The 103478-nt window shown below is 43.5% G+C and carries 93 protein-coding genes, 1 tRNA gene, 1 other RNA gene and 3 pseudogenes; 49 read left to right on the top strand and 49 right to left on the bottom strand.

Features of this window, described 5'->3' with window-relative positions; all coding sequences use genetic code 11:
- The first annotated feature begins 447 nt into the window (after positions 1 to 447).
- The 3 genes from AB4405_RS18275 to AB4405_RS18265 all read left to right on the top strand — a co-directional run bounded on the left by AB4405_RS18275 (position 448) and on the right by AB4405_RS18265 (position 2643).
- Positions 448 to 1239, top strand: coding sequence for a hypothetical protein (locus AB4405_RS18275; RefSeq protein WP_372062232.1), 792 nt, complete (start codon positions 448 to 450; stop codon positions 1237 to 1239).
- 214 nt (positions 1240 to 1453) lie between these two features.
- Positions 1454 to 2047, top strand: coding sequence for a HupE/UreJ family protein (locus AB4405_RS18270; protein WP_372062231.1), 594 nt, complete (start codon positions 1454 to 1456; stop codon positions 2045 to 2047).
- The gene (locus AB4405_RS18265; RefSeq protein WP_372062229.1) at positions 2044 to 2643 is read left to right on the top strand and encodes a HupE/UreJ family protein; all 600 of its coding nucleotides are present in this window, start codon (positions 2044 to 2046) and stop codon (positions 2641 to 2643) included. The genes AB4405_RS18270 and AB4405_RS18265 overlap by 4 nt, the downstream gene beginning before the upstream one ends.
- 43 nt (positions 2644 to 2686) lie before the next feature.
- Here AB4405_RS18265 and AB4405_RS18260 read toward each other — a convergent pair whose 3' ends face one another.
- Complete coding sequence (locus AB4405_RS18260) at positions 2687 to 3562, bottom strand: LysR family transcriptional regulator (protein WP_372062228.1); 876 nt, start codon at positions 3560 to 3562, stop codon at positions 2687 to 2689.
- 149 nt (positions 3563 to 3711) lie between these two features.
- Between AB4405_RS18260 and AB4405_RS18255 the strand changes: the two genes are divergently transcribed.
- The 7 genes from AB4405_RS18255 (at position 3712) to AB4405_RS18225 (ending at position 11432) form a co-directional block, all read left to right on the top strand.
- A complete protein-coding gene (locus AB4405_RS18255; protein ID WP_372062227.1) occupies positions 3712 to 5004 on the top strand; it encodes an arginase family protein in 1293 nt (430 codons plus the stop codon).
- 83 nt (positions 5005 to 5087) lie between these two features.
- A complete protein-coding gene (locus AB4405_RS18250; protein ID WP_372062226.1) occupies positions 5088 to 5954 on the top strand; it encodes a peptidyl-prolyl cis-trans isomerase in 867 nt (288 codons plus the stop codon).
- Positions 5947 to 6963: a HupE/UreJ family protein gene (locus AB4405_RS18245; protein WP_372062225.1), complete on the top strand. Its 1017-nt coding sequence runs from the start codon at positions 5947 to 5949 to the stop codon at positions 6961 to 6963. Before AB4405_RS18250 ends, AB4405_RS18245 begins: the two co-directional genes overlap by 8 nt.
- 22 nt (positions 6964 to 6985) lie before the next feature.
- Positions 6986 to 7492, top strand: a complete 507-nt coding sequence (locus AB4405_RS18240; protein ID WP_372062224.1) for a DUF3299 domain-containing protein — start codon at positions 6986 to 6988, stop codon at positions 7490 to 7492.
- 694 nt (positions 7493 to 8186) lie between these two features.
- The gene (locus AB4405_RS18235; protein ID WP_372062223.1) at positions 8187 to 8714 is read left to right on the top strand and encodes an outer membrane beta-barrel protein; all 528 of its coding nucleotides are present in this window, start codon (positions 8187 to 8189) and stop codon (positions 8712 to 8714) included.
- 339 nt (positions 8715 to 9053) lie between these two features.
- Positions 9054 to 9830 carry an AAC(3) family N-acetyltransferase gene (locus AB4405_RS18230; protein WP_372062222.1) on the top strand — a complete coding sequence of 259 codons (777 nt, stop codon included), beginning with the start codon at positions 9054 to 9056 and terminating at the stop codon, positions 9828 to 9830.
- A gap of 270 nt (positions 9831 to 10100) precedes the next feature.
- A complete protein-coding gene (locus tag AB4405_RS18225; RefSeq protein WP_372062220.1) occupies positions 10101 to 11432 on the top strand; it encodes an MFS transporter in 1332 nt (443 codons plus the stop codon).
- Positions 11433 to 11462: 30 nt separating this feature from the next.
- Here the strand turns inward: AB4405_RS18225 and AB4405_RS18220 are convergent, their stop codons facing one another.
- Positions 11463 to 12464 carry a metal-dependent hydrolase gene (locus tag AB4405_RS18220; protein ID WP_372062218.1) on the bottom strand — a complete coding sequence of 334 codons (1002 nt, stop codon included), beginning with the start codon at positions 12462 to 12464 and terminating at the stop codon, positions 11463 to 11465.
- A 213-nt stretch (positions 12465 to 12677) separates the two neighbouring features.
- The gene (locus AB4405_RS18215; protein WP_372062217.1) at positions 12678 to 13760 is read right to left on the bottom strand and encodes a phosphotransferase; all 1083 of its coding nucleotides are present in this window, start codon (positions 13758 to 13760) and stop codon (positions 12678 to 12680) included.
- 367 nt (positions 13761 to 14127) lie between these two features.
- On the opposite strand from AB4405_RS18215, the gene AB4405_RS18210 reads away from it, so the two are divergent.
- Positions 14128 to 14928, top strand: a complete 801-nt coding sequence (locus AB4405_RS18210) for a phytanoyl-CoA dioxygenase family protein (RefSeq protein ID WP_372062215.1) — start codon at positions 14128 to 14130, stop codon at positions 14926 to 14928.
- Positions 14929 to 15144: 216 nt separating this feature from the next.
- Positions 15145 to 16083 (top strand): bile acid:sodium symporter family protein, encoded by a 939-nt coding sequence (locus AB4405_RS18205; protein WP_372062214.1) that lies wholly within the window; start codon positions 15145 to 15147, stop codon positions 16081 to 16083.
- Between the two features lie 120 nt (positions 16084 to 16203).
- Here the strand turns inward: AB4405_RS18205 and AB4405_RS18200 are convergent, their stop codons facing one another.
- Positions 16204 to 16881 (bottom strand): HAD-IA family hydrolase, encoded by a 678-nt coding sequence (locus tag AB4405_RS18200; RefSeq protein ID WP_372062212.1) that lies wholly within the window; start codon positions 16879 to 16881, stop codon positions 16204 to 16206.
- A gap of 56 nt (positions 16882 to 16937) precedes the next feature.
- The gene (locus AB4405_RS18195; RefSeq protein WP_372062211.1) at positions 16938 to 17873 is read right to left on the bottom strand and encodes a sugar-binding transcriptional regulator; all 936 of its coding nucleotides are present in this window, start codon (positions 17871 to 17873) and stop codon (positions 16938 to 16940) included.
- 308 nt (positions 17874 to 18181) lie between these two features.
- On the opposite strand from AB4405_RS18195, the gene AB4405_RS18190 reads away from it, so the two are divergent.
- The 13 genes from AB4405_RS18190 (at position 18182) to AB4405_RS18130 (ending at position 28774) form a co-directional block, all read left to right on the top strand.
- Complete coding sequence (locus tag AB4405_RS18190; protein WP_372062209.1) at positions 18182 to 18661, top strand: PTS sugar transporter subunit IIA; 480 nt, start codon at positions 18182 to 18184, stop codon at positions 18659 to 18661.
- Positions 18662 to 18670: 9 nt separating this feature from the next.
- The gene (locus tag AB4405_RS18185; RefSeq protein ID WP_372062208.1) at positions 18671 to 20020 is read left to right on the top strand and encodes a PTS galactitol transporter subunit IIC; all 1350 of its coding nucleotides are present in this window, start codon (positions 18671 to 18673) and stop codon (positions 20018 to 20020) included.
- Positions 20017 to 20301: a PTS sugar transporter subunit IIB gene (locus AB4405_RS18180; RefSeq protein ID WP_102471834.1), complete on the top strand. Its 285-nt coding sequence runs from the start codon at positions 20017 to 20019 to the stop codon at positions 20299 to 20301. Before AB4405_RS18185 ends, AB4405_RS18180 begins: the two co-directional genes overlap by 4 nt.
- 4 nt (positions 20302 to 20305) lie before the next feature.
- On the top strand, positions 20306 to 20824 hold the full coding sequence (locus AB4405_RS18175; RefSeq protein WP_372062207.1) for a YjbQ family protein: 519 nt from the start codon (positions 20306 to 20308) through the stop codon (positions 20822 to 20824).
- Positions 20821 to 21480: a ribulose-phosphate 3-epimerase gene (locus AB4405_RS18170; protein ID WP_372062206.1), complete on the top strand. Its 660-nt coding sequence runs from the start codon at positions 20821 to 20823 to the stop codon at positions 21478 to 21480. The genes AB4405_RS18175 and AB4405_RS18170 overlap by 4 nt, the downstream gene beginning before the upstream one ends.
- Positions 21470 to 22042 carry an SIS domain-containing protein gene (locus AB4405_RS18165; RefSeq protein WP_102471837.1) on the top strand — a complete coding sequence of 191 codons (573 nt, stop codon included), beginning with the start codon at positions 21470 to 21472 and terminating at the stop codon, positions 22040 to 22042. The genes AB4405_RS18170 and AB4405_RS18165 overlap by 11 nt, the downstream gene beginning before the upstream one ends.
- Before the next feature lie 372 nt (positions 22043 to 22414).
- Positions 22415 to 22900 (top strand): VOC family protein, encoded by a 486-nt coding sequence (locus AB4405_RS18160; protein WP_372062204.1) that lies wholly within the window; start codon positions 22415 to 22417, stop codon positions 22898 to 22900.
- A 661-nt stretch (positions 22901 to 23561) separates the two neighbouring features.
- Complete coding sequence (locus tag AB4405_RS18155) at positions 23562 to 24140, top strand: hypothetical protein (protein WP_372062203.1); 579 nt, start codon at positions 23562 to 23564, stop codon at positions 24138 to 24140.
- Between the two features lie 21 nt (positions 24141 to 24161).
- Positions 24162 to 25058, top strand: coding sequence for a sterol desaturase family protein (locus AB4405_RS18150; protein WP_372062202.1), 897 nt, complete (start codon positions 24162 to 24164; stop codon positions 25056 to 25058).
- Positions 25055 to 25729: a response regulator transcription factor gene (locus AB4405_RS18145; RefSeq protein WP_372062200.1), complete on the top strand. Its 675-nt coding sequence runs from the start codon at positions 25055 to 25057 to the stop codon at positions 25727 to 25729. Before AB4405_RS18150 ends, AB4405_RS18145 begins: the two co-directional genes overlap by 4 nt.
- Positions 25729 to 27036, top strand: coding sequence for a histidine kinase dimerization/phospho-acceptor domain-containing protein (locus tag AB4405_RS18140; RefSeq protein WP_372062199.1), 1308 nt, complete (start codon positions 25729 to 25731; stop codon positions 27034 to 27036). Before AB4405_RS18145 ends, AB4405_RS18140 begins: the two co-directional genes overlap by 1 nt.
- Positions 27037 to 27116: 80 nt before the next feature.
- On the top strand, positions 27117 to 27269 hold the full coding sequence (locus tag AB4405_RS18135) for a hypothetical protein (RefSeq protein ID WP_172443102.1): 153 nt from the start codon (positions 27117 to 27119) through the stop codon (positions 27267 to 27269).
- A 293-nt stretch (positions 27270 to 27562) separates the two neighbouring features.
- Positions 27563 to 28774, top strand: coding sequence for a radical SAM protein (locus AB4405_RS18130; protein ID WP_372062197.1), 1212 nt, complete (start codon positions 27563 to 27565; stop codon positions 28772 to 28774).
- A 15-nt stretch (positions 28775 to 28789) separates the two neighbouring features.
- On the opposite strand, the gene AB4405_RS18125 is transcribed toward AB4405_RS18130, so the two are convergent.
- Positions 28790 to 29128: a DUF1971 domain-containing protein gene (locus AB4405_RS18125; RefSeq protein ID WP_102471840.1), complete on the bottom strand. Its 339-nt coding sequence runs from the start codon at positions 29126 to 29128 to the stop codon at positions 28790 to 28792.
- Between the two features lie 14 nt (positions 29129 to 29142).
- The gene (locus tag AB4405_RS18120) at positions 29143 to 29328 is read right to left on the bottom strand and encodes a hypothetical protein (protein ID WP_372062196.1); all 186 of its coding nucleotides are present in this window, start codon (positions 29326 to 29328) and stop codon (positions 29143 to 29145) included.
- A 244-nt stretch (positions 29329 to 29572) separates the two neighbouring features.
- Here AB4405_RS18120 and AB4405_RS18115 point away from each other — a divergent pair, with 244 nt between their 5' ends.
- From AB4405_RS18115 to AB4405_RS18105, 3 genes are read left to right on the top strand one after another with little or no spacing between them, the layout of a single operon-like run.
- A complete protein-coding gene (locus AB4405_RS18115; protein WP_372062195.1) occupies positions 29573 to 30346 on the top strand; it encodes an ABC transporter ATP-binding protein in 774 nt (257 codons plus the stop codon).
- The gene (locus AB4405_RS18110) at positions 30333 to 32828 is read left to right on the top strand and encodes an FtsX-like permease family protein (RefSeq protein WP_372062194.1); all 2496 of its coding nucleotides are present in this window, start codon (positions 30333 to 30335) and stop codon (positions 32826 to 32828) included. Before AB4405_RS18115 ends, AB4405_RS18110 begins: the two co-directional genes overlap by 14 nt.
- Positions 32828 to 33931, top strand: coding sequence for a lipocalin-like domain-containing protein (locus AB4405_RS18105; RefSeq protein WP_372062193.1), 1104 nt, complete (start codon positions 32828 to 32830; stop codon positions 33929 to 33931). Before AB4405_RS18110 ends, AB4405_RS18105 begins: the two co-directional genes overlap by 1 nt.
- Before the next feature lie 205 nt (positions 33932 to 34136).
- On the opposite strand, the gene AB4405_RS18100 is transcribed toward AB4405_RS18105, so the two are convergent.
- A complete protein-coding gene (locus AB4405_RS18100; RefSeq protein ID WP_372062192.1) occupies positions 34137 to 35327 on the bottom strand; it encodes an MFS transporter in 1191 nt (396 codons plus the stop codon).
- A gap of 188 nt (positions 35328 to 35515) precedes the next feature.
- On the opposite strand from AB4405_RS18100, the gene AB4405_RS18095 reads away from it, so the two are divergent.
- The 3 genes from AB4405_RS18095 to AB4405_RS18085 all read left to right on the top strand — a co-directional run bounded on the left by AB4405_RS18095 (position 35516) and on the right by AB4405_RS18085 (position 39225).
- Positions 35516 to 36397: a LysR family transcriptional regulator gene (locus tag AB4405_RS18095; protein WP_372062190.1), complete on the top strand. Its 882-nt coding sequence runs from the start codon at positions 35516 to 35518 to the stop codon at positions 36395 to 36397.
- Between the two features lie 339 nt (positions 36398 to 36736).
- Positions 36737 to 38911, top strand: coding sequence for a catalase/peroxidase HPI (katG, locus tag AB4405_RS18090; RefSeq protein ID WP_372062189.1), 2175 nt, complete (start codon positions 36737 to 36739; stop codon positions 38909 to 38911).
- A 125-nt stretch (positions 38912 to 39036) separates the two neighbouring features.
- The gene (locus AB4405_RS18085; protein ID WP_372062188.1) at positions 39037 to 39225 is read left to right on the top strand and encodes a hypothetical protein; all 189 of its coding nucleotides are present in this window, start codon (positions 39037 to 39039) and stop codon (positions 39223 to 39225) included.
- A 7-nt stretch (positions 39226 to 39232) separates the two neighbouring features.
- Here AB4405_RS18085 and AB4405_RS18080 read toward each other — a convergent pair whose 3' ends face one another.
- The 12 genes and pseudogenes from AB4405_RS18080 to AB4405_RS18025 all read right to left on the bottom strand — a co-directional run bounded on the left by AB4405_RS18080 (position 39233) and on the right by AB4405_RS18025 (position 53388).
- Positions 39233 to 40801 (bottom strand): polysaccharide lyase family 7 protein, encoded by a 1569-nt coding sequence (locus AB4405_RS18080; protein ID WP_372062187.1) that lies wholly within the window; start codon positions 40799 to 40801, stop codon positions 39233 to 39235.
- 519 nt (positions 40802 to 41320) lie between these two features.
- Positions 41321 to 42454 (bottom strand): hypothetical protein, encoded by a 1134-nt coding sequence (locus AB4405_RS18075; RefSeq protein WP_372062186.1) that lies wholly within the window; start codon positions 42452 to 42454, stop codon positions 41321 to 41323.
- 21 nt (positions 42455 to 42475) lie between these two features.
- The gene (locus tag AB4405_RS18070) at positions 42476 to 43195 is read right to left on the bottom strand and encodes a sulfite exporter TauE/SafE family protein (protein ID WP_372062185.1); all 720 of its coding nucleotides are present in this window, start codon (positions 43193 to 43195) and stop codon (positions 42476 to 42478) included.
- A gap of 374 nt (positions 43196 to 43569) precedes the next feature.
- Entirely contained in the window at positions 43570 to 45570 is a 2001-nt protein-coding gene (locus AB4405_RS18065) for a heparinase II/III family protein (RefSeq protein WP_372062184.1), read from the bottom strand.
- A gap of 9 nt (positions 45571 to 45579) precedes the next feature.
- A complete protein-coding gene (uxaC, locus tag AB4405_RS18060; protein WP_372062183.1) occupies positions 45580 to 47004 on the bottom strand; it encodes a glucuronate isomerase in 1425 nt (474 codons plus the stop codon).
- Positions 47005 to 47151: 147 nt separating this feature from the next.
- Positions 47152 to 48918: a sodium:solute symporter family protein gene (locus AB4405_RS18055; RefSeq protein WP_102471858.1), complete on the bottom strand. Its 1767-nt coding sequence runs from the start codon at positions 48916 to 48918 to the stop codon at positions 47152 to 47154.
- A gap of 328 nt (positions 48919 to 49246) precedes the next feature.
- Positions 49247 to 49885 carry an RpiB/LacA/LacB family sugar-phosphate isomerase gene (locus tag AB4405_RS18050; RefSeq protein WP_102471859.1) on the bottom strand — a complete coding sequence of 213 codons (639 nt, stop codon included), beginning with the start codon at positions 49883 to 49885 and terminating at the stop codon, positions 49247 to 49249.
- A 72-nt stretch (positions 49886 to 49957) separates the two neighbouring features.
- Positions 49958 to 50278 (bottom strand): cupin domain-containing protein, encoded by a 321-nt coding sequence (locus AB4405_RS18045; RefSeq protein WP_372062181.1) that lies wholly within the window; start codon positions 50276 to 50278, stop codon positions 49958 to 49960.
- 19 nt (positions 50279 to 50297) lie between these two features.
- Positions 50298 to 50810 (bottom strand): YgjV family protein, encoded by a 513-nt coding sequence (locus AB4405_RS18040; protein ID WP_372062180.1) that lies wholly within the window; start codon positions 50808 to 50810, stop codon positions 50298 to 50300.
- 18 nt (positions 50811 to 50828) lie between these two features.
- Positions 50829 to 51590: a 2-dehydro-3-deoxy-D-gluconate 5-dehydrogenase KduD gene (gene kduD, locus AB4405_RS18035; RefSeq protein ID WP_102471928.1), complete on the bottom strand. Its 762-nt coding sequence runs from the start codon at positions 51588 to 51590 to the stop codon at positions 50829 to 50831.
- A 500-nt stretch (positions 51591 to 52090) separates the two neighbouring features.
- Positions 52091 to 52339 (bottom strand): annotated as a pseudogene (locus AB4405_RS18030) (helix-turn-helix domain-containing protein); the annotation flags it as partial.
- A gap of 80 nt (positions 52340 to 52419) precedes the next feature.
- A complete protein-coding gene (locus AB4405_RS18025) occupies positions 52420 to 53388 on the bottom strand; it encodes a helix-turn-helix domain-containing protein (protein WP_372062178.1) in 969 nt (322 codons plus the stop codon).
- Positions 53389 to 53574: 186 nt separating this feature from the next.
- Between AB4405_RS18025 and AB4405_RS18020 the strand changes: the two genes are divergently transcribed.
- Genes AB4405_RS18020 through eat form a run of 3 tightly spaced genes read left to right on the top strand, consistent with a single transcriptional unit; the run spans position 53575 to position 57274 of the window.
- Complete coding sequence (locus AB4405_RS18020; RefSeq protein ID WP_372062176.1) at positions 53575 to 54987, top strand: ethanolamine ammonia-lyase subunit EutB; 1413 nt, start codon at positions 53575 to 53577, stop codon at positions 54985 to 54987.
- Positions 54980 to 55852 (top strand): ethanolamine ammonia-lyase subunit EutC, encoded by an 873-nt coding sequence (eutC, locus tag AB4405_RS18015; protein ID WP_372062175.1) that lies wholly within the window; start codon positions 54980 to 54982, stop codon positions 55850 to 55852. The genes AB4405_RS18020 and eutC overlap by 8 nt, the downstream gene beginning before the upstream one ends.
- An 18-nt stretch (positions 55853 to 55870) precedes the next feature.
- Positions 55871 to 57274, top strand: coding sequence for an ethanolamine permease (eat, locus tag AB4405_RS18010; protein ID WP_372062173.1), 1404 nt, complete (start codon positions 55871 to 55873; stop codon positions 57272 to 57274).
- 396 nt (positions 57275 to 57670) lie between these two features.
- Here eat and AB4405_RS18005 read toward each other — a convergent pair whose 3' ends face one another.
- Together AB4405_RS18005 and AB4405_RS18000 are read right to left on the bottom strand one after the other, a co-directional pair.
- Entirely contained in the window at positions 57671 to 58447 is a 777-nt protein-coding gene (locus AB4405_RS18005) for a hypothetical protein (protein WP_372062171.1), read from the bottom strand.
- Positions 58448 to 58644: 197 nt separating this feature from the next.
- Positions 58645 to 59553, bottom strand: coding sequence for a dienelactone hydrolase family protein (locus AB4405_RS18000; protein ID WP_372062170.1), 909 nt, complete (start codon positions 59551 to 59553; stop codon positions 58645 to 58647).
- A 389-nt stretch (positions 59554 to 59942) separates the two neighbouring features.
- On the opposite strand from AB4405_RS18000, the gene AB4405_RS17995 reads away from it, so the two are divergent.
- Positions 59943 to 60281, top strand: a complete 339-nt coding sequence (locus tag AB4405_RS17995; RefSeq protein WP_372062169.1) for a cytosolic protein — start codon at positions 59943 to 59945, stop codon at positions 60279 to 60281.
- 298 nt (positions 60282 to 60579) lie between these two features.
- Here AB4405_RS17995 and AB4405_RS17990 read toward each other — a convergent pair whose 3' ends face one another.
- Together AB4405_RS17990 and AB4405_RS17985 are read right to left on the bottom strand one after the other, a co-directional pair.
- Positions 60580 to 61467, bottom strand: coding sequence for a PhzF family isomerase (locus tag AB4405_RS17990; RefSeq protein WP_372062168.1), 888 nt, complete (start codon positions 61465 to 61467; stop codon positions 60580 to 60582).
- On the bottom strand, positions 61445 to 61900 hold the full coding sequence (locus AB4405_RS17985) for a RidA family protein (RefSeq protein WP_372062167.1): 456 nt from the start codon (positions 61898 to 61900) through the stop codon (positions 61445 to 61447). The genes AB4405_RS17990 and AB4405_RS17985 overlap by 23 nt, the downstream gene beginning before the upstream one ends.
- Before the next feature lie 102 nt (positions 61901 to 62002).
- On the opposite strand from AB4405_RS17985, the gene AB4405_RS17980 reads away from it, so the two are divergent.
- A complete protein-coding gene (locus AB4405_RS17980) occupies positions 62003 to 62863 on the top strand; it encodes a LysR family transcriptional regulator (protein ID WP_372062166.1) in 861 nt (286 codons plus the stop codon).
- A gap of 354 nt (positions 62864 to 63217) precedes the next feature.
- Positions 63218 to 64234 carry a linear amide C-N hydrolase gene (locus AB4405_RS17975; RefSeq protein WP_372062165.1) on the top strand — a complete coding sequence of 339 codons (1017 nt, stop codon included), beginning with the start codon at positions 63218 to 63220 and terminating at the stop codon, positions 64232 to 64234.
- A 361-nt stretch (positions 64235 to 64595) separates the two neighbouring features.
- Here AB4405_RS17975 and AB4405_RS17970 read toward each other — a convergent pair.
- Positions 64596 to 65286 (bottom strand): annotated as a pseudogene (locus tag AB4405_RS17970) (transposase).
- A 157-nt stretch (positions 65287 to 65443) separates the two neighbouring features.
- On the opposite strand from AB4405_RS17970, the gene AB4405_RS17965 reads away from it, so the two are divergent.
- Together AB4405_RS17965 and AB4405_RS17960 are read left to right on the top strand one after the other, a co-directional pair.
- A complete protein-coding gene (locus tag AB4405_RS17965) occupies positions 65444 to 65578 on the top strand; it encodes a hypothetical protein (protein ID WP_372062164.1) in 135 nt (44 codons plus the stop codon).
- A 91-nt stretch (positions 65579 to 65669) separates the two neighbouring features.
- Positions 65670 to 65993: a hypothetical protein gene (locus AB4405_RS17960; RefSeq protein WP_372062163.1), complete on the top strand. Its 324-nt coding sequence runs from the start codon at positions 65670 to 65672 to the stop codon at positions 65991 to 65993.
- A 751-nt stretch (positions 65994 to 66744) separates the two neighbouring features.
- Here AB4405_RS17960 and AB4405_RS17955 read toward each other — a convergent pair.
- The 3 genes from AB4405_RS17955 to AB4405_RS17945 form a co-directional block, all read right to left on the bottom strand.
- Entirely contained in the window at positions 66745 to 67359 is a 615-nt protein-coding gene (locus tag AB4405_RS17955; protein WP_372062161.1) for a LysE family translocator, read from the bottom strand.
- A gap of 117 nt (positions 67360 to 67476) precedes the next feature.
- Positions 67477 to 68829: a hypothetical protein gene (locus AB4405_RS17950; protein ID WP_372062160.1), complete on the bottom strand. Its 1353-nt coding sequence runs from the start codon at positions 68827 to 68829 to the stop codon at positions 67477 to 67479.
- A 161-nt stretch (positions 68830 to 68990) separates the two neighbouring features.
- The gene (locus tag AB4405_RS17945) at positions 68991 to 69809 is read right to left on the bottom strand and encodes a hypothetical protein (protein ID WP_372062159.1); all 819 of its coding nucleotides are present in this window, start codon (positions 69807 to 69809) and stop codon (positions 68991 to 68993) included.
- A gap of 167 nt (positions 69810 to 69976) precedes the next feature.
- Here AB4405_RS17945 and AB4405_RS17940 point away from each other — a divergent pair.
- Positions 69977 to 71004, top strand: a pseudogene (locus AB4405_RS17940) (IS110 family transposase).
- A gap of 711 nt (positions 71005 to 71715) precedes the next feature.
- Here the strand turns inward: AB4405_RS17940 and AB4405_RS17935 are convergent.
- Positions 71716 to 71967 carry a hypothetical protein gene (locus AB4405_RS17935; protein ID WP_372062158.1) on the bottom strand — a complete coding sequence of 84 codons (252 nt, stop codon included), beginning with the start codon at positions 71965 to 71967 and terminating at the stop codon, positions 71716 to 71718.
- Positions 71968 to 72435: 468 nt separating this feature from the next.
- On the opposite strand from AB4405_RS17935, the gene AB4405_RS17930 reads away from it, so the two are divergent.
- The gene (locus AB4405_RS17930; protein ID WP_372062157.1) at positions 72436 to 73764 is read left to right on the top strand and encodes a hypothetical protein; all 1329 of its coding nucleotides are present in this window, start codon (positions 72436 to 72438) and stop codon (positions 73762 to 73764) included.
- A gap of 120 nt (positions 73765 to 73884) precedes the next feature.
- A complete protein-coding gene (locus tag AB4405_RS17925; RefSeq protein WP_372062156.1) occupies positions 73885 to 74193 on the top strand; it encodes a hypothetical protein in 309 nt (102 codons plus the stop codon).
- A gap of 740 nt (positions 74194 to 74933) precedes the next feature.
- On the opposite strand, the gene AB4405_RS17920 is transcribed toward AB4405_RS17925, so the two are convergent.
- Both AB4405_RS17920 and AB4405_RS17915 read right to left on the bottom strand, forming a co-directional pair.
- Positions 74934 to 75641 carry a hypothetical protein gene (locus AB4405_RS17920; protein WP_372062154.1) on the bottom strand — a complete coding sequence of 236 codons (708 nt, stop codon included), beginning with the start codon at positions 75639 to 75641 and terminating at the stop codon, positions 74934 to 74936.
- A 43-nt stretch (positions 75642 to 75684) separates the two neighbouring features.
- Complete coding sequence (locus tag AB4405_RS17915) at positions 75685 to 76392, bottom strand: hypothetical protein (RefSeq protein ID WP_372062153.1); 708 nt, start codon at positions 76390 to 76392, stop codon at positions 75685 to 75687.
- Between the two features lie 174 nt (positions 76393 to 76566).
- Here AB4405_RS17915 and AB4405_RS17910 point away from each other — a divergent pair, with 174 nt between their 5' ends.
- Positions 76567 to 77127 carry a recombinase family protein gene (locus AB4405_RS17910; protein ID WP_372062151.1) on the top strand — a complete coding sequence of 187 codons (561 nt, stop codon included), beginning with the start codon at positions 76567 to 76569 and terminating at the stop codon, positions 77125 to 77127.
- Between the two features lie 22 nt (positions 77128 to 77149).
- Here the strand turns inward: AB4405_RS17910 and AB4405_RS17905 are convergent, their stop codons facing one another.
- Positions 77150 to 77362, bottom strand: a complete 213-nt coding sequence (locus AB4405_RS17905; RefSeq protein WP_372062149.1) for a helix-turn-helix domain-containing protein — start codon at positions 77360 to 77362, stop codon at positions 77150 to 77152.
- 101 nt (positions 77363 to 77463) lie between these two features.
- Between AB4405_RS17905 and AB4405_RS17900 the strand changes: the two genes are divergently transcribed.
- Complete coding sequence (locus AB4405_RS17900) at positions 77464 to 78006, top strand: hypothetical protein (protein WP_372062147.1); 543 nt, start codon at positions 77464 to 77466, stop codon at positions 78004 to 78006.
- Positions 78003 to 79418, top strand: coding sequence for a DEAD/DEAH box helicase (locus AB4405_RS17895; RefSeq protein WP_372062146.1), 1416 nt, complete (start codon positions 78003 to 78005; stop codon positions 79416 to 79418). The genes AB4405_RS17900 and AB4405_RS17895 overlap by 4 nt, the downstream gene beginning before the upstream one ends.
- Before the next feature lie 169 nt (positions 79419 to 79587).
- On the opposite strand, the gene AB4405_RS17890 is transcribed toward AB4405_RS17895, so the two are convergent.
- The 9 genes from AB4405_RS17890 to AB4405_RS17850 all read right to left on the bottom strand — a co-directional run bounded on the left by AB4405_RS17890 (position 79588) and on the right by AB4405_RS17850 (position 89982).
- The gene (locus tag AB4405_RS17890; protein WP_372062145.1) at positions 79588 to 80916 is read right to left on the bottom strand and encodes a peroxidase family protein; all 1329 of its coding nucleotides are present in this window, start codon (positions 80914 to 80916) and stop codon (positions 79588 to 79590) included.
- Positions 80917 to 81600: 684 nt separating this feature from the next.
- Positions 81601 to 81990, bottom strand: a complete 390-nt coding sequence (locus AB4405_RS17885) for a hypothetical protein (RefSeq protein ID WP_102471894.1) — start codon at positions 81988 to 81990, stop codon at positions 81601 to 81603.
- A 212-nt stretch (positions 81991 to 82202) separates the two neighbouring features.
- Complete coding sequence (locus tag AB4405_RS17880) at positions 82203 to 82637, bottom strand: hypothetical protein (RefSeq protein WP_372062144.1); 435 nt, start codon at positions 82635 to 82637, stop codon at positions 82203 to 82205.
- Between the two features lie 591 nt (positions 82638 to 83228).
- Positions 83229 to 83816, bottom strand: coding sequence for an SPOR domain-containing protein (locus AB4405_RS17875; RefSeq protein WP_372062143.1), 588 nt, complete (start codon positions 83814 to 83816; stop codon positions 83229 to 83231).
- 277 nt (positions 83817 to 84093) lie between these two features.
- A complete protein-coding gene (gmtX, locus tag AB4405_RS17870; protein ID WP_372062142.1) occupies positions 84094 to 84732 on the bottom strand; it encodes a gamma-mobile-trio protein GmtX in 639 nt (212 codons plus the stop codon).
- On the bottom strand, positions 84725 to 87313 hold the full coding sequence (locus AB4405_RS17865; RefSeq protein WP_372062141.1) for a VPA1269 family protein: 2589 nt from the start codon (positions 87311 to 87313) through the stop codon (positions 84725 to 84727). Before AB4405_RS17865 ends, gmtX begins: the two co-directional genes overlap by 8 nt.
- Entirely contained in the window at positions 87310 to 88785 is a 1476-nt protein-coding gene (gene gmtY, locus AB4405_RS17860; RefSeq protein WP_372062140.1) for a gamma-mobile-trio recombinase GmtY, read from the bottom strand. The genes AB4405_RS17865 and gmtY overlap by 4 nt, the downstream gene beginning before the upstream one ends.
- A gap of 169 nt (positions 88786 to 88954) precedes the next feature.
- Positions 88955 to 89051: signal recognition particle sRNA small type (ffs, locus tag AB4405_RS17855), an RNA gene on the bottom strand.
- Between the two features lie 190 nt (positions 89052 to 89241).
- Entirely contained in the window at positions 89242 to 89982 is a 741-nt protein-coding gene (locus tag AB4405_RS17850) for a hypothetical protein (protein WP_372062139.1), read from the bottom strand.
- Between the two features lie 51 nt (positions 89983 to 90033).
- On the opposite strand from AB4405_RS17850, the gene AB4405_RS17845 reads away from it, so the two are divergent.
- Positions 90034 to 90336, top strand: a complete 303-nt coding sequence (locus AB4405_RS17845) for an MGMT family protein (protein ID WP_372062138.1) — start codon at positions 90034 to 90036, stop codon at positions 90334 to 90336.
- A gap of 101 nt (positions 90337 to 90437) precedes the next feature.
- On the opposite strand, the gene AB4405_RS17840 is transcribed toward AB4405_RS17845, so the two are convergent.
- Positions 90438 to 90893, bottom strand: a complete 456-nt coding sequence (locus AB4405_RS17840; RefSeq protein WP_372062136.1) for a YbaY family lipoprotein — start codon at positions 90891 to 90893, stop codon at positions 90438 to 90440.
- A gap of 220 nt (positions 90894 to 91113) precedes the next feature.
- On the opposite strand from AB4405_RS17840, the gene tesB reads away from it, so the two are divergent.
- Positions 91114 to 91974: an acyl-CoA thioesterase II gene (gene tesB / locus AB4405_RS17835; protein WP_372062135.1), complete on the top strand. Its 861-nt coding sequence runs from the start codon at positions 91114 to 91116 to the stop codon at positions 91972 to 91974.
- 119 nt (positions 91975 to 92093) lie between these two features.
- Here the strand turns inward: tesB and AB4405_RS17830 are convergent, their stop codons facing one another.
- The 3 genes from AB4405_RS17830 to AB4405_RS17820 form a co-directional block, all read right to left on the bottom strand.
- The gene (locus tag AB4405_RS17830) at positions 92094 to 93533 is read right to left on the bottom strand and encodes a coniferyl aldehyde dehydrogenase (protein ID WP_372062133.1); all 1440 of its coding nucleotides are present in this window, start codon (positions 93531 to 93533) and stop codon (positions 92094 to 92096) included.
- Positions 93533 to 94726 carry an iron-containing alcohol dehydrogenase gene (locus tag AB4405_RS17825; RefSeq protein ID WP_102471902.1) on the bottom strand — a complete coding sequence of 398 codons (1194 nt, stop codon included), beginning with the start codon at positions 94724 to 94726 and terminating at the stop codon, positions 93533 to 93535. Before AB4405_RS17825 ends, AB4405_RS17830 begins: the two co-directional genes overlap by 1 nt.
- Positions 94727 to 94967: 241 nt before the next feature.
- On the bottom strand, positions 94968 to 95429 hold the full coding sequence (locus tag AB4405_RS17820; protein WP_372062132.1) for an Lrp/AsnC family transcriptional regulator: 462 nt from the start codon (positions 95427 to 95429) through the stop codon (positions 94968 to 94970).
- Positions 95430 to 95552: 123 nt separating this feature from the next.
- On the opposite strand from AB4405_RS17820, the gene AB4405_RS17815 reads away from it, so the two are divergent.
- A complete protein-coding gene (locus AB4405_RS17815; RefSeq protein ID WP_372062130.1) occupies positions 95553 to 96623 on the top strand; it encodes a PLP-dependent cysteine synthase family protein in 1071 nt (356 codons plus the stop codon).
- 182 nt (positions 96624 to 96805) lie between these two features.
- Here the strand turns inward: AB4405_RS17815 and AB4405_RS17810 are convergent, their stop codons facing one another.
- The 4 genes from AB4405_RS17810 to AB4405_RS17795 all read right to left on the bottom strand — a co-directional run bounded on the left by AB4405_RS17810 (position 96806) and on the right by AB4405_RS17795 (position 102829).
- Positions 96806 to 97582, bottom strand: a complete 777-nt coding sequence (locus AB4405_RS17810) for a methyl-accepting chemotaxis protein (protein WP_372062233.1) — start codon at positions 97580 to 97582, stop codon at positions 96806 to 96808.
- A 609-nt stretch (positions 97583 to 98191) separates the two neighbouring features.
- Positions 98192 to 98506 carry a DUF1244 domain-containing protein gene (locus tag AB4405_RS17805; RefSeq protein ID WP_102471906.1) on the bottom strand — a complete coding sequence of 105 codons (315 nt, stop codon included), beginning with the start codon at positions 98504 to 98506 and terminating at the stop codon, positions 98192 to 98194.
- Positions 98507 to 98624: 118 nt separating this feature from the next.
- On the bottom strand, positions 98625 to 101738 hold the full coding sequence (gene vexH / locus AB4405_RS17800; RefSeq protein WP_372062129.1) for a vibriobactin export RND transporter permease subunit VexH: 3114 nt from the start codon (positions 101736 to 101738) through the stop codon (positions 98625 to 98627).
- Entirely contained in the window at positions 101738 to 102829 is a 1092-nt protein-coding gene (locus AB4405_RS17795) for an efflux RND transporter periplasmic adaptor subunit (RefSeq protein WP_372062128.1), read from the bottom strand. Before AB4405_RS17795 ends, vexH begins: the two co-directional genes overlap by 1 nt.
- Positions 102830 to 103301: 472 nt before the next feature.
- Between AB4405_RS17795 and AB4405_RS17790 the strand changes: the two genes are divergently transcribed.
- Positions 103302 to 103386, top strand: a tRNA-Tyr gene (locus tag AB4405_RS17790).
- Positions 103387 to 103478: the final 92 nt, after the last annotated feature.

The following is a 103478-nucleotide window of genomic DNA, read 5'->3' as shown; positions in this document are numbered from 1 at the left end:
TGATTTAGGAAACAAAGCCCCCACTATAGTGAAGATGTACTGATTGGTACTCTAAATATAAAAACGGGGAACACGTACAGTGCTCTGGAACTTGAAACTCGAGTCAATAAACTTTACGCGTTAGATAACTTTGAGTTAATCCGCTACCATTTTGACACTCAGACAAATCAGACCCTGCTTTATATTGATGTTAATGAAAAAAGATGGGGCCCCAACTATGTTGACTTTCGATTTCATGTTGAAGAAGATTTTAATGCCAATAGCGTTTACTCTATAGGGGTAAGCACTAACTTTACTGGCTTAGATAAAAAAGGCAGTGAACTTCGTTTAAACCTTGAACTTGGGACCAGTAATCGTCTGGAAGACGAGTATTACTCACCGCTCACCACCAATCAAACCTTATTTTATTCAGTCGCCGCGAAACTCCTCTCTGAACGAGGAAACGTTTTGCGGGGTAACGTCGGAGCTTCACCTGCTTTAGAAGCAGAAAATGACTATTTTCCTTATACACAAAATTCATTATCGGCCGAAGTTTCAGCTGGATTTCAGCCCACATTTTGGCAAGAAATTAAATTAGGGGGTAGCGTTCAGTCAGGAGAAACCTCGTTGACTCCAATCCATTCCATTGACGGCTTTGATTACAATAGAGCCGGTTTATTCGCACGATACGAATTAGATACCCAAGACAACAAAACTTTGCCGACTAAAGGTTTTAAGGTAAAACTAAGTTACTTGCTTTCAGACGATCATTACATTGCTCCACAAGCAGTGACGAGTGTTGACACATCCAAAACACAAGAATGGAATGCAGAAATCTTTTCAACACAAACTTATGGTCGACACACGTTTAGTGGCACAATGCAGTACTCATTAATTGATACCCACCCCAACAATATTGCTATTAACCCTGCACGATTAGGGGGATTTTTAAATTTATCTGGCATTCCTAAAAACAGTCTTATGGGTAAAGAAAAAGCATATAGTGGGCTAACTTACCGCTACCGTTGGTTCGACAACGACTTTGGTCTGTTTCATTCTCCTGTCTACCTCGGCTTATCAGCAGAGTATGGCGGAGCTTGGCAAGACACAGAACTCAGTATCAACAAAGCACCAATGTATAAAAGCAGTGCCTTATACGCAGGAATAGACTCCCCTATTGGTCCTGTCATATTATCCTACGCTCGTGTCGAGACTGGGTTAAGTGCTGTCTATTTAATAATAGGATCATCATTTCCTTAACCACGTAGCGAGGCGTTGCCCTCCCGAAATCCGCGATGTATCGTAAGTTCCTTTACGTACATCGACAATTCTAACACTCTCGTATAGGTAACTGGGCATTATCCGCAATGACGGACCACCATCGATCGTTCTATAAACACGAACAATAGGTTTTATGAATATTCTTGCAATGCTCTTATATTGAATACTCAATTCATTGCACGAGAATATAACAATGTATAAGTTCATCATTCCATTGATGTTATTGCCTTTAAGTGGCGCAGTTAGCGCTCATGAAGTGGTTCACACCCACAGTGCTTTTGGTACTGGGTTTATGCATCCTATATTTGGACTGGACCACGTACTTGCAATGGTCGCGGTTGGGTTGTGGGGTGTCTTCCTTAGCAAGCCTGCGACATGGATGCTACCCGTACTCTTTCCACTCATGATGGCTGTTGGTGCCACCATTGGAATCATGGGCATTGCGCTACCACAGGTTGAAACTGGCATTGCATTATCTTCAGTCATACTGGGATTAATGATTGCTTTCAAGCAACGTCCCCCACTACCTATTGCTTACTTAGTTGTAGGGTTCTTTGCACTTTGTCATGGCAATGCGCACGGAACACACTTACCGAGCACAATGGCGCCACTCAACTTTAGCCTGGGCTTTGTCACCTCAACCGGTTTGCTTCACCTTCTCGGTGTCGGCATCGCTCTCGTCGCACAGAAGTATTCTAGGTTAATTGCAATCCAAGCGCTTGGTGCAGCCATTTCCCTTGCTGGTGTTGGCTTTGTCATCACCCTAATCCAGCGGAGTATGATATGAACCGTTCAATGAAGTCGTTATTGGTGACGTTACTTTTATCGCCTTCAGTGGCAATGGCGCACAGCCCAATAGAAGGGTTTGGTGAGTTTTACAATGGATTGCTTCATCCACTGTTCATTCCTGCTCATATTGTTGGATTGTTAGCGTTCGGTGTGTGGTTCGGCAGGCAACCTAAGGATGACCTTGCTTTTGGTATCTTGGCCTTACTCTTGGGTTTGGTCCTTGGTCTTGCTTGTTCCGAGTTAGTGAATCAACAGATAATGGCGGTTCCCACAATGTTAATTTCTGTTGGTTTTGGTGCGCTATTGCTGTTAAGGACAACGCTGAATAAGTGGGTTGTGTGCTCAACTGCCGCATTAGTCGGGTTAGTCTTGGGAATGGATTCAGAACAGAGTCTGCTTGTTGGCTCAGAAAAATTAGTGAGCCATTTGGGAACCACTATCAGCGTGTTTGCTGTTGTGCTTAATACTGCTTTGTTCAGTAGTAAACTCCACTGTGCGTGGCAGCACACGGCTATACGAATACTAGGCTCATGGATATTTACCTGCAGCGCATTGGCAACATTGGTTCTATTGACCGAAAAAGTGGGTGGCTAACCATGTTTTAGACAGTTATAACCGGCCAGCCACACTCTATTTGTTATGGACGCTTTTTCAACTCGTTGAGTAAAAACATTTGGGCTGGTCCTATTTGATCGCCACTATTATTGAGTGCTTCGAGCATAAAAATACCTTTTCCACTGTTCGAAAATTCAGGGAAGAATTGAACCAATGTTCCTTGATTGATTTGGTCTTCCGCCAGACTTCGTGTAACAAACCCCCAACCAAACCCTTGCTCAATCAGTTGTACTTGATCCAGTAGACGTTGTACGTCAATACGTTCGCCTGCTCCCTTTAAGATATCAACTGCCGCGTCGTTATCCGAGCACAAGTAAATCTGGGGGAAAAGAAGTAAATCTTCAAAAACGATATTGTTGCCTGAGTTCAGTTCATGGTCCGGTGCGCACACCAGCAATGACTCGCATGTGCCAATATTATAAAAATTAAAGTGCTGCGGCACGCCTTCCACGGTTTTTCTGATTAGCATATCTAGCTCTCGATCCGTCAATCGAGACTCAAGTCGCTGGTCGGTGTCACGAATAAAGAGTAGGCGTATATGAGGAAATTCGGCTTTAAGCGCTTGAGTTTCTTTTGCTAAATCCTGCAGGGTTATTTCGCTTTGTACCCCGATGCGAAGCTCTTGCTCTGAACCACCAGCCACCGCTTGAGCAAACTGATTTATCTGCTCGGCCTGGCGTAATAATACTTTGGCTTTCTCATACAACTGTTTGCCCGCATCGGTAAGTTGCAGGTTACGACGACTACGGTCAAACACTTCTACCCCTAGATCAATCTCAAGGTTGCTCAGCATGACACTGAGACTGCTCTTACTCTTTTTTAATCGGCGCGCGGCTTCAACCATAGTGCCAGCATCGTAAGTGGCAACAAGTGCTTCCATCTGATCCAAATTAAACATAATCCCTCTTATTCTTGATGCTAAGTGTTCGTATAAACCGAACCTATCGTTTTTTATTGTTGGTCATTGATTAACTAAAATCAACACCAAATCAGCAATCCACATCGGTTTTTGCGATTTCTACACAATAGATAAACCGGAGTTCTCTTATGAAATTTTGTACGAAAAAGGTTTTGCTCAGTACATTGGCGGTCAGTATCAGCATGAACCTGTTTGCTGCTGGCTTTGAGGCTGGCGATGTTGAACCTACACCCAAAGGGCCATCAACCTATCCTGAAGGGGTCCCAGCAGAATGGATGCCATGGAAAGACCCTGACAACAACAGTGTGCTCAATGTCAACATGGATGGCACAGAGGATGTGTTTGTCCTTCGTCGTGACACATCTGAAGACCCAAAACGTGAACCGGGGTTAATCAACCCACAACGTTACGTCGCTGCAATGAACGGGAAAAATGCATTCCCAACATTTTTTGGTGCACCGATGGCATTTAATACCGAAGACTTGAAAGCAGGTAAACCAGACGTTGCTGTCTTTGGTCTGACCATCGACGATAACTTTATCGGCGGTGGCTCATACGCCGCCAATAAAATGCGGACGCTTCTTGATTATACAACGGTCGGGTCTGCGACTGACCAAACGAACGGTATGGCCTATTTTCCAATGATTAGCGTCGCCGATTACGGCAACGTCAACGCACATTATGGCCACAGTGAAAAAAGCTTGGAAGAGATCCACGTCGTCGCGACTGAAGTGCTGGATGCCGATGTCATGCCGGTTGCGATCGGCGGCACTCATATACAGATGTATGGAATGCTAACCGCATTAGCCAAAAAATACGGCAAAGGCAATGTCGCCCTCATACATTTTGACTCTCATTATGATGCACTGACCGCAGGCATGGGCCGTTATGTTCACAATGGTTCTATGATTGCTCGCGCCGTTGACTACGGGTTGTTGAACGGTGAAGACATCATTCAAGTGGGTTTACGCAGCTTTGGTCCTAGTCAAGGTGATCTTCAGTACATGAAGGACAATAACTTTAAGTTCCACTTCCAAGCTGAAGTCGACAAAAAAGGGTGGGAGCACGTAATCAAACGTGTGCTTGAAGAAACCAAAGGGAAAAAGGTCTTCCTCTCATTCGATTTAGATGTAGTTGATGCCTCAGCAGCCCCTGCCGTCGGTACTCAAGAACCAGGAGGTCTGACTGCCCAAGAAGCCATGCACATGATTCGCGTAATAGGTGCCGGGACTGACTTAGTTGCAGCTGAGTTTAATGAATACAACCCGCTTCTTGATGATGCGCATGACACCACAGGCATCTTGATGGACCGTATTATCCGCAGCATGTTTGCTGGTATGGCGGCGAAGAAAGACGGTATCGAAGACCCTATGTACTTGGATCCTCAACGACAAGACCACGCTTATAACCCAGAAAAGTAATAGATGACCGCGCCACAAAGCAAACGTGGCGCCCTTTCTCGACCCAGCAATCAAACGCAAGTCACTTAATTAGGAATAACGATATGACTGACAAAAACCGCCAACAACCTGACAAAAACACCGTCACCTTCTTAAGTCAGTTGTACCGCGAACCTTTAGCTCATTTCCTATTGGTCGCCGCTGGTCTTTTTGCCGCTCATCGTTATGTTGATAGTGATGATAGACAAGTCGTCTTCATTGATGCATCTCGTCAAACTCAAATTATAGAAGCTGCTCAAAGCCGACAGTTAGAGCCATTAACCGTATTGCAACGCGACGCGGCATTAGCTTCCTATATTGATGAAGAGATTCTATTTCAAGAGGCGATTAAACGTGGTTATGTGACCAACAGTAAAGTGCGCGACCTCTTGCTACAAAATATGCGCTACTTCATTTCAGGCGGCGTAGAAACGCCGACGGAAGAAGAACTTAAACAGTTTTTCAAACGAAACCCTGACCTATTTGCCAATCAAGCCACCGTTGACATTGACCATATTCAATTTAAAGAGCCCGATGACGTCCCTACAGATCTCAAAACACAGCTAGATGCAGGGCTAGAGCACCGTAATATTGGTGATTTTGACAGCCATAATGCACCAGTCATGAGATATCTCGATAAATCAAATCTGCTTAACCACTTCGATGCTGAAATGACCAAGGCCATTCTAGAGGCTGACGGTACGGCTTGGCATGGCCCAATATTATCGAGCCATGGAACGACCCATTTTTTCCGCGTCACACAAAAACGCCCTACTTCAATGCCAACTTATGAACAATCCAAACAATGGGTTGAAACCTTTTGGGTCAACGCTCAAAACCAACAGCTAGTGCAACAAGAGCTTGATGAAATAAAACCAGATTACCGTGTTGAGCTTCAACCAATTAAGAAAAAAGGTGAAACTAATGACTAGTCTTGTTCGCTATCTTGCTTTTTTAATATTGGTGCTCCTAAACAGCAGTGTGGCCGCCCACACATTAGGCATCGACAATTCAGATCTTATTGAACTATCGACCTCAGGAGAATATCAATTCGTTGTTAAGGTTCCTGGGGAGTATCAGCCTTATATCCATACGCCGGTCTTACCTAAACATTGTCAGTACATCGGTGATGCTGCTGGTGAGTACGGTGCTAGCGAGATCCGCTACCACTTTAACTGCGACAGCCGACTCACTATCAATGACCAATTGCAGCTACCTTGGGAACGAGAAGGCGCAATGTTAACGGTAGACTGGAAAGATAGTGAGCCAGTGACCGTTTTGAGTAAGCGAGAAAATGGCGTGATAACGGTAGATTTAATTGATTATTCCGCAAGCTCAGGATCTTGGATTGAAGGCGCAAAAAGATACACCAGCATTGGCATTGAGCACATTATGTTGGGCTTCGATCATCTCTTATTTGTTTTGGCTTTATTGTTTGTTGTCAGTAAAGGCCGCGACTTAATAAAAACCATTACTGCATTCACGGTTGCCCACAGTATGACACTCGGGTTGGCCACCTTTGGTTATTTATCGTTACCCACTGAGCCAGTCGAAGCGACTATCGCCCTATCCATTGTGTTTTTGTGCTGCGAGGTCATTTATGCTCGCCGTGGCAACAAGGGATTAACCTTTCGTATGCCATGGGTTGTTGCATTTTCCTTTGGGTTATTGCATGGCCTTGGTTTTGCTGGTGCTCTGCTCGATATTGGCCTCCCACATTCAGAAATTCCACTTGCACTGCTCTTCTTCAACGTCGGTGTTGAGATAGGACAGCTCCTGTTTGTCATGGTGATATTGGTTACCGTTCGCTCTGTACAACAGCTTTTTGACACGCTCCTAACCGCACGAATAAGCCGCAATATCACAACCTGCGTTATTTATACGATGGGAATTTTGTCCAGTTACTGGCTTATTGAACGAACGCTCTTGGTCTTCGTTTAATCATCAATTTAGGAACATTACTATGAAGATTCTACTTAAGCTCTTGGTCGCTATTGCATTGATGCCATTGACCGCAAATGCTAATGAAACGCTCAGCTGGGATCAACTCATTCCACAAGCGGATTTATCCTTTACCCGTTCTGTCATGAACAAACGAGTGCAACACGACGGACAGGAGCTAGCCCCTCAAATGCTTGATGAGGCTTTACTTCGTACGGTTGATGAATTAGACGGGAAACAAGTTAAACTACCAGGCTATCTCGTCCCTATTGAAGGAGATGATGAAAGCATCACAGCATTTTTGTTAGTCCCATATTCCGGCGCGTGTGTGCATGTTCCCCCGCCGCCGCCAAATCAAATCGTGTACGTTGAGCCAGATAAGCCATTACCGATGCAGTGGTATAATGACCCGATTTGGATTGTCGGCACAATGGAAACACATGTCGTGGAATCTGAAATGGCACAAACGGGATACAAAATGAATAACGCTAAGATTTTGTCGTTTGACAACGGTCAACGCCTAAAATGATGTTCGGATATAGTCGCTTGAATCGTTTACATGTGAGCTATGTCAGTCAAATAAGAAAACACTCGTAACGGCTATATTCGACCTAACGCTTGTCGCATCCAAAACAAACATGCCGATAATCCCAACGGCATTGTGAATATCAATAAACGTCCAACACACCTCCCCTAATAGCTTTCAATAGGCAAATGCCTATCGACGTGATCCTCGGTCAATGTCGATAGGTACACGGCTGCTCGTTTGACGTCTCGCACATTCAGTATCCGGCTAGTAACTATTAACTATTAACTATCCTAAACTAACACGCCCTCCCTTTGATCTATCGTCTTACGCAACGACTCAATAAGTCGCACTACAAAATGTTCATATCCGCGGCAACAGTGAGCCCATCCTGATTCGTCGCTATAAGTATGATTTAAATACGCTATAAGTGCCTTCTCACATCGTTCGCTTTCAATCACCGCTATTCACCTCGGACATTAAATGGCTATTATGACTTTTTACTCTAAGTATAGATCGGTATCCATACTTTAAAACCGAAGTCAAGTTCCTACTGTTTTCTGCTATTTCAAATTCTACTGTTATATTTCTCACACCCAAACAAGGTATTACGATTTTATGCTGCCGTCGCTTATACGCACTGAGCATACTATTTTCATTCAATGTAATTACATCGAAATAAACAAGAGTAAATAATATGAAAAAGACACTATTAACCATCGCACTTCTTTCCGCTTCTTCATTTAGTTTTGCCGACGATAATTCTGGATTCAGAATTGGCGCTGGTGTTGCTGGCGGCTTTGAGCAGCATGATAGTAATAAAGCCATTGCCGCACCTAAAATTGAGTTAGGTTATGACATGAACTCAATGCTGTCATTCAACGCTGGCTATACACACCTAAGCGGCGATTCAAGTATTGCTGGTGAAAAAAGTGATATTTCTGGTGGTGCATTAAACTTAGGCGTTGAAGTAGGCCATACGTTTGATTTATCAAATCATAAACTTAAGCCGTATGTTGGTCTTGATTATAAGTTTCAATCGGTTGAAAACAAGATAGCTGACATCAGTGATAGAGAACGCTCCCACTCGGCGGTACCTTCAGTGGGTGTGCGTTGGACAGCTCCTGTTGGCTTTTATACGGATGCAAAAGTCAGCTACCACAAATCGACTGACTACGTGAAATCTGACGCCGTAGCTGGACTCACCGTTGGCTGGAAATTTTAATTAGCCTAAGAATTTCAGGTTCACGGATGAGCCCATTTATATAAAATCACTACACCGGTAGCTAGTGACGTTATATAAATTCATATTCAATCAATTATTATCATGAGTAAAAGATAATTAACCGCTCGTGTTTATCATGATTCATCCCTCCACAACATAAAGTATACAATAGAATATACTTTATGCCTTAAAATCGATGGCTCTGTTATCAACATCGAAGTGGTCAAGGCACATCACATTATTTCGTTAAGGTCATTCGCAGCAAAGCTCAATGTAGATCGTAGTTTTTCATTGCTCGTTTTGTCACAATGACGGCCTATCCACACAGAAGTAATTGTCATGATGTTCACGAAACAAGACCTTATTAATGATCTCAATACCCTTGGCATTGATAACAATGGTGTCCTACTTGTCCACTCATCAATGAAGGCTATTGGGCCTGTTGAAGGTGGCGCAGACACTGTATTAGACGCCTTGTCAGAGATAATGGCAGGCGGTTTACTGGTGTTACCGACGCACAGCTGGGATAAACACAATCTTGCAAGTGGCATTTTTGACCCAGACAAAGAACCGTCTTGCGTGGGCATATTGAGTGAAATGTTCCGACATCGAGCTGGGGTCATTCGGTCGCTTCACCCTACCCACTCCGTTGCCACGTTAGGTAACGGCGCCGCGCAATTTATTGCAGGAGAAGAAAACGCCACGTCACCCTGCCCAAGATATGGGGCATGGGGAAAGCTGTATGATACTGACGCTCAAATTCTATTTCTTGGCTGCCCGCTAACACGTAATACCTATATCCATGGTGTTGAAGAGTGGTGTGGTATCCCTCATAGAATCGATGCTAACCCAGAGGCCATCAAAATAAGAAAAGGTGAGCACATCATCAATACCGTCCTACATCGCCACAAAAGCCCCGTGAAGAGTATCCATGAGAATTATGGCAAGCTAGAAAAGCCGTTTATCGATCTTGGAATCGGTCATTGGGGACAAGTAGGAGAAGCGAAAGTCTTTCTCGCCCAAGCAAAAGCAATGGCTGATATCACCACTGCGTTTCTCAAGAAAAACCAAGACCTATTTATTGATGATACGCCAGTCCCTGAATCGTGGTATTAAGTACTTCAGGTATAAGATGATGCTCTCATACACGCTGTATATAAGCATCTGTACTCTTTCATTGCGTTGACTTCATTCAACTCAATCTCCGCTCATGGAAGGAAATACCACACTCTTAGATGCAGTGAACCACTCGAAGTAAGGTTGAAATGTCACCCCGTTAATATGACCATTAAATAAGAAGTTCATCTTTTTTCTCAATAAAGCCATGATTTAATGAGCCAAACGGTATATACATAATGAGGTATTACTCAAAGTGCAGATAAATTCATGACGCTCAAAGAAATCCTTCAAATTCGTAATGTTCGCTACTTCATCATGTTTCGAAGCAGTTACTTTGCGCGTTTTTATTACCCTATTTTCACCCTACTCTATTTAGATTATGGCCTAACCCTTTCTCAATTCGCCATGCTTAACGTGGTTTGGGCAGCCACCATTGTGCTGGCTGAGGTTCCGTCCGGGGCATTTGCCGATACCTTAGGTCGAAAAAAACTCGTCGTATTATCTTCGATTGTCATGTTTGTTGAAATCGCCATGATCGCGGTGGTACCAACAGGGAACCCCAATTTGGTGTTCATCGTATTTTTGATCAATCGAATATTAAGCGGCCTTGCGATGGCGTTAGCTAGCGGTGCCGATGAAGCGCTGGCTTACGACACGCTAAAAGAGCAAGGCAAAGAAGCGCTGTGGCCGCGAGTCCTACAAATCCAGCTTCGCATCGCCTCAAGCATCGGTATCTTTGTCACGCTGGTCGGCGCTGCGATGTACGATGTTGACTTTATGACTAACATTTATCATTTTCTCGGGTTAGCCAAGCCAGACAGTACGCAAGATCTAATGCGCATACCCGTTTATGCCACCCTCCTTGTCGCGATCGTTGCCATTTATTCCGCGATAAGCATGCAAGAAGAGAAAAAAACACTACCAAGCGGCAGCAACAAACTGGCCACGACAATGGCAAGCCTTAAGCTAACGGCAAATACGGCTAAATGGGTATTTTCGACACCTTATGTGCTATTCATATTGCTCTACTACAGCCTATTTGAACATACCTCGCGAATGTTTTTAACCATGAACAGCCAATACTATCTCGCTATTGATATCCCTATTCTCTATTTCGGCTTTATTGGGGCGGGGATCAGTTTACTTAAAATAGTACTGGCCGGACAAAGCCGTCGGCTTGCGGAAAGTATGGCGCCTAAAACGTTCATTGCGGTGATGGGTTTTGCAACCATGGCAACCTATTATTGGATCAGTTTAGGCTGGTCAGTCTATGGGGTGATACCTGCGCTGGTATTAATATTTATCATTATGACAATGAATATTTTTATTAGTTATCATCTAAATAAAAAAACCGAGTCGCACAACAGAGCCACTGTCTTAAGCTTTAAAGGTCTAATATTTAACCTAGGATACGGCTTGATTGGTATTTTATATGCCTACTATTATAAATTGGTGTCTCAGGGTTACACCGCGCAAGAAATAGAACAAAATATCGATTTCTTAGCCTCCCTTTCTTCATTTTTCTACTACTTTACATTTTTGTTCCTTTCAATCACGGCGGTATTCTATTTTAAGGATAAAAAGAAGGCGATTTTTTAGAGATATCAAGTACGGTCAGCAATGAATGGGCTAGAAATCGAAAAGCATACTAAGAAAAACATCTCTGTCCGCTGGAGAAACGTCTCGATGAGTGGTGTACTCCACGTGTGAGTCCGCCGTGGCGGAAGGCGATAACTTAATGCTCCACAGCGCTTTAAGCTGGTTAGGAACCATTGAATATCGCACATCCATAATACTCAGTTCATCGGTGGGGTCTTGCGCTAAAAATCCGTTTGAGAACCATCGGAAGCGCTCAATATCTTGGGCTTGTTGCGAATTCGGGTCAAGCCATGGGAAGTCTCGATTCACGTCCAACTTTGCGATAGATTCACCAGGGTATGTTTTCACCGAGGTGCCCACCCTCACCGCGTCAACATAATACTGCTGGTCTGTTTCATAAATCACTTTCCATACCAAAATATTAGCGAAGCTTGGTTTGGCTTCCAGCAAGATAGGCTCGTGCTGCCGTTCTTTTGCTAATTGCCAACCAGCAGCTTCAGCCCTTTCTTTTTGTATTAGCCCCAGCGTTGGATAAGTCAACGCCCAAAGAAACGCAATACGAGCAAACCAAGGGGTTCGCTTCCACGTTGCCAATACGAGCAATATGAGTATTGGAAGTGTGTATATAGGATCGATAATAGATATATTGTTCCAGGCATAACGCTCATTAGTGAACGGCCAAAACAACTGGGTACCATAAGATGTGCAGGCATCAAGCAGCGCATGAGTGCTGTAGCCTAACGCGCAATAGAGCCAGCTTTGTTTGAACGAGAGTCCGCGTTTTTTTGCGAACAGTAAATGTAAAACTAACGCGCAAATTAAACTGCCAATGGGGATAAAAAACAAAGAGTGCGTGAACTGTCGATGGAACTCCAAAAACAACAGCGGGTCACTTGATGATTGAATGAGAACATCCAAGTCTGGCGCCATTCCAGCAAGCAGCCCTAGCAGTCCAGCCACTGCCATATGTTGCTTTTTACTCACCGATTGGGACAACGATGCCCCCAGCACTCCCTGCGTTAATGGGTCCATAATTAACTCATTGATAGTTTTCGATTAAGTCGCTCATCATCTTAGAGTAGACCCATTTCAGTGAATTGGAATAGATTGATGGCATAGACATTGGATACGTTGAGCAAAGTGCTTATGCGTTTAGTGCCCTCATCTTATGTGTAAAGGGACAAATACATAAAGAAAGAAATATATAAAGAAACAAACGCATCAATGCGTAACCCTAGAGCGCCGCTACAACTGATATAACATCACCAATCTTAACTTTTCCTGATAAGACTCGATAAGCTCTAGCTTGGTTTTCCCTTCATTGTGGTAAAACAGCGCCCCCTGATCGTTCAGGACCGGGTAAAATTCATCGATCATATCGAGGACGACATTAACACGTTGGATTGTAATCGGTGTGCAGCTCTTACCATCAAGGTCGTCTTCAATATCTAAGACATGTGAGCGAAACATCTCTAATGTAAATATTTTGTCTAGCGCCTCATCGCTCTCAAGCGCTGCTCGGTATTGGTCTCTTAGTCGCTCAGTAAAGCCGATGACTTCAAGACTGGCATTGTTACCTTGTAGCCAAGCCTGCTTTTCCTCTAACGCATTCATTGCAGCTTGTTTGACACGGCGAAATGCCTCTAACGATTGTCGATGTGAATGGCCCTGCTCTAGTATCCATCCTGAGAAAAATCGGGTTTCAAAGCGCTCACAGAATTGGAAACGAGGATCATCCACCCCGTTACTGTTCAGCTCAGTCAGTGGATCAAAGGGATACATATAGCCAAAATCAAACAACCACAGCTGCTGGTTATCATCATTCAATAAATTCCCAGAGCACAAATCCCACTCGAACAGTCCAATCCTTTCACACGCGCTTAATGTAGAAAATAGCTGCGACAGAAGTGAAGGCGTAAGCTGTTTTATTGGTTCACCCTCAATCCAATCAGATAAAATAATACCAAGGCGATAATCTGCATATACCGTTTCAACAATGCACTTGAACGACTCTGAAGTCTCGGGATCATCCTTAACCTTTTGAAAATCAGAACGACGTTGCACCTCATTAAGGAACGAGAACTGACCATCTAAATTTTTTACACGGGCGACTGGACGTTTTTTCTTTAACGTGAAGTCTTTGCCATCAAGGCGGATACGATAAACCTCGGCCGTCAGCCCACTATCGAATGTTTGAATGACATAAGGAGACTGACTAGTGGTTAAGGCCAATTCCTCGGGCGATATCGGGCAATGGTTGAGGTGGCCAACAACCAGATTGTCACCGCTTTTTTCAAACTGCCACTGTGTTTTATGACGCTTATTCATACCTTCAATCCCTGATTACCGTTCCGTTACAAGGACTGTACAAAAAATTCATGCATTGCATATCCCCCTTACTGACATAATTTAAGGCTTAGCGTTTAGGCATATGCAGGTAAGACGGTTTGGGGCATTAACAAGTTAATGCGTGACATCGACATTGATTAAAGCGAAATATTTGAATCTTTACTCTTAACGTTAAAAACGTAAGCCCATGACCATAATAACTATGCCCCCTAAAGCTTCTGTCTTTAATCGTCCTAATATATTGTCTGCTCCGTCATTAGTGACTTGGTTGAATGGCGTCTATCTGGCATCATGCGCCAACAAGCGCCGTGGTCAATGAACGATACAGAGAATGCGAAGGTAGCCAGTGGTAGAAAATAGCCAACAATTAAAGAACCGTTACGACGAACAGGGCTACTTTGTTCTCAGAAATTATTTTGATGACGCTCAGCTTTCATCGCTTAGAAAAGTGGTGCTGAAATTTCATGACCGGTGGAAAGCAGACAATGAAGAATTCTATCAAGAAGAAGCATTTAACTCGTCTTTAATTACGGGAAGCGAATACTTACCCACCGACGATAGAACGATACTTTTTGACTTCATCAGTTCAAAAAAAATGATGGACGTCGTCGATGCGGTGATCCCGGAAAACCCAGCGTTCATGAACACACAACTGTTCTTCAACCCTGTCAATCCGCAACAAAAGGACTTCTGGCATCGTGACTGTCAATATGACTATGACGTTGAAGACCAAATGAGAGTCATACTAGAGACGCAAGTATTACACCTTCGCGTCCCCTTATTTGATGAACCCGGAATGGAAATCATACCCGGGACGCATAAGCGATGGGACAACGAAGAAGAGTACAACGTTCGCCAAGAAGTGAATGGCAAAGTGAGCAGTGATAGCCTCTCTGGTGGCAAGCAGATTGCGTTAGCGGCGGGCGACTTGTTAGTGTTTTCAGCGGATATGATTCACCGAGGACGGTACGGATTAGATCGTTTGGCTTTGGATATTTTGATTTTTGATTCAGCGTCTGACTATGTCGACTACGTCGATGACGATTGCTTACCCACGTCGTCAATACTCAGCAATATTGCCAATCCAAGACTATTTATGAATACACTGCATCTCAAGTCGATGTGTCATGAACATGAACAACGTTAGACAGTATTAAGCGACACGTGTGACGACATAAATCAATTCAAACACAATCATAAAATTGGCCGTATTACATTTCTATGTAGGGTGGCCATTCACATCTAAATTGAAATATGTATTGATGATTATCGATAAACCCTGCTAATTTAATAGACCATTAACATTACTGCGGCCTATCGGTTGTAATTGTTTTAAAACTGTTATCACACGGATGTTCTACCCATGCTCGCAAAAATTATTACCCTTTTCCCACTTTGGGCAATCCTTTGCTCAATCATTGCCTTTTTTATCCCTGCACCTTTTGCATCTCAGAGTTCGTTAATCGTGCCTTTGTTGACCGTCATTATGTTGGCTATGGGGCTAACCTTACAGCCCGCCGACTTCTTAAAGGCGATTAAAAATAAAAAAGCGGTCGGCTTGGGTCTAGTGTTGCAATTTACTGTCATGCCGACAGCGGCATTACTGATTAGCATGATGCTAAACTTTTCTCCGGAATTAACACTCGGCATGGTCTTGGTGGGCACGGTTGCGGGCGGAACCTCTTCAAATGTGATGTGCTATTTAGCAAAAGGCGACGTCGCTCTTTCTATTACCATGACCGCATTATCCACATTCTTAGGGGTAATCTTAACGCCGTTCATTATTGAATTGATTATGGGTCAGAGTGTGGATATTCCAGTCCTCGGAATGATTCAAAGCCTCTTTAAGATTGTGTTCTTACCTGTGTCGATTGGTGTTTTGTGTAATGTCTTTTTCCATAAAGCGATAAGTAAGATTGAACCGTTGCTACCGCTTATTTCTATGATTGCGATTGTTCTAATTGTTGCCATTGTGGTTGCCCTGACGGGAAGTAAGTTGGCGGCGGTAGGACCTATCGTAATGCTCGCAGTCATTCTACATAATGGTTTTGGTCTGACGGCCGGCTACTTTATCTCTAAGGCTATGGGGTTTGAAGAGAAAGTATGTCGCACCATCGCATTCGAAGTGGGTTTACAGAATTCAGGCTTAGCAACCGCGTTAGCATTAAAGTTCTTTACTCCGGCATCGGCGGTGGCAGGTTCATTGTTTTCGGTTTGGCACAATATATCGGGTTCTATCGTCGCGGGATACTTTTCAAAGAGATCGCCTAAAGAGCCTAATCCATTGAAAGTCAGTGATTAAATCACGTTGATTTAGTTATCAGCGCGTATTATCAAGCTCCTTTTTCAAGGGGCTGATAGCGCCTTGTAGTAATGTGAAATATGCCAAAACTGGTTATTCGTGACTAGAAGTCGAACATAATCAGTCATTGGCATTAGAATCATAAGTAAGTTTCCAGCTTTGTTTACTCACTCTATCCACTGAGAGATGGCGGTAATTGTCAGCCCCAAAGTCTACACTCAGTGCAGATAAAGTAGCATGGCTTAAGATACCAAAAACGCTCGCACCTGCACTCTTTGCCGATGCCACACCAGCGATAGCATCTTCAAATACAATGCACTTATCAGGCTTAACACCCAATTTTTTTGCACCTAACAGGTAAGGCTCTGGAGCAGGCTTGCCGCACGTGACGTCTTCAAATGTGACGAAAACGTTAGGAATCGGAATACCACCAGCCTTCATTCTCGCTTGAGCAACATCGATATTGCATGATGTCACTATACCCCACGGGATTTGATTTTGGTCTAGAGTCGCCAAGAACTCGAGAGCACCCTCAATGGCTACTACCCCGTTGGTATCATTAGATTCTTGGTCTTTTAACCATTCAATCTCTTTTTCAATCGTGGATAATGACTGATTACGAAGCAGATCTCTTACACATCCGTCAGCGGTCCTTCCGTGAATAACACTCAACACATACTCTACGTCCAATTGATATTTCGATGCCACTTGGCCCCACGCTCGATTAACGGACTCTATCGAGCTTACCAATGTCCCATCAAGATCGAATAAACAACCCGCAAAATTTAGTTCTGTCATAAAAGGCTCCTCTAAGCCAACGTCGGTACGTATGTTGACAATGATTATTTCCGGATCTAATTATCTAATAGATACTTAGCCGTACCCTCATCTGTAATGAGAGTTGAAACCCACTCTCCTAGCAAACACGCTCGAATTGCTTTGTGTTTATCATTTCCTCCAGCAATAGCGATGACTTCAGGTATATTGCGGATGTCTTGAGGTTTTAGCGCCAAGCTCAATGAATCAGCACCGGTGACTAACTCATTACCATTAATATCAAGGATCACAGAGCACAGATCAGCCGTTGCACCTTTCAAGATCAGGTCTTCTCGATAGTGTGTAGAGATTGTTCCATACATCCCCGAGCTTCCTTCTCCGCACCATGAACCAATGCCGGTGATCAAAATATCTAACTTACTATAAAGCATGTGCAATTCTTGTATCGATGCTTCTAACTTCATGCTTTCAGCCGTTTCGACTTTCTCAAGCCACATTGGTGCGAGCAAAGGGAAAGGGCGTCCATCCCCTAGTCCTGCGAGTCGATGTACTATTTCTAAAGAACTATGTCGAAAATTCATCCCTTCTTGTACGCCTGCAGCTTGCACAACATTGCACTTGGGAAAGACAGTGAGCTTGTCTGCAATCGCAGAAAGTACTCGTCCAGAAGCAACACCTATATTGGCCACATTAGGCCCCAATTCTTGAAGTAACTCAGCACCAGTACTCGATAACGAATCAATAAGACTATCTGAGGCTAAGCTAGGGCTTGCGATAACAGTACAGTGCTTCAATCTATATTTTTTTTCTAGCTCATCCGAAAGGTCAGTTCGATACCCTTCTAAGTCTGGTATGACAAACTTCACAATACCGTTGTCCGTTGCTTCATCTAATAACCTGGCAACCTTGAAACGAGAAAGACCAAATTCATCCGCAATCTGGTTTTTGGGCTTACCCTCTAGGTAGTGAGCCTTCGCGAGTTTGATAAGTTGTATTTTTTTTAGTAGATCCATTCAGTACTTCTCCAAACACCACAGAAAGTCTGCTCATATGAGCAAGTTAACATAATAATCAATATCTCCTAGTACTTTCAAACTTTTCAATTAAGTAAATTCAACCAATACCGAAAGAACCAATCATAAGTATTTGTATTAAATGACAAATTATAAATAATTTGAATTTTAAAAATCCAATAACAACATAGAACCAATTGAGTAATCGCACAATTAAAATGTGATGACCAATACAAAAACTCATAATCCGCATTGAAAACACCGCTCATTTGATTAATAGTGCTCATAAGTTAAATGAATCCGCTCTTATGAGCGACAAAGCTGAGGTAACTATGTATTTTGATAAAAAACTATCGTTTTTCAATGTGGAAATTACGGATCGAACAGAACTGCTTAAGTTCATGTCCGACAAACTACTAGAAGCTGGGTTCGTTAAGGATTCATTTCAAGAAGCGCTGCTCCAGCGTGAGGTTGAATATCCAACAGGATTAGAAGCCGCACACTGTGGCGTGGCGTTACCGCATACGGACTCAATACACGTCAATGACTCACAGGTTTGTTTTGTAAAACTTAAAACTCCGATCAAATTCAGAGATATGGTTGACGCCAGTGAAGAGGTCGAAGTGAAATTTGTGTTCATGCTTGCGATGAAAGAAGCCCATGAGCAAATTGAAAACCTTCAAAACCTTACTCTAATGCTGGAAAGCGCTAGTACGGTTGAGAAATTACACACACTTCAAAACAGAGCTGAGTTTGAAGAGATATTAAGAGTTTCTAACTTAAAATAGGATGAAATCATGGAATTTTTGAGTTCTTTTTTTGAATGGGTTATCGGTTTGGGTGGCGTCGTTTTCCTACCTGTCATTATTGTGCTAATTGCACTCTTTTTCCGAGTTCCACTACAAAAAGCAGTCATGTCGGGAATAACGGTTGGTATAGGTAGTGTTGGCCTAGGTTTAGTGATTACCTTACTTGCAAGTACACTCGGTGAGGCGATTAAGATCATGGGTGCAAAATATGGTACCGATCTCACCATATTAGACATCGGTGTTGGCGTAGGAGGCCCTCTCGCTTTCTCAACATCGTTAGGTCTATTGCTTATTCCAGTCTCTTTACTGCTTAACACCATGTTTGTCTCTTTTGGTTGGACAAAGACACTGAATGTTGATATCTGGAATTTTTGGTTCCCAATATTTTTAGGACTAATGACTTACGCAGTGACTGGACAATACTATATCGGTGTATTGGGTTGTATTGCCGGCATTATGCTCCAGTGGCTTCTGTCAGACATTTTCCAAAAACAAATTAGTGACTTTTATGGTTATCCGGGCATCGCAATTTCTCATTTGATGGCGTTAGCTGGCATGGTCGTCGCCGTTCCTCTCAATTGGATTTTAGATAGAACTCCAGTCATCAACAAAATGGATGCAGATCCTGAATCACTCACTAAGAAGTTTGGTATTTTCGGTGATTCTATTTTTATGGGTCTACTCGTAGGTCTGGCCGTTGGTCTACTTGCAGGATACGACGCATCTCAGGTAGGTAACCTTGCAATTTCTACCGCAGCAGTAATGAAAATAATGCCAAAAATGGTGGCGATGTTTATGGAAGGATTACTTCCAGTAGCGGAAGCCGCGAAAGAATATACAAACAAAAAGTTAGGTGGCAAAGAAGTCAACATCGGTATGGATGCGGCTTTAACAGTGGGCCACCCTGCAGTAATGGCAACGGCATTATTAATGGTTCCTATTTCACTGTTATTAGCCGTAACCCTTCCAGGTAATAAAGTTTTACCGTTTGGCGACCTCGCGTTTTATGTTTTTGGCATTTGCTTAATGGTTCCTGTTTTTAAAGGAAATCTCGTAAGAAGTGTCATTGGCGGAACTATTTACTTAGCGATGTGTTTATACCTATCAACATGGCTTGCTCCAGAAATTACCAATGTATTTGCAATTGCTAATTACGATGTTGGCACCACAGGAGTGATTAGTGCAGTACTACTAGGCTTGTGGCCCGTCGGCTTGTTCGTTCTATTCGCAGTGAAGTTTGGCGTTATCGGTATCTTGGCACTAATTACCATGATCTTCTGTGGATTGCTTTACGTGAACAAATTTAGAAAAACTACCCCAATTGAGGCAACAATATGAAAACTTTATTAGTCGTGTGTGGTGCAGGCCACGCAACATCAACATTAGCCGTCAGCAAAATCAATAAATGGATTGAAGAAACAAAGCAGACAGGAACCATCAAAATCATTCAAAGCAAAATCGCTGATGAACTAAACCGAATTGATGATTACGATGCAGTAGTAAGTACAACCATCGTTCCAGATTCTATCAAGTCTAAGGTTATTGTGGGCTTGCCACTATTGACGGGAATTGGTATCAATTCTGTATTTGATCAAATTGCTGAACGTTTAAAGGGGTAGTCACTTGGAACTGATATTTAATTCATTAAATATCACCACAGCAAAAGGACGCCCGTCTTACCACGACCTCACATCAGATCTTTCGGAGTTAATCCGAAAGTCTGGTGTGGTGAATGGTGTCTTAACTGCAACGACTCCTCATACAACATGCTCTTTTTTCTTTGAAGAAGAAATGCATGATTTGGATAGTAATGGTGATGATTTTCTTCAACTGGACTTTAATGCCACGCTAGATCGTATAGCACCTATACAGGCAACCCATAACCAGTTTAAAAGTCCGGGGCCGAAACATATAAAGTTTGGTTTGTCTCTTGCAGATCCTAACTACCCTGCAGAAAAATGGGTCATGTACAACACAGATGCTCACATTAGAGCATCCATGTTTGGGCAGCACTCATTGCAAGTTATTGTAAAAGAGGGCAAAGCGTTGATGGGGGCATTAGGGCGTGTCTATTTCGCTGACTGGGATACATTGAGGGAACGACAGCGTGATGTAAACGTGGTCGTTATGGGGGTGGTATGATGAAAATATACCCATCCTTATACAGCAGTAATCACCTTAGTTTCGGTGAAACTTTAGAGCGACTTTCGAATATCAATATGAAAGACATTCACATTGATATTATGGATTGCAATTACGTGCCTTCATTTGGCATTACGTATGACGCAATCAAGGCTATCCAGGAAAAATTTGATCTCCGATTAGATTGCCATTTAATGGTAGATAATCCTGAGTGGCATATTGATAAGCTGATTGCATTGAATGTAGATACTATTTGCTTAACTTACGGTACCACCAACAATGATTTTTATTATCTAGAGAAAATCGTCCAATCTGGTTTGCGCTGTGGTGTGGCAGTGAACCCCGGAACCACGATTGAATCTCTCGTTGATTTACTTGATATCGTAGATGTCGTATTGGTGATGAGCGTTAACCCAGGGCAACCTAATCAACGTTTTTTACCTAGCATAAACAATAAAATACGACGACTTTTTGAATTGAGAGAACAAAAAGGTCTCACATTTAAAATTCAAATAGACGGTGGTATTAACGTCGATAATATTTCATCAGTGCAAGCCTCTGGCGCAGATATCGTAGTGTGCGGAGGGTCGTTGTTCTCAAATGGTCACATTGAAGAAAACGCGTATAGATTAGAAGGCCTAGCGCATGGAATATAAGGTTATAAATAATCAGATATTTGAACAGGTCCATAATGCGGTTAATGAGATTGAAGACAAGACATTAGATTTACTCATCGAAAGCCTCGAGCCTAAGAAGAGAGTCTTTTATTATGGCTGCGGTCGGTCTGGTATTTTCTTATCGTCATTTGCTAATAGACTTCTACATTTAGGTTTTGAGATTTACTCACTTAACGATATCACGAAACCAAAAGCAGAAGCTGGCGATATTTTCCTTGTCACCAGTGGCTCAGGAGAAACGTCGAGTGTCGTGAGTTTTGTCTCTAAGTCCAAAAATATAGGGATGAAAATAATAGCGTTCAGTGCTCAACAACAGTCATCAATGGCATCTTTATTGACTGCAGATGACGCTCTGGTTGTTATCCCTTGTGACTCATACATCGATGATGCGATCCCCGATATCCGTGACCTTAAGATGCCTTTAGGGACATTGTTCGAGTTATCGTGTTTAATGGCTTACGAAACTGTCACTAATTCATTAATGTATCACTTAGGTGAGTCTGCGTATGCACTGTCATGCAGACATACAAATTTAGAGTAATCATAAGCCCTGTTCTTATATTCTTATTCGATACTCTCCCGCTATTATTTGCGTATCCATATAAGTCATATTGATATTGCCCTTATCATTAAAAATGAGGGCTTTTCTCACTAACCTAAAGTGTTCCAATTGATAAAAATGGTTCGCTTGAGTGCTCCTACCCCTCATAAATACCATTAACGCACAATGTAGATTCAGCTACTTCATCCAACCCTCTACTGGCCAGTATCTTGTCGTCCTCATCTACACCCAAAAGATAACAAAAAATTATTATTAATATAATTTATGATAATTTCTATTAATTAACGCATACCCATATACTCTCTCCATCGAAACAAAACATCGAAACAAACATTGAATTTGGAGCAAGTTATGAAAATGAATCACGTAGGTATTATGGTTGGCGATATGGACAAAGCTGTCGAGTTTTACACTCAGGCTCTAGATCTTAAAATCGTAATGAACAACACAAAAGTTATTGAAGAACGTGAATCGGCAATTGGCCGTATGTGTATTGCCGTATTTGGTGAAGGCTTTAAAGGTTTTAACATTGCACACCTTGTCACATCTGACGGCATCGGCGTTGAAATGTTCGAAATGAAAGAGCGCCAAGAACGTCACGAGGTTGATTTCTCTCGCTTAGGTATCTTCCACTTCTGTCTGCAAACCGACGACTTTGAAGGCGTGATGGCGAAAGTAGAGAAGTTCGGTGGCAAAGTACGCATGGACGTTATGCGTTACCACCCAGAAGACGACAGCAAACCAGCGAAAATGGTTTACCTAGAAGACCCGTTTGGCAACTTGTTCGAACTATACTCACACACATACGAAGAAACGTACGCGACTGATTACGAGTAACAACACGTAATCGCGCAACCCCACTAAAAAGGATTGGTAGAAATACCAATCCTTTTTAGTATTTTTGGAGAAATGCAGAGATAGCGCTTAAAAGGACAGAAACCTCTAAGCATGTCCTGCCTTAACCCATTCCAATTAGGTCGTCCCCCTTGGAAAGCGAGGCTATTCCGACGCCTCTGAATCACTTAAAAGAAAAAACTAAGTGCCAGTCATCGACTCACAACACGCGAATGAAGATCCCCTTTTCCAAGGGGATGACGGGTTGTGTTTGTCATATGGAGTAACGCGCCAAAATCTGTTGTGCGCATTCAGACCCAATCACGGATATCGAGCTCTTAAGTTATCACTTTAACCCCAGCCCAATTAGGCCGTCATCCTGGTGGTAGCGAGGATCTCACCAAGCGCGTGACTCACTTAAAATAAAAACCAAGGGTTAGGAATCGGCTCACAACGCGCGGATGAAGATCCCCTTTTCCAAGGGGATGACGAGTTATGTTGTGTTTGTCATATAGAGCAACGCGTCAATACCTGTTGGATGACGATGATTTTGACTTATGGGGGCGGTCACATGCCAAACACGAATATTGATAACCTTTTGGTTACCCTTCCACCTTTACACTTCTTCGATAACGACAATCATTAAGCTCAATCAGGAGAAGAGATGAAACTATTCGCATCGCTACTAACCACCATGCTCATCGCAGGTACTATTTGGGGGGCGGTACTTATGCAACCCGTAATGGCCGAAAGCTCATCAAAGACACAAACGTCAAAAACTGCAGATAAAACAACCATTAACCAACAAGTTAAGCAGAAGTCATCGACTAACAACAACACTTATATCCATAGTGTCGTCACCAAGAATATCTCATTAGATGCCAATGCCGTCGCTGCACTTTGGGTTGAGTTTGAAGATAAGATCACAAAGCAAGAGAACCTACCTGAAACACTTGATCGCCTTGTGGTGATCTATCAGAACATGAGTGAAAATTTTAGTCATGCCACCGTCAGCATTGGTTTTCCCGTCGAGGCGAGCACTCAGAAAGACGGCTATATTGAACTTATCTCCAGCGCACAAGAGCAGCAGTTATTGATTCGCGGCGAGCATAGTAAGACAGAAATAGCCAATGCCTGGGAAGCCATTAATTTTCGCAAGCCAGTGAAAGCGGTAATAGAAACGCATTATCTAAACGCACTAGGGCAAGAAGAATCCAGCCAACTTGTTGTTCACTACAACTAACGATTGTATAGGAGTTAAATTATGGACTTCATGTCTCAAACGCTATCTGAAGTGTCCATCATCCTTACCGAAACGTGGGTAGATGATCATTTTATGTTGATTGCCGCAGTGATATTTCTTATCGAGCTAATACGCTATGGGTTTAAGAAACAGCTGAATTGGAACCTTATTGGCGACAGTGCAACCAATTTGGTCACGCTAGGCTTTTTACTGGTTACGCTTTTTTTAGTCGGCCTGATGTATGTGGGCGTATTTACGTACTCCTATGAACACTTTAGCCTGACCCAGCTGCCAATAACGGGCTGGACGGTGCTCGGTTGTTTGATCTTGGCTGATCTTGCTTACTATTGGGAGCACAGGTTCCTTCATAGCAATGGTTTGGCTTGGGGAACCCACTCCGTTCATCACAGTTCGCCTTACTTTAATATCTCAGTGGCCTATCGGTTTGGTCCGCTAGATTGGTTTTTCCCGTTCTTTTTCCACTTACCTTTGGTCTTAATGGGTTTTAATCCATTTGTTGTGTTGATGTGCGAGACGCTGGTTCAGCTATACCAAACCTTGTTGCATACCGAGATGGTAAAAAAGCTTCCGCGGCCAATCGAGGCGATATTTAATACGCCATCACACCACAGAGTGCATCATGCCACCAATAAGCGATACTTAGATAAAAACTACGCTGGCATACTGATTATTTGGGATCGGATGTTTGGCACCTTTGTATGTGAAGATGAAAAGGTAAAATATGGTGTTTACCCACGGATTAATTCGGTTAACCCATTTAAAGTGTACTTCGATGGCTACGTAAAATTAGGGCAACAAATTTGGCACGCGCCAAACTGGGCTTATCGACTGCAATTGCTCGTTAAACCACCTATTTGGGCATGGCAACAAAAACAAAAAGGAAACAGCAACGAATGACCATTAGTGTCCTACTTATCGAAGACGATAAAGATCTCGCTGAGGCCATCAGCGATTATATGGAGTTGGATGGTTTTGAATTTGACTTCGCTTACAATGGGCTTGCGGGTCGTGATCTGGCGCTGACCAATCACTATGACATCATTTTAACGGATCTTAATATGCCGAAGATGGACGGCATCGATGTTTGCCAGTCGCTACGAGACAAAGGGATAACAACCCCTATCTTAATGCTCACCGCGAGGGATACATTAAATGACAAGCTCACCGGCTTTGCCGCAGGTTCGGATGATTACTTGGTTAAACCGTTTGCGATGGATGAGCTCAAAGTTCGCTTATTAGCGCTAGCACGACGCTCAAAAGGCGTCGTCACGCGTTTGAGCATTGGCGACCTAACGGTCGATTTGGATAAGCATCAAGCCATTCGATCTGGGCAGCCACTCAAAATGCCGCCTGTATGTTGGAAGATGCTGGTATGCCTAATGCAAAACAGCCCCAATGTTGTGAGTAAAACAAAGTTAGAAGATGAAGTGTGGGGAGATACGCCTCCTAGTGCCGACAGCTTAAAGGTTCACTTATTCAAACTAAGGCAAGCCGTCGATGCTTCTTTTGACAATAAGCTTATTCACACGGTGCACGGAGTCGGTATTGTGATCAGGGAAGAGCAATAATGAAGCAAGTCAGCATTAAGCGAGATATTTATATTTACCTATTTGGCTTATTGCTTAGCCTGACGGCGGTTTATGCCTTAATGATAAATCAAAGTTATGAAATAGGGCTTAATGAATCGGCAAAATACAGCTTTTTGTATGAGATAAAGTTGGCAGAGAAGCATTACCTTGCCGATGGGGGATTGAAGCCCTCGCATAGTCAGTCATTCCAAGTATTTGATGATTTCAATGACATCCCAGCCGTTTATCTTACACAATTTAATTGGGATAACTTTGAACAAGGGGTGATCTACGAGCAATATGTTGCTGGCAAAGACGGCGCGTTTGGACAATATTATTACGCTGCCTATCACTACGTAGCGAGCAAGCAAACCTACTTGTATGTTGTATCGCAATACGATGAAGCTGTGTATTACGAGCTCTTTGAACAAAGCCCACCAGAGTCTATCAGCCAAGCAAACTCAGCATTTTTGATGGTCGGTCTCCTACTTCTACTCATCTTTGCTCTTATTCGTTTGCTAATCTACCGATTAACGACGCCAATTCTGCGCCTTTCAAAGTGGTCGCAAACTCTGGAGCTCAATAAGGCTGACACGTTGCAAAACTTTCGCTATATCGAAGTGCAACAACTTGCGAATCAATTAGTGAAAAGCGTTCAGTCTCAGCAACAAGCCATAGAGCGAGAAGAGTTTTTCTTGCGAGCCGCAAGCCATGAATTAAGGACTCCGATTTCAATCATTTCTGCAAGTAGTGAGATGCTAACTAGACTCGCAAGCTCTATTCCTAATAGCGGGCAACGCGCCGTGAAAAGGATTGAACGGTCTGTTGTGACCATGCAAAACTTAGTGACATCCTTACTTTGGATGAGCAGAAATCAGCAGCTTAATGTAGAGATGAGTCAAGTCGATATTAAGGCGGTGACGGCAGACGCGTTAGATCAACATCGTTATCTATCTGATGAGAAAGATCTCAAGGTAAACCTGATAGCCGATGATGCCTCTTTTTCCCACCCAATGCCTGCCGTATTAGTCGACATTATTATTTCCAACTTAGTTCGAAATGCGCTTCAACACGCCTCTAAAGGCGAGATTGAAATACGTGTGTCGCCGAGTAGCATCAGTATCTCCAATGCGTTAGATGAATCGGCCCAAGATGGCCTAGGTCAAGGGGAATCAGAGGTTTCATTTGGTATTGGAGTCATTCTTATTGAGCGATTGTGCCAACACCAGAACTGGCAATTCACACATCTATCTGAGCAAGACCGGTATCTTACCAAGGTAGATTTTCTCGCTAATCCTTCCATTTAACTCTCTTGTAAACAAGGGTAACCAAAAGTTAACCACGACCAATTTACAATGACTCCAAGCTAATAAAGAGGAGTCATTACATGGGTACTTGGATTCTAGAAACCTTACTTTGGAGTGTTGTCACCGTTGCAGTATGCATTGCAATCTGGGGCTTTTCGCTCGCCAATATTCTGATCGCATTAGGCGCGTCCGTCGCTATTTCCCTACTACTTGGCAACAGTTGGAGAAGCTAGAGCGATGGAAAAGCGCTGCAACCCTCCCAAGTGGAAAACACTGCTTGCTCTGTTTTTGGCCTTTGTGGCCCTTAAATTCAATTGTTTTTTTATTTGGGGTGTCTTTTGCTGGTTCTGGGGCTGGGAGAATCTAAGAAGCAAAGAAGCCTTCTTTGTGGAGCGAGTAGAGCGAAGCAAAAATCCCATGTTGTTCACGGCCATTATTATTAGCTGGTTTTTGATGGGGGCTCTGTATTTCTACATGGACCACAGAATCTACCATTTTTTCGATTCTTTATAAGCAGGTGAAAGCAATGAAGATCTATTTAATTAAGGCATCCGCAGGTAGCGATTACTCTAAATACAAAGCTTCTACCGGTGGACCGCCACAAAATATATTTGCTGCCGCTGCGGCAACCCCGAAATGGTACACCGTTGATATGGTGGATGAAACCATAGGCAATCAAGCCGATGTTAATATCAATGCTGACGTCGTCGTGATTTTTATGTCGACCCCCGATGCTTACCGAGCTTATGAGCTGGCTTCGGTGTATAAGCAAAAGGGAAAAACCGTGATATTAGGAGGCTTGCATACTCATTTCAATCCACAAGAAGCGGCGTTGCACGCTGATAGTATTATCATGGGTGAAGTTGAAAACTATTGGGTTCAGCTGCTTGGGGACGCAGAGCTCGGCTCATTAAAACCACGATATGAAAGTTCGGAGCCGGTGGACCTAAGCGTACTTAATCCATACCCAACGGACATCATTAAACCTTCACGCTACGATTATGTCTGGTCGGTAGTGGTAACAAGAGGCTGCCCATTTAAATGTAACTTTTGTTTGGTACCAAGGTTCTTTGATAAATTTCAGCAACGACCGATTGCTAATATTGTCCGTGAGTTAGAACATTTAAAATCGTTGGGCGTAGAATGGGTGGAACTGCATTCTGACAATCTCACTCACGATCGAGATTATGCGATAGCACTGTTTAAAGCGATTGAACCACTTAAGATGAGCTTCTATGGCGAAACGACCGTGTTAATCGCGCGTGACAAAGCGTTGCTGAATGCAGCAGCGAAAGCAGGATTTAAAGCGGTGCTGTTAGGGATAGATACCCCATCAGAGGAGGCTCTGAAAGCGCAGAAAAAAGGGTTTGTGAAGCCATCAAAAATGAAAGAGCACATTGCTGAAATAAAGCGTCATGGCATCGAAGTGTGGGGAGATTTTTTGTTCGGTTTTGATGAACACGATGCGTCAATATTTGAGCAAACCCAATCGTTTGTTAAAGAGATTAAGGTTGATAAGGTGATCCCGCACTATATGATCCCGTTCCCGGGTTCAGAGACGTTTAATCAACTTGAGCAAGAAGGGCGTATTTTGACCACAGACTGGTCAAAATACGATGGCAGCCATCCTGTGTATCAACCTAAACATATGACGGTGAATGAGCTTGAAGACGGCATCGCTTGGATTTGGAGTAAAAATGCCAGCTTGAAAGAAAAGATGGCTGCATGGTTTGGGTAAACATACCAACAAGTTTTAATCGTTACGTTCAGATCGATTTTCAGCCACGATGTCTGAATCTTTCTGAGCGTAAAAATCGACTCTAAAACTCGTGTCATCAGACATAAATTCCACTTTATGCCAATACTCAGGTGGCGAGATAGCGAATCCAGCTTGCTCAATGATTATTTCTTGTTCCACTTCACCACGCCTTTCAGTAAAGCCGTAAAACTTTAAGGAACCGCTAATCACGTTAATTTTTCCATAAACGCCCGCTCGAGTATTATGCAAATGCAGGAACATTTTAGGGATGTTATCAGGCGTAAACACTGGCGTTGATTTATAGTTCACAAAGTCTGTTGGAATGACGGGCATAAATAGCTCACTTCTTAAATATACGTAACTGACCATTGATTACTATTAATATAGACCTGTAATAAGTAAGCACAAGCGAGGTCTTCGGCTGCCGCCGCTAGCATGGTATTACAATTACGCTCAACGGGTACATTCGTTGTCTGTACCAAACCGCGAACCGTGAAGACAAAGCGCATGCTGCTGTTATTGCACACACTCACTTTGCTCTTTTGATTCTGCTAGACGTTGGCTGTATACCGCATAATCGTTATGACCCCGATGTCACTTTATTGTTTTCCGACCATTTATCCCTTTCCATTAATCTATTTCTTCGCTTTCTAAGTACAAGTTATTAATAATTCGATGTAAATCGCTCTCTTTGTCGGATTGTTGTCTACAGTTTTATGGGGCTTACTATTGCGGTAGTGACGAATAAAAGACACTTTTTAATTGCAGGGAAAAGAAATGAAAAGTCCAATTGTCACACTCGAGCATGCCAGCAAAAGCTTTGTTGATGGCAAGGAAACCCATCGGGTATTGGAAGGTGTCGACTTCACTCTTACCACAGGCGCTAGTGTCGCTTTGACCGGCGCCAGTGGCAGCGGTAAAAGCACGCTACTCAATATCATCGCGGGGTTTGAACCACTTTCAGATGGTGAGTTGTGGTTAGATGGCGATCACTCTGCAGGCTGGAAAGATCCTCAATGGAGCCGCTTCCGCTATCAAAAGCTGGGCGTTATCTTCCAACAATTCAATTTATTGACGCCACTAAACGTTAAACAAAATATCGCCTTCCCCTTGCACTTAAACCAACAGGCATGGAGCGATTGGTGTGATTACTTGGTGGAAGCGTTAGGCATCAGTCAATTGCTTAATCGACATGTTTCTGCCCTTTCCGGTGGCCAGCAGCAACGGGTTGCGATCGCTCGAGCGTTAGCCCACAGGCCTAAATTACTGCTTGCCGATGAGCCCACAGGAAACCTAGACCAAAAAGCAGGATTAGAGGTGATGAAACTACTTAGCGAAATCACAACGCAAGGTAATACGGCCGTACTTTTGGTCACGCACAGTGCCGAGTGCGCCAAATTTATGCAGACACAACTCGTATTAGATAATGGCCGCTTGACTAACACTTGCTTAAATACCGCTTACTTAGATAACGCTCGCTCGAACGCCGCTCAACAACAAAATCATGACACCAAGCAGCAAAACCTCGAGCAACGCCATGAAGCCAAATAAACGCTCCCACACCAAAATCGCGCTAAATTTATTTGCTGCGCACTACCGTCAATCGCCATTGCAAGCCGCCGCGATTCTGGTTGGGATCGTGCTTGCCGTGACCTTGTTTGTCGCCGTACAAGCCATCAATCTCAATGCCAAGCGCAGCTATGCCGAATCCACCGAGCAACTCAGCGCACAAGCACAGTACATGATCATTCCACCAGCCGGACAGAACGACTTACCAGAGTCACTCTATTTCAGCCTAAGACAAAATGGACTGAGCGCTGCGCTTCCGGTGATTGAAGGGCGAGTAAGAGATGAGCAAGGTCGCCGCTGGTCCGTGCAAGGCAGTGATCTAATCGCCGCGATCTCTTCACGACCTCGCGATTCGGCGACCGACAAGAAACACAGCGATCAAAGTATATCCTTGTTCAATAACGCCTTACCTCTGCCCCAACTTTTAGCCGGCGAGCCTATTGTGATGATGAGCCAATCACAACACCAAAGCTTGAATGAAGTCGGCACGCTAACTCTGGATGACATCAGCACCAAGGTCGTGGTATTGCCCGATGAATGGCAATTGGGTAGTCGAATGTTAATGGACATTGGTTTTGCCCAGCAGCTTCTGGGCAAGCAAGGGCAGCTTAGCTATATCGCGGTTTTTGATACAAATAACGACCCACAACATCAATGGCAAAACCTAGTAGGCAAACAAGGGCAATGGATAACCAATAACCAAGGCACTGATCTCGGCTCTATTACCGATAGTTTTCACCTTAACTTAACCGCGATGAGTTTATTGGCCTTTTTAGTGGGCTTGTTCATCGCTTACAACGGGGTGAAATACAGCTTGCTCAAACGCAACCGGCTGTTAGTGCAAATTCAGCAAGCCGGTATTGCGCCGAGGATCGTATTTTCAGCTCTGTTGATCGAGCTTACTATTCTGGTCATATTTGGCGCTTCGCTTGGTTTCATTCTGGGCATTCAGTTAAGCCATTGGCTGCACCCCACCGTGGCGATAACCCTTGAACAGCTTTATGGCGCAACGCTGCTTCCCGGCACTTGGCAATGGTCATGGTTGATACAAGCCTTATTGCTCACGCTGGCTGCAACGCTTGTCGCTTGCTGGCAGCACTTTAAGCAGCGGGTACGCCAACCACTCGCGTCTCATGGTGGTTTCTACCAAGCACCAGACACATCAAACGAAAACCAGTTATTCGTTATCGGTATCGTCCTAACCTCGCTTGCATTCGCAGGGTTATGGTTGAGCGAACATCATCGCTTCACTATGGCATGGCTCGGTGTGCTAGTCATATCGATTCCTTTGTATCTGCCCAAAACACTCAGTGTATTAGCCCATTGGAGCGAAAAGCGCACCAAGTCGGGTTTGATGCAATATCTGTTTGCCGAGCTGCGGGAGCTCATTGCTCCCCTCTCTCTTGCCATGATGGCATTGCTTCTTGCCGTGACGGCTAACATAGGGATGAATACCTTGGTTGGCAGCTTTGAATTCACTCTAAAGCAGTGGCTTGAACAGCGCTTACATGCTGACATTTACGTCAGCCCCGCCCAAGGCGAAATCACGAACGTGGAACATGCGCTAGAACAGTTCGATAACGTTGAAACCATCTACAAGCAATATTACGTCGACGACAACCTGCAAGGTTTGCCTATTTTACTCGGTACGAAAGACCAAGACACGCTAGAGCAAACCATGGTGTTCAAGTCGCAGCTGGATAACTTTTGGCCGCGCTTTTACCAAGGTGAGCTGGTCGCGATCAGCGAACCCACTGCGGTAAAGCTCGGCTTATTACTCGATAGCACACTCACACTAGACGCGATCCAAGACAAAACACTAAAGGTTGGTGCTATTTTTCATGATTACGGCTCCCCAAATGGTGAAGTCTTACTTGCGCCTAACCTATGGCTTGAGAGCGGTTTTACTGACTTACCGACAAGCCTTGGTATTAAAGTCGCTGGCGACTCACAAGTGGTATACGAGCAACTGCGCCAGCAACTGAGTTTGCACCCCTGCCAGCTTTACGATCAAACGCAAATCAAGTCCATTGCGTTAGATATCTTCTCGCAAACTTTTGCCATTACGCGGGCGCTCAATGGCGTCACCTTAATGGTGGCCGTTGTGGGGTTGTTTTGTGCTTGTTTTATGTTGCTCGAAGCACGCAAAGCTGCCATAGCAAGGCTGTACGCGCTTGGTGTCAGTCGTCAAAGATTGATGGCTATGGTCGTGGGGCAAATCGTTGCACTCGTTTGTTTCACATTGGTTATCGCCTTGCCGCTCGGCGCCATCGTCGGCTATGTCCTGACAGACATGGTTACCCTGCGCGCCTTTGGTTGGAGCTTAAATTACGTATGGAACTGGGGGGATGCATTGGTTATCGCAGCCATCACCATTCTAGTCGCAGTGATAGCAACCTTAGTTCCACTATGGCGCTTGGTGAACAAGCCCGTGGTCTCCAGTTTGCAAAGTGAGGTGTTGTGATGAATCGACTCACTAGAATTTTCGCATTTACTCTTAGCGCCTTATCCCTCATAGGCTGTGAAGAGTCGCAACCACAAAATATGGGTGCTATTCTCGGCGAAAATGCAACACAAGCCGACAACTCGCTATTTACTGAAGTGGTAAAAGGCATCGATATCACCTTCCCTTCCGACCATCAAGCGCACCCTAATTTTCGGCACGAGTGGTGGTACTTAACCGCAAACTTAACCGACGAAAACGGCCGCGCTTTAGGAGTGCAATGGACACAATTTCGTTTCGCGGCGGCACCACATAAAAGTGACACCAATAAAACCGCCTGGTACAGCCAACAAATCTACATGGCACATAGCGCCGTCACAACGAAGGACACACACTATGCCGATGAAAAGTGGTCTCGTGGGCAAGCGGAGTTTGCTGGTGTGGAAGCGTCACCATTTCGTGTTTATCTCGATGATTGGCAGTGGGCATCTTCTACCGATGACCTCTTCCCAGCCACATTGAATGCAAAATCAGATCAATTTGGTTACTCGCTCAAGCTAACCTCTGCTGCACCCTACCAAAAACAAGGCGATCAAGGCTACAGCACCAAGAGTCTCGATGGTCGGGTTGCCTCGTATTACTACAGTCAGCCGTTCATTAATGTCTCAGGCGAGGTCACGATTGATGGAAAAACCCATCATGTATCAGGCAAAGGTTGGATAGACAGAGAGTGGAGTTCGCAGTTCTTGCTCGACTCACAACAAGGCTGGGATTGGTTTGCGCTAAGGTTGAGTGATGCCACCAGCTTGGTCGTGTTTCAGCTTCGACATTCAACCACTGGGGAAACAAGTTATTCCCACGCGAAGTTAATGCAGCAAGATGGCTCTGGTATCACTATCGACCAACAAGACATCCGTTTAATCGCCCTCAAGCAAACAGAAATCGACGGGCGTGATTATCCAACCAAGTGGCAAGTTTCTATTCCATCGCAACAGATCGAGCTGACCGTTTCAGCGCTTAATCCAAACGCCAAAATGCCACTGTCTGTGCCGTATTGGGAGGGCCCTATCACAATTGAAGGATCCCATTCCGGCTCCGGCTATATGGAGCTGACGGGTTACTAATCAGATGGTGGTCTATGGTAACGAAAACATACCGAGACACGTCGTTTTTTGAAAGCCCTGAACCACGACTTGCAGCCGCAATAAAAGCGGTGTTCATCACGCTGCCTCCAAGTTACCGATATAGATTAATATAATGAACGCGATTATGTTGGCCAATGAAACAACATTGGCCAACATTGCGGGGGCTGATTTACGGAGGCGTTATTTATGCTGCCTCAAGCACTTCATTTTTGGTTTCATTACGAGTATCCAATTTGCCACTATAACGGGTTAGTGCCAACGCAATGAGAACAATGACGGCCCCTACCCATGGGGTGTGCATCAATCCCGCTTTCGTCACGATCAAGCCACCACCCCAAGAGCCTAGCGCTATGCCTACATTAAAAGCGGCGATGTTAAGTCCAGACGCTACATCGACCGCATCTGGCGTGTATTTCTCTGCCAAATTAACAACATAAACTTGCAACCCAGGGACATTACCAAAGGCAAAGGCCCCCCAAACCAAGATGGTTGCCACTGCCGCTATAGGGTGCACGGCCGTAAAATTAAACAAGACTAAGATAGCCGCTAAACCTGAAAATATAACGGTCAGCGCTTTGATGGGCCCCATCTTATCGGCCATTTTTCCGCCCCAGATGTTACCAACCGCGACAGAAACGCCGTACACCAACATGATTAAACTGATAGCACTCGAGTTGAATCCTGACACCTGTTCTAAAATCGGAGCAAGGAAGGTAAATGCGGTAAACGTACCGCCGTAACCTAACGCTGTGATGGCATAGACTAAAAGTAATCGTGGCTGAGTGAGTACTTTCAGTTGTGAAGATAGCTTTGCCGCAGGTGGTTGCTTAAGGTTGCTTGGCACTAAGAAAGCACTACCAATTAATGCGATTAACCCCAAAACGGCAACGGTAAGAAACGTGGACTGCCAACCAAAAGCTTGGCCGATATAAGTACCCAGTGGAACACCAGTAACGAGTGCTACCGTTAAACCCGTAAACATAATGGCAATGGCACTGGCTGCCTTTTCTTTAGAAACTAACCCTGTGGCAATGGTCGAACCAATGGAGAAGAACACGCCATGCGCGAGACCGGTCAATATACGGGCAAGCACCAATGTGTTGTACCCTGGGGCTTGCCAAGCTAGTACGTTACCGGCAACAAAGAGAGTCATAACGGTAAGTAGTACTTGTTTGCGATTCCAATTACCGGTCAGCGCCGTTAAAACAGGAGCGCCAATAGCAACACCAAGGGCGTAAAGGCTAACTAAAAGTCCGGCTGATGGTAAAGAGACACTTAAATCATTTGCCATTGTTGGCAGTAACCCAACAATAACAAACTCTGTGGTTCCGATCGCAAAGGCGCTGAGCGTCAGTGCAAGAAGTGCTAAGGGCATAATGTACTCGCTTATGTTTGTTTCGTGATATATGGCGGGCATAAGGTGTGATGACAGCGCCTTAATGCCCCGCTCTGTTTCGATGGCAGCATTATGCTTGGATGATTAATTGAGAAAAATAGAGGTTTTAGCAAATAATATTTGTTATAAATGCAATAAATGACTCTATTGAAATATGAGGAAGTGACATGCGGACGCGTTCTGACGATCTGGAGATATTATTGACGGTAGTCGATAGCGGCGGTTTTACAGCAGCAGCAGAGGCATTAGATATTCAAGTCGCTCGTGTATCAAGAGCGGTGAGCAAGGTAGAAAAACAACTGGGTGTATCGATACTTAACCGCACTACGCGACGAGTTGAGTTGACGGATGAAGGGCGTCAATTTATCGAGTCGGTTCGTGTTGGGTTAGCCCAGATCCAACTCGCAGAAGAAGACATCATCACGAGGGGCGAGTTACCCTCAGGACGTTTACGTGTGGATGCGGCGAGCCCATTTGTGTTCCATCAACTTATCCCTCTTGTTCAAGCATTTAGTCAAGAATACCCAAATATCGAATTAGAACTGACTTCAAACGAAGGCTTTGTTGATTTACTGGAAAAGAAAACGGATTTGGCCATTCGAATTGGCCAGTTAACGGATTCAACACTTCACGCAAGGCCGTTAGGTCGAAGCTTGTTGTACATCGTGGCCGCTCCAGAATATTTATCAAAACGTGGATTTCCGCAAAGGCCACGTGATCTTGTTTCACATGATACGATAGGATTTACAGGCCCTAAGATCCTCAATCACTGGCCCTTGAAAGGTTTTGAGTCTTTAAGTCCGACTCTTATATCGAGTAATGGTGAAACGGTTAGACAACTCGCGTTGACAGGAAATGGTATCGCTTGTTTATCTGGTTTTATGGTCAAAAAAGATATTGACGAAGGCCGTTTAGTTCCGCTGTTAGAGAGTGATAAATTGCCAAGCACTGGCAGAGAGCAGATCAATGCCGTGTTCTACAAATCATCGTCTGTTGCCAAACGTATTTCAGCGTTTATCGACTTTATCCAACCAAAATTAGATCTTTAGATGAGTGGCATAGGGCATGTAGACCCCGCTCATCCATGCTGAGCCTTTTTCTACTTCTACTTTCTACTTTCTACTTTCTACTTTCTACTTTCTACTTTCTACTAATTTTAAACCCCTTAATTTCAGATAGTTAAATCAATGGGTTTTCTCTATTTTATTAATAGATCATATCGTCGAGTAATCTCGCTTAATATCACCTATTGTTTCATTTCATCACTTATGAATTTGCTCGTGTTGTCTCAAGTAAGCAGAATTGGAGCAGATCGAAGTTGGTTAATTATTCATCGTAAATGTGATTTCAATTGTGAAACACATTGCTGACACGGAATGGAGCAAGTCATGAAAGACCAATCTACTCATGGTGCTGGAAAGTGCCCAATTATGCATGGCGGAGTGACCGACTCTTCCAACTCTAATGTCGCTTGGTGGCCTAAAGCGTTAAATCTCGATATTTTGCATCAACACGATAGTAAGACAAATCCAATGGGGCCTGACTTCAATTATCGCGATGAGCTGAAAACCCTCGATGTCGACGCTTTAAAACAAGACCTCAAAGCGTTAATGACCGACAGCCAAGAATGGTGGCCGGCTGACTGGGGTCACTATGGCGGATTAATGATTCGAATGGCATGGCATTCGGCGGGGACTTATCGTATCGCGGATGGTCGCGGTGGGGCTTCGACGGGTAGTCAACGCTTTGCTCCTCTTAATTCTTGGCCTGACAATGTCAACTTAGACAAAGCGCGTCGTATCCTTTGGCCAATAAAGCGTAAATATGGCAACAAAATTAGCTGGGCTGATCTCATGATATTAGCTGGAAACATGGCTTATGAATCGATGGGGCTGAAAACGTTCGGCTTTGCATTTGGTCGAGAAGATATTTGGCACCCAGAAAAAGATATTTACTGGGGTTCAGAAACAGAATGGTTAGCACCAAGTGGTGGAGAAAATAGCCGTTATTCTGGTGAACGAGACCTAGAAAACCCACTGGCAGCGGTCATGATGGGGCTAATCTATGTTAACCCTGAAGGTGTCGATGGTCATCCTGATCCGTTGAAAACAGCCCAAGATATGCGCGTGACATTTGCTCGTATGGCGATGGATGACGAAGAAACGGTTGCCTTAACCGCAGGTGGGCATACGGTTGGTAAAGCACACGGTAATGGTGACGCAAGCCAATTAGGTGCCGATCCAGAAGGTGCCAACCTTGAAGAGCAAGGCATGGGTTGGATGAACAACAACTCGAGAGGCATTGGCCGCGATACCGTATCGAGTGGTATTGAGGGTGCTTGGACGACCAATCCAACGCAATGGGATAACGGATTCTTTGAATTACTATTTAAATACGATTGGGTATTAACGAAAAGCCCTGCGGGTGCTTGGCAATGGGAACCTGTCGACATTGCTGAAGAAGATAAACCTGTCGATGTAGAAGACCCATCGATTCACTATAACCCAATGATGACAGATGCCGATATGGCTCTGAAAATCGACCCTACCTATCGTAAAATCTCAGAGAAATTCCATAACGATCCTGCCTATTTCTCGGATGTATTTGCTCGTGCTTGGTTTAAATTGACCCACAGAGATCTCGGACCAAAATCTCGCTATGTTGGCCCAGATGCACCGACTGAAGCGTTAATTTGGCAAGACCCAGTCCCAGCTGGGAAGTTAAACCAGGACGTAAGCGCGGCTAAAGCGGCTATCGAAGCGACGGATCTAACAGTAAGTGAACTAGTCAATACCGCTTGGGACAGCGCACGTACGTTTCGTGGCTCCGACAATCGCGGCGGTGCAAACGGCGCTCGCATTCGACTTGCCCCTCAAAATCAATGGGAAGGTAACGAGCCTGAGCGTCTAGCGAAAGTGTTATCTGTTTTAGAAACCATTAGTCAGCAGTTCGATATCAGTATCGCTGATGTCATCGTTTTAGCGGGCAATGTTGGCGTTGAAAAGGCAATCAAAACCGCTGGCTTTGACGTGGCCGTTCCATTCGCGTCAGGACGCGGTGATGCCACAGCCGATGCCACAGATGCGGCATCATTTGATGTTCTTGAATCGTTGGCGGATGGCTTCCGTAACTGGCAGAAGAAAAACTATGTGGTAAGTCCTGAAGAACTGCTCTTAGATAGAGCGCAATTGATGGGGCTCACCGCCGCTGAGATGACGGTACTTGTTGGGGGTATGCGTGTGATAGGCACAAACCACGCTAGTACAGGTCACGGTGTGTTCACTGACAGAGTGGGTGCATTGACGAATGATTTCTTCGTTAATCTGACAGATATGAGATACACCTGGGTGCCGAAAGGCCGCAATCTGTATCACATTGATGACCGTGCTAGTGGAGAAACAAAATGGACGGCTACTCGCGTTGACCTCGTGTTTGGTTCGAACTCCATTTTACGTTCTTACGCAGAGGTGTACGCTCAAGATGATAACCAAGAAAAGTTCATCAAAGACTTTGTTGCAGCATGGGTGAAAGTCATGAACGCTGACAGGTTTGATTTAGTTTAAAAGCGAAGCGCTAAAGATAATCAAAAAGTCATTATTAGGACGGTAGTTCCGATAGTTTAAGACCGCTTGCACGATCTAGTCGTTAGCAAATAATCCCCGTCAACAACGTTGATGGGAATTTTTATTTGTATACTAACGTTAACAATGGCGTACCCATTGCGAAGCATCCATGTCACACGTCTAAACGGATGGCTGCTGACAGCTCAGACTCGCTATCGGTGCGTAAGCCATCAGCCAAGCAATCAGCAACAAGCAACAAGCAACAAGCAAAACACAGCCTCCTGCTCAATGAGCGGGAGGCTGTGTTTTTATAAGATAAGATTAATCTTTGTATTGATCGTGAGACACGTCTAGCTGGTAGAAAGTTGCTTGTGAGTAGTCGTCTAGATCACCGCTGATGTTTTGGTTATAAACACCGGCTTTGAAGTACATGTACTTGCCGCCTGCATCGTAGCCGCTTTCGCTCATATCAACCACTTGTACAACGTCGTCTTTGCCTTCACGCATTAGAGTAACCGTCATCGTGTTGCCTTTAACGTCAATGCGGTAGCTGAACACTTCACCAAGCGCGATACCATCGTCACCCACTTCAGCAGTCATGTCGCCCACTAAAGGATAGAAATCCTCTTTTGTTGCGTCTTGGCTTTCATGTGCAAAGTAAACCGCACCTGTTGCTTGGTTTGGCAGCTTACGGTAGTACAAACGAATTGGCTCATCGTTTTGGTCGTGAATCTGACCGATGATAAAGCGACCTACTTCATTCGCGTTACCTGTTGTTGTTGCGTGGTCGATTTTCAATGTTGCTTCTAAAACGCCATCAATGCCAGCCGCCGCTTCTAAATCAGCTTTAGGTGCACTTGAGAATACCCAGTTGTTCTTATTCACACCTTTAGTGCTAATAGACTGGTCGCCACGACGCATCATTTCACGAAGCTCGGTACGCGCGTACTTAGTGTTTTTAGATGTACGCACACCTTTCACATAAGCCTTGAAGACTAAACCACCATCGTCAGCAGTGTAGAAGATTTCTGGATGTTGGTAACCGTTTGCAAGGTTCCACTCAGACACATCATCAGGCTTGCCATTTTTGTCATGGTCAAATGGTTGAGATAGGTACCAGTGAGTCATATCAAAGTTTTCGCTAGGTGCATTACCTGCTACCGGTGTTGCTGGTAAACCTGTTGGTACTGGTAGCGCACTGCGTGTGTCACATTTAACTGTCGTATCACAAGGGTAAACGGCGGCTACGCCGAAGTTACCAGAACGAAGATCTTTACGTGCAGCCTTGTGTGCTTTTTCTGCCGCTTTCATATCTGCGATCATTACTGCTTCAGCAGCGACGACTGCCGGAGTAATGATATGGCTAGCAGGACAAGCGTTAACGTTACAGTTAACAGCCGCTAATTCAGTCAAACTATTCCAACCACTTTTGCTGTTGCCGTGACCAACGTATCGCACGTAACGTGCTTTAACCGCCGGCTCAAACTGGAAACGCTCTAGACCGATCGCTTTACCTGAGCTCATTTGATTCTCAAGTACTGTTGTCCAGTTTTCGCCATCAACACTGACTTGAATATCGAATATAGACTGACGCTCATTACCTTTACTGAATGCTGCCTGAACCGCGTCAAACTCTTGCACTGAACCATAGTCCAACATTGCCCACTCGCCGTCACCCGCTGATGACCAACGTGTTGTTAGATCTTGGTCAAACAGACGATCTGGACCGTTGCCGTCATGACTGCTTGCCGTAAGAGCAACAGGCGTCAGGAGGGCTACACCCGTTTCTTTGTTATTCGGAAATTCAGAGGTAGGTGTGCTAGTACTCGCACAACCAACGGCAAGTAATACAGAAGAGGCAATCAAGGTTTTTACAATAGTTCGTTTCATATTAAATCCATTATTATATTACAAAGACAGCGTTTGTAAGTGAAAGCAAAGTCCGCAAACAGGCGTTGTTTGGTACTTCATCTTCGAGTGTCTGCGATAATGGAAAATATTACATAATGTAATAATACAAATAAAACATTTAATTGAATAAATGAGACTGGCGACACTTTCTGCTTTGCCCATACTTTAACTCGATCACATTTCTTATTGATAAAACAAAAGATAGGAAAATTAAAAACCAATGCATTGAATCTCTATAAGTGATTGATAATAAACAAAATGCCATTCAATCACAGTGCTAGTTAACCAATCGAGCATTTCTACTGCCCTAAATGAAGCCAATCGTTTATTGAACAAGTCGTGTTAGTCGAGTTCTTAGGAGGTGAATAGCCACACCTCTAATGCTCTCTCGCCAACATTTTGAGCTCACTTTTCCTTCATATCGCTGACTAAGATATATTTTAATTCAATATACCCTCTAACTCAGTGCTTGAGTTTTTGTTCCGCGAAAGATCTGCGTTATAGTGACGCTAACTTGTTTTTGAGTCTGTATAACCCTTCCACAAAGTAGTAATCTCCGTAGATCAGTGAACAATCGATACCGAGCCCTTTAGGATAGTTAAAGGTACCTCCGACCAAAACACCTTGCTTGCTATCATCGTTATAGGTTCCATAGTTTTGATAAAGACTATTTAGCATATCATTTGCTGCGACAAGATAACGCTCACGCAGATCTGCTGTTGGTGCTAAATCTGAAAGTAGTAAAAGCCCACTAGCGGCACAAGCCCCAGCTGAAGTATCTCGGGGGGTGTCTGTCTTAATAGGAGCTCTGAAATCCCAATATGGCACTGAATCTTCGGCCAAATTTTCGATAAAGAAGTCCGCGGTTTTCATTGCGGCTTCCAAATAGCGTTCTTCCTTTGTGTATTGATAACTCAATGCAAAACCGTGCACTGCCCAAGAAGCTCCGCGACTCCATGCGGAATCCTGATTGTAGCCTTGCCCGCCATGATACTGTTTGACCTCGCCCAAAAAGCAATCGAACTCGACCATATGTCTGACCGAGCCATCTTCACGAATAAATTCTTTTAATACCGTGTCGGCATGTGCCATAGCAATGAGCTTGAATCTGGGTGCATCCAACTGTTCAGCGGCCCAATATAAAATGGGTAAGTTCATCATGCTATCGATGATACTTAATCCTTTGGGGTCAGCATCATTCACATCGTTTTTATTCCATGCTGTTAGAAATCGACCATTGATATTAAAACGACTCGCTAGGTGACTCGCCGCTCTTAACGCACGTGTTTTGGATTTTTCATTTCCAAGCAGTTCGTAGTGCTTGATTGAGGTTAATTGCCACATAAACCCGACATCATGATGAATATCAACGAACTCATCTAATGGGCCATCCATGGTCAATTCACGTTCTATTGCGATGTCCTTAAATGGAGAGTAGTTTTCTTTTTCATATAATAGCCACAACAACCCAGGCCAAAATCCAACGACCCAGGCCCACGGTCTGTCCGTATCACTGTAAATACCATTAGATGTCATGGATGGAAAACAAGCTGACATCTCTTCGCTCGTTGACTTCACTTTCTCAAACGTATCAGTCCAAGCTTGCTCAACCCACAAAATATTCTTTTTCATTTGATACCTTTAATATAAAAATTATATGACCTTTAAACCCGAGTAAACCGCCCCTATCCCCGCGACAAGGCACAAGCTTAGAGAGAGGTTACGCACGAGTTTTTTAGAAAGTCGATGTAAGACACTTATTGCTAATTTATGACCCGCATAACCAGCAGGTACCAAAGGAAGTGCTAACAATAGATGTTTGATACTCATATAGCCAATTGGGATCTGAATGAGCAGAGATAAGGTAGAGCTCATTAAAAAGAATGCCGCTAGATTGGCACGGATTTGCTCTACTTTTTGATGTTGCAACAACAAAGCCATTGGTGGACCACCAATGCCTGAACTCGTACCTAAAAAACCAGAAAAGAAGCCAGCAAGCATCAAACGCCTAGGAGTCACCTCCATTTTTATCGGAAGTAAGCTTGTACCGACAGCAATAAGGACAGTAGTCCCAAGCAACACCGATAGCTGGCCAACATCGATGAAGTAAAGAATCGCCGCACCCACGCAAGTACCAGGAATTAGACCTAAAATGCCTTTCATGAGGCCATGTAAAGATATTTGTGTCCGATATTTATACGTATTAAGAAGCGCTATAAAAAAGCCAACGATAATGATAGGGCCTGGGATGTATTCTGGTGACAAATACAACAACAGAGGTGATGCCACAATGGCCATGCCAAACCCGGTGGCAGTTTGGATAAATGCACCGATAAATATCAGGGACATAGCGAGTAGTACTGTAATATCCATCAAACTTTATAACCCCGTATTCCGAATAGCATATCTCAAATCGCCAATAATTATCCTTTTATTGAAAGGCGCAGTCAAATAAAACGAAACATCGTTTTACAATCGAAATCAACTACAAAAAAAACAACAAACCTTAAGACATTAACACGTTGAATAATCAAAGTTTAATATGATAAAGACGATAACTCACATCAGTTGCACTCAGCGCTTACATAGGAAATATGGTAAACCTTACCTCTAACAGGCAAACCACATAAGCGTGCCTAGCTCGGAAAAAGAACGGGTTGTGGGCCGTGTGCGGTTCGTTCTCTGCGTTGATACAGACGAACCAGTCAGCAACACTGGCTCGTCCTTGAACCATGCAATGTTACCGACTAGTCAATGAAAACTGAGCCTTTCTCTTGATTGATTGAAACACGTTGCCTCACTCCATTTCTTACCAGTTTTAAGTTGATAACATCCGGTTGCCACTCGATATCAGCAACTCGAATCTCATCGTTTTGCGTCAAGTTATGTACCGCGACAACGTTCAAAACTGCTTCTTGGCTGCGCAAAATCGTATAGGCTAAGTCACTGGTTGCCGGATTATCTGGCGCATACCCCAGTAACAGAGTTGCCGAACAATCCGTAATCACTTGTTGGTGAAACTCTGCCTGGCCCTCAATTGAATAACGCAGAACCATGGACTCCTGAAGCGGCATCTCATGGCAATTTGTCATTCTTGCTAAAGGTCCATCTAACGGGTTCTCGCAGCCTTGTGCTTGTGCCAAAGCGCTATGTTGACCTCTGATATGCCAAACTAAGTCCAGTTGTTGTTGATGTGGGTTTTGGGCGGTATTAAATTCAATCGCCACATCCCCTAGCCATAGAATTTGACGGCGAAACACCACGTCTTTATATGCCGCTTCATCCCACTGAACAATGGTATGGCTGTCAACTTTCGGTAACTCGCCGCACCAATCTGTTTGTGTGTCTAACCATGTGTAAGCCTGATCTTTTACAAACTTATTAACTTGAGGGTTTGATGGCGGCTGGTTCTTCTGATTCACTGCCAAGGTATTATGTGTCACTGTATTTTTATAGTAACCATAATGCAGTTCGGCTCCATAACCAGTGGTTCCCAAATCAGGCAAAATTTCTTTACCATTGCGAGTAATAAGAATCCCCAATCGATCATAATGATCGTGTTCACCACCATAAGGAGCATGCTTCACCAAAAGCATATTGTCGTGCTCACGAGTATGCATAATAGTGATACCGGATTGTTCGGCATGAATAGACTGACACGTCAGCGGCTCAGCCACCGGTAATTCATCGACACCGTACAGCAACGCATCGATATTATTCCGAGGCTTATCTTGATATATGTTTTGCAACGCCGATGCAAATAAAGGGTCTCGGAACTCGCGATAACCGAACTCGAACAAATGGCTATGAGTCAACTTCTCTTGACCAGCAATACAATCGTTCAGACGGGGGAAGTCTCCCGTATTAATGAGCAGCTTGAGCGGGAACGCCAACATGGTATGGAAATTTGGTACCGATTGCAGTGAATGCTCAGACTTACATGCCATTTTTTCAAAGTTAAGAAGGGCTTGCAAAGCGTAATAATGGTAATGGATTGAACCTTCAAACCATAAACCCTCCCCCCTCACACCGTTCTCTAGCTGATACCTCAAGCCATAAGGCGTGTTCACCGCAAAGTCGATGAGCTTTCGGTCATCAAGTATCAAACCTATCACACCAATTGTCGCAGAAATTTTCATTTCATGGTTATGCAATTGATCCGCTCGATGTTGCATCAGGAACTCCGCACCTTCGCGCAACAAACGCTGTTCAATAAATAGCTGCTCTTCCGCACTCAACTGATCTTTAATGAAATCATAGCCTCGAGCAAAGTCGATATTACAGTTCGCTTCACAGAGAGTTTGAGCGTTTGCTTTGCCCGGACCGTTGTATGGAATACCACCGTGTTCTTCGTAGTTGGGATAGTATTCTGCATAACCTAATAAGATCTCTCGAACTTTCTCGACATATTTATGCTCTTGAGTAATCTGCCAAAGTAACCCTAGGTCATTGCACGCTTTTGAATTAAGTCCGTTAAGCCAACGCCACCACGCACCATCATAAGGTTCGCCGGTAAGCACCTCGCCATCGACAGGACATCTATGTTCGGTGGGTCGGTTTCTGTCCCAACTTAAGCGAACCCCGTGCGATGGGCAAAAGTAATATAGATTCCATGTCGCGCGGGCATCCGGTGGAACTAACGTATCTGAAGTAAGCACGATTTGATTATCTTGAATAATCTGTTCGATGATGTCTTGATTGGCATTTTGACGAATTACCGACATTTTTTGAGAGGTAAACTGCAACATAATGGATACCTACGCTAAATCTTGAGATGAATGAAAATTAAAGTATTGTTTGGCATTTTGGTAACAGATGTTCTCGACGCTTTGCTTAAGCAAAGACTCATCATTAGGTAACTCTCCCTCATCGACCCACCGACCCAGTAAATTACATAGAATGCGACGAAAATAGTCATGACGAGAGAGCGACAATACACTGCGAGAATCGGTGAGCATTCCGACAAAGCGCCCTAAAGCACCTAAATTAGCCAAGTCTTGAAGCTGTTTTTCCATGCCAGCCTTGTGGTCGTTAAACCACCATGCTGAACCAAGCTGTACTTTACCTGGATTCGCATCACTGTCTTGAAAAGCCCCTATAATGGAACCTAGCACAGGACTATCTTTAGGGTTGAGGCTATAGATGATGGTTTGCGGTAGTTGGCAGTCTTGATCCAACATACTCAACAAATGACCTAGGTTTTCTGCAATTGGGTTGTCACTGATAACACTAAAACCCATACCACCACCGAGCTCATCAAAGCGGCGCTTGTTCACATTAGTTAAAACACCAATATGAATTTGCATCGACCAACCATGCTTGTGATAAGCCTTACCAAGCACCTCAAATACGGCTGTTTTGAACTGCGAAATTTCCTCACGGCTAAGCGCTTCGCCGTCTTTTACCTTTGCTATCACTTGGTCAAGCACGTCAGGCTGATAATGCGAAAACTCCACAATTTTTAACCCCAAATCAGATAATCGACAGTTGCGCTGTGCGAAATAATCCACTCGAGAAGTAATGGCTTTAGCATAGCTAGCAAAATCGACCACATTGACATCCGTGAGGGCATTCAGTGAACTTAGCGTCTTTTGAAAGCGAGTTTGATTCTCGATTTCAATGAGGCCGTCGGCGCGGAATGTAGGCAAAACCTGTACCGTAAACTCCGAGCGGCTGAGTTTATCGTGATAGACCAAATCACTAAGTGGGTCATCAGTGGTGCACAAGGTGTCTACTCGACTCTTTTTGATAAGCGCTTGGAATCGATGAGACTCTTGCTTAAGCTTTTGATTACAATGCTGCCAGATCACCTCACAATTCTCTGGGTTGAGTAGTAAATCGAGAGCAAAGTATTTTTTGAGTTCCAAGTGACACCAATGATACAGCGGATTACCGATCAGATAAGGCATGGTGTCACACCACTTTTGGAACTTGTCGTAATCACTCGCATCACCCGTAATGTAATGCTCATCAACCCCGTTACTGCGTAATGCGCGCCACAAGTAGTGATCGCAACTCAACCAAGCTTGAGCGATATTGTCATATTGATGGTTGTCGTAGATCGCTTTGGCATCAAGGTGATTGTGATAGTCAATAATGGGAAGTCCAGCCGCATAGTCGTGATATAAACGCTTGGCAGTGTCTCCCTGCAATAGAAAATCTTGATGTATATATGCAGACATAATTCAAACTCTTGTATAAAACGGCGTTGATAACCTTTTGGGAAAACTTAGTAATAAACTGGTTTTCTACCCCCCCTCATCGAGGTAAACCAATCTAAGCCAGAGAGACCGTGCTCTCTGGCTATACACTGACTACTTGTTGCCGGGTTACTTAGAAATAGACACTTCTAATTGAGGCGTTTTCCGAGCACTCATCAATAACAGTGAGCCAACAGTAACAATCACCGCGCCACAGAAGACAAAGGCCATACGCCCCCAGAATGGGTTCGGGATAAGTATCATAGCGGTGACCAGTGCACCAAAAACCAGAATTAACTTGCCCAACATGTCACGCTGTTGGCGATCCATTTCGTCTTGGCCTTCTTCTTCGATAACAGGAGTAGCGACATCACTCCAGAACTCTTTAAGCTCTGTGTTTCTTTTGCCAACAGGCTCTTTGTAGAACTTTGTTGTTAGGCAGAAGAAGCCGCCAGTTATCACTAAGTGCCCCATCACCCCAAGAAGAACTTTTAAGTCACTGGCTTCACGCCCAGTGAACGGAACTTCAAGGTTTAATAAATTAGCTACTACGTCTGCTGTGAGCACAAAGCTCACAATATAAGACACCATCATACCGACAGCTAATGTCGCCCAAGCCGCCCAGTCTGGTGTTTTCTTAATAAACATGCCAAAGAACAACGGCACTAGAATTGGCATTTGCAGCAGTGTACTTACGTACATCATCGCGTCGAAAAGGCTCAAACCTCGTAGAGAATTAATAAATAGAGCCACCATGATGATCAATATTCCGAAAACCATGGTCATAAATTGACTCACGCGCATCAGCTTTCTGTCATCCGCATTTTTGTCAATGATCGGTGCGTAGAAGTTACGCACAAACACACCAGAGTTTCGGTTTAAGCCTGAATCCATTGAAGACATTGTTGCCGCAAATACCGCTGACATAAGCAGCCCCACCATACCAACAGGCATTACGTTTTCGACAAACACAAGGTAGACCGCATCAGCGGCTTTACTACCAAGTTCTGCTGCGTGTACGGTTGCAGCTTCAGGATAGATAATTGCTGTTACCCAAGGTGGTAAGAACCAAATCGCCGGTCCAATCAGCATCAATACGAACGCCAGCAGTGCGGCTTTACGTGCGTTAACAGAATCTTTTGCCGTTAAGAATCGATAAGAGTCTTGCATGTTGTTGATGTTTTGCAGTTGCTTCACGAACATGAAGATAAACCAAGATACGAACAGCAATGGGTAATTCATATCAGAACCCATAATACTGTCGGTTGGGAATTGTTCGATAAGATTCGATGGCCCACCAATTTTGGCCAATGCAGCGACAGCACAAACCACCGTCACAGCCATTATTACCACCATTTGTACAAAGTCTGAGGCAACCACCCCCCATGCACCGCCTAGAACCGAAATAAAGAGAACAATCAAACCAGTGACAATAATTGTTGTTTCTATATCAACTTTAAACACGGCGCTGACGAATAGTGCAAGACCATTTAGCCATATACCGGTGTAAACCACGCTTGTCGGCATGGTTGCCCATGTAAACACTTGCTCATTAGTTGCACCGAATCGACGACGAACACCTTCAATAGGTGTGACTACACGCATTTGTCGAAAGCGGTACGAAAAAAACAACCAAGAAAGTAAAAAGCCAAATGCGTTCGCCATGAAAATAACCATGATTGGGAACCCATCGGTAAAAGCTTTACCCGCAGCGCCAGTAAATGTCCAAGCACTAAACTGAGTCATGAACGCGGTAGAGCCAACCATCCACCATAGCATCTTGCCTCCACCACGAAAGTAGTCACTGGTAGAGTTGCCTGCAAAACGTTTAAAGATAACGCCAATCGCTATCATAAAGATAAAGTAGACACCAACAACGAGCATGTCGATATTCATTACGAACCCCTTTTCATTATTGCTTCGTTTAAATTTGTTTATTTTTAAAATGCCATTTCATTATTGCATTAACAACGTTTTATAAAAGAGATCACTGTAAGTTTTGTGATCCAGGCGATACAAAAGTCATACAAATAAGAACGTATATAAATTATTGAGGAATAAGCTTTTGGGTGAAGAGATCAAGCGGCATAGAGTTGGCTTTCAAAAGGCATGGTTCTAAACGGTGATACTGCGAACTTTTCTGCTTATCAAAGAAAGCCCCCCAAGTACCAAGCATAAAAAAGCCAACCTCATTAGGCTGGCTCTATCACATCGAACGCGAGAATTAGTCCAGAAGTGAACGAACGTAATCAGCAATTTCTTGATTCTGGCAATTATCAAAGAAACACTGCTGGAAACGAGGGCTACCAACAGCAGTCTTCACTAACTCTTGATCGATCGCACTTAGTGAATCAATAAAATTATCCTTCACAACTGCAGCTTTCACTTCATTGAGAAGCACGGCGTTACGTTGTTGTGGCTCTGCTCGCTCCAGTGGATAACCTTGACCACGCTCTCCTGAGAACGCTTTTTCAAAAATGTAACGCACGTTTAGCTCACCAGCCCAGCCAAAACCTTTCGCAAAAGCGAGCGAGATAGCATTGCCGTTGTTGATTTGGTTGAACAAGAACGCATCCGACGGCTCTAAACAATAACCACACGCCACACCTGGGTGCAAATTCAGTGACATCATAGCGCCTTGGCCTGTTCCACATCCTGTCACAACGAAGTCAACGGCTTTCGAGTTAATCAAAATACTCGCCATAATACCTAGGTGAATATAAGTTAAGTGATGATCATTCTCGTCTGTCATCCCTAGGTTGAAAACATCATGACCAAAACCACCAGCAACTGACTCTAGTTCAGCGGATACCATTGCATTTTTGCCGGCTTGACTGTTTTCCATCATTAACGCGATTTTCATTTACTTTCTCCCGCAGCATTACTGCAAATTTTAAAATTTAGTGCTTAAACGTTCGATCTCAAGATTCAAAGCTTAAACAAAGTCTTTACGCATTGGCGTAAAGTTATCAAGTAATACGCCAGGTTCTAGGCAAACACAGCCATGTTCGATACCCGGCTTTTTGTACATCGTATCGCCAGCGCACACCACTTTGGTCACGTCGCCAATAGTAAATTCAAAGGTTCCCGACAAAACATAGGTAATCTGCTCATGAGGATGGGTATGCATCGCACCAACAGCGCCGCTTTCAAAATGAACTTCTACCGTCATCATATTTTCGCTATGAGCAAGCACCTTGCGAGAAACGCCAGCACCAAGATCTTCCATTTTTACGTCATCGTTATATACGAACATATCGTTGTTAATCCCATTTTTACGTCGTAATTTTGCATTTAGCTTTACCTTGGTACAGACGAAAAATAGTAAATAAATTCATCCCTATCACTGATATTTCCATCAATGATCCACCAATTGAACCAATAATCAGGTTGTTGGTTAACCAACATGCGGCTCCCAATAAAAAGCCGACTCTAAGTGCAATACCATTCAATTTGAATATTGAGTACGTTCCAATAATCGAGCCAACCAGAGGCAAGAGTTGATGCCAATGCTGTGCTAAACCTACTCCGCTACCAACCGCGAGAGCAACAAACAATCCTGCCGCCCACCACGATTTGGTATACATTGCCGTGCAAGTTCTGAGCGCTGAAATCAACGCACCGATTGCCGATGTAATGGAACCTAATAGTAAAAAATGAATAAGATGATTTACATTCAACAACAGCATCACCACTTTGAGCTTTTTGTCCTCTTTCTGGTAAAAGGTCGAAATACCCAGAAGAAAACTAAATAGCCCGACAGCTTGCGCTACAGTATCGTTCACCATCTTAAAATACTAAATTCGTTAGCGAGCCAACCACCCACCATCGACAGCAATGGTATAACCATTAATATAATCTGATGCTGATGAAGCAAGGAACACACATGGGCCAGCAACATCTCTAGGGGTACCCCAACGTTCAGCAGGAATACGCTCAAGGATAGCCTGACTACGGTCAGCATCATCACGTAGCGCTTGAGTATTGTTGGTTGCCATATAACCAGGAGCAATCGCATTTACATTGATGTTGTCACTTGCCCATTCGTTCGCCATCGCACGAGTAATACCCATTACCGCACTCTTAGACGCCGTATATGAAGGGACACGGATACCACCTTGGAAAGAGAGCATCGATGCAATATTGATGATCTTACCGCCCGTACCTTGTGCTTTAAACTGCTTCGCTACAGACTGAGACATAAAGAAAACGGTCTTCGAATTGATGTTCATCACGTCATCCCAGTTTTGCTCAGAAAACTCAATCGCATCTTCTCGGCGTATAATGCCTGCATTGTTCACAAGGATATCTACGCGACCAAACTCAGTCAGTACTTTATCTATAATTCCTGGGATATCTTCTTGCTTTAGAAGATTGGCACGCACGTCCAAAAACGTATGACCTGCCGCTTTCATTTTTTCAACCGTCTCTGTTGGCTCAACATAATTAACGCCAACTACTTTGCACCCAGCTTCCGCCAGACCAATTGCCATACCTTGGCCAAGACCCGTATCACAGCCAGTCACTATCGCTACTTTTCCTTCCAGATTGAATGACTCTAACATCATGTTTGCTTCCTCAATTATGTTTGGTGGTGTGGCGTTTCTGTTGTGCTGGCCACTTGACTTAGTCATACAATAAAGCAAACGCCTCCTTCTTACAATTATTTTTAAAACAACATTTCAAAAATAATTATTACTTGTTTCGAAAGTTTGAAGTTGATCGTTATCCCTTCTTGGTTTTTTGAAAAGGCTTTTTATAAATTACGAAAAATGGCGTCTTGTCTTGATACGAGATAGTTCGAAAGAGAAATGGAGACCTCCGGCCAAATGTGGTGTCGTCGGCATTGATGGTTATAGATATTCTTGAATTTTTTTAGAGAGGGAACAGAAAGAGATTGTCGTGTTTGATCTTTCGCAGCATCTAGTGATGAGGTGGAGAGTCAGTGAAGATACCAATAACACTAAGCAGGGAGTGATTACCGAAACAACTTTACAAATTAAAGTAAAAGTTACCCGTTGCTAAACCTATCCATGAGTCTAGAAACCGACTAATTGTTGCACGATAGCTAAAGCCTAGACTTATTAAATCGCTTCTGAAATTGTGTTGGTGTCGAACCCGTCAGATTTTTAAAGTATTTAACGAAATTACTCGCGTCCTCGAAACCAAAATCATACGCCATCTGCTGGGTGGTAGTATTACTGATCACCAGCCGTCTTTTCATCTCGATGGTGGTGTATGAATCAAGCATCTGTTTCACCGTCAACCCAGTTGCTAGCTTACAGACTTGGTTTAGAGTTTTATACGTGGCAGTTAGATTTTCTCCTGACTCGCATAAGGTATGCCTGCAACTCAGTGTATTTTAGAAAGTAAATCCGTTATGGGCAGGTACGCCTTTCATTCGAATTCAGGAAAAAAGCCACTTATATTTGCAAATCTTGTCTCTGATGGTGACTCACCAAATAATAACTTATAGCTGTGGCTAAATTGGCCTAAGTGGAAAAAACCAAAATCATAAGCTAACTCGGTAATCGTGCGGGTTTCTAATGGTTCTTGCAACATTCTGCGTATTTGATTGAGCCGTGTTCGATGAACAAACTGTTTGGGTGAACTATTGCAGCAGGCTTGAAAAGTGTATTGTAACGTTCGTCGACTGACATGCACAGCATTACACAATTCACTGATAGTGACAGGGGTATGGTAGCTTCGACTTTCCAGATAGCAAATGATGCGATTCATCACTATTTGTCGATGTGGTATCGAGTTCGAACGGATTTCGTTTTCAAAGCTTGATGAAAGCAATTCCAGCAACACGTCCTTAATAATGGTGTGATGAGTTTTGCTTGACCAACGTAATTGCTGAGGATCAAGTAGGATAGCCAAGTAGTACTTGAGTTGTTGAGTTTGTTGCCTTGTTAACTTCGGTAAATAAAGTTCATCTTCAGTAATACCATCAAGATTCAGTTGCTCTAGGAGAGTCTGGACAAATTCTTGTTTAAGCACAATGCCATAGATTGAAAATGATTCTGGTGTCATTAACTCAAAATCCAAGCCCCCTTTACGAAGCAAAATTTTGTCTGCATCTTGACGTGAATGGTTAATGTACAAGGGTTTGTCGTCGGTACTTAACCCAAGCCATAACCCGCCACCTTCAACGCGGCACTGCTGTCGTAAAGCTCGATTACTATCCTCTCGAAAAATATGAATGTTGGGTAATCTACGCTCGTTTATTTGCCCGACAAACCCACCATTACTCAACTGGTCATACTCTTGCTGCCAATTGACTAAGCTTGCGGCTTGTTGGTTTGCATCTTTTATATGCCTTATGCACAGTTCTGGTGCTAGTGGGACGACGTCTACATCCATGATAACTCTTTCCGATGTGTATTCTGTGAATCAATTTGGGGCAAAAATATCGTAACAAACTGTTTTATATGCACATTATAACATTGCCGATTTTTGATAATGGGTTGGAACGTAATTCGCTTTTATTTTACTTATCTGTATTGATGGTTTAGCAAAAAATGAACCATGTTGTGAAAAGGAAGCGTAATGACGGCAAGTTATCGTCGGCAACAGGGAAATAGAATATATGTCTTTGACTCGCTCGCCGATTTAATGGCGAAGGCGACGCCTGAGCGCTCTGGAGATGCGTTAGCTGGCGTATGCGCAGAATCGGCTGCTGAACGAGTCGTTGCACAAATGACATTGGCCGACTTACCACTGAAGACCTTTTTGAACCAGGTTGTTATCCCGTACGAGAGTGACGAAATCACACGCCTAATCATTGATAGCCATGATAATGAAGCCTTTAAACCGATAGAGCACCTAACTGTAGGGGACTTTCGTAATTGGCTTCTAAGTGATCTTGCTGACAGCGTTGCAATTGCACAAATTCGCCAGGGATTGACCCCCGAAATGGTGGCCGCGGTAAGTAAGATAATGCGCAATCAAGACCTCATCCAGGTCGCTAAAAAATGTCAGGTCATCACCGCCTTTCGCAATACCATTGGCATGCCGAGCCGTTTATCAACGCGCCTGCAACCAAACCATCCGACAGACTCTCTCAATGGTATTGCTGCCACTATTTTCGATGGTCTTATGTACGGCAGTGGTGATGCAGTAATAGGTATCAACCCTGCGACTGATAATGTGCCTCAAGCCATCAAGTTAATGAACTTGATGGATGAAGTCATTCAGCATTATCAAATACCAACTCAGTCCTGTGTTTTAACTCACGTAACAAACACCATTGAAGCCATTGAGCTTGGTGCGCCCGTTGACCTTGTTTTCCAGTCGATAGGCGGCACACAGGGTACAAATGACACGTTCGGTATTAATTTAAACGTGTTGCAAGAAGCCCAAGAAGCCGCGCTTTCTCTCAACAGAGGCACCGTTGGCAATAACGTGATGTATTTTGAAACGGGTCAAGGAACGGCATTGTCTGCGAATGCTTTTCATGGTGTAGACCAACAAACCTGTGAAGCGCGTGCTTACGCCGTGGCGAGACAGTTTGATCCTTTGCTCGTCAATACGGTTGTAGGCTTTATTGGACCTGAATATCTGTTTGATGGGAAGCAAATCATACGGGCTGGATTAGAAGATCACTTCTGTGGAAAGCTACTTGGATTGCCTATGGGATGCGATATTTGCTACACCAATCATGCTTATGCCGATCAAAACGATATGGATAACCTGCTTACGTTGCTAGGAGTTGCAGAGTGTTCTTTCATCATGGGTATTCCAGGTTCCGACGACATTATGCTCAATTATCAAACGACCTCATTCCATGATGCCTTGTACGCTAGAAAGGTATTGGGCTTAAAACCGGCACCAGAGTTCGAGCAGTGGTTGATGAAAATGGGGATCTTTGAAGACATCAATGACGTGCGTCTCAATAATGGCACCGCGAGTTCGTTCGCCGCAACCATCGAACAATTAAACGCGAGGGTCTCTCATGGATAAACTCATCGAACGTAAAGGCCAGAAATCAATAAACGTAGTAATTCGAAACCCTTGGGTTGAGCTTCGAGAGTTCACTTCTGCACGCATCGCATTAGGGCGAACCGGTAACAGTGTACCGACCAACGAATTACTTAGTTTTCAGCTAGATCATGCAAAAGCAATGGACGCCGTTCATTGCGCTTTAGATGTCGATACCTTAATCGAAGGGTTAACGGGTTCACACCTGATTTTTAAACACACCCACAAGCCGCCAATGACAGTGACCAGCAAGGTGACCGATCGCCTAATGTATTTACAACGTCCCGATTTAGGACGTCAGCTTGATGACGCATCATGGAATAAGCTCGCAGGCATCACCAAAGAACAGAATGCTCAGCCCGATCTAGCGATCGTCATTGCTGATGGCTTGTCATCGGTTTCTATTCAGAATCACGCCGTACCGGTAATCGAACGCTTGATGTCCTTATTAATAAAAGATGACGTCAACCAATGGACAATCGCGCCAATAACCGTGGTCAAGCAGGGGCGAGTTGCGGTCGGTGATGATGTTGCCCAATGCCTTAAAGCGAAAGCCGTACTCGTTTTAGTCGGAGAAAGACCAGGCCTAACATCACCGGACAGTATGGGGCTCTATCTGACATGGGGGGCAAAGCGAGGTTCGAAGGACTCACAAAGAAATTGTATTTCTAACGTACGGCCACAAGGCCTTAATTACGACGATGCTTGCCAGCGTGCGTTCTATTTGCTCACCGAGGCGCGAAAATTACAGCTTTCTGGCGTGAACTTGAAAGACCGATCATTGGTGGATGAGCAATGTCATAAGCCTCTCGACGACAAGCACAGCAACAATTTATTAGTTTCTTAATATGTAGAAGGATTTACTATGTCTAATCATCAGGAATATCTGGCCAAAAGGCAGTTAAAAAGAGGTACCGCAGGTTGGATTCTGCTTGCAGGCCTTGGGGTGTCTTATGTTATATCAGGCGACTTTGCAGGGTGGAACTTTGGTATCGCTCAAGCGGGCTGGGGCGGTTTCCTAATCGCGGCGATAGCGATGGCGGTAATGTACTTAACCTTAGTGTTATCGCTAGCAGAAATGTCGGCTGCAATTCCTGCCGCTGGAGGCGGTTACAGTTTTGCTCGTCAAGCAATGGGTCCAACCGGTGGTTTCTTTACGGGTTTATCGGTTCTTATAGAATACGCGCTCGCACCCGCCGCTATCGTTATTTTTATTGGCTCAGCTGTCAATGAACTCATTGGGATGGATGGCCCTATGGTGTACGCACTTTTCTATGCACTTTTTATCGCTATTCACATGGCAGGTGTTGGTGAAGCGCTAAAGGTTATGATGGTGATCAGTGGATTAGCTGTGCTGGCAATTTTAATGACGGCTGGCGCACTAATTGGTGAGTTTAACATTGATAATTTGTTTGATATCGCGCCAACGACAGCTCAGGCAACAGAAATATTGCCTTTCGGTTGGTATGGAGTATGGGCTGCGTTGCCATTTGCAATGTGGTTGTTCCTAGCGGTTGAAGGCGTTCCATTGGCAGCAGAAGAAGCGAAGAACCCAGCGAAAGATGTACCAAAGGGTATCATTGGTGCGATGCTATTTTTATTAGTAACAGCAACGTTAGTCGTGGTACTTCTTGCCGGGGCCGTCGGGTCTCAAGTTATCGGTGATAGCGCTGTCCCTCTAGTGGATGCCCTAAAAATAACGGGCAATTCAACACTGGCAACAGCCGTCAACATACTTGGTTTAGCTGGCTTGGTAGCGTCATTCTTCTCCATTATTTATGGCTACAGTCGCTTGGTGTTTGCGCTTTCTCGTGCTGGTTATTTACCACAGAGTTTATCTCTCACGAGTAAGAAAAAAGTCCCTTCTCGCGCGTTGTTAGTTCCAGGTATTTTTGGGTTTTTAGTGTCATTAACTGGTGAAGGCGACCTCATCCTGGCAATGGCGGTTGTTGGTGCAACCGTATCGTATGCATTAATGTCACTGAGTCATATTTTACTGCGCATTAAACAACCTGAACTGGAACGCCCGTATAAAACACCAGGAGGAATGTTCACGTCAGGGATATCACTCGTTTTATCTCTCGTTGCGATGACTGGCGTCTATGCATTTGATCCATCAGCCTTCTTTATGACTATGGGATTATTTGTTATCGGCGGTGCATATTATGGACTCTATAGTCGTAAAAATTTAGTGGCAACATCAGCCGAAGAAGAGTTTGCAATGTTGTCCGTTGCTGAGCAAGAGTTGACAACAGAAGGAGCGCGTTAATTAATTTGAATAAACGGCAATTATATACAAAGCGTCATTTTACCTAACGCAACTCAATCAGTTTCTTTGTATTATCAACGCTCTAAGTCTAATGACTTTGAGCGTTCGTTAGGTTTAGGGGGGACTTTATGCCGAACTCTAATGAAAGGCGTACCTACTTAGAACGACTGTCGTTTATAAGCCCGACTGGGACGCTCGTTATGGAGAAGGTAGATTGAACATATTTAGGGCTCTGTCGAATCAAAAGAATAGCGCTAGATAAACGACTATGACACTAGAGAACTTAGGGATTCATTTACTTGAATCCTATCGCTGTTACTAAAGAAAGATTGTGAATGTATTACAAATAACCTCAATCGACGCTAATAGGTTTATACTCAAATCAACGATTAGGGTTTAACCCTCACAACGATTCAAACCAAATTGGTTATTATGGTGGTCAACTACCCAACCTTGTTTAATCAACGCTTGAATAGGTTCATTATATTCACATTTTTCATGTTGATAGTAATCACCTTCAATAAAGTTAATTTCATACGCGGCATGGTTTTGGCGGTTTAGCCACTGATCGCGCGAGGTAAGTTGACTATCAGAACAAATCAGGCCACCGAACAATATATCTTTATCCGTCACATTCTGTTTTCCAATAGAGCGGCTACAAACAGCACTTATGGCGTCTGAGACGGAAAGTGATTTCTCTTCTCTTTGTTCATCTGGCATAAACTTCAATCTCAAGAGTGTCTTAGGCTTAGGGCTGTACTGATTACTGTACGTTATATACACTTGAGAAAATTCATACTGGCATTTTGTGGCGCCTGTTTCAGAAAACGTCACTGGTAGCGCTGAAGAGAATTCATATCGAGTACCATCCCCACTCACGGTGGGCTCTGCGCTGACTATGATTGACCGTTGTTGCGTCATCCTTGGGTAAGAGCCATAGATTTTTGATTGGCACTCTTTCTCATCGGTGACAAAAAGTACCCTCGCAAGCAGCGTAAGATCAGCCGGTTTAGTTCCATGAAAAGAGACCGTTGCCGCGCCTTTAAATGAGACTTCATCCTCAATACCACTGATTATCAATCCGTGACTTTGTTTCTGCTTCCAGCCTGGATAATCTGGCGTACAGCCACTGAGTATAGCCATAAAGAACATAACGGCACTGCATTGCTTCATTACTCTTATGCATCCTTTCATTGAGTCAATCATCGCTACCGCCATCCATGTAAAATACGATCATAACTAAAACTAGGTCAAACGGTAACGCCTTGAATTAAGCGTTAGGTCTGCCGTAACAAAGTTTGGGGCACTTCTGAGTTACGAAGTGCCCCTGCATAGGTTCTGAGCAGAAAAAAGTTCGGTAGCGTTATCTATTAAGAAAGTTGCTTGGTAAAGAACTCAAGAGTACGTTCCCATGCCAACTCCGCTTCTTCTTCAGCGTAACGGCCCGTTGAATCGTTGTGGAAGCCATGATTCACTCCGTCATATGTATAAGCTGTATATTCAGCACCAATCTCTTTGAGCTCTGCCTCATAGTCGGGCCAAGTGGCATTCACGCGTTTATCGATCCCAGCAAATTGGATGAGCAATGGCCCTTTAACATTCTTTCTTAAATCAGGTGCTGCAGGAGTACCATAAAATGGAACCCCCGCATCTAACTGCTCTGGCATTACTGCAGCCAACATATTGACGATATAACCACCAAAGCAAAATCCGACAGCGCCTAGTTTTCCGTTACTTTTTTCATGAGATTTGAAAAAGTTCGCTGCGGCTATAAAGTCCTCTTCAATTCGCTCCCTTGATAGCGATTTTTGCATCGCTCGACCTTCATCATCATTGCCTGGGTAGCCTCCAAGTGAATAAAGTGCGTCAGGTGCAAAAGCGATAAATCCCGCAGCCGCCAACCGTCTTGCTACATCCTTAATATATGGATTTAAGCCCCTATTTTCATGAACAACTAATACAACAGGTGCATTACCCACCAGCTCATTTGGTACAACTAAGTAACCACGACCTTCTCCGTACCCTTTAGGTGAAGGAAACGTCTCGTAGGTGGCTTTGATGGAAGGATCATTAAAAGAGACCTGTTCTGCTTTCGCATAGTTAGGGATCAGTGCAGAGGTTAGTGTTGTCATGGTCAAGCCAAGCACAGCTAAGCCTGATAGACGAGCCATAAATTCTCTTCGATCAATTAGACCGTGCGCATATTCGTCATACCAATCAAATGCTTCTTGAGGGATAGATCTAGTTGGTGTTGATTGAGATTCGTTCTTTTGATTCATAACTTTTCCTTGTTGTGAGCTGTTGACCCCATCAACTATAGTGGAAACAAGAAAGAATTTGAACGATCGCTCAATATAATATTAGATTATTTTCTGTAACAAAATAAAGTGACTAGATAACAATAAGATAAAACCATCACTTACGATTGATGCCCCTTAACCTTGCACTGACTGTTAAGGGGTCCACATTTGGCGATATATTGAAAAATATGTCGCGAATGAAGTGTTACCGAAACTCGCTTGATGACAATGAGGCATGAACGTGTTTCAAGTTGACCTAGTGAATGCTCGGAAATAACACAGAATTACCGCCTTTAGCCACTCAATCTCTACTACCTTCTCCTCTGAATAGTGATAAAATCTCCGCATCAAAATTATCGAGAACCTCTATGTTTATCCATCATGTTAACGGCATCGACTGGCTGGTGATTACCGCTTTTGAAGAACTGAAAACTCTGTTTATAGAAGAAGCCGGTACGATCCCCTCTTGCTTCTCTACCACCAGCGAATTGAACCTGATTGATCAAGCCAAGCGCACTTATGGATATTTGCCTACACTCCGCGGCGTAATCACCGATACTGGCACCTTTCAAAGTCAGGACAACGAAGAAGATTTGAACCCACAGCTTGCCTGCCTAGTTGAGGGGCGTGGTCGGGTGTTTATCTATCACGGCGGCTTTGTGGCTTTTGTGGATGATGAGCAAACCTTTATTACCCGACTGGGCTGAAACTCATTCAGTCAGTTGAAATCGGCGACTTGCCCCCAGCCAGTCATCCGCAAGCGTTTCGTTTATTAACAGGGGGCGAATTGAATAGAGCCAGATCCTAGCTTCAATAAGAAAAGCAATGCTGCGGTTCACTGGCGAGCGGTATCTCTGCAGGAATGGGGCAAAACGATTTAGTTCCTATTTTCTCTGACTCCAAACAGCAACGTTGATGATGTTCCAACACATTGAAAATTAGTTTTTCAATAGGATGATCTTCTCTCGATATTTGTAAGATCAGTAGGAAATGGTCTGCTGTCTACTAAAGAACCATCTCTCTTTTTCCAACTAAAACTGCCTGCCCTGCAATGCTGATGTGTAGCATTGATTGTGCTTTCTCAACCGTCACTAGAACTCGACCAGGGCTATCCATCGCAAGGCCTTGATATCCCCAATAACAAGCTTCTGACTCGCATTCAATTAAGTCATGGTGAACAAGGTACGCTCCCGCAGGGCCATTCGCATTACCCGTTACAGGATCTTCATTTATGCCAATGGCAGGTGCGAACATTCGCCCAAAAGTAACAGGGGCTTTCCTACTGCCTTCTAAGACAAATGGGAAGAACCCATTGCAATCAATTGTAGCGCTGAGCGCTTTTAGTTTTTCATTGTTCGGAACTAATCCATCAAGTCTTTTTCTGCTCAGCATTGGCACCATAACTTTGGAATGGCCCGTAGTAACAACTTGGATAGGTAAGTCGCAAAAATCATTCTCACTTATGCCCAGTGCAGTTGCGATTTCGCTTCGTTGAGTTGAATCAAAAGGTGATTGAAACTTTACCTGTCCTTGAGTCATTTTTATGAGTAATCCTTTTGGATTTTCAGAGATCGAGACGGGCAAGTGGCCTGCTTTTGTTTTAGCAATTAATGGGTAGTCAGATTCGTGGCCTAAAGTGGCTCGTAAAAAATGAGTGGCGATGGTTGCGTGCCCGCATATCGGTACTTCTTTTTTAGGCGTAAAGTATCGAATATGAATGTCATGGGTTTGGTCACAGGGTGATAAAACAAAGGCGGTTTCGGAATAACCTGTAAACGCGGCTATATCTTGCATCTCTTGAGTTGTTAGGCGATCGGCATCTAGAACAACCCCCGCTCGATTTCCTGTGTTTGGTTTAGTGGTAAATGCATCAACGATATAAATAGTGACCATGACCCTGTTCCTCGGCTATTGGTTTGATCTCGGCGATAGCTTCCGCCATAACTAGGTAACCGTGTTTAATTGCAGCAACACATATTACGGCTCTGGCAGGTTTATGGTCGCCCATATAATCGGAAAAGGCTTGATCTATTATTGGCCAGAGTTTTATATCAGTAGAATAAAAACGTACTAAAGCGATACTGTTTCTTGTCGCCCCAGCTGATTGGGCTATTGTAGTAATGTTGTCTAAGATAGACCGTGTTTGCCTTTCGACTTGTTGTTCAATATCTTTACTTTGATCAGAGTACGTTGTATCCGGAAGTTGGGCTGATAGATACAACGTATTGCCAATTAAAGTTGCTTGACTGTAATGTCCATTCGGCCGTTTCGAGCTGTTGGTATTAATAAGTCTCACTTCTTGAATCTCCAGTAACTGCTGTTTCATTGAATGGACTTCAATACCCATTCATGTAATAGATTGTATAAATTTAATCGTCGTGGTTACTATAGTGTTTACTGCAAACGCGTTTTTTAAATATGGAAAGGTATGAACTGGGAAGATACTAAGATTTTGTTAGCCATTGGACGAACCGGTGGGTTAAGCCGTAGTGCAAAACTGCTTGGTATCAGCGTATCGACCGTGCACCGTAGAGCCGTGGAACTGGAGAGAAGCCTCAATGCGACTCTTTTTTCCCGAGATAGCGATGGCTATACTCTTACTCAAGTTGGAGAGCGCTATTTTTCTTTGGCTGAAAAAGCGGAAGAGCATTTAACCGCCATGGAGCGTTACAATGACCAAGGGCAGCAATCACTATTTCGTATCGCATTACCCGAGCTAATTGGACAACAGCTGCTCCAATCGAAACTCGCTGCTTTACAATTGGAATATTCAGACTTACAACTAGAACTATCAACTAGCGTCGTTCCTGTTGAATTCTCTCGCCGTGAAGCCGATATTATTCTGCGACTTGTACGGCCAGAAAGTGGACGCTACATAGTCCGACGTCTTGGCCAACTGAAGTATGGACTTTATTGCAGCAAGGATTACCTTGCCAATTTAACAAAACATACTGAGGTCATCGATTTACAGAGTCTTCGTATAATCGGTTGGGACCGAAACCTTCAGTACACCTTTTTAGCGCAGTGGATACAAGAACTTACCCAAGGTGCCGCTCCTATCTTGTCTTTTGACAACATGCACTCACAACTATTGGCAGCCATGGAGGGACTGGGGGTTGTCGCGCTTCCTTGTTTTGTTGCGGAGAATTCGGGGTTGGTGCCAATATTACCGAAACGAACATTGCAACAAGATGTGTGGTTAATGCGCCATCTCGATACCAAGAATTGTAATTACTCAACAATGATCAGCGAAATGATTGAAAAGGAGCTTCGAGAGCACCTGTTGTAAGAGTTTTACAGCGGCATACTTGCCCAGATTACTAAGCGATAACTCTTATCAGAAAATTTCAAGAGGTACTTTTACCCTATAGTACTTTTGGTGTGTGTCCTTTTAATCCTGTTACGAAACGGTAAAACATCAATCGCTTCAAATTACCTCCAATTTTAGAAAGGCTAAACTTTAACCAAAAGACTTGGTTAGAAATCTTTACTGCATTGGAGCAAAATTGTTCAAATACCATAGACAACCAAAAGGTGCATCATGTGAGTTTTTGTGTTTGTTTGTTGTGGTCATAATAGCCCCAACAAAGACAAGCCAGCGATGAACAACAAGTGTTGGCTGCAAACACAACAGGATATCAAGATGAAAAAAACACTATTAGCTCTCACAATGGCAGCAGCAACTTTCGGTACTATCCAAGTAGCCAACGCATGTTCATACGCAACATTCGAAGTAGACGGTAAAGCATTCGTTTCTCGTTCAATGGAAGCTCCTGACTTCATGCAAGAACGCTTCACAGTGTTCCCACAAAACCACGTAATCAACGGCAAGTCTGGTGACTACGGTTTCGTTGGTATGCAACACGGTGATACAGAGTGGATTTCTTCAGGTCTTAACGAACACGGCTTGAACGTTGAAGCACTTGCTCTTGGTGAGTCTACGCTTCTTCCAGAAGGCGAAGGCGATGTGAACTACCTTGAAGTAGTAAGCCACGTACTTTCTAACGCTAAGACAGTTGATGAAGCGGTTAAACTTCTTGAAGGTACTCTAGTTTCACACACTACAATCGCTGTAGCGCACGACATGGATATCCCGATGCACTTTGCACTTCGTGATACTGACCGTGCTGTAGTGGTTGAATACACAACTGGCGATGGCAAACCAACTTTCTACGAGAACGAGCTAGGTGTTATGACAAATGACCCGAGCTACCCTGTTCAACTAGAAGCAGCTAACAAAGCTATCAAAGATGCAGGCACTCGCCTTGCTGTAGACCTTGAAACTTTCGACAAGCTTGATTCAAGCCCTACTGGTCGCTTCTCTCGTATCGCTGTACTTAACAGTGAGTTCAAGCGTAACCCTAAAGCTGGCGATTCACGCGAAGACGGTCTAGCTCGTGCGTTCTCTATCCTGAATGACATGGAAATCGTAACTGGCTCTATGTACTGGGAATTCGTTAGCCCTGACCCACAAATGGTTGGTTACGGCAACGTTGTTGACCTAGAGAACAACGACTACTACTACCGCACAATCGATAACCCAACAATCCGTAAAGTTGACGTTGACTCGATTGACTTCAGCAAAGTTAAGTATTCTCAGACTGACATCTACTCTGAGCCTGCTCAATACACTGACGTAACAGTATCTTTCTCTGGGTAAGCTTTTCTAGCTAACTTAGTTTGATTCGAAAGCGGCCTTAGGGGCGCTTTTTTGTTTTTGGCAGAAAAACCACAGCCATTGACTCCACTCGTATTCTTAGCTTAGTGTTTTTGGTGTGTGTCCTTTTATAATCTTTACCTTCATCAGAGAGAATCTTATAAAGGACACACACCTAAAAAAGAAATCTAAAGCACTCCCGTATTCAAAGCGATAATTAACTCCATACTTTTGCTTTCTTCAATCTATTTCGGTGAAGCTGTCTGGTTTCTTAAAAGACGTTACTTACGTTCAGGAATTGGACGAACGACAGTATCCAGCATTTCCACTGACCTATGGGTCGAAGCTGCGGTAAAAGTGGTGCTTACTCTAGTTGATAGATGTGCATCCTTCTCTTTTTTAAGGCAGCCTTAGCTTGAACTGTATGAACGTGACGCCCAACCGCTGTCGAACGTGTTTTTTTCTAACGCGCTACATACCGTTAACCAACTCTTCTGATTGAAATTCAAACGCGCCAAAATAGCGGGTTGATTAGCATCCATACTGGCTTTGCCTTCGCGAAATAGACGTGCAGTCCAGTCTACTAACTCAATGTAGTCGATGAGCCGAAACGGAATTCCATCTAGCATTTCATTCGTCGGATTGCCGATAAAAGGGTGTAAACATGGGGTTGTGGCAATACCGGCTCGAATGGGATTCAAGTCGACATACGCCATTGCGGCAGCAAGGGCTTTTTCATCAAGCAACGCTTGGCTTTTGAAGCGGCTTTCCCAAAAGTGCCCTGTACAATTATCTTCTCGATTCGCCCTACACGCTATATCGTAATTGAGCTCTTTCATGAACCAACTTAAGCTCCACAGCCTTTCTCGCCACACTTCAATGAGCTCAAGACACTTGTCTTCCTCTGCTTGATTGGTGGGTTCCTTATTTTGCCAACGCTCTATGAGTACGGGTAATTTATGCTCACGTCCCCAATGCTCGACCACTTCATGCAGTGACAATGCTAACGCTTTGTCTTTATTGATATGAAGCACCAGGTGATAGTGATTACTCATGATGGCGTAGGCGCAAACATCGATGCTGATCTGGGTACTTTTGGTGTGTGTCCTTTTAATCTTCCCATCTATAGTAGATCTAAATAATACCTAATTCGAGTGTTTACACATTCCTCGCCATAATTACCCAAACGAAAACAACAACGGTTTTACCAACATGAAAAACGGCTTATTGATTGTCTGTTTAGCTATTGCCGGGGTGGGGGCTGATTGGTATCAATTGGACGGTGAAGCTTACAAGGCTTTTAGCCTCTATCTTGAATTTTTCTATCACACAGGACTTTGGAAGTAATGACCGCCATCCAACTGATTTTGCTAAACGTGGCGCTAATGACCGCGCTGTATGTATCACTAAACTTTTTCTCCATCTTCGGGGCTTAACTATGCGAGTTTCTTTTTTAAATGAATTTAGCGGCGCAACTAAAGAGGTCAAATGCGGCTTTTCTTGGACAACGTTCTTTTTCGGGTTCATGCCTGACATTCTGCGCGGCAACTGGAAAGGGGCGGCAATTGGGGCGGTGATTTGGCTTCTTGCCATTACCACGTTCGTGATGATTATCGGGCTAATCGCTTGGTGTTTCTTCCGTAACAAGGAATTGATCAAGTTCTACGAAGATCACGGTGGTTGGCTTCTTAACGACAAGGACAAAAGAGCGACGCAAGCGTATATCAATCGCGCTATCCGTTCGGAACCAACAGCAAAGTAATTGAAGGCCACCAACTGATAGAATCTTATAAAAATCTTATTGAGCTCTTTCATGAACCAACTTAAGCTCCACAGCCTTTCTCGCCATACGTCAATGAGCTTAAGACACTTGTCTTCCTCGGCTTGATTGGTGAGTTGCTTATTTTGCCAACGCTCTATGAGTACGGGTAATTTATGCGCACGCCCCCAATGTTCGACCACTTCATGCAGTGACAATGCTAACGCTTTGTCTTTATTGATATGAAGCACCAGGTGGTAGTGATTACTCATGATGGCGTAGGCGCAAACATCGATGCAGTATACCTCCGTCAGAGCGTGAATTTTTCGCTCTATCCACTCTCTTCGATGTTCGTAGCTCGTGTTGGTGAGCGGGTCATCGCCGCACAAAAAACTGCGCCTCACACAACGTGATACACAGTGGTAATACGAAGTCGCATCCACGGAAATAAGCTGTTTTCTGGCTGTTGTCAAAATGAGGTCCGCTATGAAGGTTTTAAATAACTTAGCAGTTCTCTTTTAATGGGATTGTTGGTGAGTCGGCGAATTGGACAAAATCAAACTAATTTCATACTTTTGGTGTGTGTCCTTTTAATCCCATTGTCAGCGGGAGCTATTGTTGACAAAAGAGGGAGTCCATGTAGCCCAATTAAGTAGCTGACAACGCTACCAATACACACAAACTAAACACCGAAATCACTGAAGCTAAACCAAGCTGAAAATGCCAAGCGTTGACAGTCTGCTTAAATTGCTTGTTAGGTCTTTGCCGCCAACATGACACCACAAGTAGCTAAGAAGCCACCTGAAAGTTTGTTTAATCGCTTTCTAGCAATATGCCCCTTAAACATGAAGCTAGCTTTTGAAGCAGTACATGCATAAGCTGCTAAAATGCCGCCCACGGATATCGTAGACAGAAGCAGTATGCTGACGACGTCGATTGCAGTTAGAGCAGTTAAATCAACAAAAGCAGGGAAGAACCCCATATAAAACACAATTGCTTTCGGGTTAGATAGAGTCATGATCATTCCCGTGATTAAGCTCGATGATTTTATACTTGCTTTCGTTTCTTTAGCACCCAAATCTGGGACTTCAGAAGTCCAAGTAACATAAGCCAACCATAAAAGGTAAGCCACTCCCACGTATTTAATTAGGATGGCAAACTCACCCATCAAGCTTGCAACTAGAGATAGACCTGATATCGCTAAAAATATGAAAATATAATCAGCAACCAATACTCCAACAACAACCAGTAGCCCTTGTACCGAACCATATGCTATAGACCTAGATACCACGGCAAGGACACTAGGTCCGGGAATTGCTGCAGATAGAGCCATTGCAACAAATAAAGCTATTCCTGATGATATTGTCATAGTCTCTCCTTAGACCTAACGCCCGCTTAAGCGGACAAAAATTGTTGGTTATAATGTGGAGCGAAGCGGAACCTAACCAACTGTTTTTGTTCCGTTTAAAGCGCTTGTTATGTGTAGCTATCGCAACACCTCTAAGTTCACTAAATTTTCTGTTTGAAAACCATGAAAGTCAAGATAGTAAATCAAGTCTCTGAACTTTACGTGTGATGTATCCTCATTTGCATTCATTAAACTTATGGCATTTGTAATGGTATCAATCAAGCTTTGCTCTTGAGTTGATTCCAATAACACTAGTAAAGCGCATACATTTGAAAGCATGAATTGATTGAACTCAATGTCAGAATTCAGATAGAACGTGTACAAGTCAATGCAAGTTGCTACTTTTATTTTTTTGGAAAGTATAAGTTCATTAAGTCCGCCAAACACAATAGATGAACTCAAATCTGACATTTGATTCGGATCCTCAAACTGTCCAGCGTTTAAGACTATTTTCGTAGCTTGCTCTCCATAGTTCAGGTGCTCATGCACATGAACCCATTCATTGTCATATAGAGAGATCTCAAAATGAGATGAAATAACTTTTGCAGTAAAAATTCGTAGAAACTCCAATGGGTACATATCATTCGATGCTAAAGGGAAAAATGGTTGTACTGGATAAATAGCTTTGTCGTAAAATACTCGCCTTCCGTGAGCTACAGAGTTTCTCGCTTCAATTAATATCTTCGTCCAATAAGACGTTTTTTCATCGAAAAGATTATATCTTTTTAGCGAATAAGAAATTTTTGCAAATACTGAAATATCTTTATCCAAAACAGAGGACATTAATTTTGCTTTAGCGGATGTTTCACTATCTAATGCGACACCTGATAATGAAAGTATTTCTTCGTTATATTTTTGACAAAAACTCTCCATTAACACTTTCGATTCATTCAATAATTTTTTAGATGACAGGTCTCCAAGGAGCTCTAATACATGGAAGTAAGATAATGTCGCTTCATCATTATATAAAAGACTTTCTTCAGTATCTTTTTCCAAGAATCTAGCTTTTCTCCAGCGATCTAAGAGCGAAAACATAAGCTCTTTGTCGTGTTGTCTTAAACTGTCGAGTTTATCTAATAGCTCTTGCAAATTAGATGAATAGTCAATCCCGCCTTTAAAGAAATTATTATCGACAGACAATTCCCAGTCGTCAGCTACTACCATTTTTCTACTAGATGGACCAAACACATCAAATGGTTCATCAACAATAAAGGAAGTGATTCCTAAAATGCTTAAATAACTAGATCGAGTAAAAATTGGGGCATCACTTAAAGCCTCATATGCCTTGCTGTCGTATTCAATAGTAACCTTTAGTTGAGAGCTGGTTTCATCCGATCCAGTTATTGTTTCGACCGTACATTTATCCATAGAAAACGATAGTTGAATATCACTTTCTAAATTAACGTCATACTCTACAACACATTTACTCACTCATAACTCCATATTGCTTACTACACATAACGCCTGCAATAAGGTGTGCCCCACTGAAACAGCAAAGCGCACCGAACTCCAAACCAAAACCAAAACCAAAACCAAAACCAAAACCAAAACCGCCGAGTGTAACGTATCACCTTGATTGCTTTGTTATATTTTTATACCAGCCATGATAGAAAACCTTGAGAGTTTCTTCTGCTAATTTCATTCAAGAACACCTTGTTTAGAGACTTATGAAACCGTTGGTTTTCCATAAACATTGCTTGTTCTGACTTCATTTTTTCCATCTCATACTCTATGACTGGTTTAGCTATTTTATCAACCCTTTCAAGCAATATGGTTCGATTCTCTTCGTTCGATAAATCCATAGTAAAAAGCTCTCTCATCATTACCACTAGGTCTTGTGGGTTCATATCCTTAAACTCTCGAGGTATTGATTCTTTCAATTTCGCATGCTGATTATTTATAGTTCCAAAATGTACTATTGATAATTTCTCATACTCATTGAATGTTCCAGTAACTAATGCTAGTTCTTCATAGCTACTGTAAACTTTTACTCGACATTCCTTTACTTTATTCTCCAAGGATTTTATTTCTTTTTTTAAAGCTCCATTGGATTTTAGAATAGACATAGGAAACACTTGATAATCCCTTTGTATAGAGACGTTAGGAACTTCGAACATGTGCTTCATTTCATCAAACAAAAGCTGATAAGAGCCTGCTAATTCACCATATTTTAAGAATAATAAGTTATGAGCCGGAGAACAGACCGTATACGCGGTTTTAACGGGGCGATAATATTCTTTGACTAAATCCTTATCTCGGCCCAAGTCACTTTTGTAACCTTCAATTATCCCTACAAAAATCAACGAGCCGAGTACAAGCAAAACCACCTGCTTAAGAAACGACAAATCTGGTTTGCTCTTATCTTCGACAACTTTTACACGTATCTCGTCAGAATTTCCTTTAATACCCATGCTATCCCCGCACGCTCGCAAACTGTATAAAAACACAGTAATGCAATTGAAAATTGCATGCAAGCACAATAGGTTAACTAAAAACCTAACGAATGATATGGACTCCCTCTACCTGATACTCTGCGTGCCATACTTACTCAGTACACGCTGAAGAACTGGAGGTTACTATGTCCACCATTCAAACTATTGGCGTTGACCTCGCCAAGAATGTGTTCAGTATTCACGGCGTTGATGCATATGGCAAGTGCGTCCTACGCAAAACTGTTAAAAGAAACAAACTCTTAGACACATTCGCCAATTTACCACCCTGCCTCATCGGTATGGAGGCTTGCTCCGGTGCGCACCACTGGGCAAGGCAGTTACTTAAACTCGGTCATAACCCTAAAATCATGGCGTCCAAATTCGTTATTCCGTATCGACAAAATGAGAAGAACGATGCCAATGATGCTGAGGCTATCTGCGAAGCAGTGTCTAGACCCAAAACACGATTTGTCTCTATAAAAAGTGAAGAGCAACAAGCGGTGCTTTGCCTGCATCGTATTCGTCAGGGGTTAATTAAAACAAGAACCGCAACCATCAACCAACTCAGAGGGCTACTCTCTGAATTTGGCCTTGTCATGCCACAAGGCCGCTACTCGGCCCAAAACACTATCGGGAGTATCCTCGAAGATGCAGAAAATGGCTTGCCTATGCTGGCTCGTGAACTACTTCAAGATCTGTCGAACAAGATTCAAAGCCTTAATCTTGAAGTCCTACACTATGATCGAAGAGTCTCAGCATTAGTCCGAGAAATGGCTTCAGCAAGGGCTCTTATGAATATCCCTGGTGTCGGGGAACACAGTGCAAGTACCATTGTCGCGACCGTCAATGACGCTAAGCAATTTGGCTCTAGCCGGCAATTTGCCGCGTGGATCGGGTTAGTGCCAAGGCAATATTCAACCGGTGGTCATGTTCATCTTGGTCGCATCAGCAAAAGAGGCAAAAACACATTCGCACTCTCCTTATTCATGGCGCAAGAGCCGTTATTGCACGATGCAAAGAGAAGACCGACCACAACAGCATTTGGTTAAACCAACTCGTTGAACGACGTGGTTATAAAAGAGCAGCTGTCGCCCTAGCAGCAAAGAATGCTCGAATCATATGGGCATTATTAACAACAGGAAAAGAGTACAAGATTAACTATGTAAACGGTTAACACTCACCGAGTCAAAGCAATAGCAAATGATGACAATACGATCAGACCGAGATGTTTAAACCTGTCTATAAAGCTAGTAGCAAATACTGTCTAACGAATGAGGTCAGCATCAAGCGAATATCATCAGGGTGACGGAACGAATCCGATTAAACACCGAATGTAGAGCTGCTGTCCGATCCACTGTTGTCAGCGCGAGCTATTGTTGACAAAAGAGGGAGTCCATGTAGCTTTATAGACGGACTTTTTCCATCTTTGCATTCCGTCTATGTTGCTACCATTCACTATAAAACTCAATTGATATCAACATTTTATGTGAATCGACATAGAGTTACGGGGTAGAACTACGGAAAAATTCCGTATAGGAGACCAAAGTACGGATTAGATTAGCTTGGTCTAGTCGCGTACTGGCTAGGTGTTCCGCTCGCTGGTTCTGAGAAGATTTTGGACAAAACCTATTCAGAGAATCAGTTCCTCTTTGCTCATTCACTTCAATATCAAATTTTAGGTACAAGCTAATCAGGAAACTTTAGTAATAGGTGGTTAGTTTGGTTCTCTTCTATACTTCGCGAATTGATACTTGAGAAAAGCCATCTAATAATGCCATATTCCTGGCTGAAGCTTCGTTTGTTGCTTGATAGTGCCGTAAGTACAATTGGCCTTGAACCATTCCACTAACTAAGTACGTTTTATAAATCATTATTCTTAAATCAACTATCTAAACTGCCACGGTAGGGGCATAAAATATTCATTAAGATAAAAACTGTCAAAATAAGTAATATTGGCTTTAGTGATACATAACCATTGAGGGTTCATCCAAGGGAGGTTTTTGATGTGAGACTGGCTAACGATGTACTCAAGCAGAGGGTCGAAAACGCCCTGTTCTGTCATTAATATAGGGATGTCGAGCATTAAACCTGAATGGCCAATTTTGACCTGAGCTTGAACTTTGACGATCGCATACATCCAACACCACATCAAACGAAACTGGTATTAGTCGGTCTAACAGAGGAATTACTATTGATCTAATGGAGTAAAGGTAGAACGTGAAACTAAGTACTTTAAGGGGATTTAGTATCGAAAGGAGTGCTATAGATATAGGTTATGATTTTAACGACAGTAGAAGGTGTGGTTGCAAGCAAGTTATGATTTTAACAACAGAAGGTGATGCTTGCAACAAGTTATAAATTTATAGCACTATCTATACCATTCAATCTATTAGATTGATTTATTGTATTTTTATATGGTATTAATCTAGTATATCAAGCTTTACCTGTACTACTTCCCTAGTCTTGATAGTTGTAATTGGAATTTCACAAATTGGGATCGTAAGTCGCAAAAGCTACCCATGGATATGGATTAAAAACAGCAAAGATAGCATTATATTAAATAGTTAAATGGACTTTATTCATTGGAAGTTAGGATGCACTAGTTATGAAATTGCAAGTATCCACTATAGGAAAAACAGTTCTTTATTTTTGGCTTGGGATGCTTGCTGCTTCATGCGCTTTCTTTATAGCCGTTAGATTCGCAGCTTTTATTGATTATGATGCCATTAATGGTTTAACAGAGGAAAAGTACTATCCCAACGGCTCTCTTGTTTCAGAAACAGTGGGCTTAGTTGAATTTGTAAATCACTTGATGTACGTCGCGTTTGTTCGCGGTAACATACTTAACCTTTTGATTTTAAGTAACCTATCTTTCATGTGGTCATCTGTAAAAGTGATTCAATTAGGTTTAGTGATTTTCTATTTATTAAAAAGAGCAATGTTATCTAATTTTTATTATTATTCTGCCAGTGCATTTCTTTTACTTTATGTATTTGTTAGCGTAAATCTAGCTGGTTTTGGTGATTGGTCTAATGCGAGTACGTTTTCTTTATTTGAGATGCAAACTTTATATGATTATGGGTACTGGGGTAGTGTGAGTCTATGGTTAGAAACTCAGAACTGGAGTCTTTATGCTTGGTTCCTTATTTCTGTTATGGTCAGTTATACGTTGGTGAAAGCCCATGTTCTTGCAACGATCCTAACCGTAGTCGAAACTAAAGAGGAGTTCAAAAAATTGACTATCGGTTGTGCATTGGCAGTATTTGCACCATATCGGTTATCTCAATTTATCGGCGCAACACGGGATCAAGTGTCTGAAGGTAATATGAATATGGTTCGGTCGCTAACATTGGAAAAATTGAGATTTAAACCAGAATTTATTGATCTAATTAACTATACTTTAACCCACAATAGATTTGGCTTTGTGGGTTTAACTGACCTTTCTTCCAGCTATATACCATTGATTTTTGATGATACAACAAATGCGCCAAAGCATAAGTTTTATTATCTGTTTGCTATGCCATTAATATTCTTCACCCTGCTGTACACTGGTATTATAAGACGTCCATTTTATCTTCTACCAATACTTTTTGTAAATATTGCTCTTAGGTTGAGCGTTGTTTCCCTCATCTTATTTATATTTATCTTGTACTTAAATCTATTGCCTTTACCAATTGAGTTTTTTATCGAACGTTTGGAGGCACTATTTAATCATTTACCATCAATGGTTAGCCTACGAGATCAAATAATCGGTGCAGAATTGCAACCTCTTCCAGACTTTTCAGAACTGAAGATAATGCCTGTAAATATGTGGTTTTTTGAGCCAATAATTCCAGTTCCAAGTTGGAAGTACGTATACCTATTTTGTTTGTTCATAGGTGCATGTATAAACTCAATGGTTTTTGATGTTTGGACGAAAATTAAGGATAATTAAAAGTAAAGCAAGGTTAAAAACTATTATTGGGTGGCCATTTTAAATCCATTGATGCAAAAGGTAACTAGTTTATTGTCGATTATTTCCATGGTCTTAACCCATGTTACGGAAAAATCGCCAATGCTTGGATTTCAAGTTCACAAACGGGAGTGGTTCAATTGTAATGATCTATCAGGTCATGTCACGCTTGATCAAGCAGACTATTTAGGTTTGAGCGATAGGCAAACGGAACGGCAGCTTAAACAATCCATCTACCTAGAGTTTGATGTCACCCTAACTCTAAAAATGATATCAAAATTAATCCTTCAACCTAGAGCTCTAACAAGCCTTTGGAATAAATATGAGGATAATAACTACACCACCAATCTAAAACTGGAACAAGGCAACGCTAATTATTCTGCGATCTACGCGCCTTTGAAATTTCTTTAAATAATGTGACACAACTTCGAAATTTAAGATTTTTTATATTAATAAGGAATTGATAAAACCCCATATAGAATAATATTTTAATAACTTTTTATTAAAGCCATATATGATTACATTTATATCACTTTTCTTAAGCATCGTTCTTTCATCTACCGTGTACGCTGCCAACACAAACCTCGCTAAGGTATGCGCTTACATAGCAATGAACACATCGATTATGTACTCTGAATCCAAAAAAAGAAAATAAGCCTTTTGAAAACACTAAGGGTTACAATGATATCAAGGAATTTTTTGATAGTTTCGGATCTTCAACTGAAGAGGCAAATTCACTACTTCTTGAATATAAGTGGAGATATTCCAATAAAAATGTTGGATATTTAGGATCTCGATTATCTGGATAATTTAGTTATGCATTCATGTATAAACAATTATTCCTTAAAAAGTATAAAGGATGGGAATCTTATGTCTCTGGGGAATATTTGTAAGAACAAAAAAGACCAGAAAAGTTGTCTTGATATTTTCTATCCTCACTTTTAAGAAATTTACTCTTTGAGCACAAAAAACCATGGGGTTACCAATAGAAGCCCCGTGCCATCTTGGATGTTTTCGTTAACATACTAGCAACAACCACACACTCATTTAGCTAGCCTGTCATTACTGAGGGATCTTGACGGAATAAGTACCAATCGATTCTACAACGATATTGCTTACTACTCTGCGCACGTATTTCAAGTACCTTGCCATCACTTCTGAAACCGATTAACCGTTGTTCGATAACTACTAGCCTTAACTGACTCCAACTCCCGTTTGAGTCTTGATCGATTAAGTACTTCCACTCGCTCCAAAAAATCATTATGTGCTTGCGTATAGTTCACTCTAATTTGCTTCAATGAGTGCTCCCTAACAACCTTCAATAAAAGCCTCTCAACCTCATCATCCAAACATTGTGTTCGATTACCCTTACGCGCATGAGCAGGTTTCAAGGCTTTCTTTTGCCAACCCGATGTCACGTACACACTGACCCACTCTGCTAACGTACGCCAGCTTGGTGGATTAGCATCGTCAATGGTTTCAGAAAATGTAGCAAGCCAAGGAACCAGTCGCTTTTCCGTATACGCTGGAACATCAGAGTCCAATACTCCCCTAACATACGCGTAGCGCCTTTCCATTACTTTCTCGTATTGCAATTCTCGATTCGTTTTCTGGGACTTAGCATTTTTACCTACAGGGTTAACAAATACCGTTTCAGGGAGAGTGTCTTTAGTGATAGCGACCAATAGGCCTTTTTGTATATGGGATTCTAATTGGTCTGTTGCAAAGGAAAAGTGCCCACCATGCTCGATGTCTTTAATGGTAATTTCACCTCGAGTCACACCGCTCACCTGATAGTGGGAACACTTACCGCCTCGGTACCGTTTCACAAGAATAAGATTCGGGTCTCTAAAGTTCATTATTCATCTCGTTCTAGGGCAATAAAAACTAAATTTTAGACGGTCACTTTCTGAAACGCTGTAACGTGGTTTCATAACTACTCGGAGTAAGCGCGGGTAGTCCTTCGTCACATCGGTGATCATTCAACAGCTGCATTCGCTCAATAAAATCTCGATGTGCTTTTCCAATGTTCACTCTTGCTGAAGACCTAGCATACTCAGTGACGACCTCGGATAATAACTGTTCCACTTCATGGGCTAATCGATTGGAGTGATTACCTTTACTATGATGACGCGGCAGCAGCGACGCCTTTTTCCATCCTGATTCATTAAACGCTTTAAGCCATCTGAGGAGTGTTTTATAGGATGGAGGGGACATATCTTTGATTTCTTCAGCTGCCTCGCTTATCCATGGGGTTAATCGAGTTGCTGATAATGCGGGGAGATCAGAATCAAGTACCTTTCGAACATAGAAATATCTACGGTCGACTTCAGCTTCAATTTCCGCTTTCTTGCCAACGGCTGCAGGTTTCGTTTTCTTTTTGACGGCATTGATAAATAAAGCGTCAGGAACATTATTTTTGACCGTAACTATAAGAAGGCCGCTGTTAATATGGCTTTCTAACTGCGCTCGTTTAAAGGAAAAGCATTCGCCATGTTCTATATCCTGTAACGACACCCATTCGGTATCAAATGAATTCACCTGAAAATAGGATTTCTTCCCGCCACGAAAACGCTTAGTCAGCACTAAGTCGGGATCTCGAAAGTTCATGGCGTTTCCTCTTTTCTAAACGAACGGCTCCCCCAACATGCTGCTATGAGCTTTCATTTAAGGTATACCCTAATTCAACAAACTCATCGCAGCTCAATAATGTTCATTTAGAGTGGATAAACACTTTAAATGACACTATGTTCAATAAGTCTAGATGCTAAATGAGCAAATTCAATGAGCAAGGTTGGCTACGCACGAGTTTCCACTACAGAGCAATCATTAGATCTTCAGATTCAGAAACTCACAGAAGCAGGTTGTATCAAAATCTTCTCTGATACTTCGACGGGGTCAGACATCAAACGTCAGGGTTTGGTGGACCTAATGGAATACCTAAGAGCCGGAGACACTCTCGTTATTACACGAATCGACCGCATCGCCAGATCTGTTCTAGATTTGCAGCAGATGGTCAAAACCTTTAACGAGCAGCAAATCCTACTAACCGCTTTAGAACAACCTATCTCAACAGATTCTGCATCCGGAAAAGCGTTTCTCGATATGTTGGCCGTCTTTGCCGAGTTTGAATTAAACATTCGCAGAGAACGTCAACTTGAAGGGATCGCGGCAGCAAAAGCCGCAGGAAAATACAAAGGTAGGAAACCGCTCTCGAACGCAATAAAGCAACAAGTCATCAGTATGCATTCTGAGCATCAAAAAATTACACAGATCTCTAGTGTGCTAGGCATTTCAAGAAACAGCGTATACAAGATACTTAACGACAACCGCAGTGACTCTTGAATAGTATGAATACACTTTTACTCTAAGGCGCGGGCAGCAACTCAACAACATTGCATTCTAAGGCTTGTGCCAAACCATACACTTTTTCGAGCGTAATATTCACTTCACCACGTTCAATGCGGCCAACGTAACTTCTGTCTATGTCAGCAATTAGCGCGAGTCTATCTTGAGAGATGCCTTTTTCTTTGCGTACTTCACGTAATTTCGAGCCAAATTTAACCGCTAAGTCTTTCATTTTTAATCCAAGTTAAAATGGAAACTATCCTTACTTGCGGCATATAAAGCCACGGACTATAATCCGCATTTAAAATCCCACTCGAAATTTCGGTAAACAAAATGTCCAGTAAGCCAATTCATCTAATTCCGTTTCTCTATCAAATTCTCATTGAGGATCAACTTGATGATTTTTCTGTATTAGAACTTAGGGATCGGTACCTGGCTCTCGCTGGTTCCACGTTAGATAAAGCAGCAGCGAGACGACTGGTGTACCGACATATCCTACGCCTAGAAAATAAACAGCTACTGTGCAAAGTAAGCGTTAAAGGCACCAAAAAAGCGACGTATCAAAAGACTGAGCTGTTTTCAAAAGCAACCTGGCAACTAACGAAAAACAACAGCACTACCAAAGTCAGCGAAAACCATGGTAGCTCTTATGAAAGCAAATTAAATTCGCCTAAAACGGTTCTTCAAGAAAGGTTAGAGCAATGTGAAAGTGACTTTTTAGCCTGCTTACAAGAGTTTCAAACCTATCAAGGCCTTAGCTCTGAATTCCCTCATTTAAAAGAAGGCTTACATGATGTAAGGAGCAAGACCAAGATTCAAAGTTCCAAATTGGTTGGTCAAATAAGAGCAATTAAAATGGCACTAGCGCTATCATGACTGTGTTGCGCCAATGGCAAGCAGAGTGCGTCGAATTAGCCCTACATCACTACCAGCAAGGTCAGTCTCACTTCCTCTGCCTTGCAACGCCTGGAGCTGGAAAGTCTGTCATGGCAGCAGAGGTTGCCTCTCGGTTATTTGAACAGAAAGCTATCGACTTTGTCCTTTGTTTTTCACCATCAACCGCCATATCGCAGGGGTTAGCCTATACCTTTAAGAATCACCTGAACTGTCGCTTTGATGGCGCGATTGGAGCGTTAGGTGCCTCGTATACCTATCAAGGTTTGCAGTACTTTGATGACTACTTTTGGTCTTTGCTACAAACTCACCGAGTCCTGGTTGTCCTTGATGAAATTCATCATTGCGCGGGGCTCAACATGACAGAGGCAAACGCATGGGGTGAAAAAGTTATTCAACACATACAATCCCACGCTCGATACACACTTTCATTAACTGGTACGCCATGGCGTTCTGATAAAGCACCGGTAAGCCTATCAAGCTACAACATCAACACGGCTGAAATTGAATGCAACTACGTTTATGGGCTAAGCCAAGCGGTTAAGGATAAAGTGTGCCGTTTGCCCAGTATTGTCTTAGTCGACAACGAAATGATCACAGCAAAATCTAACGATTCAGACACTCGCCACTTCTCATCCATCCGTGAATACCTGGATGAACCTTTTGGCTACTATCAAAGCATCATCACCGACGATACCTGCATGAGGTACCTGATAAAATTGGGCTTAAAAAAGCTAGATGTGATTCAGGAAAAGAAACCAAACGCCGCAGGGTTAGTTGTGGCGGCATCCGTTGAACACGCGATAAGAATACACTCAATGCTTTCCGAAGAGTTTAATAAAAAGGCTGTTCTTGTCACTTACAAGCATGACGCCCCCTCAGGGATCATCGATGATTTCAGAAGCAGCGATTCCGATTGGATAGTGAGTGTGGGGATGATTAGCGAAGGGACCGATATCCCTAGGCTTCAAGTATGTTGTCACCTTAGCAAGGTTAAGACTGAGCTGTACTTCAGGCAAGTCTTAGGTCGTATTCTAAGGATGAACAAAGGGATAAACCAAGAAGCGTGGTTATATACTTTTGCAGAGCCCAATTTAGTGACTTATGCTAACCGCGTCGCAGAGGAGATCCCTTTGAACAATGTCGTATTTCAAGAGCACATACCCAATATCAAGCCTGAATTTCCAGAAAGTCGTAACTCACTGACACCAAACTACCCAAGCGTAGAGGGCCCTGATAACCAGATTTCATGGGGTGGAACACAACTAACTAAAACTGAACGAAAAGTTGCAACCTTGTCTAAGCACACCTCTGAAGAACAGTGCCACTACTTCGACGTAGTGGGTGATTTTAGACAGCAAATTGTTGATGTGTTCCGCTTGCAAAATCCATGAATCGAAAATTCATAAAAATTGCGCACGTCCCTTCAACTCATTTTTGGACATAAATGAGTTACGCATTCTAGTTTTCTACAAGCTAACGGATAAGTTTTAGTATCGCAAAGTAACGCCGCCAGCAGAGGCGCAGGTTTGCTGCATCCTACTGACTGGCATTGTTATGTTTTTAACTGGATACGTATTTAACTACATCTAACATTGACACTTTTTTATTTGTTATTCCGTTCAATGTAAAAGGCCAATTAGAATTTGCATTATTAGGATGAATAAATGATTTTGAAGAAACCTGAAGAAGTCCTATGATAGTTTCCCCAACGACTATTGAACCTAGCTCCCCTAATACATGACCGCCCTCTTTTACTTCCGCCTCTCTCAGCGTGTAATACCATAGGGGTGTATTGTCTAAGATTGCAGGAGGAATACCTTCAACGCTAATTTCTTCAGGCGAAAGCAAATCTATTTGAACGCCAAGTCCATTTAGTTCTTCTACAAATTGTTGTGCACTTGCTAAAGATAAAGTTCGTCCTGAAAGTAAGTTCCTGTGTGCCAAAATATTATTTTCCCCAGTAGGGACTTCTAGATTGAAGAGGACTGGAGGGAGTTTTGTATCCATTTTTCCGGAAAAGTTATCTGAATCAATATCTTGATTCAAAATAGAAGGGTCAAAGAACCTCTCTAGTGTCTTATCCGCACCTTGCAATGTCCATATATTCGTTATTTGGTGCCCACCTTGAACGGGTCTCCCTCCAGGAAAACCAAAAAAAAGATTAGGATGTGTTCTTGTGTCGTTAAAAAAATCGTTAAAGCTATATCTCTCCCTAACCATGCTATGGCCAAATCTGTAGCACGCCCCAGCAAATTCAGTTGGCATGAAAACATCATCTTCAGATTGGGGAAGGTAGATTTTTCTACCGTTTTGTACAATGCTGTCCACTCGATTTTGGCCAATTATTCTAACTAGAAAATCGTTTAAAACTATCGATTGATAGTGCCAAGTCACGGCAATTTTAGCGTTATCAAATGACAGTCCTTCTTCTTGTACCAATTTATTGTGGAACTTTTGAAATAACAGCTGAATTGAAGCGATAATTATATTTTCGTCGTTCCTAGGATCAGGTATTTGTGCAGCGAAATTTTCATTTCTTAAAAGGTCCCCATCATCGTTTTCAGAATTACCAATTTTAAAAATGAAATTTTCGTTTTGAACGGCTTCATAGAAATGTCCATGCTCGTCAGAACTTGGACCATCTCCATACAGGCTATCCAAGTCAAAGATCGGTGTTCGGGCATTTACACCACCTTGAGCAGTGAAAGTAATGTCGTGATCTACAAACTGTCCAAAATATGTATAGCCCGCTGGTATAGTTGGATTACCTTCATCAGCGGGTCCCATAAGTTGCGAGAGCTGAAGTAATGCGTCATCTGATATGTGGGGAGCAACTTTATCCACCAACTTCCTGAAGTCATTACTTACACTACCATGAGAATTTTCCATAATAATATCCTTTAGTTGAATTATCCCTCAAACAACTAAACTAGGGTGGGATTGCCTAGTCCAACAACATAACAGTCTTAATAATCTTTCGGCTCGTTTTTCTATTCTACAATCCCACAAAATTTTGCTAAATAACTGCCGAATTTGAATGACAATTTTGGCACAAATAGCGAACTTTGCCACCAGACAAAGCAAGCTGGCCTACTTTGCCCTAATGGATTGGCAGACTATTGTTGTGGTCAACACTGCTATATCATTGATATTTAATGGAGTTCATCGTGCGACACTAGATAAACGAGCCAGTCGAACTTTTAGCTATATGAGAAGTACTCTCCACCATTCCGGTTGGCCCCTCGCAGTTTGTAAATAGACTACTACATGCAGTATGCAGTAGTGTATCGGGTTTGGCTTGTTTGGCGGCAGGAGGATACAGTTTGAAGGCCAGTCAAATCGATCAAGAATTAATACACGGCGGTACTTACATTAGTCCGTGTTACGATATAGACGTCGGATTAGGAATAGTAATCAAAACCGAAACAATTAGCGCGAGGTGCTAACGGCCACTAACACGAAAAGGGGCAGAAACAAGTTACATAATGCCTCGCCGATAAGCCTATAGACATTATCAAGCCAGCCAAGAATGACTGGCTACAATAGTTTTCACACAGTTATGTTGATGGCAAGTCAATCTAGCTGTTTGACGTAGATCGCTTTACCGCTAACAGTTTGCTCCGAAACAGGAATAAGATATTGATAGTCAGTTCCTTGCCCGCCAAGTAAAACGGAATTGTTGCTACCTGTTGTCTCAAGTATCACACCATTCGCCCCGACCAGTGCAGCTTGTTTTTTTAACTCTTCGACAGCGTAGTTAATCGAATCTTGCTTAGTTAAGCCAGCGTCACTAGCAGCATTAACTAAAGCAATGATTTCGTAAGATTCGGGAGTATTTACATACAAGCGCACTTGCTCTGGTAAAATGGCTTCTCTAGCTTCTCCAACAAGTATTGAAGACCCAGAAGCGCAGCCAAAAATCGTTAAAATAAAGGGCAAAATAAAAAGTTTCGTTGCTTTCATTGAGAGAGTTTAATGATGAGAGTGGAACAACAATTATACCGCTCTCACAGCAATGTAGTAAGACTAGACATATGGTAGTTCTTGTAAGAAAGTATGTTGGGTCACTTATGCAGCAAGCTTCGGCACAAATAGGAATTAGATGACCTTATTGTTACGAAGCAGCTTGTTTCACAACTTTGTAAGAGGCTCTTAGGACAGTGAATAAAACACCACTAACTCTCATTCCAGTGATACTCGATATCAACATGCATTGATACACCTTGATTCATCGCATCCCATAGAATTGGGGCAAACATCTTGAGTGTTTCTACATTGGAGTTTTGATAACTGATATTGTCTGGAGTAGCCTTATCAAGCTGAATCCACTGCTCGACTGTATACGCTTCCGCTCCTTGGTAGAGCCACTCACCCATATCTTCTCTAATCGTTTCTTCTAGACCAGTTTTGATAAAAACATGCCGACCTTCCCCTGTCGCACAGTAATCAATCACTATAATCTTCGATATATCAGAGATTATTTTTTCTGACTCTTCATTAATTGAGCCGCATTCTTTATGACTAATAACAGCTAGTTCATCGGCATGCGCGCTATAGGGTGTCATACCATCAACTAGCTCTTTTTCGATCATTGATTTCTTATTACCCATAGTCGTATTCCAATCTTGGGGGGATTATATATTTAGCGACACGTGATTGAGACTATTCTCCGTAAACACGCTATGATAGTACAGTAGCATCATAAAGAATTAGCAAGGAGTTTGTCATGCAGTTGGCTAGTAGGATTGTACAAAGCTATGTAAATTGGGTTGATAGCCATATTGTAGAAATTGCCTACGTTGGATCTATCTTCGTTGTCATTCTGACGTTGTTCTTGAATTTTTTGTAATCTACAAAGTTAAAGATATCTTCAGTATCACAAATCAGCGCTCCATATTGCCAATGTTTACTCACTTCATTTCCTATCTCATCAATGCATCTTTTTGGTGCTTGATCTAAGAACGATTCGATTATTAATAGCGACTAAAAGAAAGCAACTAAGCCGAAACCTAGTGCTTTGAATTAACTACCACTTGCTAAGCATGTAATGGGTGGTGGAAAAGTTCCAATGAAACAGCCATCAGATCTTAGTCACTTAACTTGACATCCAGTATTGGTGGGACAGATCAAATCACGCCTGAACATGTTTCAGGGAAAAAGGCTTACACACTATTCAGTGGCAACATCCCTCCAACATTTTACTACTGAGAAATAATCTCTCCAGTTGCACCGGTGATTTGTTCTAACTCATCAACAATGGCCTTAGCCTCATCATTTTTATTCACTTTTATAAGCACGCGATAAAACGTCCGCTCGTCTTTTACAAAAGCATTGTAGCCACGACGCTTAAGATCCTTTGTCAGTCCATAAGCGTTATCCCTAGTTTTCAATGCCATAAGATGAATAATGACTTCTTCTTTTTGAGCAACTGATTTATAAGAGTAGCTTTCAAGATGAGTGACTAATGCATCCGATATTTGGTCTCTTATAGTATTAAAGTAAAACGCCTTAGATACTTTGACATCGCCGCCTACCATCATCCCACCTCGGTTATGACTTTCCAGAACAAGTGACCCATTGTCCAATTCTAGCCCAAATCGTATGTCTGAATGGATCGAATATCCTTGGATATTTCCCAAGTTGTTCTTCGCCTCGATACACGAAATATTCACACCCAGGAAATCCGTTCGAGCTGTTGTTGGGGTCAATCTTGCTTTAGTGAATTCACCAATCACTTTCTCTTTCAATGAATACTCATCAAATGGACATTGTTCATCCACTGAAAGCATGAGCCCCAATGTATCCGTAGATGGCATCGTATAAGGTGAGAAGAGGGTTGTGGTACCTATCAGAATCAATGAGGTCAAATTGATATTAGAGCAGTGGCGCATAAGTCATGCTTAATGGCGGAAACAGATAGCAAATAATATTACTGCTACCAATTAACCATATTGACTAATCTCACATAGCATCGATATCAATGACAACTAATATGTAACGAAAGGTGAAAATAATGGGCTTTAGTATAGTAAAAACAAGTTACACCTACAGCCTACTCGTTCTCTTTCAAATTAACTTAAGCACCCCATTCACATAGCCACGCCGGTAAACCTCTATGCCATTTTCATCTTTCACTTGCCCCGTCGGCATCACAACCCATCTTTTTTCATCCATAAACTCGTCAGAAACGGCAGACCTCAGAGCCTCCACTTCTATTGGTGTCAGCTGATTTGAAGTAGCCGCCACCTGAGGCTGAGATTGAGTAGTCCGGTCAATGACAATATCGGCATTCGCTTTTAGTACGTTAAGCTGGTCTCTGTATTTGTTCCTCTCCGCAATTAACGAACCAACAACCGCTCGAATGACTGGATCATCGATAGACTCCAGTATGTGTTGGTCATTATTGTTGAGAAGCTGCTTCTGACGCACCGAGAGTGGCTTCTTACGAGTCGTTCCTGAATAGGCTGCCCACGCATCAATCAATTGCTGAAAATGCTTTCCTGTTCGATTACGAATGGTTTGCGTTGAAGGTCCGCCTTGTTCTTGAGATAACTTTCCAATTGTCACGATAGAGAAGTCTAATGACTTCGACTCGCTTTGTTGCTCTAGAATGTTGTGCAAGGTTCTTAGCGCTGTCGTTGTACGGGCTGTCGCGCTGGAACATAGTTCTTCCAGAATAATGTGCGGGTCCACTGGGTTAGCCATTTTTAATTACTCCCATTTTATTTTTCGACAAGTCAGCAAGGCGTAACATATTGATTCCCGTTTGCGCCTCAATAGCCTTTACGCCTACCTCTAATAAACCCGCGTCTTGTAAATACGTTTCCGTATCAAGATACGATGCGATGAGGCCCATCGCCTTGGTTTTATCAAGCTCTCCTGTCGCTTTGAGCATGGCATTAATCATTGCATTACCCGCTAAGAGCTGAGTTTCATCATCAAGCTGCATCAAAAATGGCATGTAACCCGACTGCATGAGCATTGAATTTAACTTGTTTGATCGATGACCAATCGCTGGCGTTTTTCTTAAATCATCTCGCAGATCCGCGTAAATTTCGGCGTCATCGCATAACTGTATCAATTGTCGAAATTCTGACTCTGTGTCAACAAAGCTAAAGAACGGAGAGATCTCCGTATGTGATCCGATTGCGATGACTTTATCGACGGTGTCATCGGGGAGCCGCTGTTCTTCGATGCGAATAAGCTTACGAATTATCTGAAAACAGGCGACCAAATCTTTACAGTATTCATCCGCATCAATTTTTTGTTTTTCAATTCTTCGGTCTATTTGATGTAAGTATTCATACTTCTGGAACGGCTCATTGTTCACTTCACAGAAGTATTCTTCATCTAATAACACCGCTTGCTCGGCTTCTAACTCTGCAGCGATTTTGGCTGATTCTGACGCGTGATAGCTAAGATTATTGAAATGGGCGGTTAATGAATGGAGGTATTTAATGTCGGTAATAAACCAACGGCAGCGGACGCAGTTTTCAATACCATGAGGAACGGGGCCATACAAATCCGCTTGGTTACGATTCGCTTTCTTTAGTTTTTCCCCTCCGTTCCAACACCCTGCTGTGGAGGTACTTTCTACTAATGGCGTTGTGTTCCCACCCGCTAAACAAATACCTATCGCTTTTTCTTGCCACCCTGCGGGGTTTCGAACCCTTAATACTGTTCGAAGAGACTCTATATCGGTATAAGCAGATTGTAAGCCAATCTCTTCTATCGATTTATTGACCAGGAATGAATGCAACGTCGCATCGTTTTGTTCTTCAATCTTGTTTTCCGCTGCCTTCATCTTTTTTGCCATCATCACTGGGGATACTTTTGTGTAATGCATGGTCATGATGAGTCGACTGTGACCGACCAATAACTTAGATAACACCGGCGCTGGGATTTCACCTTCAATGGTGTAGCAGGTGATCAGAGAAACGCGTAACGAATGTAACGGAAATAGTGTCTTACGATGATTAGCAGGGTCAATGAAATGAACTTTGCTGCCATCTATTAGTGTGTGATCATCTTTTTGAACCTTGGTTTCAAGTTCCGCCATCAAACTTACCCAAAGCGTGTTCAAATACCCTTGAGTGATCGGCATTTCCTTTTCACTGTGCTGAGCAGCGGCGGCATTACGAAACAAAAAACAAATATCACCGATCTCATTTCGTTGAATATCCGTTTTGGTACTTCCAAAGTGCTTATAATCAAGCTTATGGATAGAAGTCGGCTTAGTTATGGGGTTGTATTTCTGCTGCCAGTTTCGCAGCTTCTCTAGCCAATATAAGACTTCTTCATGCTGCCAAGGGATCACATAACCTCTCGTAATTTCATCCTTATTTTTATCGGCGGTCTTATTAGTGTTTATATAGAGACCTATCATTACATCACCAATATCAGGTGTGATGATTCGGTGAAAAATACCTTTTTGCCAAGGGCGCTTTTCACTGCCTTCAGCAAACTCATTCATTTCATTGGCAACCCAGCTTCCACTCTCGTAGCGCCACGTATCGGCTTCACCAGAATCAAGCATGCGAACCTGAAAAGTACGTAATGGAAGCTGTAATTTTAGGTACAGCGCCATTGCGCGGACGGGTGACCAAATCACATAAAAGTGATCACCTTCCTTAAACGGCGTTAGCACTCCGTCAATTCTAATACTGCGAGGTTTATCTACTTTAATTTTCCGCCATACACAGTCAGGGTCACCTTTATCAATGGCAGAGCCGTCAACAATAAACCAATCTCTTTGATGCCGACCATTTGAGATAAATGCGTCACTTTGCTCAATCGCCCATTTCCAGTCTAAAAAGCTGCCTCTTTCAATCGGGCAAAGAATTTTTCGCAACCGTTTAATGTAGGTATAAGGTAAAGCGTTGTAGACCGTTTCTTGATTTTTAACTGGATTAGACCCTTTTTGAAAAGGGTTTTTGAACATGGCAACCAACTCACCGTCATCATCCGGTTGTGAATAATAGGTGGTTATCACCCAATCGATAAACGAGCACACCTCATTGTTTTGTCGAACCCTATAGCCTTCCGACAATTCGAATTGACTAAGAAACTGCTCATAATCTTGCGGACCCATTTCGAAAAACTCGACGGGATCAACAATGAACTTCGGAACTAAATATTCACCCAAAAACCTGTCCAACGCATTCTTTTTATGATCAATGCCATATTTGTTTTGGTGTAACCACGTCGCCGCAACTTCTCGCCACGTATCCCAACCCGTACCATTCTTTTCGGTGAACCAATTAAATTCATAGTCTGTTGATTTCATGAGGCTCGCTTCCCAAATTTTGGCACTTTACCTGAAAATAAACCATCAGGATCAATATCTTCAAACCCAGATTCCATAATGGTTTCCCAGCTCAACTCCACATCTTGCTTAAAATTCGCATACTGCTGACCATCTAGCTTTTGCGTGGCGCGCTCGCAAGCAAGTGTGACATCACGAACGCCTGGCTGCGTGTAAATCGACTGAGATAAAAGAGAAGAATGATGCAGTGCTTTCTTGATGAATCGCACATCCACCCCGGCATTCGACATCCGTCTTCCATAGGCATGGCGATGGCCATGAGGCGAGCGACCTTCCGGCTTCGATGCGATTTGACCAATTCTTCCCATACCCGCCGCATAGCTTTGATTGAATGCATTTAGCGTTAATGCGTTACCCAGTTGCTTTCTTGCAAAAGAAACAAAAGCGTAAGGGTGATCTCGCTGAATAGGAAGCAAGGCCATTAAGTATTGCTGCCATAGATAAGCAAACACCTCCCCGTAATAAGACGGAAACCAATGAAGTTGAATGTAGTTATCATCATGATCGACCACCTTGGTTTTCCAACCGACTCTGGCGGTGCCTGTAAGTTTATTTCGTGGTGTTAGGTGATACTTTTCGGCGAGATAGGCCGAGCGGGTACTTTGCCGTTTTCTGCCGACCCAATGATTGGGGGCTTTGCCATCTTCAGGATGGTATAAACGAACGGTCACACTGTCAGAGTTCATTGGATCAAGAAACACATCATCAACCCACAAGTGCAGGGCATCACTTTCTCTAACCCCAGCCCCGTGCATCAACAGTAAAATCAATTGATCGCGAATAGCCACTCTTGAATCTTTCGCACTGCCGACACCGTCGATAAAAAATGGTTTAAATAGCTGTTCGGGAAACGAAATCGCATCACCATCCACTTTAATCACATCTTTTTTTCCGCGAACTTTTCTTACTCTTTTAAGTAGATCTGGAAGCGAATTTTTTTTGATATGACCCAGAAAGTCATGTTGATTTCTCTTATGCCACGCCGCGTAATTGAGTCGTTCTTGGTGAGAGGTAGCTTCTTCAAAATCGTTAAGACTGCTTGTATTTTTATGGATAGAGAGCCAATCCGTTAATCCATTCAATGCCGACAGCAGCTGGTTGACGTTGGAAACTGACCTCGGCAACCAAAACAAACCAGAGGAATCAAACCCTTCTTTGTCGATAGTGCCTGATGATAGTCGCTGGACAAAAGATTGAAATAAAAGGCTTGGCTCTGAGAATAGTCCCCGATTGGCTTCCATATATTCCAGTAACAACTGGCATGCAAACACAACTCGGTTCATCCAAGGAAGGCTTTTGATGTGAGACTGGCTAACGATGTACTCAAGCAGGGGATCGAAAACGCCCTGATCTGTCATTAATACAGGGATGTCGAGCATTAAACCTGAATGGTCAATTTTAACCTGAGCTTGAACTTTGACGATTGCAGACATCCAACACCACATCAAACGAAACTGGTATTAGTAGGTATAGTAGAGGAATTGCTATTGATCTAATGGGATAAAGAGTAAAGGTAGAGGGTGAAACTGAGTACTTTAAGGAGATTTAGTATAGAAAGGAGTGCTATAGATATAAGTTATTTTGCAAACATCAGAAGGGTGGAAGCCCCAGCCACATCCCGGCACACAAGTCATCCGCTGCGGCTGCTTCCTTCCGGATCTGACCGAGTTCACGAACTATTGTTGCGGGAGGACCAGGGCCTCCATAGATTCTGTTGATTTTGCGCTAACGCCAAATCGTGGAAAGGATTATCAGGTATAGGCGCATTGAATGCAATAGCTGAACGGCATTTTTAGCAGAACTGCGGTTTAAGTGACTATAGATTAAACAAAAAGGCGTTAAAGCTAACTTTAACGCCTGTGTACATCAACCAAGGTTACTCTTTTTACTTAAGGCTCTTGGTTCTCATGATCACTTCGTAAGATATAGTCAGTCATCCACGCGGTGCCTAGTAAGCAAAGCCAGACAACAAACACCGGCTTAGGCACATCGACACCCGGTACAACCACTAGGGCGGCGAAACCCACACTCGGCAAGGTCCAACATAATAATTTGTTCCAGCGGAAGGTTTTAAGTTTCCCTAGGCTTTCCATTGAAGCAAGCATCCCTGTAAAGCACAGCGCGATAAGTGCCGCGTGTGGCAACCCTGCCGCCCAAATAGGGAGTATCAAAGCCAACGACCACCAGCTGTGTTGATTACTGCCTTTCCAATGGCTTGCCGCATACCAAGCGACAAAGACAGCGAAGCTTTGAACAAGGGTCACCATTGGGGTTCCCCCTAACTTCCCAGCCAATTGCGTCATCATTAGCCCAACGTTTAATGTAATAACGATAAGCCCAACCAAGCAAACAATCCAAATATTACTTCGTCTGGACGACGCCACCATAAACACTGGCAACAATATCCACACGGCGATAGACATCGCGATGGTTTGCATGGGTAGCGTTAATCCGTACACGACCATAGAGGCCAATAACGCTAAACCGGCCACTCCTCCTTGTGGAAGTATCCAAAGCGCGGGGATCATCAGTGCTAACACTGGAATATCCCCTTCCGTTACACTGATTGCTCTGGCGCAAACCATTGCAAGAAGACTTGTGATTATGAACTGAAACACTGAAAATACCATCGCTCCTCCCTATACCGATCCATGGCACAATGAACTAGGACAATATTCAGTATGGAACAGTTTCGGACACAAATCTTTGCTGTGATTCACCAAATTCCACTCGGAAGTGTGACAACGTACGGGCAGATTGCAAAAATGGCTGGCTATCCGGGCTATGCAAGGCAGGTAGGTAAGGCGTTAAGCAACCTTCCTAAAGGCAGCGCCCTACCTTGGCACCGAGTGATTAATGGTAAAGGTGAGATTTCATTGAGTGGCGATCGTTTTAGTGTTCAACGCGCTATTTTGATGGAAGAAGGCGTGGTGTTCACCGCCACTGGTAAAATAAGTTTGAAGAAATTTGGCTGGCAGCCTTAAAGGAATTGAACTACGCCTATTACGGCTAAAGTTTTCGATGTAGCGGTCTAATGATCCCGATAACTAAAGAGCCCTAACATAAGGGCCCTTTATGCCAAGAGCTATTTACCTTGTACTCCAATAAGTAATAGGTTCACTTCTTGTGTTTTATTTTGATCGGTAATAACCGGGTAAGCGGTGTCGTTGATAAAGCGCAGCTTCCCATCAACTTCAATACGAGCACTGACACTGTATCGATGTCTGCTATCAATATCGGCGGCGTTGTAACTCAGTTCAAAATCAAATGGAACCTGTGCACCATCCGTCTCAAATGTCTGTTCCGCTATCATAGTGGCAGGTGCGTCGGCCAGTGATACGTCTTGAAGTTTAACCGTTACAACAGCGTTCGGCGGTAAGGCAATTCGCTCACGGTAAGCCACCGACCCTTTTACTGACATCATGCTCTTTTCCATAGCCGCCTGCGACGGTGCTGTTGTTTCAGATGTTGGGGCGGTTTGACACCCAACTAACGCTAATCCAAGTGCCGTTGTCATTAAACCTGTTAGTATCTTTTTCATAACGCCTCTCTATTAACTCGCCACATGTTACTGGTCGATGCCAGCCTCTATAAAATTAAAGATATCAGAAATTTACCCTTACGTTGAACAAAAACAATCAACGTAAGCCGGTTTACTACCATTCCTACAAGGTGTCCCTAGAATCAAGTTAGCGCATAGCTTGACGAACAAACAGACAAAATCCACACTGACAGTATCAACATTGAGTATAAGTGAATTTATGAGTAAACCATTACGCGAATTACTGGAACTGCTTCAATTAGAAACACTGGACAAAGGCTTGTTTCGAGGCCAAAGCCAACACCTCGGACTACCACAAGTGTATGGCGGACAAGTAATCGGCCAAGCATTGTCAGCCGCCCGTTACACCGTGCCAGATGATCGCACCGTTCACTCTTTTCATAGCTATTTTCTCTACCCTGGTAATGCAGATAAGCCCATTATTTATGATGTCGAAAACCTGCGTGATGGGAGAAGCTTCAGTACACGACGAGTCAAAGCCATTCAAAATGGTCGCCCCATTTTTTACCTCACGGCCAGCTATCACGGTCATGCTCCTGGCTTTGAGCATCAAACTGAGATGCCTTCTGTCGAGGGGCCAGAGAACTACGCTTCTGAGTCTGAGTTAGCGGCGCGTATTGCGGATTTTCTGCCACCAAAAATTCGTGAAGTCTTTTGCAGTGAAGAAGCGATTGAGGTGCGACCGGTTACGGTGATCAACCCTCTTAAGCCTGAGAAAGCCGAGCCTACCCAAAAGCTTTGGATACGAGCCAATGGTGAAGTCCCAGAAAGCCCTTTAATACACCAATACTTATTAGGGTACGCTTCTGACTGGCGCTTCTTAACCACAGCGTTGCATCCACATGCGGTTTCCATGATGACACCTAAATTTCAACTGGCCACCATTGACCATTCAATGTGGTTCCATCGTCCGGTGAAGATTGATGAGTGGTTGTTGTATTGCATTGATAGCCCCACCGCGAGCAACTCACGCGGTTTAGTCCGCGGCGAAATATTCAACCAGCAAGGTGACTTAGTTGCCTCAACGGTACAGGAAGGCGTGATGCGATTTGGCGAGTAATACGACTAATATTGAGCGTTACCCTTCCGCTCATATATAACGAAAGCTAAAAAGCCAGTAGACGTTCTACTGGCTTTTTTTTCGCTGCTATTCGGCTTACTCCTACTTAATTAAGGGAATTAGTTCGGGTATTTACCCCACTTTCTGTTAATCAAAAAATTAATCATGCGGCGGCTAAAGCCTGAATAAGGTGCGCTAAGAAACCCGGTTGCGGCGATATTGCCTTGTACCATGACGGGGCGCATTTTAGACAAACTGTTGAAGCCCTCACGACCATGATAATGCCCCATTCCACTAGGCCCCACCCCTCCGAATGGCAAATCGTGTTGGCCAACATGCAGCATCACATCGTTGATGGTGACCCCACCCGACAAGGTGTTTTCCAGCGTGGTTTTTTGTAGCGCTTTGTCGTTTGAAAACAAATACAGCGCTAATGGACGATCGCGCTCACTAATAAAGTGGTACACATCATCCATCGTTTTATACGTCAATATAGGTAAAATAGGCCCGAAGATTTCTCGCGTCATCACGGGTTCATTTGTCGCTGGAGAGACCACGAGATGAATCGGAAAACGTCGAGTTTCAGCATCCGGCTCACTGTCTGGAATCAGGTTGATAACTTCGCCTGCGCCCTCTTTTGCAGACTGCAGCGTGTCTGATAGTCGCTGGAAAGAAACCGCATCAATCACCGCCGTATAATCTCGATGCTCAATACTTTTAAAGCGTTTTTTTACAATCGATTTTGCCGATTTCACGACAGCATCTAGCTTCTCTTCAGGTACAAATAAGTAGTCAGGTGCCACACATGTCTGACCCGAGTTATACATCTTGCCGGTCAGGATACGCTTCATCGCCTTTTTGACATCATAATCAGACGCAATAATGGTCGGTGACTTCCCCCCTAGCTCTAAGGTTACGGGCGTCAAATTTTCTGCTGCTGACGCCATGACCTTGCGCCCTGTCGCCCCCGAGCCAGTAAAGATAAGGTGATCAAACGCCAGCTTGGAAAATGCCGGCCCCGTATCTCCACTCTCAGCAATGAAACAGATTTCGTCTTCAGTAAAGGAAGACGAGAACGCTTGAGCAAGCGCGCGACAAAGGTGCTGAGAGTTTTCCGACATTTTCACCATCACCCGGTTGCCTGCTGCGAGCGCTGCGGTCATCGGTCCAATGGATAAAAATAATGGGTAGTTCCACGGGACAATCACCCCGACCACACCGATAGGCTGAGGCATAATGCGGTTTTTAGCGGGTTTAAACCAAATTGCGGTATGACGGGTTTTGGGTTTCATCCATTTTTTGAGATTTTTCCTTGCGTCAACCACGCCATCAATAGAAAAGAAAAACTCGAGCAATGCCGTCTCTGTTGAAGACCGATGGCCAAAATCTTTTGCAATCGCTTCACAAAATAAAGCCTGATTATCACGAATAATACGCTCTAGTTTAGACAGGTTATTAAGCCTCAATTCACGACTAATAAAAGGAGACTCTTTAAATGCCTGTTGTTGCTCGTGAAATCGTTCACGCATCTGTGTTTCATTGAGCTCTACTTGACTCATTATTCGACTCCTTCATCGACAAGTTTTTCTAATATTTGTTGGCACTCCGACAACGACATAACCTCTGGAACAGGGTACTCACCAAAGGCTTCTTTTATTGCTTGTTCGGCAATGCGCGGAATATCTTGTACCGTTAACTCTTTTACCGTTTTAGGAATACCAACGGTATCCAGCAGAGTTGTGATCGCGGTATTCAGTTGCTGGGATACACTCAGTTCGACTGTGTCTTTATAGCCCAGTTCTATCGCAAGCTGTGTCAGTCGAGCGTTATCTCTGTGTTGAATAAATTGAAGCACATGCGGTAAGACAATCGCGTTCGCTCGCCCATGGGGGACATGATAAAAAGCCCCTAATTGATGAGCGATCGCGTGAACATAACCAATATATGTACGTGTAAATGCTAAGCCTGCTTCAAAGCTTGCCAGAGCCATTTGCTCACGTGCAGGCACGTTACCGCCATGATGATAAGCATCCGGCAAGTGGTTAACGATTTTATTAATCGCACCGACTGACCACGCTCGGGTTTGACTATTTGCATACCCAGAGAGGTAAGACTCTATTGCGTGAGTCAATGCATCAATACCCGTTTCCGCAGTCACTTGAGCAGGTAGCCCAATCATTAGGCTTGGGTCAAGAATCGCGACTTTAGGCACTAGTGACGGATCGGTTATCGAGCGTTTTTTACGTGCTTTCACATCGCTCACTACCGCCGCAACTGTGCACTCTGAACCCGTTCCTGCGGTTGTGGGAATGGCGATAATGGGCATTAAGCGCCGATGCACTTTTAACAGCCCAGGTAGCCTAGCAACATCTCTATTGGTCTTCACACTGGCTGCGATTGCCTTGGCACAGTCAATGGCTGAGCCACCCCCGAAAGCAATGACGCCATCATTAACGTGTTGCTGATAATGGACGACACCACGCCTCACCATATCAAAATCGGGATCTGGTGTTATTGCATCAAAGATAGAATAAACCACTCCAGCGTCATCGAGTGAACGTAATAAGCCATCAAGTAGCCCAAGCTTCATAAGGCTACCATCAGTCACAATACAAGGCGATGTAACCAACAGATCGCGGCAAACATCAGCAATATCGTTGACCTTTCCTAGCCCAGAAATGCAAATAGGTGTGGGCACGGGCACCATTTTAATAAACGGCTTTTTAATCGAGACCAAACATTGATGAAGCATATCGACGTTCCTTGTCTTTATTGACGTAAGTCGAAACGTCATGGAGAGTGACTGTATTTATAGAGCGATTACTCGACGTAGGCAAGGTACCCAGAAAAGAGTTGAGAGCCAGATGACTAATTAAATACAAAGCCGATAAATAACGACGATACAAATGAAAACCCGTGACCGACGCTAAAGTCACTTACTCACTCACTTACTTACTCACTGATGGCTAAGCCCTCAACGGACAAGCGTTCTATTAGCGAATAGGCAGTGCTGTCGTGTACTTTAAGGGCTCCATCGCAAAGGTAGAGGTCACGTTAGAAAGCTCATCAATACTGTTTACTAATTTTTTATAGAAGTCATCGAAGCACTTCATGTCCTTTACTAAGACTTTTAACATGTAGTCGTATTCCCCCGCCATGCGGTAGAACTCCATCACCTCAGGGAATAAAGAGACCGTATCGACAAATTCCTTGTACCACTCATGAGAATGATTCGTCGTTTTAATCTGCACGAATGCCGTAAAACATAACCCTAATGACTCTGGATTTAACAGGGCCACACGCTTAGCAATAATGCCATTTTCTTCAAGCTTCTTTAGCCTTTTCCAGCAAGGCGTTGTCGTAAGGTTGACGGCTTCCGCCAATTCGCTCAACGACAATGTACTGTCTTGTTGCAGCAATCCCAGTAACGTTTTGTCGATACTATCAATTTCCATTAAACCACCCAAAAGAGAAAATAATGCTATTAAAGCTAATTATCACAGTAAATATAGCAAAGTTTTTCTCCCTAAATATAGGTAAATTACAATCATAGAGACAAACCTTTAGGAAGCCTAACTATGTGCACTGATCATCAATGGATAAACAACGCAATTCGTAAAATTGAAGCAGACTATCAACGCTCTGCTGATACCCATCTCATTAAGCTTGATCTACCAAGCATCGATGGCATCGATCTGTATCTAAAAGATGAAAGTACACACCCGACAGGTTCACTCAAGCACCGCTTAGCGCGCTCTTTGTTCTTGTATGCGATCTGTAATGGTTGGATTGGTCCAGAGACAACGGTTATTGAATCTTCATCAGGCAGTACGGCGGTGTCAGAAGCTTATTTCGCACGATTGCTCGGACTCCCCTTTATCGCTGTTATGCCAAAGAGCACCGCATGCAAAAAAATCGAACAGATTGAGTTCTATGGTGGTAAAGCGCACCTCGTTGATCGTTCTGACCAAATCTATGCGGAATCTCGCCGTCTTGCAGACGAACTCAATGGTCATTATATGGATCAATTTACGTATGCAGAACGTGCAACTGACTGGCGTGGAAATAACAACATCGCCAACTCTATTTTTAGCCAAATGGAGTTAGAAGATCATCCTATCCCGACATGGGTTGTGATGAGCCCAGGAACCGGTGGCACATCGGCTACGATAGGCCGCTTTATCCGCTACCAAAAGCACGATACTAAACTGTGTGTCGTTGACCCAGAAAACTCGGTTTTCCACGAATATTATAAAACGGGTAATAAGAATGTTACCGGCGATTGTGGCAGTAAGATTGAAGGCATTGGTCGCCCTCGCGCCGAGCCAAGCTTTATTCCGGGTGTTGTCGATGAAATGCGTACCATTCCTGATGCAGCCAGTGTTGCGACTATCCATTGGTTAGAGAAAGTCTTAGGACGCAAGGTTGGCGCGTCAACCGGTACCAACTTATTTGGTGCACTGCAACTTGCTTGTGAAATGAAAAAACGGGGCGAAACTGGCTCGATCGTCACGCTTCTTTGTGACAGTGGTGAGCGCTACCTTGACACCTATTACAATCCAGAATGGGTTCGTAATAATATTGGTGACTTGCAACCCTATCTTGAAAAGCTTGAAATATTTGAAGCGACAGGTGAGTGCAGCGCTTAATAAACGCCTCGTCGCTAAGGCACAAGCTAACAAGCTAACAAGCTAACAAGCTCAATGTTTCAAAAAGGAGTGACTGAGTCACTCCTTTTGCTATGTCGACGCTGGTCAGGTTACTTTGACTATGAATGAGCTCATGCGCACGTTAACTAAGCTTTCCATTCTATCTAGACGAAACACATCACCTAACGACGGTAAGAGTGCTTAACCTTCATTTGCGCCGCCGTAATGTAAGAGACAAGGTCTTGATAAGATTGGTCCAACTGCTCGACGACCAGTAAGTCGCTTTCATCCTCCTCGATCAAGCGTAACCCATCATGAAACGATCTCGCCTTAACGGAAAAATATTCTAGCGGTCCGCCCACTTTCGCCAATTGACGTGTCTCTTCATGATTCGCAACAACCAAGCCAAACGTCGTCTCAAGTTCACTGGTGAGTAACAAGGCCCGGTCATAATCAGCGCCAATGAGTTTGGCATGGGCGGTGGTCCACATATTGGTATACTGAGCGATCCCGCTAGAGGCGTATATATCCACGGTACTCTTATAGATAACATCCACGGTGTTCGATGAAAGCGACAGTATTGACTGAGTGTCTTGTACTATCTCCGCAGCACCTACAGAGGCATCGGCAACTTGCGTCGAGACTTTTTCGATGTTTTCACCCGCTAGGTTAGTGCTAGATTCAATCCGCTCAACAAGACCTGAAATCTCACTAGCGGCTTCATTGGCTCGCCCTGCTAATGAGCGAACCTCATCCGCGACCACCGCAAATCCACGTCCATGCTCTCCTGCTCGCGCCGCTTCGATCGCCGCGTTCAAGGCCAATAAATTGGTTTGTTCCGAGATTTGTTGAATGATACTGATGAACTGACTGATATCAGCCGTTAGCATCTGCAGTGCATTCACAGTGCCCTTACTCTCTGCCGACGACTCAGATACAAGCTCAAGGGAGCGGAACATCGCTTCAAGCTGATGCTGCGTAGACTCAAAGATGCCCAACTTATTTTGCAACTGATCGCTTTGTTCAATCAAATCGTTGTTGGCACATTCAATGCTCTGTGCAGCATTAACAAGATGTGGGACAACCATACCTAAGAAGCGACGAGAGCGTGTTTTTTGATCTGTTAACGTAATGTGGAGATCCTTGACCTCCGCTTGTTTAATCTCAAGCTGTTGGGTCAGCGCTTCAATACGCAACATTAATACTTCTTTTTCTGCTTTCTCAGCCAGCATTTTTTGATGCGTTGCTGCTAATTTTTTCTTGGATACAAACATACAACCCTTTACCCATCACTGCTTATTCTTATATTCGCTACGCTAACACTCGATGCGAAATTATAAATAACGTGGCGAATAAGTTGTGATTACCACCAATCCGGGTACCCCGATTAGGGTATAGCCAAGCTCAGTGTTACAAGGGCGTTAGGACAAATAGTGAAGGACAGACATTGGGAGAGTATTACTAACAAGGAAGTAGTGTTATTAAAAAGGAGCGCATTACGAAACACCTGCCGCCACTTTCTTGATATGACTTGCGCATAAATAAAGCGCGGCTAGGTGTGATAACGGCTATTTTTGTTTGGCTTCGAATGCCGCTAGCTGCTCTGGCGTTGCCTTAGGTTGATGGTTTTGTTTCCACTCGTCATACGTCATGCCATAAACGCGCTCACGAGCATCATCAATATCCAGATCCAGCTCAGATTTTTCTGCTTCCGCCTTATACCATTTGCTAAAACAGTTTCGACAAAATCCTGCTTGGATCATCAAGTCGATGTTTTGAACATCCTTATTGGCATCTAGGTGGGCGAGCAAGCGACGAAATACCGCCGCGTCGAGCTTATCTTGTTGCTCTTGAGAGAGCGCTTTATATTTAAAATCAGCCACTTTACTTTCCTTTTGATGGTGAGTTTTATTACTCAAGAGTACCCAACAAAGCAAAAAATGCCCAGCATTTGCTGGGCATTTTTAATCGTAATAAACACGTTATTCGCTTGGAGAAAACCTAACCGTGGCTGCTGCGCGCTTTCACGTCTTTATCGAGTGCCTTATTCAGTTCAGCCTCAACATGACCTGGGGATTGTGTTTTCACCGAGATCAAGCGGTACATCGCAGGAATGACAAACAAGGTCACCACGGTCGCAAACGCCATGCCAAAGAAGATCACCGTACCAACAGCAACACGACTTTCATAGCCCGCGCCCGTCGACACAATCAGTGGGATTGCGCCAGCCAACGTGGTAAACGCTGTCATCATAATAGGACGTAAACGCCTCGCTGATGCGTCAATGATCGCCTGCTCAAAAGCAATGCCTTTATCTCTAAGTTGATTCGCAAACTCGACAATCAAAATACCGTTTTTAGTCACCATACCGATGAGCATAATCATACCAATCTGGCTGTAGATATTGAGCCCTTGTTGCATAATGACTAAGCCAAGGAAACCACCAAACACCCCCATCGGCACAGTAAACATCACCACGAGCGGGTTAATAAAGCTCTCAAACTGCGCAGCAAGGACCAAGTAAGCAACCAGCAATGCCAACGCAAACACAACAAAAATGCTCGACTGGTTTTCTTTAAAGTCTTTTGACTCTCCTGCATAGCTGATGGAGATATCGCCTGGAAGCATTTCTATCGCTTGTTGGTCCATAAAGTCCAACGCTTCTCCTAGGGTATAACCGTCGTTCAAGTTCGCCTTAATCGTGATCGCTTTCTGTTTATTGTAGTGAGACAGTCGAGTCGACGATGCCACTTCATCAATATCGGTCACGGCGTCCAAGGTCACTAACTCACCAGATTGAGTCCGCATATAAATTTGGCTGAGATCGGCGGCGTTGTTAAAGCTGTTTTCATCTCCGCGTAGATAAACATCATACTCTTCACCACGCTCAACATAGGTAGTCTCACTTTTACCACCAAGCATGATCTCAAGGGTATCAGAGATATCCGCAACGCTAATCCCTAGCTCCGCGGCTCGCTCACGATCAATCGTCACAACCAACTCAGGCGTTTTCTCAGAGTAATCTGTACTTGCTCCTTCCATCATCGGAGAGGCATCAGCACGCTGCTCTAATAGGTCCGCCCATTTTTGCAGCTCTGCATAATCGGAACCACCAATCACGAACTGAACCGGCTCACTAGACCCACCTCTAAATCCAGGCATGAACGGATAGACACGTACATCGGCAATCCCTGTCAGCGCTTTACGCACCTGTCCGAGTGCTTCTGTCGCGGTCACATCTCGGTCATTCCAATCCTCAAGGATCATGATAACGAAACCAGTTTGGTCGCCCGCATTACCACCAAACGCTGGTGACTGAATGCTGAATGACTTAAGGAACCCTTGCCCGAGTAAAGGCATGAGTCGCTCTTCTACATCATCCATGTTGGCCGCCATGCGGTTGTAGCTGGTGGCATCTGCACCACGAACAAACGCAAAGATTACCCCTCGGTCTTCTTGCGGCGTAAGCTCAGCTGGAACCTGCTGCATCAATTGAAAGCTTCCCCCAACGCAGGCCAAAATGACGACAGGTGCCATCCATCGAAAGCGCAGCGCTTGCCCTAGCGCGCGTTTATAACCACGCTCTAGTTTTCTAAAACCTTTATCAACCAATTGGGTAAATCGATTCGGTTTCACGTTCGCTTTTAAGATCGTGCTACCAAGTACTGGCGTAAGCGTTAAGGCGATTAATGATGAAAAAATCACCGACATGGCCAGCAATACGGAAAATTCTGTAAACAACAGTCCGATCATGCCATCCATAAATGAGATGGGTAGGAAAACCATCACCAACACGAGTGTGGTTGCCACGACGGCAAAGCCAACTTCACGGGTCCCTTTGTAAGCCGCCAATAACGGCGGTTCACCTTTTTCGATGTGATGGAAGATATTTTCGACCACGACGATAGCATCATCCACAACCAGCCCTATCGATAGAATCAATGCCATCAGGGTAATTAGGTTGATTGAAAAACCGAAAAAGTACGCAGCAATAAACGATGCAATCAAGGATACCGGCACGGTAACGGCAGGAATTAATGTTGCTCTCGCTTGCCCTATAAAGATATACAGGACCAATATGACCAAACATCCTGTAATGAACAAGGTGTTGTAGACCTCGGAAATCGAGCGGTCGATAAATACTGTTGAGTCATAGTCAATGGCCAAGCGCGTGCCTTCAGGCAAGAACTGCTGCATGCGTTCGACTTCTTTATGGACTAAGTCGGCCATTTCCAAAGGGTTCGCATCGGATTGCGGCACAATGCCCATACTGACATTGACAACACCGTCACTCTTAAATGTCGAGTTCTCGTTTTCCGCACCAATGTAAACATCAGCGACATCTTTAAGGTAAATCGGCGTATTATCGCTCGCGCGCTTCACCACTAAGTATTCAAAATCCACCGGCGTGTTATACGCTCGGGCAGTTCGTACCGACATCACCGTCGCATCGTTACGGACTTCTCCCCCTGGGCGTTCTATATTCTCAGAACTCAGCGCGGAGGTAATGTCGTCGGTTGTCACGCCGCGTCCCGCCATGTAAGCCGGCTTTAGCTTGATGTACATCACTTGGTACAACCCACCAGAAATATCAACCGAACTGACACCTGAAATTAGGCTAAAGCGGTCTAATAAGACGCGGTTGGTATAATCCGTAAGCTGAGTTCGGTCCATGACCGATGAGCTAAGGTTGATGTAAACGGAGGCCTCTCCACTGCCGTTGTTTTTGAAGACAAGTGGATCGTCGGCTTCATCCGGCAACGAACGTTGCGCTCGAGCAACAGCATCACGAATATCGCTCACCCCAGAATTCAAGTCATAACCGAGTTCAAACGTTACGGTGATTCGTGACATCCCATTTCGAGTGACCGACTCAATTTCATCAATACCACTGATGCCGGAAAGCTGATCTTCAATTGTCGAGGTGATCTGGCTTTCAATGATGGTCGCTGATGCGCCTTCATAACGCGTTGAAATCGACACCACTGGGTTTTCAATGTCTGGCATTTCACGCACCGCCAGCTTATTGAATGACACCAGACCAAATACACATAGAAGCAGGCTAAATACGACCGCAGCGACAGGGCGTTTTACTGAAATATCCGATAAAAGCATTAGCTCGCTTCCTTCTCGCTAACTATTTCGGTCATGGTTTCTGTACGTTGAGCCGTAGGCTCAGCTTTCACTTCTTGAACTGAGGATCCATCACGCATGTTGACGATACCCTGCACAACGATTCGTTGACCAATCTCGACACCTTGTTCAATCACGACTTGGTTGCCAACGCGCGCGCCCAAAAAGACCTCAGTGCGGTGTGCTTTGTTATTCTCGTCGATGACATAGACAAAGCGTTTCGTGCCCGAATACTCAAGAGCCTGAACGGGGATAATCGGTGCTTCAATTGGAGGAAATGCCATATTAGCTTGCGCAAGCATGCCTGGCTTTAAGCGGTTTTCTTGGTTTTGGAAGTGAATACGCACACGCAAGTTCAGTGTTTCTTGGTTAACGCGTGTATCAACGGCAACCACCTCACCTTCAAACAGTCGATTTCCCCACGCCGATGTCTTTGCCGTGACGGCCATGCCTTTTTCCAACATCGACAAGTAATGCTCTGGTACCTGCAGGTCAAGCTGCATCACTGATAGGTCATCTAACGTTAATAACTCAGTCCCCACGTTAACGAGCTTACCGCGACTAAAATCAATCAGGCCGACAGTACCAGAAAATGGTGCCTCGATATGCAAATCGTTCAGAGATGCATTGGCAGCATCTAAACGAGCATTGGCAATATCAACACTGGTCTTTTGTGCATCGATTTCTGTTTTTGTAATCGCATTACTTGAAGCAAGGCGTTGAAACTCCGTTAGTATTCGCTTTTCATCACGCAGATAAGCCTTCGCCTCGGCAACCGATGCTCGCGCTTTATCATCATTAAGCAGTATTAACACTTGCCCTTGAGGCACCTTTTCATTAGCCGTGACATGTATCTCGTCCACGATGCCTGAAACCTCAGAAGCAATAACCACCGATTGGTCGGCTTCTAATTTACCGACTAATGACAGAGACTGAGAGACTTGGTGAATCGCAACCGTCTCCGTGACGACGGAAATAGCTTGAGCCCCAGGGCCGCGTTTTGCGTAGCTTGCAGAAGATGCACTAAGAATAGACAGTGCCAGCAAACCGATTATTGTTTTATTTTTTTTCATCGTATTTGTCTTTCAATATAGAAACTATGGATATTCTAGCCGCTTATCAGCAATATAACGTCAAGAAGTGTAAATCTTACTGCCACTATTTATTTACATTTATTCAATCATCAAACCTGCCCGAAGACTTTTCATACAATACGCGACCGCGCTCTTATCTCCCACAGGAAAAACATTTCCTGATACACATATCATGAACTTAGTTCGTTTAAAAAACACTCACAACACAGGATTAGTCCTTTTTAAACAGCAAAGTTAACGGTTGTGTAAGCGTAAAACGGCATTCGCGCAAGCAAGCTATTGGTCAATAATTAGGGGATAAAACTGTCTTTTTAGGCACCTCTGTCCAAAAAGGCATCATTCAGTTCAAAATGCTAAGAAAAAACTTTACAGCTTTATGAAGTTTGCTATGATTCGCTCCGCACTTGAGTCGCTGCGTTGGGAAAACCGCGAAACAAGTATAAAACACCCTGGAGGGGTTCCCGAGTGGCCAAAGGGATCAGACTGTAAATCTGACGGCTCTGCCTTCGATGGTTCGAATCCATCTCCCTCCACCATATTAGTTTGGTTGGTTGCAGTCAATGACAATCAAATGAACGCACTTGAGTTGCTGCGTTGGGAAAACCGCGAAACAAGTATAAAACACCCT

Origin of the sequence: Vibrio sp. 10N.261.51.F12 (assembly GCF_041471725.1) — a bacterium.
In the GTDB taxonomy this organism is placed as follows: Bacteria; Pseudomonadota; Gammaproteobacteria; order Enterobacterales; family Vibrionaceae; genus Vibrio.
Note: the sequence above shows the minus strand (reverse complement) of the source record. Positions and strands in the feature narration are given on the sequence as shown.

Coding starts and splice junctions, on each gene's coding strand:
- AB4405_RS18270 (WP_372062231.1), top strand. CDS start 1,454: ATGTATAAGTTCATCATTCCATTGATGTTATTGCCTTTAAGTGGCGCA.
- AB4405_RS18265 (WP_372062229.1), top strand. CDS start 2,044: ATGAACCGTTCAATGAAGTCGTTATTGGTGACGTTACTTTTATCGCCT.
- AB4405_RS18260 (WP_372062228.1), bottom strand. CDS start 3,562: ATGTTTAATTTGGATCAGATGGAAGCACTTGTTGCCACTTACGATGCT.
- AB4405_RS18255 (WP_372062227.1), top strand. CDS start 3,712: ATGAAATTTTGTACGAAAAAGGTTTTGCTCAGTACATTGGCGGTCAGT.
- AB4405_RS18250 (WP_372062226.1), top strand. CDS start 5,088: ATGACTGACAAAAACCGCCAACAACCTGACAAAAACACCGTCACCTTC.
- AB4405_RS18245 (WP_372062225.1), top strand. CDS start 5,947: ATGACTAGTCTTGTTCGCTATCTTGCTTTTTTAATATTGGTGCTCCTA.
- AB4405_RS18240 (WP_372062224.1), top strand. CDS start 6,986: ATGAAGATTCTACTTAAGCTCTTGGTCGCTATTGCATTGATGCCATTG.
- AB4405_RS18235 (WP_372062223.1), top strand. CDS start 8,187: ATGAAAAAGACACTATTAACCATCGCACTTCTTTCCGCTTCTTCATTT.
- AB4405_RS18230 (WP_372062222.1), top strand. CDS start 9,054: ATGATGTTCACGAAACAAGACCTTATTAATGATCTCAATACCCTTGGC.
- AB4405_RS18225 (WP_372062220.1), top strand. CDS start 10,101: ATGACGCTCAAAGAAATCCTTCAAATTCGTAATGTTCGCTACTTCATC.
- AB4405_RS18220 (WP_372062218.1), bottom strand. CDS start 12,464: ATGGACCCATTAACGCAGGGAGTGCTGGGGGCATCGTTGTCCCAATCG.
- AB4405_RS18215 (WP_372062217.1), bottom strand. CDS start 13,760: ATGAATAAGCGTCATAAAACACAGTGGCAGTTTGAAAAAAGCGGTGAC.
- AB4405_RS18205 (WP_372062214.1), top strand. CDS start 15,145: ATGCTCGCAAAAATTATTACCCTTTTCCCACTTTGGGCAATCCTTTGC.
- AB4405_RS18200 (WP_372062212.1), bottom strand. CDS start 16,881: ATGACAGAACTAAATTTTGCGGGTTGTTTATTCGATCTTGATGGGACA.
- AB4405_RS18195 (WP_372062211.1), bottom strand. CDS start 17,873: ATGGATCTACTAAAAAAAATACAACTTATCAAACTCGCGAAGGCTCAC.
- AB4405_RS18190 (WP_372062209.1), top strand. CDS start 18,182: ATGAGCGACAAAGCTGAGGTAACTATGTATTTTGATAAAAAACTATCG.
- AB4405_RS18185 (WP_372062208.1), top strand. CDS start 18,671: ATGGAATTTTTGAGTTCTTTTTTTGAATGGGTTATCGGTTTGGGTGGC.
- AB4405_RS18180 (WP_102471834.1), top strand. CDS start 20,017: ATGAAAACTTTATTAGTCGTGTGTGGTGCAGGCCACGCAACATCAACA.
- AB4405_RS18170 (WP_372062206.1), top strand. CDS start 20,821: ATGATGAAAATATACCCATCCTTATACAGCAGTAATCACCTTAGTTTC.
- AB4405_RS18165 (WP_102471837.1), top strand. CDS start 21,470: ATGGAATATAAGGTTATAAATAATCAGATATTTGAACAGGTCCATAAT.
- AB4405_RS18160 (WP_372062204.1), top strand. CDS start 22,415: ATGAAAATGAATCACGTAGGTATTATGGTTGGCGATATGGACAAAGCT.
- AB4405_RS18155 (WP_372062203.1), top strand. CDS start 23,562: ATGAAACTATTCGCATCGCTACTAACCACCATGCTCATCGCAGGTACT.
- AB4405_RS18150 (WP_372062202.1), top strand. CDS start 24,162: ATGGACTTCATGTCTCAAACGCTATCTGAAGTGTCCATCATCCTTACC.
- AB4405_RS18145 (WP_372062200.1), top strand. CDS start 25,055: ATGACCATTAGTGTCCTACTTATCGAAGACGATAAAGATCTCGCTGAG.
- AB4405_RS18140 (WP_372062199.1), top strand. CDS start 25,729: ATGAAGCAAGTCAGCATTAAGCGAGATATTTATATTTACCTATTTGGC.
- AB4405_RS18135 (WP_172443102.1), top strand. CDS start 27,117: ATGGGTACTTGGATTCTAGAAACCTTACTTTGGAGTGTTGTCACCGTT.
- AB4405_RS18130 (WP_372062197.1), top strand. CDS start 27,563: ATGAAGATCTATTTAATTAAGGCATCCGCAGGTAGCGATTACTCTAAA.
- AB4405_RS18125 (WP_102471840.1), bottom strand. CDS start 29,128: ATGCCCGTCATTCCAACAGACTTTGTGAACTATAAATCAACGCCAGTG.
- AB4405_RS18115 (WP_372062195.1), top strand. CDS start 29,573: ATGAAAAGTCCAATTGTCACACTCGAGCATGCCAGCAAAAGCTTTGTT.
- AB4405_RS18110 (WP_372062194.1), top strand. CDS start 30,333: ATGAAGCCAAATAAACGCTCCCACACCAAAATCGCGCTAAATTTATTT.
- AB4405_RS18105 (WP_372062193.1), top strand. CDS start 32,828: ATGAATCGACTCACTAGAATTTTCGCATTTACTCTTAGCGCCTTATCC.
- AB4405_RS18100 (WP_372062192.1), bottom strand. CDS start 35,327: ATGCCCTTAGCACTTCTTGCACTGACGCTCAGCGCCTTTGCGATCGGA.
- AB4405_RS18095 (WP_372062190.1), top strand. CDS start 35,516: ATGCGGACGCGTTCTGACGATCTGGAGATATTATTGACGGTAGTCGAT.
- katG (WP_372062189.1), top strand. CDS start 36,737: ATGAAAGACCAATCTACTCATGGTGCTGGAAAGTGCCCAATTATGCAT.
- AB4405_RS18080 (WP_372062187.1), bottom strand. CDS start 40,801: ATGAAACGAACTATTGTAAAAACCTTGATTGCCTCTTCTGTATTACTT.
- AB4405_RS18075 (WP_372062186.1), bottom strand. CDS start 42,454: ATGAAAAAGAATATTTTGTGGGTTGAGCAAGCTTGGACTGATACGTTT.
- AB4405_RS18070 (WP_372062185.1), bottom strand. CDS start 43,195: ATGGATATTACAGTACTACTCGCTATGTCCCTGATATTTATCGGTGCA.
- AB4405_RS18065 (WP_372062184.1), bottom strand. CDS start 45,570: ATGTTGCAGTTTACCTCTCAAAAAATGTCGGTAATTCGTCAAAATGCC.
- uxaC (WP_372062183.1), bottom strand. CDS start 47,004: ATGTCTGCATATATACATCAAGATTTTCTATTGCAGGGAGACACTGCC.
- AB4405_RS18055 (WP_102471858.1), bottom strand. CDS start 48,918: ATGAATATCGACATGCTCGTTGTTGGTGTCTACTTTATCTTTATGATA.
- AB4405_RS18050 (WP_102471859.1), bottom strand. CDS start 49,885: ATGAAAATCGCGTTAATGATGGAAAACAGTCAAGCCGGCAAAAATGCA.
- AB4405_RS18045 (WP_372062181.1), bottom strand. CDS start 50,278: ATGTTCGTATATAACGATGACGTAAAAATGGAAGATCTTGGTGCTGGC.
- AB4405_RS18040 (WP_372062180.1), bottom strand. CDS start 50,810: ATGGTGAACGATACTGTAGCGCAAGCTGTCGGGCTATTTAGTTTTCTT.
- kduD (WP_102471928.1), bottom strand. CDS start 51,590: ATGATGTTAGAGTCATTCAATCTGGAAGGAAAAGTAGCGATAGTGACT.
- AB4405_RS18025 (WP_372062178.1), bottom strand. CDS start 53,388: ATGGATGTAGACGTCGTCCCACTAGCACCAGAACTGTGCATAAGGCAT.
- AB4405_RS18020 (WP_372062176.1), top strand. CDS start 53,575: ATGACGGCAAGTTATCGTCGGCAACAGGGAAATAGAATATATGTCTTT.
- eutC (WP_372062175.1), top strand. CDS start 54,980: ATGGATAAACTCATCGAACGTAAAGGCCAGAAATCAATAAACGTAGTA.
- eat (WP_372062173.1), top strand. CDS start 55,871: ATGTCTAATCATCAGGAATATCTGGCCAAAAGGCAGTTAAAAAGAGGT.
- AB4405_RS18005 (WP_372062171.1), bottom strand. CDS start 58,447: ATGAAGCAATGCAGTGCCGTTATGTTCTTTATGGCTATACTCAGTGGC.
- AB4405_RS18000 (WP_372062170.1), bottom strand. CDS start 59,553: ATGAATCAAAAGAACGAATCTCAATCAACACCAACTAGATCTATCCCT.
- AB4405_RS17995 (WP_372062169.1), top strand. CDS start 59,943: ATGTTTATCCATCATGTTAACGGCATCGACTGGCTGGTGATTACCGCT.
- AB4405_RS17990 (WP_372062168.1), bottom strand. CDS start 61,467: ATGGTCACTATTTATATCGTTGATGCATTTACCACTAAACCAAACACA.
- AB4405_RS17985 (WP_372062167.1), bottom strand. CDS start 61,900: ATGAAACAGCAGTTACTGGAGATTCAAGAAGTGAGACTTATTAATACC.
- AB4405_RS17980 (WP_372062166.1), top strand. CDS start 62,003: ATGAACTGGGAAGATACTAAGATTTTGTTAGCCATTGGACGAACCGGT.
- AB4405_RS17975 (WP_372062165.1), top strand. CDS start 63,218: ATGAAAAAAACACTATTAGCTCTCACAATGGCAGCAGCAACTTTCGGT.
- AB4405_RS17965 (WP_372062164.1), top strand. CDS start 65,444: ATGAAAAACGGCTTATTGATTGTCTGTTTAGCTATTGCCGGGGTGGGG.
- AB4405_RS17960 (WP_372062163.1), top strand. CDS start 65,670: ATGCGAGTTTCTTTTTTAAATGAATTTAGCGGCGCAACTAAAGAGGTC.
- AB4405_RS17955 (WP_372062161.1), bottom strand. CDS start 67,359: ATGACAATATCATCAGGAATAGCTTTATTTGTTGCAATGGCTCTATCT.
- AB4405_RS17945 (WP_372062159.1), bottom strand. CDS start 69,809: ATGGGTATTAAAGGAAATTCTGACGAGATACGTGTAAAAGTTGTCGAA.
- AB4405_RS17935 (WP_372062158.1), bottom strand. CDS start 71,967: ATGTATGCGATCGTCAAAGTTCAAGCTCAGGTCAAAATTGGCCATTCA.
- AB4405_RS17930 (WP_372062157.1), top strand. CDS start 72,436: ATGAAATTGCAAGTATCCACTATAGGAAAAACAGTTCTTTATTTTTGG.
- AB4405_RS17925 (WP_372062156.1), top strand. CDS start 73,885: ATGCTTGGATTTCAAGTTCACAAACGGGAGTGGTTCAATTGTAATGAT.
- AB4405_RS17920 (WP_372062154.1), bottom strand. CDS start 75,641: ATGAACTTTAGAGACCCGAATCTTATTCTTGTGAAACGGTACCGAGGC.
- AB4405_RS17915 (WP_372062153.1), bottom strand. CDS start 76,392: ATGAACTTTCGAGATCCCGACTTAGTGCTGACTAAGCGTTTTCGTGGC.
- AB4405_RS17910 (WP_372062151.1), top strand. CDS start 76,567: ATGAGCAAGGTTGGCTACGCACGAGTTTCCACTACAGAGCAATCATTA.
- AB4405_RS17905 (WP_372062149.1), bottom strand. CDS start 77,362: ATGAAAGACTTAGCGGTTAAATTTGGCTCGAAATTACGTGAAGTACGC.
- AB4405_RS17900 (WP_372062147.1), top strand. CDS start 77,464: ATGTCCAGTAAGCCAATTCATCTAATTCCGTTTCTCTATCAAATTCTC.
- AB4405_RS17895 (WP_372062146.1), top strand. CDS start 78,003: ATGACTGTGTTGCGCCAATGGCAAGCAGAGTGCGTCGAATTAGCCCTA.
- AB4405_RS17890 (WP_372062145.1), bottom strand. CDS start 80,916: ATGGAAAATTCTCATGGTAGTGTAAGTAATGACTTCAGGAAGTTGGTG.
- AB4405_RS17885 (WP_102471894.1), bottom strand. CDS start 81,990: ATGAAAGCAACGAAACTTTTTATTTTGCCCTTTATTTTAACGATTTTT.
- AB4405_RS17880 (WP_372062144.1), bottom strand. CDS start 82,637: ATGGGTAATAAGAAATCAATGATCGAAAAAGAGCTAGTTGATGGTATG.
- AB4405_RS17875 (WP_372062143.1), bottom strand. CDS start 83,816: ATGCTTTCAGTGGATGAACAATGTCCATTTGATGAGTATTCATTGAAA.
- gmtX (WP_372062142.1), bottom strand. CDS start 84,732: ATGGCTAACCCAGTGGACCCGCACATTATTCTGGAAGAACTATGTTCC.
- AB4405_RS17865 (WP_372062141.1), bottom strand. CDS start 87,313: ATGAAATCAACAGACTATGAATTTAATTGGTTCACCGAAAAGAATGGT.
- gmtY (WP_372062140.1), bottom strand. CDS start 88,785: ATGTCTGCAATCGTCAAAGTTCAAGCTCAGGTTAAAATTGACCATTCA.
- AB4405_RS17850 (WP_372062139.1), bottom strand. CDS start 89,982: ATGGTATTTTCAGTGTTTCAGTTCATAATCACAAGTCTTCTTGCAATG.
- AB4405_RS17845 (WP_372062138.1), top strand. CDS start 90,034: ATGGAACAGTTTCGGACACAAATCTTTGCTGTGATTCACCAAATTCCA.
- AB4405_RS17840 (WP_372062136.1), bottom strand. CDS start 90,893: ATGAAAAAGATACTAACAGGTTTAATGACAACGGCACTTGGATTAGCG.
- tesB (WP_372062135.1), top strand. CDS start 91,114: ATGAGTAAACCATTACGCGAATTACTGGAACTGCTTCAATTAGAAACA.
- AB4405_RS17830 (WP_372062133.1), bottom strand. CDS start 93,533: ATGAGTCAAGTAGAGCTCAATGAAACACAGATGCGTGAACGATTTCAC.
- AB4405_RS17825 (WP_102471902.1), bottom strand. CDS start 94,726: ATGCTTCATCAATGTTTGGTCTCGATTAAAAAGCCGTTTATTAAAATG.
- AB4405_RS17820 (WP_372062132.1), bottom strand. CDS start 95,429: ATGGAAATTGATAGTATCGACAAAACGTTACTGGGATTGCTGCAACAA.
- AB4405_RS17815 (WP_372062130.1), top strand. CDS start 95,553: ATGTGCACTGATCATCAATGGATAAACAACGCAATTCGTAAAATTGAA.
- AB4405_RS17810 (WP_372062233.1), bottom strand. CDS start 97,582: ATGTTCCGCTCCCTTGAGCTTGTATCTGAGTCGTCGGCAGAGAGTAAG.
- vexH (WP_372062129.1), bottom strand. CDS start 101,738: ATGCTTTTATCGGATATTTCAGTAAAACGCCCTGTCGCTGCGGTCGTA.
- AB4405_RS17795 (WP_372062128.1), bottom strand. CDS start 102,829: ATGAAAAAAAATAAAACAATAATCGGTTTGCTGGCACTGTCTATTCTT.